Origin of the sequence: Sanguibacter biliveldensis, from assembly GCF_033798665.1 — a bacterium.
GTDB classification, from domain to species: domain Bacteria; phylum Actinomycetota; class Actinomycetes; order Actinomycetales; family Cellulomonadaceae; genus Sanguibacter; species Sanguibacter inulinus.
In genome coordinates this window covers 1-113,673 of the sequence record NZ_CP138359.1, presented here as the reverse complement: position 1 = coordinate 113,673, position 113,673 = coordinate 1, and the positions used below count along the sequence as shown (strand labels likewise).

The following is a 113,673-nucleotide window of genomic DNA, read 5'->3' as shown; positions in this document are numbered from 1 at the left end:
GTGGTCCGCACCCCCGACGACGTGGCGAAGTTCCCCTTCGTCGAGCCTCCCGACACCCGGGCCATCCGCGACGGCGTCCAGCTGCTCACCGAGCTGGGTGCGCTCGAGACCCGCAAGCCCGAGAGGCGCGGAGCCCGGTCCGAGGCGAGCCAGACACGGACCGCCGGCCCCTCCTCCGAGGGCACCGACACCCTCGCTGGCGCTGACGGCTCGTCGAGCGACCTCTCGACCGAGCAGCCGGCCCGGTCGGACCGCGACGCCCTCGGCGCCGGTGGCGGCACGCGTCTCACCGAGACCGGCCGGGCCATCGCCCAGCTGCCGATGGACCCGCGCCTGGCCCGGATGATCGTCGAGGGCGGGCGCCGCGGCGCAGCCCGCGAGGTGATGATCATCGCGGCGGCGCTGTCGATCCAGGACCCGCGCGAGCGTCCGACCGAGCAGCGCGCGCAGGCCGACCAGCAGCACGCCCGCTTCACGGACCCGACCTCTGACTTCCTCACGTACCTCAACCTCTGGGAGTACGTGCGAGGTCAGCAGCGCGACCTGTCGTCGTCGGCCTTCCGCAGGCTGTGCCGGGCGGAGTTCCTCAACTTCCTGCGGATCCGGGAGTGGCAGGACGTCGTGGGGCAGCTGCGCGAGATGTCCAAGCCGCTCGGCATCGTCATGAACGCACCGGGTCGCCGCTCGGGCGGAGCCGGCGGGACTGTCGGACCCGATACGCAGGGCAGCGCGCAGGGCAGCACCGTCGCGTCCAGGCTCGATGACGCGGTGTCCGAGCTCGACCTGCGCCAGACGTGGGACGGCGACACGATCCACCAGTCGCTGCTCGCCGGGCTGCTCTCGCAGATCGGCATGCAGGAGGCCACCGAGGTCAAGGCCTCGGCCGTCAAGGGCCGGGAGACCGCGGCAGACCGCCGGGCCAAGAAGTTCGCGCGGAACGAATATCTCGGTGCACGCGGTGCCCGCTTCGCGATCTTCCCGGGATCGGGCCTCGCCAAGAAGCCGCCGGTCTGGGTGATGGCCGGCGAGCTCGTCGAGACCTCGCGCCTGTGGGGCCGCGACGTCGCGAAGATCCAGCCCGAGTGGGCCGAAGAGCTCGCCGCGCACCTGGTCAAACGCACGTACTCCGAGCCGCACTGGTCGAGCAAGCAGGGTGCTGCGCAGGCGATCGAGAAGGTGCTGCTCTACGGCGTGCCGATCGTCGCCGACCGCAAGGTGCTGTTCTCCAAGGTCGACCCGGAGCAGGCCCGCGAGCTGTTCATCCGCCACGCCCTCGTCCAGGGCGAGTGGACCACCCACCACACCTTCTACGCCGACAACCGCCGCCTGCTCGACGAGGCCGCCGAGCTCGAGGCCCGCTCGCGCCAGCGTGGTCTCGTGGTCGACGACGACGCGCTCTTCGCCTTCTACGACGAGCGCGTGCCCGCCTCGGTCGTCTCGGCACGGCACTTCGACCAGTGGTGGAAGTCCGCGCGCCGCGACGACCCCGAGCTGCTGACCTTCACCCTCGACCTGCTCGTCCCCGAGGGAGTCGAGGTCTCGGCCGAGGACTTCCCGCAGGAGTGGGTCCAGGGCGACCTCACGCTCCCGCTGACCTACCAGTTCCAGCCCGGCACGGACGCCGACGGTGTCACCGTGCACATCCCGATCTCGGTGCTCAACCGCGTGGTGCCCGACGGTTTCGACTGGATGGTCCCCGGTCTGCTCGACGAGCTGACGACCGCGACGATCCGCGCGCTGCCCAAGCCGATCCGGGTCCAGCTCGTCCCCGCCCCAGACGTCGCCCGCGGTGTCGTCGCGTGGATCCGGGCCAACACCCCCTCGTGGGGTGACATCACGCGTGCCGGTGACATGGCCGAGTCCTACGAGCAGGCCTTCAGCCGGGCGGTCAAGGCGCTGCGCGACGTCGACGTGCCGGACGACGCCTGGGACCGCGAGAAGCTCCCCGGCCACCTGCGGATGACCTTCCGGGTGTTCGAAGAGCGCGGCAGCGGCTCCGGACCGCGCGGGCAGGTGGTGCTCGACGAGTCCAAGGACCTCGTCGCGCTCCAGCGCCGGCTCGCCGCGCAGTCGCAGGCGGCGGTGCGCTCGGCGGTCAAGAGCGCGGTCGGCACTGCGCTGCGCGAGGCGCAGCAAGAGGCCGCCGCAGCGGCGAAGGGTTCGAGCGCTGCCGGGGACGTCCCCGGCGGGGCAGGGGTTCCCGCGCCTGCAGCAGCGCCGCGGACAGCGACGCCCGACGCCCCGACAGGGGTCACGGTCGCCGAGGTCGCCTCGCTCGCCACCTGGCCGTCGGCCCTGCCCGACGGGGTGCTCCCGTCCCAGGTCGACACGCCCGGCCCGGGTGGCATGGTCGTGCGCGGGTACCCCGCCCTCGTCGAAGAGCGCTCGGGCGCGACGACCACTGTCGCGCTGAGGGTGCTCGCCGACGCGTCACGCCAGCAGGCCGAGCACACGCGCGGGGTCCGCAGGCTGATCCTCGGCGAGACAGCCCTCCAGCAGTCGCGAGTGACGTCGCGGTGGTCGGGGACCCAGTCGCTGACCCTCGCCGCGAGCCCGTACAAGAACACCGGCGCGCTCGTCGCCGACCTCCAGCTCGCCGCCGTCCAGCACCTCACGCCAGAGGCCGGTCAGATCCGCGACCTCGCGACGTACACGGCGACCCGCGCAGCCGTGAAGAAGGCGCTCGAAGAGGAGATCTACACGGTCGTCGGGCACGTCGTCGCGGCGCTCACCGCGGCGCGGACCGTCGACGGCGAGATCAGGTCGTCGAGCTCGCTCGCGCTGCTCAACACCCTCGCCGACGTCCGGGACCACGTGGCCGGGCTCGTCTACGACGGTTTTGTGGCTGCGACACCGCCGGACCGTCTGCCGCACCTCGCCAGGTATCTGCGGGCGGCGTCGTACAGGCTCGAGAAGGCGGCGAGCAACCCGAACCGCGACGCGGAGCTCGCGTGGAAGGTGCACGACGTCGAAGAGGCCTACGACGCAGCCCGAGCCGCCTACGCAGCAGGGCGTCCGGACCCGGCCCGTGCTGCCGAGCTGAGCCAGGCCCGGTGGATGATCGAAGAGCTGCGCGTCTCGCTCTTCGCCCAGCAGCTCGGCACCGACGGACCCGTCAGCGAGAAGCGGATCCGAAAGCTGCTCGCCGGGTCGGCATGACGCGAGGCGGGCGGGCTGGTCCGCCCGCGGCGACGCTCGTCCTCGTCTTCCAGCGAGCAGCGGGAGGTGATCCGAGGAGGGCTCAGAGACCGTCGGTCTCGCGGTCCTTCCGCGCCTTCCGGTTCTTGTAGAGCATCCGCATGCCGATGATGCGCCCGACCGACCCGACGATCAGCAGGACGAATGCCGCCGCGGCCAACCAGGCGTACCCGCCGGACAGCTCGGCGCCGCCGTCGGAGGTCGAGGCGAGCGCGTCAGCAGCCTGGGCGTGCGGGGCCAGGAGGATGCTCGCGCAGAGGACGAGGGCGACTGCTGCGGCGGCGAGCGTGGCGCGCCACGACACGGGGACGGTCGACGGGCGAGGGTCAGAAGTCACAGGACCAGCCTAGGCGGCTTGAGTCCTTAGCCCTGCGCAACGAGCGTGAAGGTGCTGATCAGCTGGTCGCCCGTGTCGTCGACGGCGAGGTTGCCGCTCTCCGTAAGCACCGATCCCCTGGCCTTCTAGATCTCGGGCACCAATCCGGCGTCTCGCCGACATTCCGAGACTCAGCATGTGCTCGATCCTCACTCTCGCCAGAGTTCGAGCGTCTCCCATCCCTGCGGTACGCCGATCGACTGGATCGAGAGTGCGTGCGACGTCGGAAAGGTGCGGAGCAGCCCGGCCAGGCGTAGCGCCCAGGATCGCTCCGCTTCGATTGATCGCAGCATGTAGGCGATGATCGCCAAGGCGTTATAGGTGCCGAAATCCTCCTTGGGAGCACCTGGCGCACGGAGGTGGTCGAGGAGCGGGACGCTCCCCGCCGCTGGCCGCGAAGGTGCGTTCTGGAGCTTCCGGTTGAAGAGTCGAGCATGGTGCGCCGCGGCATTCCGCACGTAGTTCAGGCTGGCGAGCCAGCTGATCATCATCTTCTTCTTCGGGACGCCGAAGGCCAGAGCGACTTCCTCGGCATCCTTCTGGAGCATCCCTCGATAGAGGTTGGACAGGTGTCCCAGCTCTAGCAGTTCGGTCAGCGCCCACACCGGCATGTGATCGTCGTACTTCTCGCGGAAGTGGACGACGAACTGCTCGTCGGAGCTTTCCCGACGCGCCTTGACCCGCTCGAGCCACGCCACCTGCTTGCTGGGCTGCGGATCGCGACTGTCAGTGTTCGCCCTGGTGAACGAGTCGTCAAAGCAAGCGGGGTCCTCGTGCGCAAACGCCGAGGCTCGCCCCAGTACGTAACCGGTGCGCATCCGCACCGCCACCTCGATGCGCTCCACACCGTCCATGACCAGCAAGCGCAGCTGCCGATCGAAGTCGATGATCGACTCGGCGTGGTGCAGCTCGGTGCCCGGCCGGTACTTGTCCAGCACGCGGGTCTTCGTGTGGCCCTCGCCGTCGACATACTCGTCGGACTCGAGGAACGGGTACAGGTAGCCGGTCACACGGTAGTAGCCGATCGACTGCAGCAGCCCGACCGCACGCGCCGGGTCATCGACTTCCAAGCCGCGCTGCGCCAACCGCTCTACCTGCGCCTCGAGGGACAGCCACCTCTTCGTGTACTCCACGGTGCGCTTCTCCTGCAGAAAGAAAATCAGCCCGCGCCTTGCGGCAGCGGGCTGATCGTGATGTCCGAGACGGTAGCACGGGTGGCCGACAGGCGTCTAGCCTCGACCTTTCACCGTGATCCGGCGTCCAGCTTGCCACGAAAGCCCGAGGCTACCCCTGCGGGACGAGAGTGAAGGTGCTGCTCAGCTGGTCACCGGTGTCGTAGACGGCGAGGTTGCCGCTCTCGGTGTCGACGCCGAGGTACCCGGCCGCGGTGGTCAGTGCCACCTGCTCGGGGCTGTCGAGCGGCGAGACCACGAAGACCTGGTCGGGGTCCTGCTCGTCACAGCTCGCGAGCGACGGGTCTGCGTCCATCGCGACTGCGAGGCAGCTGGGCTCACCGTCGGTCTCGGCGACAGTGACGATCTGGTAGCCCGTGCCGCCCGACGGGAGCGGCGTGACGACCCACTGTGCGGGCACCTCGTTGGCCGCGGGGTCCGGCACGAGCGCGACGCCGCCCTCGACCGTGGGCGCGACGTAGGTCCCAGCGTAGGACTGGATGTCCACGGGCTGGGTGCCGTCCATGAGCGCACCGTCGTCGGTGCTCTCGGCGGGGTCGGTGGTCGCCGTCTCCGGGGCGGCTGGCTCGGAGGTCTCGGCCGAGGTGGTGGCCGGTTCGGCGGCTGGCGAGGCTGTCGTCGCGGTGTCTCCGTCCGAGTCGGACGAGCACCCGGCGAGGACGAGGCCTGTGCCCAGGACGGCGATGGACAGGACAGTGCGTGGTGTCGTGTTCATCCTCCGAGTCCACCACACCCCTCCGGGCGGTGCAGGTCGGGGAGACTAGGTCTGTGCACAGAGACGACCTCCTCGACCAGTCCCTCCACCTGTGGTTGTCGGCCAACCGGCCCGACGGTCCTCCCCACACGACCCCTGTGTGGTTCGTCCGCGAAGAGGGCGACCTCTGGCTGTCCATCACGACGGGATCCCGCAAGGCGAGCCTGCTGCGCAGGGACCCGCGGGTCAGCGTCGCGATCGCCGGGACCGAGCCCGACGGCGGGCTGGTCGGGCAGGGGACGGCCGAGCTCGTCGACGTCGGCGCCCGGCCTGACGTCGTCGGTGCGCTCGCCACGAAGTACGGGTGGGACGCCGCTGACCCTGCGACGGACGGGGCCAGGGTGCTGGTCCGCGTGACCGTGGACAGGTGGCTGCTCGAGCCCCGCTGAGATCGTCCTGGGCGCGTCGCGCCGGAGACGGCGGAGTTCTCCGCCCACAGGTGGCACCCTCGCAGGCATGTCCTCTCGCACCCGCCTCGTGACCACCGAAGATGCCACCGTGATCGCCGAGCTCCAGACGCGCAACCGCGCCTTCCTGGCACCCTGGGAACCTGTCCGCGAGGACACGTACTTCACGGTGGCCAGCCAGCGCGCCGACATCACGACAGCCCTCGAGCGGCACGAGCGCGGCGAGTCCCTCCCGCTGGTCGTGCTCGACCGCGACGGTGAGGTCGCCGGTCGCCTGACCCTCAGCGGGATCGTCCGCGGGCCGTTCCTCTCGTGCAGCATGGGGTACTGGCTCTCCGAGGACCGGACAGGCCAGGGGCTCGCGACCGAGGCTGTCGAGGCCGCCGTCCACGTCGCCTTCGACGAGATGGGCCTGCACAGGGTGGAGGCAGGCACGCTGCGCTCGAACTCCGCGTCGCAGGGGGTGCTCGGCCGAGCCGGTTTCGAGCAGTACGGCCTCGCGCCGGGCTACCTGAAGATCGCGGGGCGCTGGGAGGACCACGTGCTGTTCCAGCGGCTCAACCCGCTCGTCTGAGGGAGCCGCGCTCGGACGGTCCGCTCGCGCACCGTAGGCACGACGCCGGGTCAGCAGCGTGCGCCGCAGCCGGCCGCGCTGCGCTGCGCTGCGCTGCGAAGATGGTCTGATGGACATCTCCTGGGACCAGCGGGTCGACGAGTACTGGGCAGCAGCGGACGACGAGCACCCCGAGCAGGCGCTCGACGCCATGCGCGAGCTGGTCGCCGAGCGCGGCGCAGAAGACCCCGACGCCCTCTACGAGTGGGCGTCTGTGCACGACTTCCTCGGTCTCGAGACCGAGGCCGTCCCGCTCTACAGGGCGGCGCTCGACCGCGGGCTGAGCGGCGACCGTGCCCCGCGCGCGGTGGTACAGCTGGCGAGCTCGTTGCGCAACGTCGGCGAGCCTGAGGCCGCCGTCGACCTCTTGCGGACGGTCGACGAGCCGAGCCTGGGCGCAGCACCGCAGGCCTTCCTGGCGCTCGCGCTGCGCGACGCCGGACGACCCGACGAGGCTCTCCGGGTGGCGCTGCTCGCCCTCGCGCCGACGCTCCCCGAGTACGGGCGGTCGGTCACGGCCTACGCCGAAGAGCTCACGGCGCCGCCGCGCGACTGAGCCGTCCCGCGACGGCCTCGGCCTCGTCGGCGAGGGCAGCCGGTCCGACGACACGGAAGGGTGCGTCGAGGCGGAGGAGGTCGGCGAGCAGCCCGTGCCACGACCACGACCCGGCGGTGACCCGGCATCCCTGCGCGGAGACGGGCTCGACCTGCCAGTCCCGCGCCCACGGCAGCACCTCGGCTGCCGGGAGGTCGATCTCGACCTGGCCGACGCACGGCCACAGGTCGGCCTCCGTCGCACCCTTCGCGCGGGCAGCGAGGAAGGTGACAGGGGCGCCGGTCGGGACGGGGCGCGGGGCGAAGACCGCCCCGGCCGGGGTGCGGGGTGCCAGCCTGTCGAGGCGGAAGATCCGCCAGTCGTCGCGGTCGAGGTCGTAGGCCACGAGGTACCAGAGGCCGGCACGGGCGACGAGGCCGTGGGGCTCGGCCCGTCGCGCCGGGTCCGGGAGTGTCTGGCTCCCGCCTGTTCCCCTCCCAGCACCGGTCCTGCTCTGGGCACCGGTCTCTCTCCCGGTACCGGGCTCGCTCCCGCCGGACTGGTAGTCGAAGCGCAGCACCCTGCGCAGCCGGACCGCCTCGCTCACGGCCTCGAGCACACCGGGGTCGACCAGCACGCGGTTCCCGACGCCAGCCCTGGCCCCGGAGAACTGGACCCCGTCGACCCGGTGCCGCAGCCGTGAGGGCATGACCTGCCGGACCGTCGCGAGCGCCCGTGCCGCGGCCTCGTCGATGTCGACGCCGCTCGACGGCGCGTGCTGGAGCGCGACAGCCAGGGCGACGGCCTGCTCGTCGTCGAACAGCAGCGGGGGCAGCTCGGAGCCCGCCGCGAGCCTGTAGCCCCCGTCCGGGCCCTTCACGGCGCTGATCTGGTAGCCGAGCTCGCGGAGCCTGTCGACGTCGCGCCGGACCGTGCGGGTAGTCACCCCGAGCCGCCCGGCCAGTGCACCCCCAGGCCAGTCCCGGCGGGCCTGGAGCAGGGACAGCAGCGTGAGCATGCGGGAGGACGGTCCGGTCATAGGTCTCATCCTCCCGCAGGCAGCGGACACGATCTGTCCTCTACCCCGGGCAGGGTCTCTCCCGTGCGGCGCTCCGCCCGCTCTCCAGGCTCGAACCAGAGGACACCCGATGACCTTCACGACCACGACCCACCTCAACCTCCCCGGCACGGCACGCGCTGCGCTGGACTTCTACCAGTCGGTGTTCGGAGGCCAGGTGCAGACGACCACCTACGGCGACCTGGGGATGCCCGCCGGCCTTCCCGACACCGCGAAGGTAGTGTTCGGCCAGCTCCGCTCGGACGACGGCTTCAGCGTGATGGCCTACGACGTCCCGGGCCAGACCGAGGCCGTCGCGAGCACGACCCGGCGTGAGAACGGCACGACCGTGACCGACAGCCCCTTCTTCCTGTCCGTGCGCGGCACGTCCTTCGACGAGACCGCCCGCCGCTGGGAGGCCCTCTCCGACGGCGCCACGGTCGTCGAGCCCTTCGCGGCGTCGGCCTGGAGCGCGGGCTTCGGCATGCTCACCGACAGGTTCGGCGTGACCTGGGTCGTGGACGTCGACGCTGCGGCCTGATGCACCACAGGGGTTGACGTCACCGGCTAACACCATTAGCCTCAGGCTAAGAGCATTAGCCACTGTCCGGAGGACGTCATGACCCAGCACCTGAGCATCGGCACCAGCACCCTCGCCTACGACCTCGTGGGCGAGGGACCGCTCGTCGTCCTCGCCCACGGCATGGGCGACACCCGGCGGTCCTACAGGTTCCTCGTCCCCGGGCTCGTCGCCGCCGGGTACAGGGTCGCGAACGTCGACATCCGCGGCTGCGGCGAGTCGAGCGTCGAGTGGGACGGCTACAGCCGCACCGACATCGCCGGCGACCTCGTCGCGCTGATCCGCCACCTCGGCGGGCCCGCCGTGGTCGTCGGCCAGTCGATCAGCGGCGGGGCGGCGACCATCGCCGCCGCGACAGCACCCGAGCTCGTCGTCGGCGTGGTCGAGCTCGCGCCCTTCACCCGCAAGCAGCCGATGCTCGACGTCTCCGGTCTGCTGCGCTCCCCCCGCTACCGCAAGGGCTCCACCCGGCTCGCCCAGGTGCTCGCGACAGGCAGCCTGCCCGCCTGGACGCGGTACCTCGACCTCGCCGTCCCGACCAAGCCCGCCGACTGGGACGCCGAGCTGGCCCGAACCGTCGCGACGATGAGCGAGGCTGGTCGCATGAAGGTGCTCCAGAAGATGTGCCAGACCTCCCCTGTCGACGCCGGCGCGCAGCTCGCGAACGTCCGCTGCCCGGTGCTCGTGGTCGAGGGCAGCGCCGACCCCGACTGGACCGACCCGCGCGCCGAGGGCGAGCGCATCCTCGCCGACCTGCCCGAGGGCCTCAGCGAGCTCGCCGTGATCGAGGGCGCCGGCCACTACCCCCACACCGAGACCCCCGACGAGGTCCTCGCACTCACGCTCCCGTTCCTCGCCAGGACGCTGACCCGTGGCTAGGGCGACCCTGACCCCGGCCTCGGTGACCGAGGCCGGCGCTGTGCTCGCCGACGAGGTGGGACTCGCCGGGCTCAGCATGGGTCTGCTCGCCGAGCGGCTCGGCGTCAAGACACCCTCGCTCTACAAGCACGTGAGCGGCCAGGCCGACCTGCTCCACAGGATCGCCGTCCTCGGCGCAGACGAGGTGGCCGACGCCGTCCGCGACGCGACCCAGGGCCGCTCGGGCACCGACGCCCTCGCCGCGGCAGCGAACGCCATGAGGACCTTCGCCCGCGAGCACCCCGGACGCTACGACGCAGCCAACAGCGCGCGGTCGACCGACCCCGAGGACCCCTTCGTCGCAGCCAGCACCCGGTTGCTCGCCTCCCTCGCCGCGGTCCTCCACGGCTACGAGATCGACCCCGCGCAGGAGATCCACGCGCTGCGCCTGCTGCGCAGCGCGCTGCACGGCTTCGCGGACATCGAGGGCTCGGGCGGATTCCAGCTGGACACCGACGTCGACGAGAGCTTCGCGTGGATGGTCTCCCTCGTCGACCGCGGGCTGGCGAGCCTGGCACGGCAGACGACCTGAGGACGCCGTCCGCTCGTCAGGACGCACGACGAGAGGGCAGGTGCGCACGGCACCTGCCCTCTCGCGATCCTGCGTCCGCCACCTCAGAGCATCAGCACTCCTGGTGCGCTCAGCGCTCCAGGTGACGCCAGAGCCGTCAGCCCGGCCAGAGACGTCAGTGCCCCGTCGGGACCATGACCTTCTCCTCGGCGGCGACAGCCGCACGGTCGTGCTGGGGCAGCGCGAGCAGCGCGACGATCCCGCCCACGAGCATGAGCAGCGCGCTGCCGAGGAACACCGCGCCGTAGCCGTCGACCATCGCGTCGATGGTCATGGCGCTGCCGGTCGCACCTGCGGCGACGGTCGTCCAGACGGCCAGGCCGACAGAACCGCCGATCTGCATCGACGCCGTCGAGAGCGCACCGGCGACACCGGCGTCCTGCGGGCTCACGCCGCGCAGCGCGACGTTCTGCAGCGGCAGGAACACCATGCCCATGCCGATACCCGTGAGGGCGAGACCCGGCAGGACGTGCGTGGCGTAGCTGCCGCCCGCGGTGATGAAGGAGAGCCAGAGCAGACCAGCCGCGGTGAGGACCGGGCCGAGCACGAGGAAGGGCTTGGGGCCGATGGCCTCGAGGTATCGCGAGCCGACACCGGCGACGACCATGATGAGCACGGTCTGCGGCAGGGTCGCCAGACCCGCCTCGAAGGGCTTCATGCCCAGCACGATCTGCAGGTGCAGCGTCAGGTAGAGCATCGAGCCGATCATCACGGCACCGGCGATCGCCTGGATCGCGAAGGCCGTGCCGCGCACGCGGTGCGTGACGACGCGCAGCGGCAGCAGCGGGTGGGCACGGCGGGCCTGGGTGACGACGAAGGCCGCGACGAGGAGCACACCGAGGACCAGCGAGACGATCACCTGGGGCGAGGTCCAGCTCTTCTCGGCCTCGGTCAGACCGAAGACGACAGCGCCGAGGCCCAGGACGACGAGCAGCGCGCCCCAGCCGTCGATGGGGTTCTCACGGTCCGGCGGGGAGTGGCGCAGCGAGGTCGAGCCGGCCACGACGATCACCACGGCGATCGGCACGTTGATGAGCAGGCACCAGCGCCAGGTCGCGTACTCGGTGAGCAGGCCGCCGAGCAGCAGGCCGACAGCGGCACCGACACCCGCGACGGTCCCGAAGACCGCGAAGGCGATGTTGCGCTCGCGCCCCGAGGTGAAGGTGATCGTGAGGATCGCGAGGGCAGCCGGCGCGAGGAGCGCCGCGAAGACGCCCTGGAGACCGCGGGCGATGATCAGCTCGGTGCCGTTCTGCACGACGCCGCCGAAGCCGGAGGCGATCGCGAAGCCGACGATCCCGATCATGAAGGCCTTCTTGAGGCCGAGGTAGTTGACCAGGCGCCCGCCGAGCAGCAGCAGACCGCCGAAGGCGAGGGCGTAGGCCGTCACGACCCACGAGCGCTCGCCGTCCGAGAGGCCGAGGTCCGTCTGGGCCTGGGGCAGGGCGATGGTGACGATGGTGCCGTCGAGGACGACGACGAGCTGGACGAGCGCCACGATGGCGAGCACGATCCAGTCTCTGCGAGGGGTGTGCGAAGACATGTGTTCCGTTCGGGGTGGGCGCACGGCACGCAGCGCTCGGCTGCGGTCGCGACGTCGCGGAGGGTGGAGACGAAGGGCCGTCGACGTCAGAGCGACGGATGAGCAGAGGGTGCGCCGTAGTCCGGCTCGCGGTGCGAGCGGTGGCACAGTCCGAAGGACCGGCACAGGGCAGCCCTGAGAACTTATCCGCTCCCGCGCCCCGGAGCACCCCCACGAGGGCGTGGGGATGATCATGCTCGCGAGCGCTGGACTTTCAGGCGCGCGTCCTACCTCGCGGGAGGTGCGTGAGTCAGGTCACAGACCAGGCGTCACGGCCCAGACCCCTCGGGCCCGTCCGGGGCCCTGACCAGCACCTGAGCAGCAGACGGCTCTCCCCCTGGGGGTGGACGCCGTCGCACCGAGCAGGGCTCTATCGTTGCCGCGACGCCGCGCGGGCACTGCAGCCTGCACGTCTGCGGCGTCATCTCCCTGCTCGTGCCACGAGGTGCACCATGCCGTTGACCTTCGCCCACCCGGCGGCCGTCGTCCCGCTCATGCGCGGCCCGCTCGTGCCCACGGCCCTCGTGGCTGGAGCCCTCGCACCGGACATGCCGTACTTCCTGCGGTCGCTACCCATCCCGGTCAGCGCACAGTCCTGGTGGGAACCCTTCCTCAACGCCACCACGACGCACAGCTGGCCAGGGATCCTCTCGGTCGCGATGCCCCTGGCGCTCGTCCTCTTCCTCGGGCTCGCCGTCTGTGTCCGGCCGGGGCTGTGGGCCCTGCCGACGACCCCGGCCCCACAGAGCGCAGCGAGGACGTCCAAGGCGGCGTGGTGGCTCTGGGTCGGCGCCTCTCTGGCGATCGGGGTCCTGAGCCACGTGGCCTGGGACTCCTTCACCCACAGCGACGGGTGGTTCGTGGAGAACGTGGCCTGGATGCGCACGGAGGCGTTCGGGTCGCTCACCTGGGCTCGCCTGCTCCAGCACCTGAGCACAGCGTTCGGCCTGACGGTGATCGCCGTCGCCGCCTGGCGCCGCCGCGAGACCTGGCTCGTCTCGACAGACACCGCACGCCGTGCGCGGTTCCTCCGCGTGGCAGCCGTCCTCGCCTCCTCGGCCATGGCCGCCATGGTCGGCGCCGTCCTCCTGCTCCGCGACGCCGGAGACGGCGCCGAGCACCTGCTCTCCGACGCAGCGATCGGCGCCGGGCTCGGCGCCTCGATCACCGCGGCTGCCCTCGCCCTGCTGTGGTGGGTCGTCCGTCCAGACCGGACGACCTGAGCGCGGAGCTGCTCGACGGTGCAGTCGCCCGGCGATACAGTCGGCAGACCGACGCCCAGCCAGCGCGGGCACGCAGGGCACCTGCGCACCTGCGCCCGCCTGCGGACGTCTGACCGTCGACCTGGAGGCAGCATGGCCCTCGTCCGAGTCCACAACTTCACGGTGTCCCTCGACGGCTTCGGCACGGGCGAGGGGCAGTCGCTCGACACGCCCTTCGGGCACGCCGGCTCCAGGCTGATGGCGTGGGCCTTCCCCACCCGGACCTTCCGGCGGATGGGGCTGCACGGCGACGGCGCGGGGTCGGTCGGTGTCGACGAGGCCTTCGCGAGCCGGTGGGCGGACGGCATCGGCGTCGAGATCATGGGCCGCAACAAGTTCGAGCCCGTCGAGGGCGCGCCGACCGACGAGGAGTGGCGGGGCTGGTGGGGCGAGAACCCGCCCTTCCACACCCCTGTCCTCGTCCTGACCCACCGACCGCGCCCGCCGCTCGAGATGGAGGGCGGGACGACGTTCTACTTCGTCGACGCCGAGCCTGCCGAGGCCCTCGCGCAGGCCCGGGACCTCGCGGGAGACCTCGACGTCAGGCTCGGCGGCGGTGCCACCACGATCCGGCAGTTCCTCGCGGCCGACCTGGTCGACGAGATGCACGTGGTCGTCGCACCTGTCGTCCTCGGCCGGGGCGAACGGCTCTGGGACGGGCTCGAAGGGCTCGAGAAGCGCTTCGGCATCGAGGCGACGCCGTCCCCGAGCGGCGTGGTGCACCTGACCTTCGTCCGGCGGAGCACCTCGGACTAGGCGGAAGCGGCGCGGGACCGCTCAGATCTCGCGGATCACCCGGGCCGGGTTGCCGACGACGACCACGTTCGCCGGGACGTCCTTGGTCACCACAGACCCGGCGCCGACGACCGAGTTCTCCCCGATCGTCACACCCGGGCACACGATGACCCCACCGCCGAGCCACACGTTGTCGTGGATCGTGATGGGCTTCGCAGCCTCCCACTTGTCACGGCGCGGACCGGGCTCGACGGGGTGCGTCGGCGTGAGGAGCTGGACGTTCGGGCCGATGAGCACGTCGTCGCCGATGGTGATCGGGGCGACGTCGAGGGCCGTGAGGTTGAAGTTGGTGAAGCACCGCGCGCCCACGGTGATGTTGGTGCCGAGGTCGACGTAGATCGGCGGGCGGAACTCGGTGTCTGCGCCGACGGAGCCGAGGAGGTCGTCGAGGATCAGCTTGCGCAGCGGCCCCTGACGCGCCGTGGTCGCGTTGTAGGCCTGCTGGAGGTCCTGCGTCTTCGCGACGCTCTCGCCGATCTGCGGGTCGTCCGCGATGTAGAGGTCGCCGTCCAGCATGCGCTGGTACATGGTGCGGTCGTCGCCGGGTTCGATGATGCTCATAGGTACGATCGTACGCTCCGCTGTGAACCGGTCAGCGTCGGACCATGACCCGGGTCAGCGCAGGATCCGCTCGACGTACTCGTCGACGACAGTCTCGATCGACAGGCTCTCGTCCATGGGCGCCGTCAGACGGTCGAGCATGAGCCCGTCGATGGCGTAGTGGAACAGCGCCAGCTCGACCCGTCCTGCCGGCAGCCCCGCGCTCGCGCTGAAGGCGACGTCGGCCTCGAAGTCGCGCCGCCTCCACGCGCCGAGCGACGCGGCCACGCTCGGCCGCCTCGCCGCCTCGAGCCGGAGCTCGAACAGGGCGAGGGCGAGGTGCGGCGTCGCGCTGAGCCGCCGGACGAGGTCACGCAGGTGCTCGGCGAAGGCCGCGCGGTCGAGCGCGCCCTGGCTGAGGCGAGTGACGGCGTCGGGGTCAGGGGCGAGCCGTTCTTCGATGCGGTCGACCAGCGCGGCGACGAGGTCGTCGCGCGTCGGGAAGAAGTTGGAGGCCGTCCCCCGCGGGACCCCGGCCGCCGCGTCGACAGCGCGGTGGGTGAGCCCACGGCCCCCCTCGTCTGCCAGGACGCGGATCCCCGCGTCGGCGAGGGCAGAGCGTCGTCCGTCGTTGCGTGCCATGCAGACGATGGTAGACGAACCACGGCACCTGTCGTAGATTAACCACGACACCTGTTGTTGTTCGACAACCCGCGAGACGAGGACGCCTGATGAGCGAGATCCTGCACGGCTGCTTGCCCGACACCACCTACTTCGAGACCACGGCACGGTCCGGCAACCAGTACGGCGTCTGGGTGACCACCCCGCCCGGCTACGCCGAGTCCACAGAGCCGCTGCCGCTGGTCTACGTGGTCGACGGCAACTGGAGCGTCGGGCTCACGGTGCCTCTGATCGTCACGCAGGCGGACCCGTTCTTGACGGTCGAGCCGTACGTCCAGGTGTCCGTCGGTTTTGCCGGCGACGAGGCGGCGGACTGGGCGCAGCTCCGCAACCGCGACCTGGTACCGCCCGGAGAGCCTGTGAGCGAGGAGATGGTCGCCGCCGTCGCCTCGGCCCGGGAGACGGGGGCGATGACTGCCGAGCACGCGGACGCCTATCTGGCGATGCTGGCCGACACCCGCGCGGACGTCTTCCTCGACTTCCTGACCGAGGAGCTCCACCCGCGGCTGCAGTCGGAGCTCCGGGTGAGCGAGTCGGGGCACGGGCTCTTCGGCTACTCCTACGGCGGCCTCTTCGCGCTGTACGCCTGGCTGCGGGGCGGGACCCCCTTCGCGACCTTCGGGGCGGGGACCCCCGGTGTCGCGAGCACGGAGAGCGAGGTGTTCACGATGCTGGACGCCCTCCCGGACCGCAGCCCGGGCTCCACGGTCCCCCGGCTGCACGTCACGCTCAACGAGGTCGAGATCTTCGGGCACCTGCCGATCTACCGACGCCTCGCGCGCACCGTGCTCTCGGTCCTCGACCAGCTGCACGGCAAGGGTCTGGCAGACGCCATCTCGAGCGAGGTGCTGCACGAGACGCACGTGACCGGGTTGCAGGCGTCGTTCTTGAGCTATCTCACGGCCTGCCGCTCCAGCGCCCAGGTCGCGACGGTCAGCACCGACGCCTGAGGCTTCACAGCGCAGACGCGAGTCAGAGCTCTTCCGGCGCCTCGACGACGCGCGCGACCTGCACGGGCATCCCTGTCGCGCGGATCCGCTCGGCGTACTCCTCGAGCCAGACGTCCGCGGCGGGCACAGGGTCGCCGTCGTGCTCGACGAGCGCCCAGAGCGCCATCCCCTCCGACGTCGGCGTGTAGACGGCCTCGCCGACCGCGACGTCACGCCACTGCTCAGCGAGCACCTCGGCGCCGGGGAGGACGTCCAGCTCGGCCTGGACGAGCGCGTGCGCCTCGTCGTAGGTCAGGTCCGCAGGGCCGACCTCGGCCCGGATGAGGGAGTCGTCGGCGACCAGCCGCACCCGCAGGCTCGTCCAGTGCGCGCCGCCAGACGTCGGGCCCTCCGCCGGGGCGTCCTGCGTGCTGTCGTCGGGCTGCGTGCTGTGCGTCATCGAACCGTCCTCGCTCTCGTCCTGGCCGCGCGTCGGTCACCGCGACGGCCAGCCCCAGTCTCGCAGCGCCGGGCCGCGCGCGGCCAGCGCTCGGGCGTCAGGAGGGCCTGTGTTCGCCGCGGGCCGAGGACCCGGCGGTCAGCTGCGCGTACATGTACATGTCTCGAGGCTCGCCGCCCACCCGCTCCCAGGCACGGAGCAGCCCCTCGCGCTCGTAGCCCGCGGACTCGGCGGCACGCCACGACCCCTCGTTCCACGGCTCGACGTACAGCTCGAGCCTGTCGAGGTCGGGCAGGTCCCGGGCCCAGGCCGTGAGGACCTGGAGGGCCTCGGCCGCGTACCCGCGCCGCCGCTGCGACGGGCAGGTCCAGTAGCCGATGCTGCCGCGGGCACCCACCGCGGTCCGGAGCTGCAGGATGATGAAGCCGACGGCGCGGTCGTCGGCGTCGGCGACAGCGAAGGGGTAGCCCACCTGGTCGCGGAGCCGGTCCTGCTGCCGCTCGACGAAGGCGAGGGCCTCCTCCTCGCTGTCGACCGTGGGCACCGAGGTGATGACCGGGATGAGCGGGTCGTAGGACGCCTCGCGGACCGCGTGGGCATCCGTCGACCGCCAGCCACGGAGCCGCACACGCGCTCCGACGAGCTCGGGGAGGCGCAGCGGTCCGGGAGTCGGCGGGGCGTCAGCAGTCATCGCTCCATCCTGCCCGACGCGCACGGGCTCAGGCTTCGCGTGCCCGCTCGGTCGCTGGCGGGCGCGGCTCGGACCACCTCCGAGTCGGCACGACCTGAGCTGGAGGCGCGAGACGGCGCCTAGGCGTGGTCGACGAGCCAGCGCATCGCCGCTGGCGTGAGGCCACGGTCCGCGTAGATCCTCCGGGTGGGTGGATCAGCGCCGTCACGCTCCGGCACCGCACCGGCTCGCTGCCCCTCCCAGACGAGGGTGAGACCGATCTTCTCGAGCACCGCGACCGAGGCCGGGTTGTTCGAGAGCACGCGGGCGGTCACGGGGACCTGCGGTGTCACGTCGGCAGCAGCAGCCACGGCAGCCCGGGCGATCTCGGAGGCGAAGCCTCGGCCCCACGCCGCCGGGTCCAGCCTGTAGCCGAGGTTCCAGACCTCAGCCTCCGCCGCGTACCCCACGCCTCCAGAACCGATGAAGGTCCCGGCCGGGAGCATGGCGTCCGCACCCTCGGCGCTGACCCGGACCGCCCACATACCCAGCCCGTGCCGCTCCACGTCCCGGGCAGACCGCTCGACCCGCTCGCGAGCCTGCTCGACCCGCGTGAGCCGGCCCGAGGGCAGGTGCACCCAGGTGCGCGGGTCGCTGTAGACGCTGAAGAGGTCGCCTGAGTCAGACGGCGCGAGCGGCTCGAGCCGCAGCCGCGCCGTCTGAGCGGACGGCAGGTGTGCTTCCATGCCAGCCAGTCTCCGACGACCCTCCGACAGTCTCAGCCTGCGCGGCGGCCGAGTCGCTCGACAGCACGACCGACGCCTGCCTCGGCGTCCCAGGTGTAGACCTCTCGGCCGTCGATGAACACGCGCTCAGCCCGTGACATGGAGTCGAGCGGGTCGCCCGACCACACGACGACGTCGGCGTCGAGCCCTTCGGCGAGGGCGCCGATGCGGCCTCCCAGCCCGAGGAAGGACGCGGGGTTGGTGGTGAGCGCCTCGAGGGCGGTCTCGCGCGGGAGCCCGTCACGCACCGCGAGCGTCGCCTGGGTGACGAGCAGGTTGATGGGGATCACCGGGTGGTCGGTCGTGATCGCGACGCGGACACCGGCCTTGGCGAGGGCGACGAGGTTGGTGATCGCGCGGTCGCGGAGCTCGACCTTGCTGCGGTTGGTGAGCATCGGCCCGTAGATCACCGGGATGTCGCGCTCGGCCAGGACGTCGGCGAGCTTGTGCCCCTCGGTCCCGTGGTTGATGACCAGGCGGTAGCCGAACTCGTCGGCGAGGCGGATCGCCGTCGCGATGTCGTCGTGGCGGTGCACGTGCTGGTCCCAGGCGAGCTCGCCGTCGAGGACGCGGGCGAGGACCTCGAGGTCGAGGTCACGGGCGAAGGGCTCACCCTTCTTCTCTGCAGCGACCCGCGAGGCCGCGTAGTGCTGCGCCTTGGCGAAGGCCTCGCGGAGGACGAACGCGACGCCCAGACGGGTCGACGGCATCTGCTTCTTCTCGCCGTAGACGCGCTTGGGGTTCTCGCCGAGCGCGGACTTCACGCTCACCGACTCGCTGATGACCTGCTCGTCGATCGTGCGCCCGCCCCACGTCTTGATCGCGACGGTCTGCCCGCCGATGACGTTGCCCGAGCCTGGCTTGACGACGACCGAGGTGATGCCGCCGGACAGCGCGTCCCGGAAGCCCTCGTCGTCGATGTTCACGGCGTCGATCGCCCGGACACCGGGCGTGGTCGGGCGGGTCATCTCGTTGACGTCGTTGCCGATCGGGCCGTTGCCCTCTTCGTCGATGCCCACGTGCCCGTGCGACTCGACAAAACCGGGCAGCACCCACTTGCCCTCGACGTCGACGACGGTCGCGTCGGCCGGGATCTCGACATCAGCACCCACGGCGACGATCGTGCCGCCGCGCAGCAGGACGGTCCCGCGCTCGACGGGGGCAGAGGCGACGGGGACGACATAGCCGTTGACGAGGGCGGTCAGGGGGGAGGTTCCACGTGGATCAGTCATGCGTCCAACCTATCGCCGGTCGGAGCGGGAGCCGCGATCGTGACCGGTCCGCCGTCCCGTGCGAAGGGACCTCAGCTACATCCCGAACCGCTCGACCACGAGCTCGACCATCTCGTGCGGGGCCGGGTCGGCGGCGCTCAGCAGCGGTTCGGTGACCACGTCGGCGCCCGCGCGGCCCGCGAGGTCGGCGAAATAGCCCGGGGCCAGCAGATAGGTCGCGACGACGACCCGGCGGCCGCCGCTCCGCGAGCGCGCGGTCTCGACGGCGTCGGGCAGGGCGGGCTGGACGGCGGAGATGTAGCCGACGAGCACCTCACGCCCGATCGCGTGGCCGAGCATGCGGCCCATGACCTCGCAGTCGTCGACGGCACGGGCGTCGGAGGACCCGGCAGCCGCGAGCACGACCGTGTCGTCGGGCCGCAGACCGGCCTCGTCGAGACGCGTCACCAGCTGGCGCACGAGCCGCGGGTCCGGTCCGAGCGCGGGGCGCACCACGGCGTCGGGCGCCTCGGCGGCAGCCTCCGCCAGGTCGACGTACACGTGGAAGCCCGCCGACAGCAGCAGCGGGACGACGTGGACGGGTTCGTCGCCGATCTCTGCGAGGGTGGTCGGGACGTCGGGCTGCTGGACGTCGACGCAGCAACCGAGCACGTCGAGGTCCGGGCGGCGGAGCGCGACGGCGTCGACGAGGTCGCTGACGGCGCGCTGCCCGGCGAGCGAGGACGTGCCGTGCGAGCAGGCGACGAGGACGGGCGTGCGGTCGACCGCACCCCGGGCCGTAGCGCTGTGGGCCAGCACGCCGTGGGCCATCGCACCACGGGCTGCGTCCGCTACCTCGTCGAGCACGGCGTCTCGTCCGACGACGGGCTCTGCGTCCGGCACCGCGCAGGACGCCGCGCGCTCGCCCAAGGCGCCCGGCCCGAGCACCGTCACGCCGCGACCCGCACCTCGGCCTCGACCGCCACCTCGAGGGCGACCTCGACATAGCCGTCGACCACCTGCACGGGGTAGGTCTCCAGGTGCAGCGCGGGGTGGGTGAAGCACTCCCCCGTGACGATGTCGTACACCTGCTTGTGCAGCGGCGACGCGACGGTCACGCGCTCCCCTGCGGCGACAGTCTTCGACCCGGTGATGCCGCGGGCCATGACGTGCGAGCCTGTCGCGGGGTCGCGGTGGCTCACCGCGTAGACCCCGGCGTCGGCGAGCCGGAACAGCGCGACCTGCGCACCGTCGACCATGGCGGCCTCTCCCCACCCGGTCTCGAGGTCGTCGATCCTGCAGACCCGGTGCCACTGCTGGGCGCGGGCGGTCCGGGGGCAGGCGATGAGAGTCTCGGTCATGTCGGGCTCCTGACGGGGAGTGGCGTCGTGCGGTGGGTAGGTAGGTAGCTGAGGGTCGCGGTGACCGTCGGTGAGCCCGACGCTATCGACGAGGTGTTTCCCGGAGGTCGGCGCAGGGTTTCCCTCTCGTGACCGTCTTCTCACTGCTGCCCTGGACGGCGGTGACAACCTGGTGACCCCCGGGACACCCGAGGGCAACGGGAGGGAAACGGCACGCCCGTACGGTCGAGGAACTCGCCGCAGCCCCCTGGAGGTACTCGCATGACCGGAACCGACGGCACGCCCCCAGCCCACCACGTCGTGGTCGTCGGCGGCGGGCCCGCTGCCCACCGCTTCGTCGAGGCCATGGCCTCGCGCGACACCTCAGGCCTGCGGGTCACCGTGATCGCCGAGGAGGTGCACCAGCCCTACGACCGCGTCGCGCTGAGCAAGGCCTTCGTCGGCGACATCGACCTGACCCTCGGCGGCGGAGAGCTCTGGGAGCACCCGGCGATCACGCTGCGGACCGGCGAGCGGGCCGTCGCGGTCGACGCGGCGGCAAGGACCGTCCAGACGACGAGCGGCACCGTCACCTACGACGAGCTCGTGCTCGCCACAGGCTCCGACGCGGCACGCCTCACCTTCCCGAACGGCGACCGTACGCACGTGTACAGGACCGTCGACGACGTCTGGGGCCTCGCCGCCGAGGTGACGCGCCTGGCCGCGGAGCTCGGCCGGGCACCCCGGGCTGTCGTGGTCGGTGGCGGTCTGCTCGGTCTCGAGGCCGCGGGCGGCCTGCAAGAGCTCGGCGCCGAGGCCGCCGTGGTCAACGGTGCCGGCTGGCTGATGAACGCCCAGCTCGACGAGGGCGGCGGGCAGGCCCTCGGCCGGCTCATCGCGTCGACGGGCATCGAGGTGCACTGCGGGGTACGCCCCGTGGGCATCCTCGTCGAGGACGACAGGGTGGTCGCCCTCGAGCTCGGAGACGGCGCCGAGCTCGCCGCCGACCTCGTGGTCGCCGCGATCGGCATCCGCCCCCGCGACGAGCTCGCTGCGTCGGCAGGTCTGGTGACAGGGCCGCGCGGGGGCGTGGAGATCTCCGACGGCTGCTCGACCTCGGTCCCGGGCATCTGGGCGATCGGCGAGGTCGCGAGCTTCGAGGGGCGGTGCGTGGGGCTCGTGGCCCCGGCGAACACGATGGCCGAGGTCGTCGCCGACCGGCTGCACGGCGGAGCCGCGACCTTCCCGGGCTTCGACACCGCGACCCGGCTCAAGCTGTCGGGGGTGGACGTCGCGAGCTTCGGCGACGCCTTCGGGGCGACCGAGCACTGCCTCGAGATCGTCTACGCCGACCCGGCCCGCGGGATGTACCAGAAGATCGTCGTCACCGGCGACGCGAAGACGCTGCTCGGCGGCATCTTCGTCGGGGACGCCACGCCCTACACGTCGCTGCGCCCGCTGCTGGGCCGCGAGCTCGGCGCCGAGCCGGGTGCCTTCCTCACCGCGGCCGGCGGCGGCGAGGCCCCGCAGACCGAGCTGCCCGACGACGCGATCCTCTGCTCGTGCAACAACGTCGCCGTCGGCACGGCCCGCGCCGCGGTCCACGGCGACGGCAAGACCGCACCGTGCCACGACCTGGGCAAGCTCAAGACCTGCACCCGGGCGGGCACCCAGTGCGGGTCGTGCGTGCCGATGCTCAAGAAGCTCCTCGAGGGCGAGCTCACCAAGGCCGGTGTCGCGGTGTCGAAGGCCATGTGCGAGCACGTGCCCATGTCGCGCGCCGAGCTCTTCGAGGGTGTCCGCGCCCTCGGGCTGACCACCTTCGAGGAGATCCTCGGGCGTTTCGGCACCGGGCGCGGCTGCGACATCTGCAAGCCGACCATCGGGTCGATCCTCGCCTCGCAGCACACCGACTACGTGCTCGACCCGGGCCGCGGCGCCCTCCAGGACACCAACGACCGCGCCCTGGCCAACATGCAGAAAGACGGCTCGTACTCGGTCGTCCCACGCATCCCCGGCGGCGAGATCACCCCGGAGAAGCTTGCGGTCATCGCGCAGGTCGCGATCGAGTTCGGGCTGTACACGAAGATCACCGGCGGGCAGCGCATCGACCTCTTCGGCGCCCGTCTCGACCAGCTGCCGGAGATCTGGGCGCAGCTGGTCGAGGCAGGCTTCGAGTCCGGCCAGGCCTACGGCAAGGCGCTGCGCAACGTGAAGTCCTGCGTGGGCTCCACCTGGTGCCGCTTCGGCGTGCAGGACTCGGTCGCCATGGCCATCCAGCTCGAGCTCCGCTACCGAGGCCTGCGCGCCCCGCACAAGTTCAAGATGGGCGTGTCCGGCTGCGCCCGCGAGTGCGCCGAGGCCCGCGGCAAAGACGTCGGCGTGATCGCGACAGACACCGGCTGGAACCTCTACGTCGGTGGCAACGGCGGCTTCCAGCCCGTCCACGGCCAGCTGCTGGCCAAGGACCTCGACGACGAGACCCTCATCCGCTACGTCGACCGCTACCTCATGTACTACATCCGCACGGCCGACCGTCTGCAGCGCACGGCCCGCTGGATGGAAGACCTCGACGGTGGTGTCGACCACGTGCACCAGGTGGTCGTCGAAGACTCCCTCGGCATCGGCGCAGACCTCGAGGCCGCGATGGCCCTGCACGTCGAGCACTACGAGGACGAGTGGGCGGCGACCCTCAAGGACCCCGACAGGCTGCGCAGGTTCAGGTCCTTCGTCAACGCCCCGACCGAGGTCGACGACTCGACCGCCTACGTCCGCGAGCGCGGGCAGCGTCGTCCGGCGACGGCGGCCGAGCGGGCCGGTGACCTCGGTCCGGGGATCGAGAGCTTTGACGAGCCCGTGCGCCGACCCGTCATGCTGGCCGGGCTGAGCATCCCCGTGCGTACCGAGAACCAGGAGGGCTGACCCGTGAACCTCGACCTCGACCTCACCGGCTCGACGGTGCTGATCCTCGGCACGGCGCACAGCGCCCGACGCGCCCTGCGGCGCTGCACGCACGCCGGGGCGGTGGTCCGCACGGCCCACACCCCGGCCGACGTGGACCTCGCCTCCCTCGACGACGTGCGCCTGGTCGTGGCCGTCGACGACTGCCAGGGCGGGTGGGACGAGGTCCTCGTCCGGCTGCGGCAGACGCACCTGGTGGTCCGCGAGGACGCCGCGGCCCCCGGGGGTCAGGTGATCCTCGTGGGTGGTGGCCCCGGGCAGGACGAGCTGCTGACGGTCGCGGGCCGCCAGGCGCTCGCCGACGCCGACGTGGTGCTCTACGACCGCCTCGCCCCGCACGAGAACCTCGCCGAGCTCACGCACGGTGCGGAGCTGGTCGACGTGGGCAAGCGCCCGGGCCATCACGCGATCACGCAGCGCGGGATCGAAGACCTCATGGTCGACCGCGCCCGCGCCGGGGAGACCGTCGTCAGGCTCAAGGGCGGTGACCCCTACGTGTTCGGGCGCGGGTCGGAAGAGGTCGCCGCCGCGCGCGAGGCCGGGATCCCCGTGCGGGTCATCCCGGGCATCACCTCGGCAGTCTCCGTCCCGGCTGCCGCGGGCATCCCCGTGACGCACCGCGAGGTCTCCCGCCTGTTCACGGTGATCTCCGGCCACGTCCCGCTCACGGCGTCGGAGTGCGAGCACCTCGCCGGGCTCGGCGGCACGATCGTCGTGCTCATGGGGATCGGGACCATGCACCAGACCCTCACGGGTCTGCGCCGCGCCGGCATGACGACCGAGATGCCCGTCGCCGTGGTCGAGCGCGGGTACAGCATGAACCAGCGCACGACCTGCTCGACTCTCGGCGAGGCGACCTCAGCGGCTACGCTCGCGGCATGTTCCAACCCGGCCGTCCTCGTCATCGGCGAGGTCGTCCGCCTCGGCCACGACTGGCCCCGTGAGCTCACCGAGCTCGCGGGCGCCTCGCTAGGAGTATCTGGATGAACGCTGCCGACGACACGTCCGGTGTCACCGAGTTCAGCAACGACCAGCTCTCGGGGTTCCGGATCGGCGTGACGTCGGACCGGCGGTCGGACGACCTCATCGCGGCCCTCGAACGACGCGGGGCGCAGGTGATGCACGCCCCCGCGCTGCGCATCGCCCCCGTCGAGGAAGACGTCGACCTGCTCGCCGACACCCGGGCGATCCTCGAGACCCCGCCCGACGTCCTGGTCGTCACGACCGCCTACGGCATGCGGCGCTGGAGCGAGGCGGCTGACGCCGCCGGTCTCGGCGACGCGCTGACCGACGTGCTGCAGGCCGCCCGGATCTTCGTCCGGGGGCCCAAGGCCCGCGGGGCCGTGCGAGCGGCCGGGCTCGACGACGTGGGCATCGCGCACGACGAGCGCACGGCGTCGGTGATCGACATGCTGCTCGACGAGGGCGTCGAGGGCCGGACCGTCGCCGTCCAGCTGCACGGGTACACCGACGGGCAGCAGCTCGAGAGGCTGCGGGCAGGCGGTGCCCGGGTGCTCACCGTCGAGCCCTACCGCTGGGTCAAGCCCGACGGCGTGGAGAGGCTGCCCAGGCTGATCGACGCGGTCTGCGCCCGGAACCTCGACGTCGTGACCTTCACGAGCGCCCCGGCGGTCGACGCCTTCCTCACCTCGGCGATCGAGCAGGGTGTCCTCGACCAGCTGCTGGACGCGCTGCGCACCGACGTGGTCGCGGCGGCTGTCGGTCCGGTGACCGCGGGGCCGCTCGAGGTGGCCGGCGTCACGCCGATCATCCCCGAGAGGTTCCGCATGGGAGCGCTCATCAGGCTCGTGTGCGAGCACCTCGCGCTGCACCAGGTGACCGAGCTCTCGACAGCCCTCGGCCCTGTCCAGATCCGTGGGCGGTCCGTGGTCTTCGAGGGCCGGGCCGGTCAGCTGGCGCCGGCTCCGCTCGCGCTGTTCCGTGCCCTCGCCGCGAGCACGGGTGCAGTGCTGACCCGCAAGGACCTCATGGCGCACCTGCCGGAGGCGCAGAACGAGCACGCCCTCGACATGGCGATGAGCCGGTTGCGCGCGTCGCTGCCCGAGCCGCGGCTCGTGGCGACGGTGGTCAAGCGGGGCTACAGGCTCAACGTGTGAGCAGGGTGGTCCTCATGCCCAGCTCAGTGCTTCCAGCACGGGCCACGCACCGTTCGAGGTGTTGGCGAGGACCGATCCCGTGACACCCGACTCCGGGTCGTGCCAGGTCCGACCCGAGACCCCTGCGTCGTAGCCCTCGAGCAGGACGGTCTGCGACGACCAGCCCCGCCAGAAGCCGCGGGCGTACCTCATGTGGTCGCCCTCGACGTGGCTGACGGGCTCGGTCAGCGCCTGGAGCGTCGGGAGCGTCACGACCCGCCCGGCGAAGAGCGCCGACCAGAATGCCGCGAGGTCGGCCACGGTGCCGACAGCCCCGCCGTCACCGTTGCCCCGGACCGGCAGGTGCAGCGCGTTCGTCCTGTCCCCCGACTCCTCCAGGTACCCCAGAGCAGTGTCACCGGAGATCTCGTCGGTCCGCGGGTACCCGGTCGAGACCATCCCGGCAGGTCCGAGCACCCGCTGCTCGACCAGGTCGTGGAAGGTCAGCGACGAGACCCTCTCGGCCACCAGGGCCAGGACCACGAACCCGCTGTTGCAGTACGCGAAGGTCGACCCGGGTGGGCTCACCTGCGGTCGCCCGTCGAGCAGCGGGACGAAGGCCTCGGTCGTGCCCAGCAGGTGCAGCGGCCTGTCGACCACGTAGTCGTTGATGTCACCGCCGGCCGACTCGTCGATGTAGTCGCCGATGCCCGCCGTGTGCGAGAGCAGCTGCCCGACGGTGACGGCGTCGTCGACGAGCGGGAGGTCGTCGCCGAGGACGGGTCGGACCGGGCTGTCCAGGCTCAGCAGACCGTCGTCGACGAGCGCCCCCACAGCCAGGGCCGTGAAGCCCTTCGAGATGCTCGCGAGCCCGCACCTGTGGTCGACGGTCATCGCCTGGCCCCGGGCGCGGTCCGCCCATCCGTAGGCCCGCGACTCGCTCTCGCCGTCGGGGCGGTCGATGCGGACGACGCCGCTGAAGCCCGTGGACCGGGCGGCGGCGTCCAGCTGGGACATGAGGTCGTGTGGCATGACGGCGACGCTAGCGAGCGGGTGCAGCCCGGGGCAACGGATTTGTCAGCGACCGGCGCGGGCCCGCCACGCCTGCGACCAGGGGGTCGACAGCCCCGGGGCCGCAGGCGCAGACGCTCGGGATGAGCACCGCAGGCTCGGGGGCAACCACGACCCCAACGGGTGAAGTGCCTGGTCAGACCCTCATGACGTCCCGGTGCCGGTCGATCATGAGGGGACGAGGTACGAGCTGGGAGGCAACCGATGTCCGGGATCCGGATCGAAGCAGGCACGACGAGCGTGGGTACGACAGGCAGCAGCGCGACCGCCGCGAGCGGGTCGCCCGCGCAGCAGGCCTACGACAGGGCGGTCAAGCAGCTCGCCGCCGCGCAGAAGAAGCTGTCACAGGACGTCTTCGACAAGGCACCCGAGGCGACGATCAAGGTCGACCAGGCGGCCGTGGAGGCTGCCGCGCTCTCCGTCGCCGCAGCGACCGCGGCACTCGCCCGAGAGCAGGCGAAGGCTCAGGAAGGCCAGACGAGCCGGACCGCCGCGCCCACACCTGCCCAGCAGGCCGAGGCCCCGTCACGGGACCGCAGCCGCACGGGAGACGTCGACCTCTACGCCTGACGTCGCCAGGGTCCGACTCGCCGGGACGTGGTCCCGGCGGTGACCACGCACCCCGCCTCAGCACCTACGGTTAGCCGGTGACCTCACCCCGCGTCCTCCAGGACCTCACCCCCCTCGAGCAGCTGCGTGCTGGTCGCACGACCCGTCGGCTCGTCCAGCTCGTGCTCGGGCTGGTGCTCTTCGGGGTGTCGCTCGCCATGGTGCTGCGCAGCGGTCTGGGGCTGAGCCCCTGGGACGTGCTGCACCTGGGCATCTCCCGCAGCACCCCGTTGTCCATCGGGACCGTCGTGGTCCTCATGTCCCTCGCAGTGCTGGCGCTGTGGATCCCGCTTCGCCAGGCCCCCGGGCTCGGCACGCTCGCCAACGCCCTGCTCGTCGGGGTGGTCATCGACGCGTCGCTGCGCCTGGTCCCCGAGGTCGACGGCCTCGCGCTCCAGGTGCCGATCCTGGTGGCGGGCGTGGTGCTCAACGCCCTGGGCGGAGCGCTGTACATCGGGGCCCAGCTCGGCACCGGGCCGCGCGACGGGCTCATGACAGGGCTGTCGCGCCAGACCGGGCTGTCGCTCCGGCTCGTGCGCACAGGGATCGAGGTCACCGCGCTCGTCGCCGGGTGGCTGCTCGGCGGCACCGTCGGTCTCGGGACGGTCCTCTACGCGATCGCCGTGGGACCTCTCGTGCAGCGCTTCCTGCCGTGGTGCGTCGTGACGGTCACCCCGCCGGTGCGGCGGTCGACAGAGCCTGAGGCGCCGCTCTCCTAGCCGCGGGCGACGTCGCTCCCGGACCTGTCGAGGCTGCGGTCAGCCCTCGTCGCGTGCTGGGAAGGTCGCCCAGATGTGCTTCTCGTCGTGGCTCACGTACCAGCCGCACTCGTCCGAGACGCGGGCGACGAGCACGAGACCGAATCCACCCTCGCCCGGCTTGCGGCCCGCCGCACGGGTGGGCACCGAGTCCTTGGCGCGGTCGACGACGTCGAGCAAGAACGTCTGCCCGTCGGTGCTGAGGACCACCCGGGCCGACGACCGCGCGTGCTTGAGGGCGTTGGTCGCGAGCTCGCTGCTGGCCAGGAGCATGTTCCGCAGGGTCGAGCGACCACGTCGGGGCTGCTCGGGCGCCGTCGCCGAGACCGCGTCGGTCAGACCGGCGCGCATCGTCCCGAGCGCGTCGTAGGAGCTGAGGGTCCACGTCGAGACCACGTCCGGCAGCCGGGGCGGCGGCGCGAAGGGGATCGGGCTCATGCTCACCTCGAGTCCTGCGAGAACGGGATGCGTGCCCCGTCGCTCCGGGATCGCCTGCTGACCAATATGGTCGCACGGCCCACGGGGCCACGCGCGACGGCCTCGCAGATCATCCGCGGCCCGTGAGCCGGTCCCAGAACCCGCGTCTGCGCGGCGTCCAGCCCGCCTGCTCGAGCACCTGCTGTACGGGCGTCTTCATCTCGTCGGCGTCGAAGCGCCACCCGAACGAGTGCCCGGCCTGACCGTGGTCTGTCGCGAGCGGGGCGAAGCTCGTGCTGAAGCTCTTCGACCTGACGGTCCCGCGGAACCTCGACGTGCTGACGCTGGCCCCACCGGCGCCGACCCGGGCCTGGGTCGCCGAGGTGTGGTCGACGAGGGTGTACGTCGAGTCCTCGTGCAGGCTGACCTCGAGCCTGTAGCCACGGTCGATCGTGCCTGCCGACACGAAGCCCACCCACCGTGCGTCGGCGTAGTCCCACGCCCCTGTCACCCCGTCGGCCGACGGGGTGAAGGTGAAGGGGACCTCGTCGGTGCCGAGGGCGAGGATCTGTCCGACGACATGCTCTCGAGGTGCGCTCATCGCTCCATGGTGGACGGGGGCGCGTCATGGGGCCACCGGTGGGGCCAGCCCTCATGGCCCGCGCCCGGCCCCGCTCTGGTCGGGCGCGGGCCGGACGCGGGTGGGGCGGAGGTCAGGCGCCGGTCACGCGTCCTGGAGCGCAGGTGCGCTCGGAGCCGCGGGCGCCTGCACCCCCGCACCCGTCACGTCCCCCGTCAGCCCAGCCCTCGCACCCGACGCCGTCAGCGCCTCCAGCCCGCGCCGGTGCGCCCAGTACAGCCCGAGGCCGGTGAGCAGCACGCCCCCGACCAGGTTCCCGGCGAGGACCGGCAGCTGGTTCCAGAGCCACCAGTCGCCGACGGTGACATCGGCGCCGAGCATCATGCCCGCGGGGATGACGAAGAGGTTCACGACGGCGTGCTCGAAGCCCTGGGCGAAGAACGTCGTCACCGGCAGCCACATGGCGACGATCTTGCCGCCGGTCGACCTCGAGGTCATCGCCATGACGACCCCGAGGGTCACCATCCAGTTGCACAGGACAGCCTTGACGAACACCAGCGCGAGGCCGCTCGCACCGAGGGCCTCGTAGCCGAGGGTCTTGGTCTCGGCGATCTGCACGAGGTTCGCCACGAGAGGGTTCTCGGTGTCCGTCCCCATCCGGCTGATCACCGCGACGTACATCGCCGCGTAGCCGGCAGCCCCCACGACGTGCCCGACGAGGACCAGACCGAAGCTGCGGAGCATCCCTCCGACGCTCGCCCGGCCCTCGAGGACCGCGAGCGGGACGAGCGCGAAGCTCCCTGTCACCAGCTCGAGGCCCAGCAGCACGATCATGACGAAGCCGACCGGGAAGACGAGCGCCCCGACGATCGGCTGCCCGGTCTGGACCGTCGCCTGGTAGGCGAGGGTCGTGGCGCAGGCGAGGACCGCACCGCCGAGCACCCCTCGCACGAGCATCTCGGTCGTGGACAGCGACGCCTTGGTCGCCCCGGCGTCGACGGCGGTCGCGAGGACCTCGTCAGGCTTCACGTAGGTCATGGGTGCCTCCCTCTCGGAACGGACGGCAGCCACCGTCGTGCTCTGAGCCTGGTCCCGGTGCCGACGCGCGTCGTTGCGCGGCGGTGACCGTCGCGTAAAGGTCTCCTCATCGCCGTCTGGGACCGCTGTGAGGTCGGCCGCCCCCTGCGAGCCCTGCGGAGTATGAAACCCGGGATGAAGTCCGGGCCTCGCGCGCCCCGAGGCCCCAGCGGGTCACGAGCATGGGTGGGCGCCGAGACCTGGACGAGCCGCGAGACGGCCTTCTCAGAGTGCGACGCGCGTCGATCTCGGCCGGACCGAGACGTGACCCCACTCTGGAGGAGCAGCACCCGTGAAGCCACCATCCACGACCGAGCCGTCGCGCACCGCGCGCCGGTCCGTCCGACCTGCCGCCGTCGCGGCGACAGCCCTCAGCCTCGCGCTCGGCGGCCTGACGCTGCCCGGCGCGGCCTGGGCGGCCCCGGCGCCCGAGGCGTCGACCTCGAGCTTCGGGCTCGGGGCGCAGGTCGCCGGGACCGTCCCCGACGGCATCTGCGCGGTCCGCGCGACAGTCGTCGGCGGTGCCGGCGGACGCTCGGCCGCGGGCGCCAACGGCACCGGGTCGAACGGCGCCGGGGCCGCGATCACCGCGACCTTCGCGGTGACACCCGGGACCACCTTCAGCGGGACCGTCGGCGGAGGCGGGCGTGAGAACGTCAACGCGGCCGGCGGTGCAGGCGGCGTCAACGGCGGCGGGACCGGCGGCACGGCGGTCTCCCAGCACGGTGGTGCCGGTGGAGGAGGCTCGACAGTCCTGTTCCTCGGCGGGACCACCCCCGACGACGTCGCCGTGCTGGCGGGCGGCGGCGGCGGCAGCGGTGGCGGGCACTCCGTCACCACCGACGGTTTCGGTGGAGACGCAGGCCTCCCGGCCGGCGCCGGCGAGGTCGCGGCAGGTGCCGACGGCACCGACGGCTTCGAGGGTGGACCTCGGGTCGGCGGCGGTCAGGGCGGTCGCGACGGCCAGCCCGGCGCGGGCGGCGTCCACAGCACCGACCCGAGCCTGAACGGCCAGCCTGGAGCCGGCAGCGCCGGCGGTGCCGGTGCAGCCGACCCGAACTACGACGCCGGAGGCGGCGGCGGCGCCGGCCTCACCGGCGGTGGTGGCGGCGCGTCGACCATCATCAAGAACAGCGACAACGGGATCAACACCGTGGCCGGCGGCGGCGGTGGCGGCGGCTCGTCCTTCGTGGCGGGCACAGCCTCCGACGTCACCTCGGCGGCCTCGGGCCGTCAGACGGGGACGGGCAAGGGCACCGACGGCTCGATCGAGCTGGACTGGGTCGAGTGCGGCTACGACCTCGCCGTGACCAAGACCGCCTCGGTCGACGGCGCTCCGACAGGCTCGCCCGACCGTGCCCCTGTCGGCTCGACGGTCACCTGGGCCGTCACCGTCGTCAACAACGGCCCCGAGGCCATGACGCGCGGCGACATCCTCACCCTCACGGACACGCTCCCGGGCGACGGCGCCACGTCGGTCACCTCGGTGGTCGTCGCGGGCGGCACCAACGACACCTTCGAGCGCGGGCCGCTCTCGTGCGACGCCGTGGTCGGTTCACCCCTGCCGAGCACCGTGACGTGCTCGCGCGAGCACGCACTCCTCGGTGGCGCAGCTGACGGTCGCCGTGGGCTCGACGTCGGCGAGAGCGTCACGATCACCTACACCCAGGCCGTCACGGACACCCCCGGGACGACGCTCGAGAACACCGCGACGGTCCAGGACCGCGGCGACCAGGACGACAACAGCGACACCTCCGTCGTGACCGTCGTCGGACCGCCCACGGCCACCGACGACTCGGACCTCGGCAACACCATCGGCGAGACCGTCCGCGTCCCGGTGCTCGGCAACGACACCGCGACGACCAGCCCGCTCGACCCCACCACGCTCGTCCTGTGGGACCCGGCCACCAGCACGTCGCCCGGTCTGCAGCTCGTGGTCCCCGGCGAGAGCACCTGGACCGTCGAGGGCGGCGACGTCGTCTTCACCCCCGTCGCCGGCTTCCTCACAGACCCGACCCCGGTGTCGTACAGGATCTCTGACGAGGACGGCCTCACGGCGACGGCCGTCGTGACCGTCGACTACGTCCCGGCCGCGGCCGACGACTCCGACCTCGGCCACGCGATCGGCGACGTCGTCACGGTCGACGTGCTGACCAACGACACCGGCGACCTCGACCCGAGCACCGTCGTGCTCGTCGACGGCAGCACCCGGACCGACCGTCTGGTGGTCCCCGGCGAGGGCACCTGGACGGTCGACCCGACGACGGGCGCCGTGGTCTTCACGCCCGAGGCCGGCTTCCTCACCGACCCGACCCCGGTCACCTACGAGGTCACCGACACGACCGGAGACACCACGAGCGCCCGGGTGACCGTCGGCTACGTCCCCGACGCGACCGACGACGTCGACCACGGCAACACCATCGGCGAGGTCGTCACGGTCGACGTGCTGACCAACGACGCCGGTGACCTCGACCCGACGACCGTCGTGCTGGTCGACGGCGAAGACCGCGTCTCCGAGCTGGTCGTCCCGGGCGAGGGCACCTGGACGGTCGACCCCACGACCGGAGCGGTCACCTTCACCCCGGCGGACGGTTTCACGGGGAACCCGACCCCGGTGACCTACGAGGTCACCGACTCGACGGGCGACCTGGTCTCCGCGACAGTCACCGTCACGTACCTCCCGGTCGCGACCGACGACGCGAAGCACGGCAACACCGTGGGATCGTCCGTCGTCGTCGACGTCCTCCCGAACGACACGGGCTCGGTCGACCGCAGCTCGCTGCGGCTCGTCGACCCGGTGACGGGTGAGCGTGTCCTCACGCTCACGGTCCCCGGCGAAGGCACCTGGACCGTCCAGCTCGAGACCGGCACGGTCACCTTCGTGCCCGAGGACGGTTTCACCAAGAACCCGACACCCGTCACCTACGAGGTGCTCGGGACCGCGGGAGACCCCGTCTCCGCGCTCGTGGTGGTCACGTACCTGCCGCAGGCGCAGGACGACGTCGACGTGGACAACGTCCGCGGCACGCCCGTGACGGTCGACGTGGTCGGCAACGACACGGGCACCCTCGACCCGAGCAGCGTCAGGCTCGTGGACCCCGCGACGGGCGAGCTCGTCACGACGCTCACGGTCCCCGGCGAGGGGACCTGGACCGTCGACCTCGAGACGGGTGCCGTCACCTTCGTGCCGCTCGACGGCTTCGAGGGCGACCCGACCCCGGTGACCTACCAGGTGACCGACGTCGAGGGGAACCTCACGTCGGCGACCATCACGGTGACGTACCTGGCCGAGGCGCCCGCCCCGACCCCGGTGCCCAGCACCCCGGCAGCACCGGCACCCGCCGCGCCGGCAGCACCGGCATCACCGGCCCGTCCCGGGGCCGCTCTCGCCACGACCGGAACCGAGGTGCTGGTCGCCTCGGGCACGGCCCTGGCGCTCGTGCTGGCAGGCGCAGCCGGCCTGGTCCTGCGTCGTCGTCGGACGACGCGCTCCTAGTCCCTCACCAGGACACAGCCCAGCACGACGAAGACTGGCAGGCCTGAGCCTGCCGACGACGACCCTGGTGCACCGGTTCCCCCCGGCGCACCAGGGTCGTCGTGCGTGCCGGGGTCGTCGCGAGTCAGGTCCGTCGTGCGTCTGGTGGCCGTCGCACGTGGGGTGGTCGCCGTGCCTCCGGGAGCACGAGCCCTCCCACCGGTCTCGGGTCAGGCTCGGCTCTCGTCGTCGAGCCTGTCGAGGCGGCTCTCGTCGTCGAGCAGCCCCAGCCGGCGCGCGACGGCCAGCGCCGACGAGCGCGACCCGACCCCGAGCTTGCGGTAGAGCGTGCGCAGCTGCGACTTCACGGTGTGGTTGCTCACCACGAGACGCTCGGCGATCTCCGTCGTCGCCCCGGTCCGCGCGAGCTCGCGCAAGATCACCGTCTCCCGCGGGGTCAGGACCGGCACGTCACCGCTCGACGGGACGACCTCGGGCCACGGCTCCCCGAGGATCCTCTCGGCCTCGACGAGCCCGTGACGGCCGGCGACGCCGCGCAGCCTCTCGCGGTCGTCGGCGCTCAGGACGACCACAGGCAGCCGGAGGCCGTGGACCCCGAGCAGCGCCGAGGCGCGGGACAGCGCCGCGACGGCCTCGGTCTCGTGCCCGGTGGCGAGCGCGGCGACAGACTCGAGCAGGGCCCGGTCGGTCTGCGTACGGATCGAGGAGAAGGGCGCCCCGGTGCTCTGCGCGAGGGTGGCGAGGGTCTTCTCCGGCAGCCCGGCGGCGAGCTGGGCCCTGGCGAGGGCGACAGCCGCGGCGGCATCCTTGGCAGCGTCGGGCGGCGACACGAGGACCGTGTGCGCACGGCCTGCGGCGACGAGCAGGAGCGCCCGGGTCGCCACGAGCGTGGACTCCGTGGCCGGGTGCGCCGACCGTCGCGCCTGGTGGGTCGCACGGGTGGCCTCGAGCCTCTCGAGCGCTGCGTCGGCGCCACGACCGAGGAGGTCGACCAGCGCCTGCACGTGGGCGATCAGCGGCCAGTGCTCGATGGTCTCCAGGTGCCGCTCGAGCAGGTCCAGGTGGTGCTGGGCCGTCTCGACATCGAGCTCCTCGACCGCGAGCAGCGCCTCGGCGACCTGCAGCAGCGAGCCTGTGTACCCGTCGACCCAGCCCTCCGGCCAGGAGCGTCCGCGGGCGTCCTCGACGAGGGTCCGCGCCCGTGACACCGAGCCCTCGAGCGCGTGGGTCCCGGCCAGCAGCGCGAGGTTCGGCAGCGCCGCCAGCGCAGTCGTCACCTCGCCGAGCCCGCGCTCGAAGGCGGCGACGGCGTCGGTCGGGCGGCGGGCGTGCAGGAGCGCGATGCCGCAGTGCGCGTAGACCTGCGGCAGGAGGTCGAGGATCTGCGCATGCTGCTCGAGCGTGAGGTCGTCGATGCGGCGGACCACGTCGTCGGCAGCACCTGCCGCGGCGCCGCCCCGCCCGGTGAGGCGCAGGGCGATCATCTCGACGGCTCGCAGGACCAGCCGCTCCTCGGGCGGGACCGTCGACCTCGCGACCCGCGCCGAGGCGACAGCAAGCCCGAAGAGGGCGATCGCGCGTGCCCTGCCACGCTTGTCGGCGTTGAAACCGAGCGCCACGAAGAACACCAGCAACGGGTGGCGGCGCAGCCTCACGAGCCCGAGCGGCGAGACGGTCCGGCGCACGGTCCCGGCGTACTCGGTCAAGAACCCGCGCCAGTGGTTGCGGACGATGGTGTTGGCCAGCGGGACGTCACCGGCGTCGACCGCCGCCTCGAGGGCCTCGACGGGCCGGTCGTGCGTGTCGGCCCACAGCGCGACCCGTCCGCGCAGCTCCGCGAACAGCTCGGGCGAGGACCGCCGGAGGTCGGCCCTCAGGGCTGCCCTGACGACGGTCGTGTACGTGAAGACCCGCTCGTGCCCCGGCCGGTTCCACGTCCCGAGCCCGAGCGCCTCCGCCTGGTCGAGGAGCGCCGCGGCGTCTGCGCGTCCGGTGAGGTCCTCCGCGAGGTCGACCGAGACGGCGTCCGCGACGACGGTCCTGCGGAGCAGACCGACCACGTCGGGCTCGAGGCTCGTGACCGCCGAGAGCACGAGCGACTCGACAGCCTGCGCGGGGTCCAGGTGGCCGGTGTGCTCGCGCTCGAGGGCGAGAGCCCGCGTGACGAGGGGCGAGCCGCCGGTCGCCTGCCGCGCCGTCGCCGCAGCCTTGTCGTCGACGCCGAGGAGCCGCGCGGTCTCCGCCGTCGACAGCGCGAGCGCGTCGGCGTCCACCACGCGCACGTCGAGGCGCAGGCGGACCTCGGGTGCAGCGAGCCGCGAGGCGGACCGCCCGGCGACGATCGCACGGACCGACGGGACTGCCCCGAGGACGTGGAGCAGGTCGGCCGTGGTCTCGTCGTCGAGCCTGTCGACGGTGTCGAGCACGAGGGTCACCGGACCGACCTGCTCGAGAGCCCGGACGAGGAAGGCCCTGACGTCACCGACCTCGCGCATGGAGGCCGATGCTGTCGCGAGGAGGTCGCCCGGTCCGACGAGCCCGGCGTCGACGAGCCGTCCGGCGACACCGGCCCAGAAGCCCCGGCGGGTGACGTCACGGTCGCCGAGGTCGTACCAGGCGCCGCGCAGGTCCGGGTCTGCCGAGGTCTGGGCCCACTCCGCGAGGAGGACAGTCTTGCCACCGCCCCCGGGACCACGCACGACGACGAGCGCCGAGGCGTCGTCGAGCAGACCGACGAGGTGCGGGCGCGAGACGAGCCAGGACGGCAGACGGGGTGCCCCGTAGACGCGGCGGGCACCGGTCATGCGTCCACCGGGTCCGCGCGGCCGGGCGCCTCGGCCTCACCTGCTGCAGCGGTGCGGTGCCGCGCGTCGTGGTCGAGGCCCGCAGCTGGGCTGGGATCTCCGGACCCGCGGGCCCGCCGGACCAGGAGCGCCCCGACGAGGGCGACCACGGCAGCGACCGAGGCCGTGACGAAGAGCGCCGGGTAGCCGCCGAGCCGCGCGATGACGACGGCGGCGACGGCAGGGGCGACGGCCTGCGGGATGTTGGTCGCCATGTTGTAGAGGCCCAGGTCTTTGCCGGCCGAGGCACCGCCGTCGGGGAGCACCTCGGTCACCAGGGCGCTGCTCGCCGCGAGGTGCGCGCCGAAGGCCAGCCCGCGCAGAGCCGCGAAGACCGCCATCCCGGCGACGGTGGGCGAGCCGAGCGGGACGAAGAACGAGACCGCGAGGAGCCCGCACGCTCCGACGAGGTAGGGGATGCGGTCGCCGGTCTTGTCACTGAGCCAGCCTGTCACCGTGATGCCGACCAGCACGGACAGCAGGCCGACGACGGTGAGGGCCCCGATCGCGCGGTTCGCCTCGTCCGTTCCGAGCCCGACGTGGTCGGTGAGGATGAACAGCTGGTACGCGAAGACGAGGTGGTAGGCGAAGACGAAGAAGAAGCGCGCGACGAAGGTCCGGGTGAAGGCCTGGGTCCGCCACGGCGCGACGACGAGCCTCACGACGGCCTCGAGGGGACGACCTCCTCGACGCATCGGCTTGCCACCCTGTGCAGGACCGTCCGGCGAAGGCGTGCCCGACGCAGGTGTGCTCGGCGCCGGGACGGACACCGGGCGGGCACGGGCACCGACGGCGAAGACCGCCGTCGCGACCAGGACGCAGAGCCCGAGACCGAGGTAGACCGTCCCCGGCTGGTCCGCGCGCGGCCCGGCGAGCACGACCGCCGCACCGCCGCCGAGCACCCCTCCGGCGCCGACGACAGCGAGGACCCGGCCCCGCCTGGACGGTGGGACCTCGTCCGGGACGACCGCCGAGGACGCGACGTCGAGGGCGTTGAGCGCGAACTGCGCGACCACCCACAGCGCGCCGAGGAGCACGAGGGAGCCGGCCCCACCCATCGCGAAGAGCGCCGCGGCCGAGACGAGCGCGCCGCCGATCATCCACGGGACCCGGCGACCGTACCGGCTGCGCGTGCGGTCGCTCAGCGCGCCGACGAGAGGCTGGGACGCGATCGCGACCACGAAGGAGACCGTCGTGACGAGGGCGAGGTTCTCGACCTTGCGCGACGGGTCGATGCCGGCGACCTGGTTGGGCAGCAGCACGACGAGGACCGCCGCATAGCTGGCCGCGAGCGCGAGCGACACCAAGGACAGAGAGCCAGCGAGGGATCTCGTCCTCCCAGTCGGCGTCGCCCAGGTCAGCACCGCACCACCTTAGGCGTCAGACTCGTCTGCGTCCTGTGGCTGTCCGTCGTCCGGACGCGTCGTCGCGTCGTCCGGGCGGGGCCACGGGCGCCCCTCGAGTGCCTCGATGCCCCGGTTGAAGCGCTCGAGCATCCGTGCGAAGTCGGCGGTCTCCTCGTCGGTCCAGCCCGTCATGACCCTGCCGAGCGACTCGACGGTCCTGTCCCGGGCGTAGGCGAGCCTGGCGGCGCCTTCGGAGGTCATCGCGAGCTTGCGCGCCATGCCGCCGTCAGGGTCGGGGATCCGTTCGATGAGGTCGGCCTTGAGCATCGCGGCGGTCTGCCGGTTGACGGTCGAGGTGTCGAGGCCGAGGGCTGCGCTGAGCTCGCCGATGGACAGCGGCCCGTCGAGGTCGATCCGGGTCAGCACGACGTAGGCGCTGCGGTCGACCTTCTTGTGCGCGTCAGCCTTCCGGGGTCCGTCGAAGATGCTGTGCCTGTTGAGCAGCACCATCTCGAACTCGATCAGCCGCGCGGGCTCCACCATGGGACTCGGCCATCCTCTCGTCTGTCCGTGGCGCCGTGCGACGGACCTGCAATATGCATGTTACATGTCGTGTGTATAGTGCACATCAAGCACGGCGACACCCGCCGAGCGCACAGCACCACCCGACGACAGGACCTCACCCGATGAGCGAGACCACCCCGAGCCCGAGCGCACGCCCAGGCATCATCATCGCGACGCTGGCACTGGCTGGCATCGTAGCCGCGCTCATGCAGACGCTCGTCGTCCCGCTGATCGGGGACCTCCCCACCCTGCTCGGGGCGTCAGCCTCGAGCACCACGTGGGTCATCACCGTCACGCTGCTCACAGCGGCCATCGCGACCCCCGTCGCGGGACGTCTCGGCGACATGTACGGCAAGAAGCGCCTCATCCTCGCCTGCACGGCGCCGCTCGTCCTGGGTTCCGTCGTGTGCGCGCTGTCGTCCTCCGTCGTGCCGATGGTCGCCGGTCGTGGGCTCCAGGGTCTGGGCATGGGGATCGTGCCGCTCGGCATCAGCCTGCTCCGCGACGTCCTGCCCGCCCAGCGCGTCGGCTCGGCCATCGCGCTGATGAGCGCGTCCATGGGTGTGGGCGGAGCCCTCGGCCTGCCGTTCTCCGCGGCGATCGCCGAGAACGGCAGCTGGCGCACGCTCTTCTGGGTGGCCGCAGGCCTCTCGCTCGTGGTGGCCGGCATGGTCGTGGCCTTCGTGCCGCAGGGTGTCGCCAGGGTCCGCCCCGGACGCTTCGACCTCGTCGGTGCCGTCGGCCTGGGCGCCGGGCTCGTCGCGCTCCTGCTCGCCATCTCGCGCGGCTCCGACTGGGGCTGGGCGAGCGGCACCACGATCTCGCTCTTCGTCGGCGCGGTCGCCGTGCTCCTCGTGTGGGGCTGGTGGGAGCTGCGTACCCGCGACCCGCTCGTCGACCTCCGCGTGACCGCCCGCCCGCAGGTGCTCATGACCAACCTCGCGTCGGTCCTCGTCGGCTTCGCCATGTACGCGCAGTCCCTCGTGCTGCCGCAGCTGCTCCAGCTCCCCGTCGAGACGGGTTTCGGCCTCGGCCAGTCGATGATCGCGATGGGGCTCTGGATGGCCCCGGCCGGTCTCATGATGATGGCGATCGCCCCCGTGGGAGCGAAGCTCTCCGCCACCCGCGGCCCCAAGACCACGCTCGCCCTCGGCGCCCTGATCATCGCCCTCGGGTACGCCTCGTCGACGCTGCTGCTCGGCTCGACCTGGGGCGTCCTGGTCGTCACCCTCGTGTGCAACAGCGGTGTCGGCCTCGCCTACGGCGCGATGCCAGCCCTCATCATGTCGGCCGTGCCGCAGGACGAGACCGCAGCGGCCAACAGCTTCAACGCCCTCATGCGCTCGATCGGCTCATCGGTCGCTGCCGCGATCATGGGCATGATCCTCGCCCACATGACGATGGACTTCGGCGGCACGGCCCTCCCGACCGAGACGGGCTTCCGGACAGCGCTGCTCATCGGAGCCGGCGTAGGCCTGGCGGCGGCGGTCGTCGCTTTCCTCATCCCTGTGCGCCGGGCGAGCGCCACCGGCGAGCCCGAGCAGGCGGTCGAGAAGGTCACCCAGGCGGCCTGAGACGAAACCTCAGCAGCGCCCTCCCGAGGGGCGACGTGCGGGTACCCTCGCACTCGTGGCAGGGGACACTTTCAGCACAAAGTTCAAGGAACGGGCAGGGGTCGTCACGTCTGACCCCCCGCTCGGCGCTCCCAGGAGGACGGCATTCCTCCCAGAGATCCAGGCGCTCAGGGCTCTGGCCGTCACCGCCGTCGTCGTCTATCACCTCTGGCCGCAGGTGCTGCCTGCCGGGTTCACCGGGGTCGACGTCTTCTTCGTCATCTCTGGCTTCCTCATCACCTCCCACATGATCAGCGAGCGAGAACGCACAGGTCGCTTCAGGCTCGTGGCATTCTTCGCGCGCAGGGTCCGGAGGATCTTGCCTGCCGCGACCACGGTGATCCTCGTGACAGGTCTGGTGTCGGTGCTCGTGCTGCCGGAGCTCCGCTGGGCCGATCTGACGAGGCACGGGACCGCGTCGCTGGTCTACCTGCAGAACTGGGTCCTCGCCGCAGACGCGGTCGACTATCTGACCGAGGGCTCGGGCGCGAGCCCCTTCCGCCACTTCTGGTCGCTGTCTGTCGAGGAGCAGTTCTACATCGTGTGGCCGCTGCTCTTCCTGCTCGTCTCCGCGGGCGCGTGGTCTCACAGGCGCAGGCGGGCAGCGGTCGTGCTGATCTTGGGGGTCTTGTCGGCCGCGTCGCTCTGGGTGTCCGTCAGCATGACGTCGGCGGGAGACCCCACGGCGTACTTCGTCAGCCAGTCTCGGTTCTGGGAGCTCGGGATGGGCGGGCTCCTGGCCGCGGCCGCCCGACCGACGCTGCGCCCGAGGGTCGCGGCCGTGGTCGGGACGTCCGGGACGGCCGTGATCGTGGCCGGGATGTTCCTCGTCTCCGCCGGGTCGTTCCCGGGCGTCGCTGCGCTCGTCCCGACCACCGGTGCCGTGCTCGTGATCTGGTCGGCGCGCTCCACGCAGAGCACCTACCTCCGGACGATGGCTTCCGCCGCACCGGTCCAGTGGTTGGGTGGCATCTCCTACTCGCTGTACCTCTGGCACTGGCCGCTCCTGGTCTGGGCCCCCTACGTCGTGCCCGGCGCACCGCGCCTCATCCAGGACACCGGCGTCCTGGCTGCGTCGCTCGTGCTCGCGACTCTCTCCCGGCGACTCGTCGAGACGCCGTTCCAGAGGACTGTCGCGCCGAAGGCACCTCCCGGTGCGGTCGTGGCCTTCGCCCTCGTGACGACTCTCGTCTCGGTCGCCGTCCTCCAGGTCCCGGCTGCCGCGGCAGGACGCAGGGCCGACGAGAGGGACACAGCCACGGCGGCGATGATCGCAGACCCACCACCTGGGCTCGGTGCGGGGTCGGTCTCAGAAGGCTCGTACTCCGCCTTCGTCGCCGGCTACCCCGTCGTGCTGCCAGCACCGCAAGATGCTCGGTCAGAGCTGCCTGAAGGGGCCGACGGGCGGTGCAAGTCAGCGATGGACTCCGCCACGACACCACGCTGCACCTTCGGAGACGACGCCGAGACGACGATCGCCCTCGTCGGCGACTCGCACATGGAGCAGTACCTCCCGGCCTTCCAGGTGATCGCCGACCAGCACGACGTCAGGGTGCTCACCTACTTCCACAGCAGCTGTCCCTTCTCGCAGGCTCAGCGCGCCTCCGACGCCGAGCGTGACGGGGCCTGCCTCAAGGCCAACGACGAGACCTTGGCGTCGCTCCTCGCAGAAGACGTCGACCTCGTCGTCACGTCCAACCGGACTCAGGTCGCCTTCGTCGACTCCGCCGAGGTCCCGGGCCCTGTCGAGGGGTTCGTCCGAGCCTGGGACTCGCTGAGATCCGCAGGCCTCCCGGTCGTGGTCCTCGCAGACAACCCGCTCATGCTCCCCGACGACGCCACGTCAGAGTGCGTCCTCGAGCACCTGGACGGCCCTGAGGCCTGCGAGAGGTCTCGTGCCGAAGCCATGCCGACCGACCATCAGATCGCGGCCGCGCACCTGGCGGACGTGGACCTCGTCGACACAGCCCCGTGGTTCTGCACCTCCGACACCTGCCCTGCGGTCGTGGGGAGCGTGCTCGTCTACCGCGACGAGCAGCACCTGACCCCTGCGTACACCCGCACACTCGTGCCGCGGCTCTGGGACAGCGTCAGCCCGTACGTCACCGGGTAGACCACCCACCTCGAGGGTGGCGACCTCCGACCGCCAGCACGAGGACGCGTCCGCTCAGGACGTCGGCTCGACCAGCCCGCCGTCGCCGGCGACCAGGTCACCGCACGAGACCTCCTGGGCTGTCGTGACGACGGGGTCCGTCGCCGCGGCACCCTGGGCCACGACCTCGACAGCCCCGTTGGTCGCGACCTCACCCGCAGAGTCCAGGTCGACGAGGGTCCTGGTGACTGTCCAGCCGTCGCCCTCCTCGGTCGCGAGCAGACCGGCGAGGTGCAGCACGCCGTCGACGTCGGTGCACCCGACCCCGGTCCCCTGGTCGCCGAAGCCGCGGTCGAACACGTAGGGCTGACCGCCCTGGTCGACGGTCTGCGTCACGGCGCACCCGTCGAGGGAGAACAGCTGCGCCTGCCGTCCGAGGTCCACGAGGGCGATCGGCGTGAGGTCGGCGCCCACGGTGTTCACCACGGCCGACGCACCGATCGGGCTCGCGGAGTCGATCGGTGCCGAGAAGGTCGCCCCCGAGGCTGTCGTGATGCCGAAGGTGCGCTCAGCACCAGCGGTGATCCACGCGGTGTCAGCGCGCCCGTCGCCGTCGACGTCCACGACCTCGCTGCTCGCAGCACCGTCCGGGATCCCGCCGTCGGTCGCGGGGCACCCCTCGCCCACGCCGGTGCTCGGCGCCGGCTCTCCGGTCGCGCTGGCGGACGGGGCCGGGGTCGTCGCAGGGTCTGAGGCAGCGGCGCTCGTGGTCGCCGACGGAGCCGACGACGTCGCGCCGCCGTCGTCGTCAGAGCTGCAGCCTGCGAGGAGCAGACCCGCCGTGGCGAGCGCGGCGGTGACGGCGAGGGACCTGCGGTGCACCGCAGACCCAGGACGCTGACGGACGGGACGGACCGGGGTGATGAGAGAAGTACGCACGTCTTCGGTCTATCACCGCAGCCCAGACCCCGCACCCGCTGCCGGAGCGCCGGCTCAGCCGACCTCGACCTGCGCCCCCCGCACGGACGCCGGCGCCTTCCCGGCACCGTCGCCGTCCTGACCACGACGCTCGATCCCCGTCGCGACCAGGAGCGCGACGAGAGCCACGAGCGTGATCCCGGCGCCCGCCCACAGCGGCGACAGGTACCCCAGACCCGCACCGATCGTCAGGCCGCCGACCCACGCCCCGAGGGCGTTGCCGACGTTGAAGGCCGCGATGTTGGCCGCCGACGCCATGGTCGGCGCACCTGCGGCGTGGCCCATGATCCGCAGCTGGAGCCCGGGGACCGTCGCGAAGCCGAAGGCCCCCATGAAGAACAGCGACACGACAGTCACGACCTGGCTCGTCGCCGTGAGCGCGAAGACCGCGAGGACGACGGTGAGCACGGCGAGCAGGACCAGCAGGGTCCGGGTGATCGACCGGTCCGCGGCCTTGCCGCCGAGGTAGTTGCCGACGAACAGCCCGGAGCCGAAGACCACCAGCAACCACGGCACCGTGCTCGACGCGAAACCGGAGACCTCGGTGAGCGTGTAGGCGATGTAGGTGAAGCCGCCGAACATGCCGCCGAAGCCGAGCACCGTCACGAGGATCGACCACCACACCTGCGGCTCACGGAAGGCACGGAGCTCGGCTCGCAGCCGCGGTGGCACGGCGTCGTCGGCGGTCGCGGGGACGAGGGCGACGATCCCGACGAGGGCGACCACGCCGATCACGGTGATGGCCCAGAAGGTCGAGCGCCAGCCCAGCTGCTGCCCGAGGAAGGTCCCGAAGGGGACACCCAGCACGTTGGCGGAGGTGAGCCCCGCGAACATCATCGCGATCGCCCCCGCACGGCGGTCCGGGGCGACCATGCTGGTCGCCACGACGGCCCCGATGCCGAAGAAGGCCCCGTGGCACAGCGCGGCGAGGATGCGCCCTGCGAGCAGCAGCTCGTAGGTGGGCGCGAGCGCCGAGAGCAGGTTCCCGGCGATGAACAACCCCATGAGCCCGACGAGGACCTTCTTGCGGTCGAGCCGGATCACGGCCGCGGTGAGGCCGATGGCCCCCACGGCGACGGCGATCGCGTAGCCGGAGATGAGATACCCGGCGACGGTCTCGGAGACCGCGAAGTCCGCGGCGACCTCGGGCAGCAGCCCCATGATGACGAACTCGGTGAGCCCGATGCCGAACCCTCCGACGGCGAGTGCCAGCAGACCTAGAGGCACAGGGCCCCTCCTTCAGACGAGGACGAGAAGGGGTCCGTCCGACGGTGCGTGCGGCGATACCCCGCGTCCGCACTAGTTGCAGACGCGTTCTAGATAGTTGCACGCGCGCACATTCGACACAAGCCTTAGACTGGAGAGGTCGCCCACCCCCGATCGAGGAGACGCCATGGGAATCGCCGACGACGCCGTCGAGATCCGCGCCGAGGGCTGGCGCACGCTCGCCGCCCTGCACGGGATCATCGAGTCCAGGCTCGAGCGCGCCCTGGCTGAGGAGCACCGCATCTCGGTCGTCGAGTACACGGTCCTCGACGCGCTCTCCCGCCAGCACGGGTGGCACATGCGTATGCAGCAGCTGGCCCGCGCGGCTGCGCTCAGCGCGAGTGCGACCACGCGCCTGGTCAACAGGCTCGAAGAGCGCGGCCTGCTCACGCGCATCCTCTGCCAGGACGACCGTCGAGGCATCTACACAGAGCTCACCCCGGCAGGCGAGGCGCTCCTGCGGCAGGCGCGCCCGACCCACGACGCAGCCCTCGCCGAGGCCCTCGAGACCGCCCAGAAGACCCCCGAGGTCGCCCCGCTCGTCGAGGCCCTCGCCGGGCTCCCAGTCCTCAGCCGCACCTGAGCGCGAGCCACGGCAGGACGCTCCCCGCACGGCCGGGCCGGCCGGGCGGACCGGGCAGGTCCTCGGAGAGAACCGGCCCCATCCGCCCCCTCAGACCAGCTGTCGACGCTCGATCGCGTCGAAGGTCGCCAGCCCAGACCCCAGCACCCCGGCACGCTGACCGAGCGACGCCGTGACGATCTCCGGCACAGCGGCGACGTGCGACAGGACGTCGAGCCGCGACCTCAGCGCGTCGACCAGCACGGCCCCCGACGCCGAGAGCCCACCGCCGAGCACGACCCGCGCGGGCGAGAGCAGCGTGATCGGGCCGAGCAGCCCGTGCGCGAGCCAGTCCATCGCCTCAGCCCACACGCTGTCGGCCCGCGGGTCGGAGCCGAGAGCCGTGACGACGTCGAGCGACGTCGCGTCAGGGTCCCCGGTGAGCGCACCGTAGGCCCGCCCGATCGCCCGTGCCGAGGCGTACATCTCGAGGCAGCCCGTCTGCCCGCAGGGGCAGGGACGGCCGCCCTGCTCGACAGGGATGTGGCCGATCTCCCCGGCCTGGTGCAGACCGCCGGAGACGACCTCACCACCGGCGACGACGAGCGCGGCCATGCCCGTGCCGATGAAGACGGCGAGCAGGTCAGAGGCGCCGGCGCCAGCGCCGAGCCTGTGCTCGGCGACGCCCGCGGCCGTGACGTCGTGGTGCAGGACCACGTCGAGCCCGAGCAGCGCCGAGAGCCTCGCGGCGACAGGCTCGTCGGACCACCCGAGGTTGCTCGCCAGCCGCACGACACCCGTCGGGCCCTCGATGATCCCGGGGACCGCGAGGCCCACGGCGCACACCCGCGACCTGTCGACGTCCGACAGCCCGGCCAGCAGCAGCCTGCACAGCGAGGCGATGGTCGCGATCGTCGCCTCGCCGTCGCGCTCGGGCGTCGGGAGGTCGGCGCGCACGAGCGGCGCCCCCAGGCGCGCGTCGAGCACCTCACCCCGCGCGTTCGTCCCCCCGATGTCGAGCGCGAGGACGAGCCCCTGGTTCACAGACCCTGCCAGGCAGGCTTGTGCGCGTAGGCGTGACGGTAGTAGTCCGCGAGGCGCAGCCCGGCGGCCGCGTCCTCGTCGAGCAGGACCGTGACGTGGGGGTGCATCTGGGTCACGGACCCCGGGCAGAGCTGGCTGACGGGACCCTCGACCATCGCGGCGACGGCCTCGGCCTTGCCTGCGCCCGTCGCGACGAGCACGAGGTGGCGGGCCTCCATGATCGTCCCGAGGCCCTGGGTCAGCACGTGGTACGGCACGTCGTCGACGTGGTCGAAGAACCGCGCGTTGTCCTGCCGGGTCTGCTCCGTGAGGGTCTTGAGACGGGTGCGCGAGGCGAGCGACGAGCCCGGCTCGTTGAAGGCGATGTGCCCGTCCGACCCGATCCCGAGCAGCTGGAGGTCGACACCGCCGGCCGCGCGGATCGCCTCGTCGTAGCGCCGACCGGCCGAGGCAATGTCGTCGGACCCGCCGTCCGGGCCCTGCACGCGGGACTCGTCGATGTCGACGAGCCCTGTGAGCTCGCGCCGGATCACCTCGCGGTAGGACTCGGGGTGGCCGTGCGGCAGACCCACGTACTCGTCGAGCAGGAACGCCCGGGCGTGCGCGAGGCTCAGCCCCTCCTCGGTGTGCCGCCGGACGATCTCGCGGTACACGGGCAGCGGTGACGAGCCTGTCGCCAGGCCGAGGACGGGTGCCTCGTGGGTGCGCAGCAGGTCCTCGATCGCGTCGCCCACCACCGTGGCGATCTCGTCTGCGCTCTTCAGGATGACGATCTCCATGAAGGGTCCTTCCGTCGTGCATCGGTGCGGCGCGTCGGCGTCGCGGTCGGTGGGGGGTGTCTGTGGGGGGCTAGGACAGCCCGAGCTCTCGGCCGAGCACGTGGGCCGCGGCGCCGGCGAGCACGCCGTCGTGCCCGAGGGCCGACATCCGCAGCCGCACGTGCTGGTCGCCGAAGGGCCGTGTCAGCGCGAGGACCGTGGACTCGGCAGCCTGGAGCAGCGGGCCGTTGAGCAGCTCGTCGGGGCCGGAGAGCACGACGTCACGCAGACCGAGGGCCTGGGTGACGGGCGCGAGGATCTTGCCGAGCTGACGACCCGCGGCCGCCAGGACCCCGGCGGCCTCGGCCTCGCTGAGCCCGTCGATGCGCGCCCGCAGCCGGGGTGCGGAGACGAGAGCCTCGAGGCAGCCGCGGCGTCCGCACGAGCACTCCGGGCCGTCGGCGAGCACGTTGACGTGCCCGATCTCGCCCGCCGTGCCGTCGGGTCCGCGCAGCAGCGCACCGTCGACGAGGATGCCTGCACCGACACCGTGGCCGATCTCGACCAGCAGCAGCCCGTCGCCCGACCCCTCGCCGAAGGTGTCCTCCGCGAGCGCCGCGGTGTCGGCGTCGTTCGCGACGTAGGTGGGGTGGCCGAGCGCCTCTTCGATCTCGGTCCGCAGGTCGAGGTTGGTCCAGCCGAGGTTGGGCGCGCGCCGGACGACCCCGTCGAGGTCGACGACCCCCGGTGTGCCGACGCCGATGCCGAGCACACGACCGGGTGCGGTCTCGACGAGGCGACGGGCGAGCGCGATCGTCTTGTCGACGGCTGCCTGGCCCACGGCGCCGTCGAGGTCGACCTCGGTCGTCTTGACGCGGGTCCCGGCGAGGTCGACGAGGGCGCCGCGCAGGACGGTGTCGTCGGAGAGGTCCAGGCACACGGCGTAGCCCCCGGCGACGTTGACGCCGACGAGGGTCGCGGGCTTGCCCATGTGGGTCCCGGGGCGGACACCGAGCTCGAGGACGAGACCGGCCTCGAGGAGGTCGCTCACCACGTCGGAGACGGTCACGCGCGCGAGCCCGGTCATCCGTGCGAGGTCCGCGCGGCTGTAGGAGCCGTCCTCGAAGAGGTGCTGGAGGATCAGAGACCTGTGGTGCTTGCGGGCGTCAGACGGCAGGAGCTTGCCGGGCGCCGAGCCCGACCTCGCCGTCGGGCGGCGGGTCTCGGCGGATGCGGGGTTGCGTGCCATAATACTAAGTACACCTTACATACTTAGTCGCTGTCAATCGCTCGCCGGCGACTGGTCCACCAGCCCTCTCGACGTCCTGAGGTGACATCGTGACCCTTCCTCTCATCCCTGCTCCGCAGTCCTCCACCCTCCGGGCCGGACCCGGCGAACCGCTCACAGCGTCGCACGTCGACGCCCTCGCCGACGCCCTCTCCCCCTGGGCCCCGCGCGCCGCAGCCGCCGCGCGGCGGACCCTCGCAGACCTCGTGAGCACGACCGCTCCTCCGGCCGAGGTGACCGTCACCGCGACCCAGGACCCGTCCCTCGCCGCCGAGGGCTACACGCTCGACCTCGCGGCCGGCTCCTGGGCCCTCACCGCGGCCGACGAGACCGGGGCTTTCTGGGCGGTCCAGTCGCTCGCCCAGCTGCTCCGGGACGGTGCCGTCCCCGACCTGCAGGTCTCCGACGCCCCCGCCTACCCGGTCCGCGGCATGATGCTCGACATCGCCCGCTTCTACTTCGGCCCGGACGACATCCGCCGCGTGATCGACCTCGCGGCCTCGTACAGGCTCAACCAGCTGCACCTGCACCTCAGCGACGACCAGGGCTGGCGCCTGGAGATCCCGAGCCGCCCGCTGCTGACGAAGATGTCCGCGGCCCAGGACGTCGCGGGCGGCCAGGGCGGCTACCTCACGCTCGAGGACTACGAGCAGCTCCAGCGCTACGCCCTCGACCGCCACGTGGTGATCGTGCCCGAGGTCGACCTGCCCGGGCACACCCACGCCGCGCAGGTGGCCTACCCCGAGATCTCACCCGACGGCGCCGAGCGCGAGCCCTACATCGGCACAGAGGTGGGCTTCAGCTCGCTGCACCTCACGTCCGACGAGGCGTGGGACTTCGTCGACGACATCGTCGCGACCCTCGCCGAGCACACCCTCGGCGAGTACGTCCACCTCGGCGGCGACGAGTCGCTCACCCTCACGCGCGAGCAGTACGTCACGTACATGGAGCGCCTCGGGGCTGTCGCCGAGAAGCACGGCACCAAGGCCGTCTTCTGGCAGGAGGCAGCCGGCGCCGCGCTCCCCCCGGGGACGCGCCTGCAGTACTGGACCTCGCAGATCGAGACCGACCACATCGCGCAGGTCGCCCGCGACCACGACGTCACCTTCATCGCCTCCCCGGCGACCCGGGCCTACCTGGACCAGAAGTACACGGCCGACTTCCCGCTCGGTCTCACCTGGGCGGCGATCGTCGACGTGCGCGAGGCCTACGACTGGGACCCTGTCGCCGAGCTCCCCGGTGTCCCCGCGGAGTCGGTCGTCGGCGTCGAGGCCTGCCTGTGGACCGAGACCCCGCGGTCCTTCGACGACCTCACCATGCTCGTCCTGCCGCGCCTGCCAGCGGTCGCCTCGGTGGCCTGGGGCTCTCCCAAGGACTACCCGGCCTTCGCGTCGGCCCTCGCCCAGCACGGGCGCTGGTGGGACGCCGACGGTCTCGTCTTCTACCGCTCAGAGCAGGTCGACTGGACCTGACGACTGGCCAGGCTCGCGCCGTCCGCCGTGCAGCACGGCCACCACGGTGAGCGACCCGTCGAGGACGACGGCGTCGGCGCGGGCCCCGGGCTCCAGATGACCGACGTCGGTCCGGCCCAGGACCCGGGCCGGCGTCGTCGTGAGCGCCGCGAGCGCGTCGTCGAGGGGGACCCCCGCGGCGACCGCACCGCGGAGCGCGACGTCGAGGGTGAGGGTGCTGCCGGCGATCGACCCGCCCTCGCGCAGACGGGCCACCCCCTCGACCACGTCGACGACGAGCGACCCGAGCAGGTACTCGCCGTCGGCCACCCCGGTCGCCGACATCGCGTCGGTGACCAGGACGGTCCGGCCAACCCCTGCTGAGCGTGCCGCGTGCTGGACCGTGAGCGGGTGCAGGTGCACGCCGTCGGCGATGAGCTCGACCGCCACGCGCGGGTCTTCGAGCAGCGCGAGGACAGGCCCTGGAACCCTGTGGTGCACGGGCAGCATCGCGTTGAACAGGTGGGTCGCGAGCGTGACCCCGGCGTCGACGGCAGCCGTCGCCGTCGCGGCGTCGGCGTCGGTGTGACCGATGGCCGCCACGGCCCCGGCCTCGACGATCCTGCGGACGGCGTCGAGGCCGCCCGGGAGCTCGGGCGCGATCGTCACGACCTTGACGACCCCGGGCCGGGCGCCGAGCAGAGAGTCGACGTCCGCGAGCGCGGGCTCACGCAGGAGGGTCGGCTCGTGGGCGCCCTTGTGCAGAGGGCTCAGCCACGGGCCCTCGAGGTGGACCCCGGCGATCTCGCCGCTCTCGACGAGGGGGGCCAGTCCGACGATCGCGTCGCGGAGGGCCGGCAGGGGCGCTGTGACCAGGCTCGCGACGATCGTCGTGGTGCCGTGGGCCCTGTGCGTCGCGGCGACGGTCCGGGCGCTCGCGAGGAGGTCCGGTCCGTCCCCGAAGGACGCACCTCCGCCCCCGTGGCAGTGGACGTCGACGAAGCCGGGGACGAGCGTCGCCGCACCGAGGTCGGCCTGCTCGGCCGAGGCCCACGCGGCGTCCGGCTCGCCCTCGCCGACGGCGACGACGACACCCTGGTCGACGACCATCCAGCCGGGGCTCAGGGTCCTGCGCCCGGTGCGGAGAGAGGCGGCCGAGTACACGGTCGGGGACTGTGCACCGGGGACGGCTGGGGCGGGGGCGCTCGACATGCCCTCACCCTAGCGACACCGCACGTCCTCGCTGTCAGGACCGGATGCCCGCCGAGGGCCCTCGACCCGTTCTCCTGAGCCGCTGAGAGCCGCTGAGGTGTGGGATACCCTCGGTCCAGAGACTGCGTCGGCGGAGGGGGGACAACCGTGTCACCGGGACACGATCCACTGCCCTCACCCGACGGCGTCCCACCGCCAGCCGGTGTGCTCCCGACTCTCGACGGTCCCCCCGGGTCGACCTTCTCAGGGTCCGGCGTCGAGACCCTCACGGCGACCCAGACCATCGTCGACCTGCTCTCCGAGCTCATCGCGACCTCGACCACGAGCCTGTGGGGCGCGCACCCCGGGGCCGGCTTCGGCGCAGACCACATCGACACGTGGTGGGGGCCGGTGTCCGAGATGGCCGGCCGCGACGTCGAGGTCCGCACGATGCTCCAGCACAGCACCCGCACCCAGACCGCCACGCAGAGCTACGCCGCGCTCGCCCTCCCCGCCGGGGTGCTGATCCGCACGGTCCCGATGATCCCCGCGCGCACCCTGATCTTCGACGGCGTCGTCGCGATGGCGACACGCTTCGTCGACGGACGCTCGGCCGGTGCCCTCGTGATCCACGAACCGGGGCTCGTCGCGTACCTGGAGCGCGGGTACGACGCCGAGTGGGCGCTCGCGCAGGACTTCCCGGCACTGGTCGACGCCGAGGGACGCCCCGTCGAGATCGACCAGACCGCACGGACCGTGCTCGCGCTGCTCGCAGACGGCCACAAGGACGAGGTCGTCGCCCGTCGGCTCGGGTGCTCGGTCCGCACGGCGCGCCGGCACATCTCCTCGCTCATGGAGCTGCTCGAGTCGGGCAGCCGGTTCCAGGCCGGTGCGCGGGCCGCGCAGGCCGGCCTGCTCGACCGAGACGCACAGCTCGACTGACACGCTCAGGCGGCTGGCACGCTCAGCCCGACTGACACCCTCACCCCGGCCGGCACGCTCAGCCCGGCCGACCGCTCCGCTCCTCAGGCACGCGGACCGGGCGTCATCGAGGCCTCCCGCCAGCAGCGTCCACACGTCTCACCCGGCGCGGGACGGTCCCGCTGCCTAGAGTCGTCCGCGTGACCCCAGCCGACGCGCCCCCGCCGACCTCCCCAGCCGTCATCGCGGGGGACGTGGTCCGTGCGCTCGTCGCTGCGAGCATCGTCGTCGGCGCAGTCCTCTACGGCCCTGTCGGCGCAGCGCTGCTGTCCCTCGTCCTGCTGGGCTCGGTCGTCCCGCGCGCCCTCGGCCTGCACGGCTACGGGGACCCCGCGCTCGGCCTGGTGCTCTCGGCCGCCGCGTGGGCCGGGCTCCTCGACCTCTACGAGGCGGTGCCGTGGCTCGACCTCGTCATGCACCTGGTCGCCACCGCGGCCCTCGCGGCGCTCGTCTGGCTCGTCCTGCGCCGCGCAGGCGCTGTCTCCGGCCCCGGCGAGGCGTCGCTGCGCCGCCCCAGGCTCGGCGTCGTCGTCTCGGTGACGGGGCTCGGCTCCCTGCTGGCGCTGCTGTGGGAGATCGGCGAGTGGGCGGGCGCTACCTACGTCGACGGCTCGATCAACGTCGGTTACACGGACACGGTCTCCGACCTCGCCGTCGGCACCCTCGGGGCCCTCGTCGCAGGCCTCGTCCTCGCGAGGCGCTCGTGACCCGCCGGCCCGGCGCTGCGGACATCACCGTCGTGGTCCCCGCACGGGACGACGCGGCGCACCTCGCGCGGTGCCTCGACGCGCTCGCGCGCCAGTCGCACCCGCCCTTCGAGGTGGTCGTCGTCGACAACGCCTCGACCGACGCGACAGCCGAGGTCGCCCGGGCTGCCGGGGCTCGCGTCGTCCGTGAGGACAGCGTCGGCATCCCGGCCGCGGCGTCCCGGGGCTACGACGCCGTCGAGGGCGGGATCATCGCGCGGTGCGACGCGGACAGCCTGCCCCCGGGCGACTGGCTCGCGCGGATCGCGTCGGTCTTCGACGCCGACCCGACGCTCAGCGCGGTGACGGGCGCCGGGACCTTCTACGACCTCCCGCCCGTGCGCGGCCACCTCGCGCGCGTCTTCTACATGCGCGGGTACTTCTGGGGGATGCGCGCAGCCGTCGCGAACGTGCCGCTGTGGGGCTCGAACATGGCGCTGCGCGTCTCCGCGTGGCACGGCGTGAGGCACCTGGTGCACAGGGACGACCCGCAGGTGCACGACGACACCGACCTGAGCTTCCAGCTCGGCAGCTCGGCGCGCGTCAGGTACGACCGCGCGCTGACCGTCGGGGTCTCCGGCCGGACCTTCCAGTCGCCGGCGAGCCTGGCCCGCCGGTTCCGCTGGGCCCGGCGCACCCTCGAGGTGAACTGGGCCGTCAGCCCGCCGTGGGAGCGCTGGACGCACAGGATCTCGACAGCCCGCCAGCTCCCCGCCGCACCTGAGCGGGCTGTCGCACCGCAACCGGCCGTCACACCCGGACCGGCCGTCACACCCGAGCAGACCGTCACACCCGAGCCGGCCGTCGCGGCGCCACCCGACCGGATGCTCGATCCCGCTCCCGACCGGGGATAGTGCCGGGGGGCGAGCGGTGCGAAGATTCCGGCATGGGAATCCAGAGCACTCTCGCCGAGGGCGAGCACGTCGTCCTCAACCTCCGCACCCACGTCAAGGCGCTGTTCGGGGCGATCGCGCTCTTCGTCGTGCTCCTCGCGGCCGCGGTCGCCCTCGTCGTGCTGCTCCCGGAGAGCTCCGCGCGCGGCTGGATCCTGCTCGCGGGTGGTGTGGTGCTGCTCGTGGTCCTCGTCGGCTGGGTGCTGCTGCCCTTCCTGCGGTGGGTGACCTCGCGCTACACGGTGACCAACCGCCGGCTCATCACCCGCAGCGGCATCCTCACGCGCACGGGTCGGGACATCCCGCTCTACCGCATCAACGACGTGTCCTACGAGAAGAGCCTCACCGACCGCCTGCTCGGCTGCGGCACGCTCGTCATCTCGGACGCGACGGACAAGGCGGGGGTCACGCTGCACGACGTCCCGCGGGTCGAGCAGGTCCAGGTGGTCCTCCACGACCTGCTCTTCTCGGCCGACGACGGCTCGGACGACGGCGAGTTCCCGCCCCGCGAGCCCCGACGCCGTCTCCGCTGACGAGACGCTCGTCTCACCCCTCGGGCAGAACCTGGACCGCCTGATGGATGCCGTCTAGATTCGGGGACACCATCCAGAGCGGTTGAGAGTCCTGGCTCGACGACACCGCAGCAACCCCCCACTATGGAAGCCTCCTGATGGGTGCGGGTGCTAACGCCAGGTCCGATGGAGTGAACTCATGACGGCTTCCGACGTCCCACCGACCCCCGCCGGGGGCGGCTCCGCGACCGCCCCGCCGGGGCGGCCAGCAGCGCGCCCGGCACGGCAGCGCCCCACGATCTCCTTCGAGCTCATGCCGCCCCGCAACCCTGCCGCGGCGCCGAAGTTCTGGAGCACCGTCGACCACCTGATCGCCGCCAGGCCCGACTTCGTGTCGGTCACCTACGGCGCAGCAGGCGGAGACCGGACCACCGCGCAGACCGTCGTGAGGCGCATCCTCGAGCACGCCCCCGTGCTGCCGATCGCGCACCTCACCTGCGTCGGCGCCTCCCGCGACAACGTCGCCGAGGTGATCGACGAGTTCCTCGCCGAGGGTGTCCGCAGCTTCCTCGCGCTCCGCGGCGACCCCCCGCGCGACCAGCCCGACTGGCGCCCGCACCCGCAGGGCATCAACTCGAGCGACGAGCTCGTGGCGCTGCTCCGCGAGGTCGAGGCCCAGCGCTGCGCGGACGACCCCTCGTCCGCCCTGCGCTCGGCCGCCCGTCCGCTGACCATCGCCGTCGCGACCTTCCTCGACGGCAACGCGGCGGCCGGCACCACGCGGTCGCAGGAGGTGCAGCGGCTGCTCGAGAAGCAGCAGGCCGGCGCCGACTTCGCGATCACCCAGCTGTTCTACGAGGCCGACAGCTATGTCGGCTTCGTGGACGAGGCCCGGCGCGCGGGAGTCACCCTCCCGATCCTCGCCGGCCTGCTCCCCATGACCGACCCGGCGCGTCTCGCCCGGGTCGAGACCCTCACGGGCGTCCCCGCCCCGAGGGCCCTCGTCCGCGACCTCGAGTCCCTCGCCGACCCCGCAGCCCGGCACGCCCGCGGCATCCGGGCGTCGGTCGAGCTGGCCGAGGCCGTCCTCGCAGCCGGAGCCCCGGGCCTGCACGTCTACACCTTCAACAAGCACGAAGCCGCACTAGACCTGCTCGAGGGCGTACACCTCGGCGGCGGACCAGCGCACCCGGCACCTGCCGACGCTGGTCCCGACCTGGCCAGCGGGCCGTGGGTCGGCGCATCCCAACCAACCGCAGCACTGATCTAGAGGGATGACCCATGACGACACGTACTGAGCTCAGCTCTGACCAGCAGAACCCGACCTTTGCCGCATTCCCGGCGGCGACCATTCTCGGCTACCCCCGCATCGGGCCGCGCCGCGAGCTCAAGAAGGCCGTCGAGTCCTTCTGGGCCGGCCGCATCGACGCCGACCAGCTCGAGGAGACGGCAGCTGCCCTGCGCAAGGCGACCCGGGACCGTCTCGTGGCGCTCGGCCTCTCCGCGACCGACGGCGCCGTTCCCGAGACCTTCTCGTACTACGACCAGGTGCTCGACACCGCCGTGACCGTCGGGGCCGTCCCGCCCCGTTTCGCGACGGCCGACGGCGACCTCGACCTCGCCGGGTACTTCCGCGCGGCACGCGGCGAGGGCGACGACGCCCCGCTCGAGATGACCAAGTGGTTCGACACCAACTACCACTACCTCGTCCCCGAGATCGGACCGTCGACGGCCTTCCACCTCGCCTCCGACCGCGTGGTCCGCCAGCTCACCGAGGCGCTGGCCGACGGCGTGACGACCCGGCCCGTCCTCGTGGGACCGGTGACCTTCCTGCTGCTGAGCAAGGCCGCCGACGACGCCCCCGCGGGCTTCGAGCCGCTCTCGCGCCTCGCAGACCTGCTCCCCGTCTACGTCGAGCTGCTCCGCGCGCTCGCTGCGGCCGGCGCGACCTGGGTCCAGCTCGACGAGCCGGGCCTCGTGACCGACACGATCGACGTGCCGCTCGGCGACGTCCTGACCGCGGTCACCGAGGCGTACAGGGTGCTCTCGACCGACCTCGCCCGACCGGAGCGCCCGGCGATCCTGCTCGCCGCACCCTTCGGCGACCTCCAGGAGGCGCTGCCCGTCGTCGCCGGGACCGACGTCGAGGCCCTCGCGGTCGACCTCGTCAAGGGATCTGCGCCCACCTCGCCCGTCCGGGGCCTCGAGACCAAGACCCTCGTCGCCGGGGTCGTCGACGGCCACAACATCTGGCGCGCCGACCTCTCCGCGAGGCTGGAGGTGCTCGAGGCCCTCGAGGGCCTCGGCGCCGGGGCAGTCGCCGTCGGCACGTCGACGTCCCTCCAGCACGTCCCGCACGACGTGGCCGACGAGCCCACGCTCGACCCGACCCTCGCGAAGTGGCTCGCCTTCGCCGACCAGAAGGTCGCCGAGGTCGTCACTCTCGCCGAGGGTCTGCGCGAGGGCCGCGAGGCCGTGCACGCCGAGCTGCTCGCCGCGAGCGAGGCCGTGGCCTCGCGGGCCACCGCCGCCGGCGTGGCCGTGGCCGCGGTCCGCGAGCGCACAGCCGCTCTGACCGAGGGCGACTTCCACCGCGGCCCGGCCCAGGAGCGTCGCGACGCCCAGCAGGAGCGCCTGAACCTGCCGCTGCTGCCGTCGACGACGATCGGCTCGTTCCCGCAGACCGTCGAGATCCGCAAGGCCCGTGCCGCGCACGCCAAGGGTGAGCTGTCCCTCGAGGCTTACGAAGACGCGATGCGCGCCGAGATCCAGCAGGTCGTCGAGCTGCAGGAGCGGATCGGCATCGACGTGCTGGTGCACGGCGAGGCCGAGCGCAACGACATGGTGCAGTACTTCGCCGAGCTGCTCGACGGCTTCGCCGTGACGCAGAACGGCTGGGTCCAGTCCTACGGCTCGCGCTGCACACGACCGTCGATCTTGTGGGGCGACGTGTCGCGCCCGGCGCCGATGACCGTCCGCTGGACCGAGTACACGCAGTCGCTGACCTCCAAGCCCGTCAAGGGCATGCTCACCGGGCCGGTGACGATCATGGCCTGGTCCTTCGTCCGCGACGACATCCCGCTCGGCGAGACCGCCAACCAGATCGGCCTGGCGCTGCGCGACGAGATCGCGGACCTCGAGGCTGCAGGCATCGCGATCATCCAGGTGGACGAGCCTGCCCTGCGCGAGCTGCTGCCGCTGCGCCGCGCCGACCAGCCGGCGTACCTCGACTGGTCGGTCGGGTCCTTCACGCTGTCGACGGCGGGAGTCCGCCCGGACACCCAGATCCACACGCACCTGTGCTACTCGGAGTTCGGCGAGGTCATCGGCGCGATCGACGCCCTCGACGCCGACGTCACGTCGATCGAGGCGGCCCGCTCGCGGATGGAGATCCTGCCCGACCTCGCGCGCTCCGGGTTCTCCCGCGGGGTCGGTCCGGGTGTCTACGACATCCACTCGCCGCGCGTCCCGTCGCAGGAGGAGGTCACCGAGCTCCTCGAGCTCGCCGTGAAGTCCGTCGACCCGGCGCTGCTCTGGGTCAACCCGGACTGCGGGCTCAAGACCCGCGGCTACGCCGAGACGACCCCGTCGCTCGAGCACCTCGTGGGCGCGGCTGTCGCGGTACGCAACCAGCTGGGCTGATGGCAGCAACGGTCAGCCGGCTGACAGCATGAGCGTCGGCTGGCTGACCGCAGGAGCGGCTGGCTGCAGGAAGGGATCCTCCTGCAGCCAGCCAGCGAGGGGCCCGTCGTCAGACGGGCCCTCCGCCAGAGCGGCACCTCGTCAGGACGGGACGACCGCCAGGCAGACCTCGGTCACCCAGGCGCTCGGGTCAGGGTCCTGCGCCGGACCGACCCTGTAGATGTTGAACATCTCCCCTGTCGTCAGCCCGTGCTCGGCCACGTACGCGCCGAGCGCTCCCATGACGCCTGTCATCTGCTCGTAGCCACCCAGCAGCGTCGCGGTGACGACGTCACGGGCCGGCTGGACCCTGCAGCCGAGCGGCGCCAAGGGGTCGAAGGGGCCGTCGACCTCGACCCACACCTCGACGTCGACGTCGCTCTCGCGGAAGCCCTCGTCGTAGAACGTCGCACCGGCAGCACCGCCGGGGGCGAAGGGTGCCCCTGAGCGGCCGACGAGCAGCATGATCTCCTGCCACAGCACCCCTTCGTCGGCGTAGGTGGGGAGCCGGCGTCGCAGCGTCGCGAGCGTCGTCTCGGGCAGGTGGGTCGTGCGTACCTCGATGTCCTCGGTCATGCTGACCATCTCCTCCAGTGCGGGACCTACACGGTCGAGGGCGAGGAACCGCGCGTCCACCTGGTCCCGGTCCGCCTGGAGCTCCAGGCGGCGGGCGGCGATCGCGGCCTCGACCCTCGAAGGATCGCCGGCGACGTCGAGCAGCCTCGCGGTCGCCTCGATCGAGAAGCCCGCGTCGCGCAGCAGCACGACCCGTCGCGCCTCGTCGAGCTGGGCGGGTGCGTAGTAGCGGTAGCCGGAGAACGGCTCCACCACGACTGGCGCCAGGAGACCGTGCTCCTGGTAGTGCCGCAGCATGCGCACGCTGATCCTCGACAGCGTCGAGAACACCCCGATGCGCAGCAGCCCGTCGTCTGGTCGATCCATGTCCACACCACACACCCTGACACCGTGGCAGAGACAAGACCAGAGACCTGCAGGTCCGCAGGCACGTGACCTGCGCTCCTCCTGGTCTCACATCGCGCGCCGAGGATGTCGCACTACTGTGGACTCCATGTCCTCCCCCACGGCAGACGGTACGTCTGCCACGAACGACCGCACCTCCCCGATCAAGGTCACGCTGTCGAGCGCCTCGGTGTACCCCCGCAAGGTGGCCTACGCCTTCGAGCTCGCCGCCGAGCTCGGGTACGACGGCATCGAGATCATGGTGTGGGGCGACTCGGTCACGCAGGACGACAACGCCCTCGCGCACCTGTCGCAGCAGCACGGCGTCGAGATCCGCAGCATCCACGCCCCGACGCTGCTCGTCAGCCAGAACGTGTGGGGCGGGCGTCCCGCGCCCAAGCTCGCGAAGGCCGTCGACATGGCGCAGTCCCTCGGAGCCGGCACAGTCGTGGTGCACCCGCCCTTCGCGTGGCAGCGCAGCTACGCTCGGCAGTTCGTCGAGCAGGTCCGCCAGCTCTCCGAGGAGTCCGGGCTGACCCTCGCCGTCGAGAACATGTACCCGTGGCGGTCGAAGAACCGCGAGTACGGCGCGTACCTGCCGGGCTGGGACCCCTCCGAGCACTCCTACGACGCGGTGACCCTCGACCTCTCGCACGCTGCGACAGCCCGCCAGGACAGCCTCGAGATGGCCAAGGTCTTCGGCGACAGGCTGCGCCACGTCCACCTGGCCGACGGGAGCGGCTCGGGCAAGGACGAGCACCTGGTGCCGGGACGGGGCACGCAGCCCTGCCAGGAGCTGCTCACCCACCTGGCACGGACAGGCTGGGAGGGCGACGTCGTCGTCGAGATCGGGACCCGCAAGGCACGCACCGCGACCGAGCGACGTGACGACGTCGCCGCCTCGCTCGCCTTCGCCCGCACGCACCTGGCCCACGACGTCACCACCCTCGTGGACAGGCCCCCGACGCACCACCGCCCCAGCGACGCCTGGTAGGAGCCCGTCGACGACGGGCTCAGGACGAGCACGGGGACTGGTGCATGGGTACTTCTTCCCTAGCGTCCAGGCCGTTCCCGGGCTGCTCTCCACCTAGGGTGGGACCACCGTCAGACGGCGGACCCCCCCGAGCTCGCTGGAGACCTGATGCGACCGATCACGCGCCCCACCACCCTCGCGGCCCTGTCGCTCGCAGCGGTCCTCACGCTCACCGCGTGCAGCGGAGGTGACGACGAGTCGACCACACCGTCCTTCTCCGCAGCCGACGCCACCACGGACGGCGGCGAGGCGACCACCGAGGACGAGGCGACCGAGGACGTCGTCGAGGAGGAGCCGACCCCGACCGAGCTGGCCGTCGACTACGACGTCGCCGCCGTCGACTTCGGTGCGCCCGGCGCGGTCACCGGCCCCGGCACCCCGCTGACCAAGGGGCAGCCTGCGTGGCTCAACCAGACGGCGACCTACGGCGAGCAGGAGCTCACCGGACCGACGGCCGTGAGCGTGCTGGACGTGCGTGCTCTCGAGCCGTCGATCTTCGACCAGTACAGCAACGCCGAAGACTTCGCGGGGTACACCCCGTACGCGATCACCTTCCAGCAGCAGTGGTTCTACGACGTCCCCGCCGAGTACGACCCGACGACGCTGGACCTCTTCCCGATCAAGGAAGACGGCTCCGACGCCGAGTACCTCACCGGTCAGTTCGGCTTCGGCGCGGCCACCAACTCCTGCGGCCTCCAGCTGCCCGAGTACGACGAGGAGACCAAGACGCTCGTCTCCTGCATCATCGGCCTCAGCAAGGACCTGCCCGTCACGACCGCCAAGTACAACGGCGAGACGTACACGTCGATCATCGCCTCCGCCGACAACGCGTACTTCAACCAGCCGCTGTCCTGGGGCTGACGACCTCCGGCGCGCGACCGGACCCCCGGGTCGGTCGCGCGCCGGTCGCTGCGCCTGCGCGAGTGCCGACCGGTCGCGCACGAGACACGACCGGTCGTACAGGCCGCTCGCTCCGAGCGCCCGAGCCCTCGCCCGTCTGGCCCCCACCACCGTCAGACGACCGCGACCGCCTCGATCTCAGCACGGAGACCGGGCAGCGCGAGGGCGGCCACCCCGACGAACGAGCTCGCCGGCAGGCAGTCCTCGACGAGCCACGCGTCTCGTACCTCGCGGATGTCGTCGAGCGACCTGGACGGCAGGTCGACGACGTAGAGCGTGATCCGTGCGAGGTTCTCGCGAGAGGCGCCGGCCTGGCTCAGTGCCGCACCGAGCGCGGAGAAGGCTGACGCGAGCTCGTCTCTGAAGGAGTCAGGGACCGGCAGCGACGCTGTCTGACCGGACAGGAACACCAGGTCGCCCGCACGGACCCGGGTGGAGCTCGATATCCCTGGCACCGTCAGGCTCGGGTGCCGCGTGATCGTCGGGGGAGCTGGTGCGGGGACCGGCGTGGGTCCGTGGTCGACAGTCATGCTGCCGAGCGTAGGCCTAGATCCGTCGATAGACAACCGACCGGTTGGTTGGGGTGACGAAGAGCCCTCGAGATGCTCACGCAGGCTCGAGCACGGCGCCGGGAGGCGTCACGTCACACCCTCAGGAGATCGCTGACGGCCTCCCGCTCCGCTGGCCCACGAGGGGTCGACGTGGAACACCGACCGGGGTGGTGTCGCATCCAGGTGGCTGGTTCGTGACAGTGAGTGCAGGAGCGGATGCCATGAGCACGAGCGAGAGCACCTCCGTGGGCTGCACTCGTCTCACCTCGGGGACCTGCGCCCGACCGACACGCCGGCGCGTCGGCATCCACGCGATCTCCACATCAGCACCCTTGTCAAAGATATATCGTCGATATATCTTTGACCCATCGGTCGAGCCGGCGATCCACCCCGGCCCCCCTCCCGGTCCTCCTGCAGTCATCGCGACACAGAGACCGCACCGAGCGCGGCACCGCGCTCCCCCACCTTCATCACCGCTGAACCCGAGGAGACCCTCCATGCGTCCCGACATCACTCGCACCTGGCGCGGACAGCGCCCCACGACCGGCGACCGCGCCCCGTGGGGCCGCGACCGGACAGACCGCCCCGACGGTCACGAGAGGCCCGACGAGGGCCGGCACGACCACCACGGCCACCCGAGCGGTCACGCCCGCCCTGACGGTCGGGGCACCCCCTCCCCGGGCCACCGCGGCGGGTTCGCCCGTGCCGGCGGCAGAGACCGGGGCGACACCCCGGGCGGGTCCGGCCCCGGCTTCGGCGGACCGCGCGGCGGCGGGGCCGACGACGACCACGACGGCCGTGGCGGCCGAGGTGGCTTCGGCGGTCGAGGCGGTCACGGCGGACCGCGCGGGCCGCGCCGCGGCCCCGGCTCCCGAGCCGGTCGCGGTGACATCCGCGGTGCCGTCCTCATGCTGCTCAGCGAGCAGCCGATGCACGGCTACCAGCTCATCCAGGAGATCACCGAGCGCTCCGGCGGCCGCTGGTCGCCCAGCCCTGGCGCGATCTACCCCGCGCTCAACCTGCTCGAAGACGAAGGTCTCATCACCATCACCGCCGACTCGGGCCGCAAGCTCGCGAGCCTGACCCCCGAGGGGACGGTGTACGTCGAAGAGCACCGCGAGCACCTCGTCGCCCCGTGGGACCGCGCCACAGGCCAGACCGCCCACCCCGCCCGCGCCCTCCGCGAGGCGATGGAGGCACTCGGCGGCGCCGCCCACCAGATCGCCCGTACCGGGACCGAGGACCAGGCCGCCCAGGCCGTCCGCGCCCTCGATCGCGCCCGCCGCGAGCTCTACCTCCTGCTCGCCGGCGAGACCGTCCGCGCGGACGAGGACGCCGAGCCCCCGACGGGCGGGGCCCCGCGGTCCTGACCTGCGAGCACAGTGTGCGCCCTGCTCCCCGAGCTGCTCGGGAGGCAGGGCGCCGTCGCCCAGGGCCTTCGGCTCTCCGGGTCACCGACACCGGGAGGACGCGGCGGAGACGCCTCGCAGCGCCCGGACCGCTGTGACCAGCGCGATGCCGCCGATCCCCGCCTGACGGGAGATAATCGTCCACATGCCTATCGATCCTGCCGAGCTCGCTGCTGCCATCCGGGTGCTCGAGGCCGCCGACGAGCTCGAGCCGGAGCACCCCGACAAGATCGCGCTCCAGCGCGCGACCGCCCGTCTGTACAAGACGGTCAAGAAGCAGCGGCGCGACACCGCGAAGAACGCGATCCGCTCGGCGGACAACGCCGTCATCTCTGCGACCGCGACAGGCGCCCCCACCCGCATCGACGACGAGACCCAGGGCCTCGAGCTGCTGCCCGTCGCGACAGGTCACTCCGCGGGGCGCCTCATCAAGTCGCAGGCCTGCTACGTCTGCAAGCAGCAGTACCACGACGTCGACGTGTTCTACCACCAGCTCTGCCCCGAGTGCGCAGCCCTCAACAGGTCGCGCCGCGACGCGCGCACGGACCTCACCGGCAAGCGTGCGCTGCTGACCGGCGGTCGCGCCAAGATCGGCATGTACATCGCGCTGCGCCTGCTGCGCGACGGTGCGCACACCACGATCACCACGCGGTTCCCGAACGACGCCATCCGCAGGTTCAAGGCCATGGAGGACTCGGCGGACTGGATCCACCGCCTGCGCATCATCGGGATCGACCTGCGCGACCCCGCCCAGGTCGTCGCGCTGGCTGACGACGTCGCGTCGCAGGGGCCTCTCGACATCCTCATCAACAACGCCGCGCAGACCGTCCGCCGCTCCCCCGGTGCCTACGCGCCGCTCGCCGCAGCAGAGGACTCCGAGCTCCCCTCGGGCTACCTCCCCGAGACCATCTCCTTCGGTCGCAGCCACGACACGCACCCCGCGTCCCTCGAGGGCAGCGTCCCGGCCGAGCCCACAGCCGTCGCGCACTCGTCGGTCACCTCGGCCGACCTGCTGACCAAGCTGGCGCTCACGGCAGGCTCAGCCTCGATGGAGCGCGTCGCCAACGCCACGGCGATCGACGCCGGCGGCCTGGTCCCCGACCTCGTCTCGACGAACTCGTGGGTGCAGAACGTCGAGGACGTCGACGCGCTCGAGCTGCTCGAGGTCCAGCTGTGCAACAGCACGGCGCCGTTCATCCTCATCAGCCGGCTGCGTGAGTCGATGCGCCAGGCGGAGGCCGACCGCACGTACATCGTCAACGTCTCGGCGATGGAGGGGCAGTTCTCCCGCGGCTACAAGGGTCCGGGTCACCCGCACACGAACATGGCGAAGGCCGCCGTCAACATGCTCACCCGCACCAGCGCGCGCGAGATGTTCGAGACAGACCAGATCCTCATGACGAGCGTCGACACGGGCTGGATCACCGACGAGCGTCCGCACACCACCAAGGTGCGCCTGGCCGAAGAGGGCTTCCACGCCCCCCTCGACCTCGTGGACGGTGCGGCTCGGGTCTACGACCCGATCGTGCGCGGTGAGCTCGGCGAAGACGTCTTCGGCTGCTTCCTCAAGGACTACAAGCCGTCCGCCTGGTAGCCCTCACGCCCAGGGCAGGACGCCCCGCGGAGCCTCGCCCGTCCACGACGGTGGACAGCCGCGCTCCCGCTAGGCGGTCTCCTGCTGGGCAGCACCTGGCTCGAAGGACCCCGTGATGTGCTCGACGATCCGCACGTCGCCGTCGAGCCACGGGACGTCGAAGAACTCGTCGGGGCTCAGCCACCGGAGCTCGTCGTGCTCGACCAGGGGTGCGGGGTCACCGTCGACGACCCGTGCGAACCACAGCCGCATGACGTGTCTGTCGGTGATGACCCAGCCGCCGGAGTCGGGGCCGACGACCTCGTCGCCCAGCTCGACGGTCACGCCCAGCTCTTCGCAGATCTCGCGGTGCAGCCCCTGCTCGGGGGTCTCGCCAGGGTCGACCTTGCCGCCGGGGAACTCCCAGCGGCCCACGAGGTGGGCCGGCCGAGACCGTCGCGCGCCGAGGAATACCGTCGGGCGCGCGAGGTCGTCGACGATCACTGCGGCGACGACGAGGACAGGTCTGTGCATGCAGACAAGTTTCTCAGGTCTGTGTGTCCGGCGGGTGACGCGTCCGCGCCTGGCGAACACCCACCGTGCAGACGGCTGGTGCCCCGGAGGGCGACCAGTCAGTCTTCGGTCGAGTACAGACCTGCGGCGCGAGCCCACTCGACGGCTTCGGCGCGCGTCGAGACACCGAGCTTGCGGTAGACGCTGCGGACCTGCGACTTCACGGTGTTGCGCGTGACGTACAGCTTCGAGGCGATCTGCTCGAGGGTCACTTCTTCGGTGAGGTTGGAGAGCACCACACGCTCACGTCGCGTGAGCGAACCGGTCGCTACCTTGGCGGATCCCGAGATCTCCGTCGTCGTCATTCTTCCTCCAACATTTCCCGGCGGTCCAGCGACTCTGGATCATGTGCCCGGGTACTTCGACTTCTGGTCGAGGCGTGAAGAACAGCTGGTGCCACGTGGTCGCCCCCTACCACTCGCCGGCTCGGACGAGCCGAGTCGACACCGACACGGCATGGTCCTGACCGACGGGCTGTTCGGTGCAGTGATCAACTACATCGAACGGAGATCGCCATTCAGTACCCATACCATGGAACCGCTGCTGTGACGAAGATCACTATGTCACCTCGGGAGCGTGTTTTCATCCGCTCCTGAGGTCATCCAACACATCATCCACCGAACCGACAAGGGGTGACATGTGGCAAGTTGCTGCCAAAGCCTACGAAGCGACCTGCGCGGCGTACTCCTCAGCGGTGAGGACCGGGCCCGTGGCCGTGATGTCGACCTTCACGAGCCATCCTGCCCCATAGGGGTCGGAGTTGACGATCTCCGGGTTGGCGACAGCCTCGTCGTTGACCTCGACGACGGTCCCGCTCACGGGGGAGAACAGCTCGGAGACCGACTTGGTCGACTCGACCTCGCCGATCACGGAGCCGGCCTCGATCTGCGTGCCGACGGCCGGGAGCTCGAGGTAGACGATGTCGCCGAGGGCGTCCTGGGCGTTCCACGTGATGCCGACGGTTGCCGGGCTGTCGGCCGTGAGCCACTCGTGCTCGGCGGTGTAGGTGAGGTCTGCGGGGATGTTCGACACGGGGTTCTCCTGGGGGTGGTCTGGCGCGAGAAGACTGGGGACGAGCAGGTCAGGACTGAGGGTCAGGCGCGCGGGCGCCTGTAGAACGGGGTCTCGACGACCTCGACGGCCTCGCCCCGGCCACGGACGTCGACAGCGAGCACGGTGCCGACGGCCGAGAACTCCGGGGTGACGTAGGCGAGGGCCACGGGGTAACCGAGGGTGGGCGACGGCGCACCCGAGGTCACGGTACCGACGACGACGTCGAGCTTCGAGGCGTCGACCACGACCGGGTACCCGGCACGGGCCGGCCTGCGGCCGAGCACCTTGAGACCGACGAGCACGCGTGCGGGCTGCGAGCCCTTGCGGGACTCGAGCGCCGCACGCCCGACGAAGTCGACAAGAGCGCCGTCGGCATCGGTCTTGTCGAGGCGGACGACGCGACCCAGACCAGCCTCGAAGGGGGTCGTCGTGAGGTCGAGCTCGTGGCCGTAGAGCGGCATGCCCGCCTCGAGACGCAGGCTGTCCCGAGCGGAGAGACCCGCCGGGACGAGCCCGAGCGGCTCCCCCGCGGCGAGAAGCGCCCGCCAGAGCGCGACGGCCGCGCCGTTCTCGACGAAGAGCTCGAAGCCGTCTTCACCGGTATAGCCGGTCCGCGCCACCAGCAGCGGTGTCCCCGCGACGGTCGCCGGGGTGATCGCGTAGTACCGCAGGCCCGAGACCGCGTCGGCATCGCCGGCCTCGGTCAGCGAGAGCAGGATCTCGGCGGCCCGAGGTCCCTGGACCGCGACGAGCGCGACCTCGGGCGACGTGAAGGTCACCTGGGCGTCGAAGTCGGCCACCCGCTCCTCGAGCGCGGCGAGGACGACCTCGGCGTTGCCCGCGTTCGCGACGACCAAGAAGGTCTCGTCAGCCGTGCGGTACACGACGAGGTCGTCGACGACGGCGCCGTCGTGCTGGGCGATCATCGAGTACCGGGCTCGTCCGACCTCGAGGGTGCTGAGCCAGCCGACGAGGGCGTGGTCGAGCGCCGCACCGGCGCCGGGGCCCGACACCTCGATCTCGCCCATGTGGGAGAGGTCGAACAATCCCGCGGCGGACCGCACCGCTGTGTGCTCGGCGATGTCCGAGCCGTAGCGCAGCGGCATCATCCAGCCGCCGAACTCGGTCATCGAGGCGCCGAGCGCCACGTGCTCGTCGTGCAGGGGGGTGGAGCGTGCGGTGCTCATGCGTCGTCCTCGTCTGCCGTGCGGGTGGTCGGGCGGTCGCTCAGGCCAGGCTGCGGGGTCATGCGCCCACCGCGGCGTGCGCGAGGGTGGTCTCGGTCGGCTCGGCGACGTCGTCGGCGTAGGCCTCGATCGGCGGGCAGGAGCACACGAGGTTGCGGTCGCCCTTCGCACCGTCGATGCGGCGGACCGGCGGCCAGTACTTCGCGGCGCGCAGCGCGGCCACCGGGTAGGCGGCGGTCTCGCGGGAGTACGGCTTGTCCCACGCGTCGGAGACCACGGAGGCCGCGCTGTGCGGTGCGTTGCGCAGCGGGGACTCGGCGAGCGCCCAGGTGCCGTCGGCGACCTGGTCGATCTCCGCGCGGATCGCGAGCATCGCGTCGACGAAGCGGTCGATCTCGGTGAGGTCTTCGCTCTCGGTCGGCTCGACCATGAGGGTCCCGGGCACCGGGAACGACAGGGTCGGGGCGTGGAAGCCGTAGTCCATGAGGCGCTTGGCCACGTCTTCGGCCGTCACGCCGGTCTGGGCCGTGAGGGGACGCAGGTCGAGGATGCACTCGTGGGCCACGAGACCGCCCGGTCCCGTGAACAGCACGGGGAAGGCGTCCCGCAGCCGGACAGCGAGGTAGTTCGCCGACACGACCGCGATCTCGGTCGCGCGGCGCAGCCCGTCCGGTCCCATGAGCGCGACGTAGGCGTAGGGGATCGGGAGGATCCCGGCCGAGCCGGCCGGTGCTGCCGAGACAGGCGCCGAGCCGGCTCCGGGCAGGAAGGGCACGAGGTGCTCTGCGACACCGACGGGGCCGACACCCGGGCCGCCGCCGCCGTGCGGGATGCAGAAGGTCTTGTGCAGGTTGAGGTGCGACACGTCGCCGCCGAACTGGCCGGGCTTCGCGAGGCCGACGAGGGCGTTGAGGTTCGCCCCGTCGATGTACACCTGACCGCCCGCGGCGTGGACGAGGTCGCAGACCTCGCGGACCGTGTCTTCGTAGACGCCGTGGGTCGAGGGGTAGGTGATCATGATCGCCGCGACCTGCGGGCCGTGCTGCTCGAGCTTGGCGCGCAGGTCCTCGAGCAGGATCTCGCCGTCGTCGGCGGTCGCGACGACCACGACGCGCATGCCCGCCATCGCGGCCGAGGCAGCGTTGGTGCCGTGCGCCGAGGCCGGGATGAGGCAGATGTCGCGGCCGGCCTCGTCGCGGGAGCGGTGGTAGTTGCGGATCGCGAGGAGCCCCGCGAACTCGCCCTGCGAGCCCGCGTTCGGCTGCACGGAGACCGCCGCGTACCCGGTGATCTCGGCGAGGTTCGCCTCGAGGGTGCTGATGAGCTCGGCGTAGCCGCCGGTCTGCGCGGCCGGCGCGAAGGGGTGGATCCCCGCGTACTCGGGCCAGGAGATCGGCTCCATCTGGATCGCGGCGTTGAGCTTCATGGTGCACGAGCCGAGCGGGATCATCGTGCGGTCGAGCGCGAGGTCCTTGTCGGCGAGGGTGCGCAGGTAGCGCATCATCTGCGTCTCGGAGCGGTGCGTGTGGAACACCGGGTGCGTGAGGTAGTCCGAGCTGCGGCGGTGCTCGGCAGGGAGGTCACCGACGGAGACGAAATACCCCGAGGCGCTCGAGCCGGGGACGAAGGCCTCGACGACGGCGTCGAGGTGCGCCTCGGTCGTGGTCTCGTCGCAGGCGACCTGGACGTGGTCGGCGTCGGGAGCCCAGAGGTTGATCCCTGCGGCGTCGGCGCGTGCGACGACCTCGGCGGCGGCACCCGGGACGGCGACGCGGACGGTGTCGAAGAACACCGCGTGCTCGACGTCGAGCTCGGCGCCGCGCAGGCGGTCTGCGAGCGCGAGCGCGTGGGAGTGCACGCGCTCCGCGATCGCCCGGAGACCGGAGGGGCCGTGGTAGACGGCGTACATGGACGCGACGATCGCGAGCAGCGCCTGGGCCGTGCAGATGTTGCTCGTGGCCTTCTCGCGGCGGATGTGCTGCTCGCGGGTCTGGAGCGCGAGGCGGTAGGCGACGTCACCGTCCGCGTCGACGCTCACACCGACGAGGCGCCCGGGCAGCATGCGCTCGATCCCCTTGCGCACGGCCATGAAGGCGGCGTGCGGTCCGCCGAAGAACAGCGGGACGCCGAGACGCTGCGCGGAGCCGACGGCGATGTCCGCGCCGACGTCTCCAGGGGCCGTGAAGAGCGTGAGGGCGAGCAGGTCGGTCGCGACGGTGACGAGAGCGCCGGCCTCCTTCGCCGCGGTGACGAGGGGCTCGAGCGCGCGGGCCTGGCCGCTCGCGCCGAGCTGCTGGACGACGAGGCCGACGACAACGGAGCCCTCGAGGCCCGCGGCTGCGAGCGCGGCGTCGACGCCGGTCTGGTAGCCGGCGTCGAGGTCGGCGACGACCACGGGGAGCCCGATCGCCTCGGCGCGTCCGCGGGTCACCGCGAGGGTCTGCGGGAAGAGGTCTGCGTCGAGCACGACGACACCCGGCCCGGCGGTCGCGGGCCTCTTGGCGGCGCGCCACATGAGGGCGACGGCCTCGGCGACGGCGGTCGCCTCGTCGAGCAGCGACGCGTTGGCGACCTCGAGCCCCGTGAGGTCGGAGACGACGGTCTGGAAGTTGAGGAGGGCCTCGAGGCGACCCTGCGAGATCTCCGGCTGGTAGGGCGTGTAGGCGGTGTACCAGGCGGGGTTCTCGAGGACGCCGCGGCGGATCACGGCGGGGGTCACCGTGTCCCAGTACCCCTGGCCGATCATCTGGACGCGGGTCTCGTTCTGGCTCGCGAGGCGGCGCAGGTCGGCGAGGACCTCGGGCTCGGTGCGCGCGGCGGGCAGGTCGAGGGGGCCGTCCAGACGGATCGAGGCGGGGACGGCGGCGTCGATGAGCGCGTCGACCGAGTCGTAGCCGAGGTGGCCGAGCATGTGGGCGACGTCGTCGCGGCCGTCGGTGCCTGTGCGGGGTCCGACGTGCCTGTCGACGAAGACGTCACCGGGGCCGGTCTCGGGGCGGTGCTGTGCGGGGGTGGTCACGACGAGCTCCTGGAGGTCGGGGGCGCACGTGGTGGCGCACCACGTGCGTGGACCCTCCCCGCTCTGTCATCTGACCGTGGGGACGCACGGGGCGTCCGGTCGACCTGAGAGTTTGGCCCGCGCAGGAGTGCGGGCTTGCCCCTTCGGTGAGGCGCGCGCCAGCCGGCGTCGTCCGCTCGGTCTCGAGCGTGACGGGTGCTTGACACGCGCGCCTGCTGTCCAGAGTTGCCTCACCTCGGCGGTACGGGTGCCTGAGAGTTTCCCGGGGAGGGTTTGCTCCTTCGGCGCCTGACAGGAGTGGTCGGCGGTGTGCCCGTCAGGGCTCTCCCACCGAGGTTCGAGCGGCGCTGCATTCGGTTGTGGGGCAAGACTACCGGGCTGCCCCCCTGTCGACGCCAGGGGGGCTCGAGGACGAGATACGGTGGAGACACAAGTAGTTGACGATTCAAGGAGAAGTGCCCCTCATGCAGGCTGTCGTGTTCACGGACTACAAGACCTTCCCGTCGCTCCAGGAGGTCGACAAGCCGTCACCCGGCCCCGGTGAGGTCCTGCTCAAGGTCGCCGGCGCAGGCGCCTGCCACTCCGACGTGTCGATCTACAGCCACTTCGAGGAGGGTCAGCCCGGAGCACAGAAGCCCGGCTTCGTGCTCGGCCACGAGACCTCCGGCTGGGTCGAGGCCGTCGGCGACGGTGTCTCCGGCTTCGAGGTGGGCGACGCGTACCTCGTCTACGGGCCGATCGGCTGCGGGCACTGCGCGGCATGCTCGCGCGGTCAGGACACCTACTGCGAGAACGTGGCCTCGACCCCCTACATGGGCATCGGACTCGGCCGCGACGGCGGTATGGCCGAGTACGTGAGCGTCCCCGCCCGCAACCTCGTCCCCCTCGGCGACTCGGACGCCGTGACCGCCGCTCCGCTCGCCGATGCAGCCCTCACGCCGTACCACGCGGTCAAGCTGGCTCTCCCGAACCTCGCCGGCGGTGGGCGCTACGCCCTCGTCGTCGGCCTCGGCGGGCTCGGGCAGATCGCCGTGCAGATCCTCACGGCGATCACCGGTGCGACGGTCATCGCGACCGACATGAAGCCCGAGGCGATGGAGAAGGCCGCCGCCGCAGGAGCGATCACCGTCCCCGGCGGACCCGACCAGGCGGCGCGCATCCGCGAGATCACCGGCGGCAAGGGTGTCGACGCGGCCTTCGACTTCGTCGGGGTCACCCCCACGATCGAGCTCGCACGCTCTGTCATGGCGCAGGGATCGCGTCTCACGGTCGTCGGGATCGCTGGCGGGACCGCCGAGTGGTCGTTCTTCACGACGCCCTACGAGTCGGTCATCACCAACACGTACTGGGGCACGATCGAAGAGCTCCACGAGGTCGTCGCCCTGTACCGCGACGGCAAGATCGCGCCCGAGGTCGAGCGCTTCGCCCTCGCCGACGCCCTCGACGCGTACACGAAGATGGAGGCCGGCGAGCTCACGGCCCGCGCGGTCGTCGTGCCGCACGGCGCCTGAGGGCGGCGTCACGCTGGCAGGCACAGCCGTCGTGCAGAGCACCAGGACGACGACCTGACGGATGCAGCAACGCCCCCCGGCTCGGTCTGAGCCGGGGGGCGTCGCCGTGCACGGCCCGCCGCGCTGGCGGGTCCGCCACGGTGACCGGACAGCGCTCGCCGCACCCTGCGACCACATCGTGCCGCCCGCAGTGCGGCGGTGGGTGCTCCGGTCGCCGCTCGCGTACCAGGCGTCAGCGGTCAGCGGTCAGCGGTCAGCGGACGAGCGTGAAGCCTGCGGTCCACGAGACGGCCTCGCGGGCCGCGAGGGTCAGCTGGAGGAAGCCGATCGCCTCGAGCTCGTGCGCGCGGGCGAGCGAGCCGGCGTCGACGGCGTCGAGCCCACCGGCGGTCACGGCCGCGACGAGGGTCTGCTTCGAGGCCTCGTCATCACCCGCGACGAGGACCGTCGTACGGTTCGTGCCGACGGTGCCCGAGGCGAGGGTCGCCGCGAAGTTCGTGTTGAAGGCCTTGAGCACGTGCGACTGCGGGAGCGCACGGGCGATCTCGGCCGTCGCGGAGCTGCCGGCAGGGACCACGAGCGAGTCGAAGGTCTCGAAGTTCAGCGGGTTGGTGATGTCGACGACGATCTTGCCGGTCAGCTGGTCGGCGTAGGTCGCCACGATGTCCGCGACCGAGGGGTACGGGACGGCGAGGACGACGACGTCGCCCGTGAGGGTCGCGGTCTCACCGCGGCCGACGTGCTGGACGGAGGCCCCGCCGGAGGCGAGGACGCCTGCGATCGCACTGCCCATGTTCCCTGAACCGAAGATCGTCACGTTCGTCATTGCTGCTCCTCGTACGGGGGCCTCGCGACCCGCTTTGTTGTATGTACAAGCAACCTAGCACCGGTTAGTTGTAGCGTCAACCATCAGCGGTAGACTGGGTCTCATGGACGACGTGACCTGGCTCGACAGCGACGAGCACACAGCCTGGGTGCGGCTCATGGCCGTGCTCACCCTGCTCCCCGGGGCTCTCGACGCGCAGCTCAACCGCGACGACGACCTCAACCACTTCGAGTACTTCACGATGGCCATGCTGTCCGAGTCACCGGGACGGGTGCTCCAGATGTCGGCTCTCGCCTCACGGACCAACGCGACGCTGCCCAGGCTCTCCCGCGTGGTGTCACGCCTCGAGAAGGCCGGCTACGTCGAGCGGTCCCCCTGCCCGGGCGATGGCCGTGCGACGAACGCGACCCTCACCGACGCCGGCTGGGACAAGGTCGTCCAGGCCGCCCCAGGTCACGTGCGGACCGCACGAGAGCTCGTCATCGATGCCCTCGAGCCCGAGCAGGTCGGCCAGCTCGCCGAGATAGCCCGGCGCATCCTGACGACCCTCGACCCCGAGCAGAAGATGGTCGCGACGTCGCACTGAGGCGCGCGCCGCCGACAGGCAACCCTGCTCGCCCGGGCTCGACGGCGCACACATCGCCCGCCGCTACGGCGCCCATCAGACGGCACGTCAGAGCCCTACAGGCATCTGTGCGCAAAAGGGTGATGTCTCCACACCTCGTCAGACACTGCTGATAACGTGCAATACGATCTTTCCTGTCGATCGCGCACCTCAGGCTCAGGAGAAGACCATGAACGTCAGACCGCTCGTCATCGTCGGAGCGCTGGCGCTGATCGCCGTGCCGAACGCGGGCCACGCGGCACGATCACCAGAACCCGCACCGGGCCCAGCGCTCACAGCACTCTCACCTGAGACAGACGCGGCGCTGTGGACTCTCGCAGGAACACAGTCCGATGCCGAGATCGAGGCAGTCGTCGCGAGCGGTCTGCCCGTCGCAGACCTCTTCGACCCAGTCACGAACGACGTGCTCGCCGCAGTGAACACAGCCCCACAGCCATCTCTGGTCAGCCTCACGCGTCCCTGAGCGTGCAGCGGGACATCCCGCGTGCCCAGGAAGTGCGTGCTCACTCGTCCCAGGCCGCCAGCTCGTCCGCGGGCAGCGGAGCGTCGAAGTCCTCGGGGACGACCACACCAGGCCGCAGTGTGACCTGACACACTATGATGGAGCTCCAGGGGGCAGGGTCGGATCTCGCCGACCCACGATCCCGCCGGACGAGCGACGGTGCTCAGCACCGCCGCCCCACCGACCGAGGAGCGACGATGACCGACCAACAGCACGACCTGAACATGCCGTTGCAGCCCGGGTCCGTCGAGGCCGAGTTCCGCCGTCCCGAGGGGCCTGGTCTGGTCTCCGCCGGACCCGCGATGTCGTCCTATGGGACCGGTTCAGCGATGCGCCCGAAGAGCACGACGATGCGCACGGCGCTCATCGCCGGGGCCGTCGGCATCGCGATCGGGTTCTGGATGGGCACCTCAGGGCCGCAGGAACCCGCCGTCCCGGACGACGTCCAGACGTCGACGGTCGTCACCCCGGTCGGCTGACGCCGGGCTGGCTCGTCAACCGCTCCTTCTGGAGCACCTTCGGGGTGACCCACGCACGGGGGACGCACGAATACGGGTGACGAGCCGTCGGCGCCGGCGGCTCATGCCCGAGGCGTCCTCAGAGCGTCCGCTGCCAGGCGACGACCCGTTCGACCGCCTCGGCGACGACGGCTGGGTCCGCCGCGAAGGACAACCGCACCCAGTCCCTCCCCGCGATCCCGTCGAAGTCCGTCCCCGGCGTCAGCGCGACGCCGGTCTCGGCGAGCAGCCGCTCGCACCAGGTGACGGAGTCGAGCCCGTACCGCGAGATGTCGGCGTAGACGTAGAACGCGCCGTCGGCCGGGGCCACGGGTCCCCACCCGAGGTCGTCGAGCCTGTCCAGGACGACCCTGCGAGACCGCGCGTACTGCTCGACGTTCGCGCGCGCCGCCGCGTAGCCCTCGTCGCTGAAGGCGGCGACACCCGCATGCTGCGCGAGCGCCGGAGGGCAGAGCGCGACGTTGCCCGCGAGCGCGTCGACCGGGGCCACGAGGTCGTCAGGGAGCAGCAACCAGCCGAGGCGCCACCCTGTCATCGCCCAGTACTTGGAGAACGACGAGACGACGACGGCTCCGTCGCCCAGGTACGACGCCGCCGTCGGTGTCTGCTCGCCCTCAGGACCGTAGGTGATGCCGTGGTAGATCTCGTCGCTCACGAGCCGCACGTCGTAGTCCGCGCACCACCCGGCGATCGCCGCGAGATCACCGGGCGAGACCATGGTGCCCGTCGGGTTGGCAGGGCTCGCGAGGACGAGCCCGTCCAGGCCTCCCCCGTAGTAGGCCTCCTGCAGCTGGGAGAGCGTCGGCTGGTAGCGGGTCTCGGGACCGCAGTCGAGCTCGACCACCTCGCAGCCGAGCGCCGTGAGGATGTTCTTGTACGCCGGGTACCCGGGGCGGGCGAGAGCCACCCTGTCACCGACGTCGAAGGCAGCGAGGAAGGCGAGCATGAAGCCGCCTGACGACCCCGTGGTCACGGCCACGCTCGACGTCGGGACGTCCACGCCGTACCAGCGCCCGTAGTGCTCGGCGATCGCCGCCCGCAGGGGTGGTGCCCCCATGGCCTCGGTGTAGCCGAGGTCGCCCGACTGCAGGAGGTCGACCGCGCGGCGGCGCACCACCTCGGACGCGCCGGTCGACGGCTCGCCCGCGCAGAGGTTGAGGACGGACTCCCCCGCCGAACGTCGTGCGTTGGCGGCGGCGAGCACCTCCATCACGGCGAAGGGCGGGACCTGGGCACGACGTGAGACCTTCATGGCTCCATGGTCGCAGGGCCTGCCTCGCCTGCGTGGCCACGCGGGTCCGGGAGCACACCGGCCGAGCGCAGAGCCCTGCGCAGGCGCGCCCCGTCGGGTGCGCTCACCACGGGGACGCTCGCCCCGGCCCCGGCCGACATCCCGGCACGTGCCTGGACCGTCGGTCCGGGGGCACCGTGGGCGAGCACCTGCTCACCGGCGCTCAGCTGACGGATCGCGACAGCCCGCACGTGGTCCGGATACATCTGCGCGAACCTGCTGTAGATGAGCGGGTCGTGCTGGCCGTCGTCCCCCACGAGGATCCACCGCACGTGCGGGAGCTCGCGGGCGAGCCGCTCGAGGCTGTGGAACTTGTGCTCGCGACCGCTGCGGAACCAGCCGGTGTTGGTCGGGCCCCAGTCCGTCAGCAGCATCGGGCCGGCCGGGAAGCCGTGGAAGGCGAAGAAGCGACGCAGCGCGGCTGCCCCGTTCCACGTGTTGGTAGACAGGTAGACGACAGGCAGCTGGTCCTCGAGCGAGTCGATCTCGGCGTAGAGGTCGGCCATCCCGCGCACGGGGCGGCGCGCGTCCTCGTGCAGGACGAGCAGGTTCCAGATCGCCGTGAGTGGTCGGGGCAGCGACGTCACCATGACGGTGTCGTCGACGTCGCTCACGAGTCCCGTGCGGACCTGGCGACCCACCACCCGGACCGGCGCCGTCACGGACGGCCCGCCGACAGGTGCGACCTGCACCTCGTGCCAGCCCTCATCGGTACGCGAGGGGACCACGACGTCGACATAGCCACCGCGGTCGGCGACCACCCTGTGCTCGGTCCCGTCGACAGTGATCACCACGGGCGCACCCGGGAGCTGGGCGGTGAGGAAGCTGCGCCACCCGCGCACGGCGCGCAGCGGCTCGGGGCCCTCGGCGCGAGGTCGGCCCAGCCTGCGCGGTGTGGGGGCCGAGCTCTCGGCCACGGCAGTCGGGTCGTCGGCGCGTCCACCACGTCCTGCTGCGGCCCTGTCGCGGGCGGTCGCCCTGTGGGCCGGCGCGAGCACGACCCGCCCCAGCACACGGACCCAGCCGTCGTCGGTGGCGTCCTCGCCCGGGGCGAGCCCGTACCCCGTGTAGGGCTCGACGCGCGGCACCCACCCGCGGCGGCGCAGGACGCTCGCGAGGGCGGCGTCGAACTTGTTCTCCCAGCGGCTGGCCCAGTACGGCCTGCTCGACGTCGTGTCGCTCATGCGGCCCGAGTCTTCCAGAGGTGGGGCCTCGCTGCTGGTCGAGGCTGCCGGTCGAGGCTGTCGCGGCGACCCGGCGGAGGGCTGGCTCAGGCTCCCGGTCGGCAGCCCCCACCGCACCTCGTGGTGGGGTGCGGTGGAGGCTAGTCCCGCCCCAGCCGCACCCGGGCCCACCCGACGATGCCGTCGACAGCGGCCTCGACCTGCGCGAGGCACACGTCGAAGTCTTCGGGACCTCCGTACCAGGGGTCTTCGACGTCGAGCAGGTGCTCGTCCTCGACCCCACGGGTCGAGGGTGCCGCCGGGTCGAAGGTGCGGAACAAGACGATGTCTCCGACCACGTCGGGCTGGCCGCTGCGCTCGGCGAGCCTGCGCAGCGCGGCTGCGTGCCGGGCGGTCATCGGGAGCACGAGGTCTCGGGCTCCGAGGTCAGCCACGTCGACCTGGCGGGCGCGGTGCGTGTCGAGGGCGCGGTCGGTGTACCCGGCCGCGGCGAGGACAGCGCGGGCGCGGCGGTCCATCGGGTTGCCGTGCTCCTCCGAGCTGACTCCCGTCGAGTCGACGACCACGTCGTCGCCGAGCCCAGCCGCCTCAAGCCTGTCGCGGAGCACTACCTCGGCGATCGGTGACCGGCAGATGTTGCCCGTGCAGACGGTCATGATCCGCAGGGGTCGTACCTGACCGTCAGCAGCGGCCGGATCGTGGTCTGCGGGGTGGTGGTTCTCGGTCACTGTGCGTCCTCCGGAGGGGGGTGAGGTCGGGGCACCAGCCTGTCACGTCTGCGGCCCAGGACGCGGCCCCTCCCCGGTGCCCGGGGCCGCCGACGAACCCGTCGTCCACAGACGAGAAAAACCCCTTGAGCTCTCGCCCACCCCAGGCGTAGCGTCGTCGGTACATCGGAAGGAGGTGGTCCCAGACATGAAGTTCACTCGGACTCGTGAGGTGGCTGTCCGCTAGTCGCCACCAGCATCGACCAGCCCTGCTGGTCGAGGACCAGCGCGCAAGGTCGCGCTGGCAGCTGACGGACGAACCGGTTGTCAGTACTCGCCGGCCCCGCACCGCCACGCGGTGGGCGGCAGCGAATACCAGGCAGTCACCGGAGCCCGTGGGCGCCGCGATCTCGTCCTTCGCGGCAGGTGGAGCGATCCACCAGCCCACGGGCTCTTCCATGCCCGGCCGACAGTTTTCACCCCTGCCCGGCTCGACGCCGCCGCGCACAGCGCGGGACGCGTTGGCATACTGACGATCTGTCAAGAAGCAGGGGGATCACCGATGAACGAGCGTGCCACGTCTGACCCGCAGGAGCGCCAGCGGGTCATCTCTGCCGAGACCGCACTGTGGACGTCAGCAGCGGGCAAGGACCGACAGCGCCTCGAGTGGTTGCTCCACGAGGACTTCTCGGCGATCACCTGCGACGGAGACGCCGTCAGCCGTGAGGCTGTCGCCGGATCTACAGCACGAGACGTCGAGGTCGGAGACCGTACCTTCTCCGACTGGGCCTTCCACGAGATGCCCTGGCCCCTCGTGCTCGTGACCTACCACCTGGACGAGGTCGACAGGTGCAGCCGCCACGTGTCGATCTGGGACGTGTCGACTGGATCGGCCCGCATCAGGTTCCACCAGGGGACCTGGGTCACCGAGGACGAGGCCGCCGAGGCGGACGTGCTGTCCGGCGCAGCCGCTGGCCACACGACGGGTCACGGGATGTAGCCACGACCCCCGGGCTGGGTCTCCGTCCACTCCTCGTAGGCGAACGCTCCGAGGACCACCGGCGACGATCACGACGAGCGTGATCGTCACGAGCACACAGGCTGTGGCCGGGGTGCGTCGAGCGGCGACCGCCACCAGCTCGCCGCCACCCCCGGCGCTCAGCCGATGTACCCCAGGTCGAGCGTCACCACCTGCGCGAGCAGCGCGTCGATGACCGCCGTCACCGCCGGGGTCGGCTCGTGCCGGTTCGCGCGGTGGCGGGCGGCGATGTGCCGCATGCCGAGCCCGGCGATCGGCACCACGTCGACCCCCGCGACGTCGGCGTGCTCGAGGGCGAGAGCCGGCAGCAGCGCCACGCCCTGCCCGGCCGCGACGAGGGCGATCGCGACCTCGTAGCTGTACGTGCTGTGCAGCGTCGACCGGGTCGGCTTCGCCAGGTCCACCACACGAGAGAGCGCCCGGGCTGCGGCCGTCGTCTTCTCCGACCCGATCCACACGGCGTCGGTGAGGTCCTGCAGGCTCGTCGGGGTCGCCATGGAGGTGGGCACGGCGATCCGCCACGGCTCGTCGAGCAGCGGCACCTCGCGGAAGCCGCGCGGGACGGGCCTCTCGGCCGAGGAGTCGTGCTCGACGATCGCGATGTCGTACTCACCGCTGCGCAGACCACGGTTCGCGTCGTCGGTCTCGACCTCGTGGACGTCGATCTCGAGGCCCGGGGCGGTCTCGGCCAGCTCGACGAGCATGGGAGCCACGACGCTGCGGGTCACGGTCTGGAACGCGCCGATGGTCACCCGTCCGCTGACGTCCGGCCCGATGGTCGCGATCTGCTTGCGCGCCTCGACGAGCTCGGACTCGATGCGCTCGGCAGCCTCGGCGAGCATGAGCCCGACGGCCGTCAGCGTCACGCCGCGGGGGCCGCGGTGCAGCACCTCGACGCCTTCTTCTGCCTCGAGCTTGGCGATCTGCTGAGAGATCGCCGAGGGAGTCAGGTGCAGCAGGTCGGCGGCTGCCACCACTCCTCCAGCCCTGTGGACCGCCAGGAGTACACCAAGTCTTCGCGCGTCCAGAGCCATGTAGCGATGCTACATGGGGTTTGGAGAATGATTCGATTGTGCTACAGCATCTGGAGCCTCATGATTGGGGGCATCACCTCGTGGTCCGCAGCCGGTGGCTCGGCAGACCGCATCCCCCCTCGCACGTCCTCCAGGAGATCGTCATGTCCGCTGCCGCCCAGATCCTCATCACCCTCGCCGGGTGGACCGGTGCCATCAGCGCCGTCGTCGCCTACGGTCTGGTCACGATGCAGCGGATCTCCCCCGACTCCCTGCTGTTCCAGGGGCTCAACATCGTGGGTGCCGGACTCCTCTCGGTGAGCGCGTCGGTGCACAGCGCGTGGCCTTCTGCGGTCGTCAACGTCATCTGGGTCGCGATCGGCGTCTACGCCGTCCGTGCGCTGTGGAACGCCCGCCGCACAGCCGCCGCGGTCGTCGTCCCCGACGACGCCTCGGAGCTCACCGGCAGCGCACCCGCGGAGACGACCACGGCCCTCTCGGTCGACAGCAGCCCCGAAGAGGTCCTCGCGACGGGCTGGGAGGCCCCGGCCTCGTCAGTCGCCGACCACGACCTGCTCATGGACTCGCTCTTCGCCGGGACCGACGTGGTCGACCCCGCCTCGCACCTCGTCTCCGAGAGGAATAGCGCGACGCGCACCCCGGTTGCAGCCTGAGTGAGCACCGACCCCACCACCGGCACGCCGGTGGACCCCGCGCCCGTCGACAGCACCCCTGTCACCCCTGTCACCGCACTCTCCGTCCTCGACCTCATCCCCGTCAGGACAGACCAGACCTCTGCTGACGCGATCGCCGCCAGCACCCGTCTGGCGCAGACGGCCGACGAGCTCGGGTTCCGGCGCTACTGGATCGCCGAGCACCACAACATGCCCGCGGTGGCCTCGACCACCCCGCCCGTCCTGCTCGCGCTCCTGGCCTCAGCGACGCAGCAGATCCGCGTCGGGTCGGGCGGTGTCATGCTCCCCAACCACGCGCCGCTCGCGGTCGCCGAGCAGTTCGCCGTCCTCGAGGCAGCGTTCCCGGGGCGCATCGACCTCGGCATCGGCCGCGCCCCCGGCTCCGACCCCGTGACCAGCCACATGCTGCGGTCGGGCGCGGCCCAGGGCAGCAGCTCGGTCGACACCTTCCCGGACGACGTCCGCGACACCATCGAGCTCATGTCCCCCGGTGGCATGGTCCTCGACCTGCGCGGCCGCAGCTATCCGCTGAGGGCGACCCCGCACGCGACCTCGGCACCCGAGACGTGGCTGCTCGGCTCGTCCATGTACTCGGCGCAGCTCGCCGCGGCCCTCGGACTGCCGTACGTGTTCGCCCACCACTTCGCCGGGCAGGGCACCCGCGAGGCGATGCAGACCTACCGCGCCGCCTTCCGTCCCTCGGAGCACCTCGCGGAGCCCAAGACCTTCGGCATCATCAACGCCGTCGTCGCGGAGACCGCCGAGGAGGCCGAGCGCCGGGCGCTCCCCTACATCCGGTCGATGATCCGGCTGCGCACAGGCCAGGGCCTCGAGCCGCAAGAGCTGGTCGAGGACGCCGAGCGCGAGGGCATCGCCCCAGAGCACGCCGGTATCGCCCAGGCGATCCGCGGCTCGTGGGCGATCGGCACCCCAGAGGTCGCAGCCGCGAAGGTCCGCGAGCTCGCCGAGATGGTCAGGACCGACGAGATCATGATCTCGCCCGTCTCCTCCGCCTACGTGGGCAGCGACCCGCGCCGGGTCGAGACCCGCGAGGAGACGCTGCGCCTGCTCGCTGGTGCGCTGCTCCCGAGGTGACCGAGCACACACACCAGAGCTGAGCGGCCGAGAGCTCCAGGGTCACCTCCCCCAGGCCCTTCTGCCCCCTTCTCAGCCCATTCGTCTCCACAGGCCGTCCGGCCACCCGGATATTCACTGGCCAGCCGCAGATACGATGACTGTATGAAGAGGATTGCTCTGGTTATGTGTTCATTGGTTCTGCTTTCTGCCTGTTCGGGCACCGACGACTCCAGCTCGACGGAGACGACCTCGGCCCCGGCCGCGGCGACCGCCGAGGCTGTCTCGAAGGACCCTGTCGCGGTCTGCGGCACGCTGTTCGACGGTGGTGACGACAGCATCGTCAGCCAGCTCACCGCCCTCGCGGGTGTCGCGGTCGACGAGACCGTGCTGACCCAGGTCTCCGACCTGCGTCAGGAGCTCGTCGGGGCGATCGCGAAGTCCCCGACCGACCTCGCGTCGGCCATCGAGGGCCTGCGCTCCCCGCTCGGCGCCGTTGTCTCGGCCGCCGGCTCGGGCACGCCCGACGTGACCGTCGACGCCGAGGCGATCACGACAGGCACCGCAGAGCTCACCACGGCCTGCGAGGACGCCGGGTACACGGTCCCCGCAGCCTGACCCTCCGGTCGCGGGCGGCCCAGCCGGCGCCCGGATCACGACGACGGCCGGTCCCCGACCCCGGGGCCGGCCGTCGTCGTCTCTCACCGGAGGGCGGGCCCGGCGTCCCACGCCCCGCCCTGTCACCTGTCGACCACCGCCAGGCCCGGACCGGTCGTGGGGTGGCCGGTCCAGCCACGGGGAGGCGGGACGAGACCACGACCGGTCCGCCCGTCGCACCACCCGCATACTGGTGCCCATGTCTGTCGCACCCGCACCTCACCCGCCCCGACGAGCCGACCGGCGGACACACCACGGGCGGATGCTCCTCTGCGCAGCCCTGACCGTCGTGCTCGCAGGCTGCGCCACGGACCCCGCACCTGACGACACCGACGACCAGGTCCCCGCGACCTCAGCCACCGTCGGACCGGTGCCCGACGATGCCGGCAGCTCCGGGGCGACCGGCAGCACCGCCCGTCCCGAGGTCAGCCTGCTTCCTGCAGGCGCGCAGGTCGACTACCAGCTCGGCGGGGCGTACGACCCGCCCCAGGGCGTCACCGTGGTCGTCCGTGACGTCACCGCGGAGCCAGCCGGCCTCGGCTACGACCTCTGCTACGTCAACGGGTTCCAGACCCAGCCTGGCGACTCCGAGGCCTGGCTCTCCGACCACCCCGACCTCGTGCTGCACGTCGACGGCGCCCCTCTCGAAGACCCGGACTGGCCGGACGAGCTGCTGCTCGACACGTCGACGGCCGAGAAGCGCGAGGCGATCGCAGAGATCCTCGGGGAGCAGGTGGACACCTGCGCAGAGAAGGGCTTCGACGCCGTCGAGCCCGACAACCTCGACTCGTACACCCGCTCGCACGGACTCCTCACCGAGGCAGACAACCTCGCTCTCGCGTCGCTGCTGGTAGAGCGGGCGCACGCCGCAGGCATGGCGATCGCCCAGAAGAACACCGTCGAGCTGGGCGACCGGGGCAAGGCTGCCGGCTTCGACCTGGCCGTCGCCGAAGACTGCGCCGTGTACGACGAGTGCGGCGACTACACGGCGGTCTACGGCCGCCAGGTGATCGAGATCGTCTACGACGACGCCCCCGACTTCGAGGAGCTGCTCGAGACCTCGTGCGCCGACCACGGCCATGGCGACGACTCGATCCCCGTCGTGGGGCGCGACCGCCCGCTGAGCCTGCCCGGCGACCCGGGCTACACCTTCGTCACCTGCTGAGAGATACGGCACTCTCCAGCGCGAGGCTGGGCAGTCCCCGACACCCGGGCCTAGGGTCGAAGGGACCAGCACATCCCGCCACGAAGGAGATGCCATGTCCGCCTCTGCCATTCCCGTCCGCACAGTCATCAGCCCCGGACGCTACGTCCAGGCGAAGGGCGCGATCGCCCGGCTCGGCGAGTTCACGGCGCCGATCGGCACGACCCCGATCGTCGTCGCGGACGACGTCGTCTGGGGCATCGTGGAAGAGCAGGTGAGGACATCCTTCGAGGCTGCGGGGCTGACGGTGGTCCGCGAGTCCTTCGGCCGCTACGCCACCAAGGGTGAGGTCGACCGTCTCGTCACGGCGATCCAGGACGCCGGCGCCGACGTGGCGATCGGCATCGGTGGTGGCAGCACCATCGACGCCGTGAAGGCCGCAGGCCACCTCGCGGGGATCCGCTGGGTATCAGCACCGACGGTCGCGTCGACCGACGCCCCGGCCTCTGCGCTCTCGGTGATCTACACGGAGGAGGGCGAGTTCGAGGAGTACAGGTTCTTCCCGCACAACCCGGACCTCGTGCTGGTCGACACCCAGCTCGTCGCGAACGCCCCGGTGAAGTTCCTCGTCGCGGGTGTCGGTGACGCCCTCGCCACCTGGCTCGAGGCACGGGCCACCCAGCGAGCGCACGCGACCACGATGGCGGGCGGCCTCCAGACCGAGACGGCTCTCGCGCTGGCCAGGCTCTCGTGGGACCTCATCTGGGAGAACGCCCTGCCGGCCATCGCGGCAGTCCAGGACGACCTCGTGACACCGGCCGTCGAGAAGCTCGTCGAGGCCAACACCCTGCTCTCGGGTCTCGGCTTCGAGTCCGGTGGTCTCGCCGCAGCCCACGCGATCCACAACGGCCTGACCGCCGCCCCGCAGACGCACGGGCTGACCCACGGCCAGAAGGTCAACATCGGCTCGCTCGCCCAGCTCGTGCTCGAGGGCGCACCGACCGAGGAGATCCGAGACTTCATCGTCTTCACCACGAAGGTGGGTCTGCCGAACACCCTGACCGAGATCGGCCTCAAGACCACCGACGTCGAGGACCTGCAGCGTGTGGCCGAGCTCTCCGTAGTCGAGGGCGAGACGATCCACAACATGCCCTTCCCCGTCACCGCGGCCGACGTGGTCGACGCCCTGCGCTCGATCGAGGGCTACTCCCGCCAGGTCCGGGCCGAGGCAGGTCTGCCAGAGCCGGTCTTCTACACGGCACACTGACAGCGCACTGACGCCGCGCTCGCGCGCCGCCCGGGACCTGTCGAGGGGAGACCCTGTGCGGATCCGGTCGGCGCGCGAAGGCCGTCCCGCACACCGCCTGCACAGCCCCTCCCCGGGGTGCCGCGGGTGAAGATCGCGCGTGCGGGTGGCTGCCCTGACGGGCCACCTGCGCACGATCGGGTGGCGGACGAGTGCCATGGCCCCGTCGGCGACGGCCCGGCGGATCAGGCGCAGGGCGCCACCCGGCCGTGTGCCGAGCCCGAGAACCGCAGCAACCTGCGGGAGAGCACGGCCTGACGACGCAGAAGGCCCCGACCGGAACCCGGTCGGGGCCTTCTGCTGTCCGTCGAGACGGACCTACGTGCGTGAGGGGGGACTTGAACCCCCACGTCCTTACGGACACTGGCACCTGAAGCCAGCGCGTCTGCCATTCCGCCACTCACGCGAGACTCAGAGAACTTATCACGTCTACGCTGAACCCTGTGCATCCACGCACCGTCGACCCAACTGTCTATACGATGGGACGACGTAGCAGTGCGAGTCGCGACCGGTAACCGGTCGCTCCTCAGCCATCATAGGTCCAGCACACGGGCCTGCGTGCCGTCCGCCGACGGTCCGCGCAGCACGATCGGAGGAGGTGACATGGGAGTTCTCGACAGGTTCGAGAAGAGCGTCGAGCGCGCTGTGAACAACACGTTCGCCCGCGTCTTCCGAAGCGAGCTGAAGCCCGTCGAGCTGGCGAGCGCGCTCCGCCGCGAGGTGGACGACCGCGCCGCAGCCGTGGACCGCGACCGCACGGTGGTGCCCAACGAGTTCACCATCCAGCTGTCGGTCGACGACTTCGCGCAGATCGAGAGCTGGGGCGCCGAGCCTCTCGCCGACGAGCTCGCAGCGAACGTCACCCAGTACGCCGGGACGCAGCACTACGCCTTCGTCGGCGCCGTGACCGTGACCTTCGAAGAGGTCGAGGGGCTCGAGACCGGTCGCTTCGAGGTCAGGTCGTCGACAGTCCGCGGAGCCGTCGCCCCCGCGAGCGCCGGAGCGACCCCGAGCTCGCGCCACCCGCTCGTCGACATCGACGGCCAGCGCTACCTGCTGACGGGCCCGGTCACGGTGATCGGCCGAGGCGCCGAGGCCGACATCGTCGTCGACGACCCGGGCGTCTCACGCCGGCACCTCGAGATCCGCGTGACACCCGACGGCGTGGTCGCGACAGACATGGGCTCGACCAACGGTCTGTACGTCGAGGGCCACCAGGTCCCCGCCGCGACGCTGCTCGACGGGAACTCGCTGACCATCGGCCGGACGCGCATCATGTTCTGGACCGGGGTCGCCGACGACTCTGCCGACGGTGAATGGTGACCTGCCCCGGATGAACGAGCTGACGATCACCCTGCTGCGGCTGGGTTACCTGGTCTTGCTGTGGCTGTTCGTCTACTCCGTCGTGCGCGTCCTGCGCCACGACCTCTACGGCACCCGCATCACCACCCGCAAGGGCTCCCACGACACAGGCGTCGGCACGGTCTCCGCCCCGGCGCCGTCGGCTCCCGCCCCGAGCAAGAACCGGCCCACCCGGCTCGTCGTGAGCGAGGGACCGCTGCGCGGCACCACGCTCCCCCTCACCAGCTCTGCGATCCTCATCGGGCGCGCGCCGAGCTGCACCCTCGTGCTCGACGACGACTACTCCTCCTCCCGCCACGCCCGGATCTTCCCGTCCGGCGACCAGTGGGTCCTCGAGGACCTGGGCTCCACGAACGGCACCTTCATCGGCAACCAGCGGGTGTCGGCCCCGATCCCGCTGTCGCCCGGGACCCAGGTGCGCATCGGTCAGAGCGTCGTCGAGCTGCAGAGGTAGGCCATGACCATCGCCTTGCGCTACGCCGCGCTGTCCGACGTCGGACTCGTCAGGTCCAACAACCAGGACTCCGCCTACGCCGGCCCGCACCTGCTGCTCGTGGCCGACGGCATGGGTGGGCACGCGGGCGGCGACATCGCGTCGTCTCTCGCAGTCGCCTCCCTGGCTCCCCTCGACGGTGAGGCCTTCGGCTCCTCAGAGATCCTCGAGCGCCTCGGCGAGGCCATCGAGACCGCACGGCTCGAGCTCGTCCGCAGGGCCCGCGAAGACTCCGAGCTCTCCGGCATGGGGACGACGGTGACAGCCCTGCTGCGCTCGGGCAACAAGCTGGCGATGGCCCACATGGGCGACTCCCGGGGCTATCTGCTCCGCGGCGGCCAGCTGAGCCAGGTGACCAAGGACCACACCTTCGTCCAGCACCTCGTCGACACCGGCAAGATCACCGCCGAGGAGGCCGAGCACCACCCGCAGCGCTCTGTCGTCATGCGGGTCCTCGGCGACTTCGACCTCGACCTCAGCCCCGACCTCTCCGTCCGCGAGGCGCACCCCGGCGACCGCTGGCTGCTGTGCTCCGACGGGTTGAGCGGCATGGTCAGCCTCGAGACGATCGAGCGCACCATGGTCGAGAACACCGACGTGACGGCCTGTGCCGAGCGGCTCGTCCAGCTCGCCCTGCGTGCCGGCGGGTCGGACAACATCACGTGCATCGTCGCCGACGTGCTCGACCTCGACGACCTCCCGGACGGCGCAGCGCCCGACTCCGGCGTGCAGGTGGTCGGATCTGTCGCGATCACCCGCGACGCTCCGACGACAGCCGTCGACGGTCCTGCTGCCCGGGCGGCAGCACTGCTCGCCGAGGCGCGCGCGACCGTCGGCGCCCTCGCCGAGTCGTCCCAGCAGTCGCCGGCTGCACCTGACGCTGTCGCCTCCGAGCCGGACGAGACCATCGAGGTCGCGACGGCGGCACCCAGCACCGGATCGCTCAGCCGCTCCGAGAAGAAGGCCGCACGAGCCCAGGAGCGCGCCGATGCCAAGGCCGCGAAGGCCGAGGCCAAGCGCGGGACCGGCATCTCGTCGACCGAGCTCGAGGAAGAGACCGGCCGCGGCCGGTGGGCCTGGACCCTCGTCTCCCTCGTCGTGCTGCTCGCGATCGTCGGCACCGGTGCGTTCTTCGGCTACCGCTGGACCCAGACCCAGTACTACGTCGGTCTCGCCGACGGCAAGGTCACCATCTTCCAGGGCATCTCCCAGTCGGTCGGGCCGCTCGAGCTCTCGGAGGTCTACGAGACCTCCGACGTGGTCGCCTCCGACCTCGACAGGTTCGAGATCAACCAGCTCGAGCGCACGATCCGAGCGAAGTCGCTCGACGACGCCCGGCAGCGCGTCGCGGACCTCGCTCCCGAGGGAGCAGCGACCGACGAACCGGCTGCCGGCGAGACCCCGGCTCCCACGGACGGCGCCACGACAGCTGCCGCCGATGCCGCGCCGGACGGTCCGACGACCGCGGGTGGCACCTCCTGATGGCCACGGTCGAACCTGGTCGGGTCCGCAGCGGTCGAGCCAGCGAGTTCGGCCTGCTCGTCCTCGCCCTCGCGATCGGCATCAGTGCCTACGCGATCGTCAGCCTCGTCATGGAGGGGACCCTCCCGGCGAACTTCTACATGCTCATGCTCGGCATGACGGGCCTGAGCCTCGCCCTGCACCTCGTCGTCCGCTGGCGTGCCCCCTACGCAGACCCGACCCTCGTGCCGATCGCCGTCGCGCTCAACGGTCTCGGCCTCGCGATGATCCACAGGCTGGACCTCGGGCAGCAGCTCAAGGGAGCCACGAGCGAGCTCGCGACGCGCCAGCTCGGCTGGACCGCCGTGGGTGTCGGCGGTGCTGTCGCGCTGCTCTTCGTCCTCAAGGACCACCGCACGCTGCGCCGCAACACCTACACGGCGATGGTCGTCGGCCTGGTCCTCATCCTGCTGCCGCTGCTCCCGGGGATCGGCAAGCAGATCAACGGCTCACGCGTGTGGGTGGGCCTGGGCCCCTTCACGCTCCAGCCTGCAGAGTTCGCCAAGATCGCCTTCGCCGTGTTCTTCGCGGGGTACCTGGTGTCCAACCGGGACACGCTGACGCTCGCGGGCAAGAAGGTCTTCGGCCTCCAGCTGCCGCGCTCGCGCGACCTCGGTCCGATCATCGTCGTGTGGCTCGTGTCGATCCTCGTGCTCGTCTTCGAGAAGGACCTCGGCACCTCGTTGCTCTTCTTCGGCCTCTTCGTCGCGATGATCTACATCGCGACCGAACGGGTCAGCTGGGTCCTCATCGGTCTGGTGCTGGTCGGCGTCGGTGCAGCCGCTGCGGCCTCCTCGCTCCCTCACGTCGCAGGACGCTTCGACGCGTGGCTCAACGCCTTCGACGCGGACATCTACGACCGGGACTTCGGCGGGTCGTACCAGATCGTCCAGGGACTCTTCGGCATGGCCAACGGCGGTCTCATGGGGACCGGGTGGGGCGCAGGGCGGCCTGACATCGTGCCCTACGCCTCGTCCGACTTCATCTTCGCGGCCCTCGGTGAGGAGCTGGGCCTGACCGGCGTGCTCGCCATCCTCGCGATGTACACGCTGCTCGTGCAGCGCGGCATGCGCATCGCGATCGGCACCCGTGACGGCTTCGGCAAGCTGCTCGCGAGCGGTCTCGCCTTCGTCGTCGCGTGGCAGTGCTTCGTCGTCATCGGCGGGATCACCCGCGTCATCCCGCTCACGGGCCTGACCATGCCCTTCTTGGCCTACGGCGGGTCGTCGCTCCTCGCGAACTGGCTGATCGTGGCCCTGCTCGTGCGGATCAGCGACAACTCGCGGCGTCCGACGCCGCTGCCCCTGCGCGGTGCGCCCCGAGCCGAGCCGAAGCCGACCCCCGAGCCCGCACGTGCTGCGGCCTCGCGGGACACCTCGGGCTCGCACGGCTCGACGACCTCGCAGGCCGCCGCCGTCTCCCGTGACGACGACACCCAGATCGTCCGCCCCGGGGACGACGACCAGACCCAGATCGTGCCGGAGCCTCCCCGATGAACGTCCCCATCCGGCGCGTCGCCGTCGTCGCCCTCGCCCTGTTCCTCGTGCTCATGGTCGCCTCGACGTGGATCCAGGTCGCACAGGCGCCGACGCTCAACGCCGACGGCCGCAACTCCCGCTCGCTCTACCGAGACCTGAGCATCCAGCGCGGACCGATCATCGCCGGCGGCCAGACGATCGCCGAGTCGGTCCCCGTCGACGACGCCTTCATGTACCAGCGCGTGTACGCCGAGCCAGAGCTGTACTCGGCCGTCACGGGCTACTACTCGTTCAGGTTCCAGTCGACGGGCATGGAGCGGGCCGCCAACGAGTATCTCGTCGGCACCTCCGACTCGCTGTGGTGGGACAGGTTCCGCAACCTGATCTCCGGCGGGACGCCGCAGGGCTCGTCGGTCGAGCTCACCATCGACCCCGTGGTGCAGCAGGCCGCGTGGGACGCCCTCGGTGACCAGCGCGGCGCCGTCGTGGCGCTCGACCCGAAGACCGGTGCCGTCCTCGCGATGGTCTCGAAGCCCGCCTTCGACCCCAACCTCGTCGCCTCGCACTCGTCCGCCGACGCGAGCGCCGCCTTCCAGTCCCTCGCCGACGACAGCGCGCGCCCCCTCGACAACCGGGCGATCGCCGGCCGCACCTACCCGCCCGGCTCGACCTTCAAGCTGGTCACGGCCGCGGCTGCCCTCGAGGGCGGAGCCGTCACCCCGGACCAGCAGATCCCTGCGCCCGACCAGCTCCAGCTGCCGCAGTCGAGCAGCGTCCTCAACAACTTCGGCGGCGAGTCCTGCTCCCCCACGGGCACCACGACCCTCGCCGACGCGCTGCGCACCTCGTGCAACACAGCCTTTGCGCAGCTCGGCATCGACCTCGGCCCCGAGGCCCTCGACGAGCAGGCCAAGGCCTTCGGCTTCGACTCGCGGATGTCGATCCCGCTCCAGGTGACGAGCAGCCAGTTCCCTCTCGAGGTCGACGGGGCGACCATCGACTCCGCGAAGACGGCGCTGTCCGCGATCGGTCAGTACGACGTGAAGGTGACCCCGATGCAGGTCGCGATGATCTCTGCCGCGATCGCCAACGGCGGCACCCTCATGCAGCCGTACATGATCGACCGTGTGCGGACGCCCGACCTCACGGTCGCGGTCGAGACCGACCCCGAGGAGATCGGCACTCCGATCTCCCGCGAGACCGCCGACACCCTGCGCGACATGATGATCGGTGTCGTCCAGGACGGCACCGGGACCTCCGCGCAGATCTCGGGTGTGCAGGTCGCCGGCAAGTCCGGGACGGCCGAGACCACGGCCGACGCTGCGCCCCACGCGTGGTTCACCTCCTTCGCGCCGGCCGACAACCCGCAGGTGGCCGTCGCGGTGATCGTCGAGAACGGCGGAGACGCCGGCAACGAGGCGACCGGTGGCCGTGTCGCGGCTCCCATCGCCCGAGCAGTCATGGAAGCGGTGATCAACCGATGAAGCCCGAGGCGCAGATGGCGCTCGGCGGCAGGTACCGCCTCGTCCGGCAGATCGCCGTCGGCGGCATGGGCGAGGTGTGGGTCGCCCACGACGAGTCGCTCGCACGCGACGTCGCGGTCAAGGTGCTGCGCGAAGAGTTCGCGGGCAACTCCGACTTCCTCGACCGCCTGCGGACCGAGGCCCGCAACAGCGCGGCCCTGTCGCACTCCAACATCGCCCAGCTGTACGACTACGGCGAGCAGCAGGGCTCGGGGTACCTCGTCATGGAGCTCGTCCACGGCGAGCCCATGTCCGACCTCCTCGAGCGCGAGCCCGTGCTGCCCGTCCTCCGGCTGCTGTCGATCTTGTCGCAGACGGCGCGGGCGCTGCATGCTGCCCACGTCGCCGGCGTGGTCCACCGCGACGTGAAGCCCGGCAACATCTTGCTGGAACGCTCGGGCGAGGTGAAGATCACCGACTTCGGGGTCTCCCTCGCGTCGAACCAGATCCCCATGACGGCCGCCGGCATGGTCATGGGCACGGCTCAGTACCTGTCACCCGAGCAGGCGATCGGCAAGGCCGCGACGGGTGCGTCCGACATCTACGCCCTCGGGATCGTAGCCTACGAGTCGATCGTCGGGAACCGGCCCTTCACGGGAGCCACCCCCGTGGACATCGCTGTCGCGCAGGTCAACGAGGCGGTGCCCCCGCTGCCGTCGACTGTGCACTCGGGGCTCGCAGACCTCGTCATGCGCATGCTCGCCAAGGACCCGCTCGACAGGCCGCGCAGCGGGGCGATCCTGGCGCGCACCTTCGACCTGCTCGCCGACGAGATCGCCGCCGACCCCTGGGGCAACGGTCGGCGTCGCCGTGAGCCTGCCGCACCCGTGGTCCATCGTGAGGCTCCTCCGACGGCTGGGGTGCCGGCGACCGCTCCGGCCGCAGCCGAGAGCACCCCCTCCGCTGCCGCGGTGCCGCTGCCGGACGTCCGCGAGCCAGAGGCCCCGGCCGCGCCGGTATCGCCAGGCACTCAGCACGAGCGTGCTGAGCAGGCTCCTGTCGGACGCCGGATGCTGCCGCCGACCGACCGACCGGACGTCCAGGACGAGGCACGGACCGAGACGCGCTCCGCGCCAGCGGTGCCGCCGGTCCCGCCTGCCCCGTCCCAGGCCGAGCCCAGCACGAGCGCGCCCTCAGCCTCACCTGCCGCAGCTCCCCCGTCGCGCCACGCCGAGCCGACACCACCTCCAGCACCGGTCAGCACCACCGCTCCGGCGGCTCCGGCCCGCTCCGAGACGTCCCGCGTGCGCGACGTCCCTCCGCCGCCTGCGCCGCGGCACGACGCCCAGCAGGCCCAGCAGGCCCAGCAGGCCCAGCAGGCCCAGCAGGCCCAGCAGTGGGAGCCTGTCGCACCCACCTGGGACGCCGTGAAGCCCGCGAGCCGTCCGAGCCCATCGGACCGACCGGGCTCTTCCGACGGCAGACCTGCCGGCACCTCGGTGACGTCTGCCTCGGAGCCGACAGGTTCTGTCCGGCGGCGCGTGCCCCCGCCGGGGACGACCGCGCGGTCGCGCACGACGCCTGTCGCGGGTACCCCGCGCGCACCGGGGTCGTCCACGGTGCGATCCCCTCGAGCCACCACGCGCAGCTCCGCGACCCGGAGCGCTCCTGCTCGCGGCTCGACGGCACGGACCGGGACAGGTCGCTCAGCGCCGTCCTCCCGCCGCGGCGGGGCACGGCGGACAGGGATCGCAGGTCTCCTGGCCACCATCAGGTCGGTCGGCTGGCCGACGCTCGCGCTCGTCCTCGTCCTCGTCGTCGTCCTCACGGCGACGCTGGCCAAGGCGTTGTTCGACTCCTCAGCCTCAGGCGAGGCACCAGGTCCTGGTCACCTCTCAAGAACGATCTCGGTAGAATCGACCGGCTGGACCGGCCCGGATGCCATGATCGTCGAAGCGCAGGGCTCGCAGAGCCACGGCGCAGCATCCCCAACGACACCTAAGGACACGTAGTGGTTGACGAGGCACCCCGCACCCTTGCGGGCCGTTACGAGGTCGGTGAGCTCATCGGCCGCGGTGGTATGGCCGAGGTCCACATCGGTCACGACAACCGTCTCGGGCGGACCGTGGCGATCAAGATCCTGCGCTCCGACCTCGCGCGCGACCCGTCCTTCCAGGCGAGGTTCCGCCGCGAGGCGCAGTCGGCTGCCGCGCTGAACCACCCGGCGATCGTCGCCGTCTACGACACCGGTGAAGACACCTTCACCGAGCCGAGCGGCGCCGTCTCGCACGTGCCCTTCATCGTCATGGAGTACGTCGAGGGCCACACGGTCCGTGACATCCTCCAGGACGGCAACGCCGTGCCGATCGAGGAGGCCGTCGAGATCACCTCGGGCGTCCTCTCGGCCCTCGAGTACTCCCACCACGCCGGGATCGTGCACCGCGACATCAAGCCCGCGAACGTCATGCTCACGCCCACGGGCGCGATCAAGGTGATGGACTTCGGCATCGCCCGAGCCCTCGCCGACTCCGCTGCGACCATGACGCAGACGCAGGCCGTCATCGGGACCGCGCAGTACCTCTCCCCCGAGCAGGCTCGCGGTGAGAGCGTCGACGCGCGCAGCGACCTCTACTCGACGGGCTGCCTGCTCTTCGAGCTCCTGACAGGGCGCCCGCCCTTCACCGGCGACTCCCCCGTGTCTGTCGCGTACCAGCACGTCCGTGAGGCTCCGGTCAGCCCGAGCAGCATCGCCTCCGACGTCCCTGAGACCCTCGACCGCGTGACGCTCAAGGCCCTGGCCAAGGAGCGCACAGCCCGCTACGGCAGCGCAGCCGAGTTCCGCTCTGACCTCGAGGCCGCCATCCGCGGCGGCGCGCTGGCCGCAGGGTCTCTCGGCGCCGTCGTCGCAGCATCCGCCGCGACAGGACCGGCCGAGGGCGCGACCGAGATCTTCAGCTCGGTGACCGACGACGCGACCAAGGTCGCGCCAGCCTTCGCCCCCGTTACGACGGCCGACCCGCTCGCCGAGCTCGCGACAGAGGAGGACGAGGAGAAGCCCAAGCACCGCGCGCTGCTCTGGACCCTCGTCGTCATCGCCGTGCTGGCTGTCGCAGCCATCGCGGCCATGCTGCTCCTCGACCGCGATTCGACTCCCCCGGTCGACCAGGCCAACGTGCCAGTCCTCACCGACATGTCCCGTGAGCAGATCACCGCAGCACTCACAGACGCGGGGTTCACCGAACCGCCCGAGTTCTTCGAAGAGGTGAACAACGACGTCGCACCGGGGCTGTTCATCCGCAGCGACCCGGCGGTCGGTGACTCGGTGCCCGTCACCACGGCGGTCCAGGTCTGGACCTCGACAGGCCCTGAGGACGCCACTGTCCCCGACGTCACGGGCTTCACCCAGGCGCAGGCGACCGAGGCCATCGAGGCCGAGGGCCTCGTCGTCGCTGTCGGCATCACGTCCGAGTCGAGCCCGAAGATCGCCCGTGACTCCGTCACCCGCACCGAGCCCGCAGCCGGGACCGGGGCCAAGAAGGGCGACGAGGTCAGGCTCTACGTGGCCTCCGGCCAGGTCGACCTGCCGGACCTCACCGGGATGACCCAGGCTGAGGCAGTCCAGGCGCTGAGCGACCTCGGTCTGACGGGCAGCTTCACCAACACACCGACCAACGACGTCGAGGCAGGCCGGGTCGTGTCGCAGTCGCCCAACCCCGGGTCTGTGAACCAGGGAGCGCGCATCGACGTCGCGATCGCCGAGGCGATCCCGGTCGCCACGGTGCCTGCCAACCTCGTCGGCATGACCTTCGCAGACGCCCAGAAGGCGCTCGGCGATGCTGGACTCGGCGTGCAGCTGGCTCCAGGGACGCTCCCCAGCCCGACCGGTCGCGTGGTCTCGAGCAACCCTGCCGGCGGGACCGAGGTCGAGCCCGGGTCTGTGGTCGTGCTGACCTTCGAGCCTGAGCCCTCGGCCGACCCGAGCGACGACCCGTCGGACGACCCGTCCGCAGGCGCCAACGCTAGCAACAACGGCAACAACGACGGGAAGCCGGGCAAGGGCAACGCCTGACGACCGTCCCCGCACTGCTGGCACGACGAAGGCCGCTCCCCGCTGCGGGGGGCGGCCTTCGTCGTCCGGGAGCACCACGAGAGGTTCGGCCTTCGTCGTCCGGGGAAGATACCGGGTGGACTGGTCGCCCGGCTCCGAGGATCAGCGGTGCAGGAGCGGCGCGAGCCCCTCAGCGCGCTCGACGGCGTCCGTCGACCCGCAGATCTCGAGCCAGTTGGCGAGCAGCCTGTGGCCACCCTCGGTGAGCACCGACTCAGGGTGGAACTGCACGCCGTGCAGCGGCAGCTCGCGGTGCGCGAGCCCCATGATGATCGTGCCGTGCGCGCCGTCGACCTCCGCGGTGACCTCGAGCTCGTCAGGCACAGTGCCGGTGACGACGGCGAGGGAGTGGTAGCGCGTCGCGGTGAAGGGGTGCGGCAGGCCCGCCAGCACTCCCCCGTCACGGTGCTCGACGACGCTCGTCTTGCCGTGCATGAGCTCGGGCGCATGGGTGACCGTCGCTCCGAAGGCCTCACCGAGGGCCTGGTGGCCGAGGCAGACACCGAGCATCGGGGTACCGGTGCTCGCGCAGTCGCGGATCACCTGGAGGCTCTGCCCGGCGTCCGCCGGGGTGCCCGGACCCGGGGAGACCAGCACGCCGTCGAAGGAGCCACGCTCGTCGAGGGGAGGCACGGCGTCGTTGCGCACGACCACGGTCTCGGCCCCGAGCTGCTGCAGGTAGCCGACGATCGTGTAGACGAAGGAGTCGTAGTTGTCGACGACGAGGATTCGGGTCATGTCGGTTCTCCCGCTGGTGATGCCGTGGTGGGGGTGCGCGGCGCGCGACCGTCGGTGCTGCGCGCAGAGGACGAGCCTACGTCGTGGACCGCAGCGGCGTCGGGCCAGACCGGCTGCCGAGCACAGTCACCTGTAGACGTCCGTCCCGGCCGGGACGGAGGCGTGCTCGAGGGTCAGGACCCCGGTGTAGGCGGGGGCGTCGATCGTGTCTCGGGTCTCGACCGAGTACCCCAGACCGACTGCCGCGACGTATTCCCTGTAGATGCTGAGGGGCTCAGAGGCGTCGAGCGCCGCCTGGAGCTTCTGCGGGTCCCCCACGGCCTCGACCACGTACGGAGGCGAGTAGACACGGCCGTGGAGCGACAGCACGTTGCCGACGCACCTGAAGGCCGTCAGGGCTGTCACACGCTCGCCCTGGAGAGTCATCGCCTCAGCGCCACCCGCCCAGAGGGCGTTGATGACACCTTCGAGGTCCTGCTGGTGGACGACGAGGTCGTCAGGCACGATCTCGGGCGGCTGCGGGCGGTTGGTCGGCGCGTCCTCGAGCTGCACACGCAGTCCCGCTCCGGTGACGGCCGTCATGCCGGCCTCGATTCCGGAGCTCACGTCGAGGGCAGGGTCGAGCGCCGGGACCTCGGTCGCGAGGCCTTCTGAGAGCGTGTCGACGGCAGACCGCAGGCCTTCGACCTCGGTGAGGAGGTCGTCGCCGCGGTCGACCTCCTGGCGGACCAGCTCGGCGAAGTTCTCGGGCTGCCGGTTCTCCTCCCCGCCGGAGAGCCGCGCGTTCGCGGTGAACAGCAGACCGGCCAGGATCAGCACGAAGGTCGCCGAGAGCGTGGCTCTGAGCGGCGTCCGGGTGCCGTGCGACTGAGGTGCCATGGTCCTTGCTGTCCACTGTGGGCGGTGCGGGGGCTGTGTGCCACTACGCTAGTCGAGAATACGTCGTCGACCCATCGACAGGAGCCGGCTCCAGTGCCTGAATCGAAGCGCCGCAAGAAGGCCGCGAAGACATCGTCTGAGCAGGCCTCCACACCCAAGGTCAAGCAGGAGCGCGTGGGCAACCCGGCGTGGCTCGTCCCGACCATGGTCACCATGTTCGTCGTCGGGATCCTCTGGGTCGTCATCTTCTACCTGACGTCGGGTGGCGCACAGCTGCCGATCCCGCCGATCGGGCGCTGGAACATCCTCGTCGGCTTCGCGATCCTGCTCGGTGGCTTCGGGCTGTCGACGCGCTGGAAGTAGCTCGCCGGCTGGCTCGGCCGGTCTGAGCGCGCAGGGCCCTCGTCTTGCTGCCGTGTCGACGACGCGGTGGCGGGGCGGGGGCCTTCTGCATGCTCTCGTGCGTCGACAGCAATCCTCGGTCGGTCGCCGCCCAAGCCGTGGCGGAGCGCGCGACCAGGCAGACGCCGTCTCCCGAGGAACCATCATGCACAGGCCTGTCCACAGGTGTGGATAACTTACAGGTGTGTAGTTCCCGCACGATCCTGCGAGTTCCGGCGCTCTGTCCCCACAGCTGTGGACAGCGAGGTCTACACCTGTGAATAACGCAGCAGGACTGCTCCGACGAGCAGGACGGCGACCGCGACGGTCGCCACGATCCCCACGAGGGTCCGCCGCTCGCGCGGAGCGAAGGCGTAGGCCGCACCCAGGACCGCGCCGGTGACGAGCCCGCCCAGGTGCCCCTGCCACGAGATGTTCGGGACGACGAAGCCGACCACGAGGTTGAGCCCGATGATGACCAGCATGCCGCGGGCTTCTTGGCCCATCCGTCGCATGACGACGAAGATCGCCCCGAAGAGCCCGAAGACGGCGCCCGACGCGCCCACGGTCCCGGTGAACCACGACGCAGACAGGGGGTCCGCGAGGAGCACGACCGCGACGTGGCCGCCGATCGCCGAGAGCAGGTAGAGAGAGATGAAGCGGGCCCGACCGAGCAGGTTCTCGAGGTAGGGGCCGACGATCCACAGCGCGTACATGTTGAGCGCCACGTGGAAGATCTGGGTCGAGTGCAGGAACGCTGCGGTGACGAAGCGCCACGGCTCGAGCTCGCCGGTGAACGGCGAGAAGGCCAGACGGCCCGTCCAGCCGTCGACGCTGAGCTGCAGCACGTAGCTGATCAGGCAGAGCGCGATGATCGTGTAGGTGACGACGGGGCGTCCTGTGCGCAGCGGGGCTCCGAGCGCCGTGCGGTGCACGGGGGCGGTGCGCTGCGCCTCGCGGACGCAGTCGACGCACTGGACGCCGACTGAGGCCTGGACAGAGCACTCCGGGCACGCGGGCCGTCCGCACCGCTGGCAGCGCACGTAGCTGACGCGGTCAGGGTGGCGGGGACAGGTGGGGACGGTCTGGTCGGCCGCCCCGGGCGGCGTGCTCGGAGTGCTCATGCGTCGCAGGTCAGCGGCGGTGCGCCGCTCAGTCCTCGATCGTGACGGACGTGATGGTGATGTCCTCGACCGGACGGTCGCCGGGGCGCGTCGCAGCGGAGGCGATCGCGTCGACGACGGCGCGGCTCGAGTCGTCGGCGACCTCACCGAAGATGGTGTGCTTGCCGTTGAGCCACGGGGTGGCCTCGACCGAGACGAAGAACTGCGAGCCGTTGGTGCCCTCGGGCTTGCCGGTGATGGCGTTGCGGCGCGTGCCGGCGTTGGCCATCGCGAGGAGGTACGGCTTGTTGAAGGACAGCTCCGGGTGGATCTCGTCGTCGAACTTGTAGCCCGGGTCTCCGGTGCCGGTGCCGAGCGGGCACCCGCCCTGGATCATGAAGCCCGGGATGACGCGGTGGAAGATCAGGCCGTCGTAGAAGGGCTCGTTGCTCTCGGCGCCCGTCTTGGGGTCGGTCCAGGTCTTCGACCCGGTCGCGAGACCCGTGAAGTTCTCGACCGTCTTCGGCGTGTGGTTGGGGAACAGCTCGATACGGATGTCACCAGCAGTGGTGTGGAGGGTTGCGAACATGCCGCCATTGTCCCACGACCAGGCGGTCCGGGGCAGGACCAGCACAGGATGGTCACGTCCGACCCCTCTGCGCGCAGGCCCGTGAGGTGGCAGAGTGGACTCAGGTGCATGCCCACTACTCTCAGGGAGCTTTGAATGTTGGACGGAATCAAGGACTCGGCACGCAGCGCGAGCGACAAGATCGACACCGACAAGATCAAGGACCAGGCCGCCGACCTCGCCTCCGTCCTCGCTGACGGTGCGCACCAGGCCGGCGAGAAGGCCGGCGTCGTCGCCGGTCAGGCCCGAGAGGCTGCTCTGCAGGCCAAGGACTGGGGAACACCCAAGGTCGAGGCCTTCGTCGAGTGGGTCACCCCGCGCATCGAGCAGGCGTGGAACGAGTCGGTCAAGGCCGCCGCGCCCCGCGTCGAGAAGGCAGCCGAGAAGGCCTCCCCCGTGATCGACAGCGCCCACGACAAGCTCGTCGACGAGGTCTTCCCCAAGATCGTCGCCGCACTCAACGAGGCTGCCAAGAACGCCGCCGACGTCACGAGCGACGGGGCGAGCACCGTGGCGTCCAAGGCATCGTCGGGTGCGACCCACGTGGCCGACTCCATCAAGGCTGCCTCGGCCAAGGCACCCATCAAGCTCTCCGACGCCGTGCACTCCGTCGAGAAGCACACCAAGAAGAAGCAGAAGAAGTCCGGCAAGGGCTGGTGGGTCGTCGCCGGGGTCGCCGCGGCCGGTGGCGCGCTCGTCCTGTGGCGCCGCGCGCAGCCGACGACCGACCCTTGGGCCGAGCCGTGGGAGAAGGTCGACTCGAGCGCCGTCGACAACGTCGAGGGCGCTGTCGGCAACGCCGCCGAGGCTGTCGGCGAGGCTGCTGGCGCTGCTGTCGCCAAGACCCGTGAGGTCTCGGGCAAGGTCGCCGACAAGGCCGAAGACCTCTCCGAGAAGGTCGCCGACAAGCTCTCCGAGGCCAAGGCCACCGCGAAGAAGACCACCTCGCGCGCCAAGAGCACCGCGAAGTCCGCAGCAGACGACCTCGGCGAGGCCAGCGAGCACGCCGTCGACTCCGCGAAGAAGGCCGGCGACGCCCTCGCGACCGAGGTCGAGGCGAAGGTCTCCGACAAGGACGCCGAGTCGACCGACCAGGACGACGCGGTCAACCGCGCGGGCCAGGTCGCCCCGACGTCCACCGAGGACGACACGAAGTAGCTCGACCCCAGCACAGACGACGAAGGCCACGGTTCCTCGGGACCGTGGCCTTCGTCGTGCGTGCTCCCGGCATCGTCGAGCGGGGCCGGCGGACAGCTGGCCGGCGAGACGGCCGGGAGCCGCTGGTACGCTGCGAGCCATGGCTCCCGACGAGGCACTCCATGCTCTGAGAGCGTTCTTCGCCGAGCGCGACTGGGAGCAGTTCCACACTCCCGAGAACCTCGCGAAGTCCATCTCCATCGAGGCTGGTGAGCTGCTCGAGTGCTTCCAGTGGTCGTCCGAGGCGGACCCAGGAGCGGTACGTGACGAGCTCGCGGATGTCCTCACCTACTGCCTCGCTCTCGCAGACAGGTTGGGGCTCGACCCGCAGCAGATCGTGCTCGACAAGCTCGAGAAGACCCGGCGGAAGTACCCGGTCGAGACGTCCCGCGGACGGAGCGCGCGATATGACGCTCTCTGAGCGCCCGCGCGTGACGCGGCTGAGCTTCGACGCAGCCACTGTCCGGGGATGGCGTGAACCTGACGGCCGGCACCACGACTGGCCGGTGGTCTACATGATCACCGACTCACGGAAGGTCTATGTCGGCGAGACCACGCGAGCACGTCACCGGCTGCGCCAGCATCTCGACCACCCGTCCAAGGCGGGGCTCCGCGAGGTTCGGGTCGTCATCGACGAGGAGTTCAACAAGTCGGCCTGCCTCGACCTCGAGTCGCGCCTCATCGCTCTGTTCCACGCCGACGGTGCCTACGCGCCTCTCAACCGGAACGACGGCCAGCAAGACTCCGGCTACTTCGAACGCACCACGCGGTACCAGCCCCTCTTCGACAAGGTCTTCGACAGGCTCAGGACCGAGGGCATGTTCCGGCGGAGCGTCGACGAGATCGAGAACCTCAACCTCTTCAAGCTCTCACCGTACAAGGCGCTGAACGACGAGCAGCTCGTCGCGGTCGACGGCATCGTGGAGGGTCTTCTCGAGGACCTCACGGAAGGGCGAGAGAGCGCGTCCGTCGTCCGCGGAGGGCCGGGCACTGGCAAGACTGTCGTCGCCATCTTCCTGCTCAAGCTTCTCCGTGACATCCAGGACTCTGGTAGCGGGGTCGACCCGAGCGATGAGGGACGGTTCTCGGACTTCTTCCTCGACGGGAACCGCGAGCTGCTCGACGGCTTGCGGATCGGCTTCGTGGTCCCCCAGCAGTCGTTGCGGAAGACCATCACGTCAGTCTTCCGGCGGACGCCTGGTCTGAAGGGAGTGACGGTCCTCAGCCCCTACACCGTCGCGGCGTCTCCCGGGATCTGGGACCTCCTCGTGGTGGACGAGGCTCACCGTCTGACGCACCGTGGCGCAGGCCCGACCCGAGGAGCCTTCTCACAACGGAACCGGGACCTCTTCGGGGAGATGTCCGAGGGGCGGACCGCAGTGGACTGGATCTCCGCGAAGAGCACCCACCAGATCTACCTCGTCGACGGTGAGCAGACTGTGCGGCCGGCCGACGTGTCTCGGACCGTCATCGACGGTCTCGTCGCCCGTGCGTCCGCCGATCACCGCTTCTACGAGCTGGAGTCTCAGATGCGGGTCTCGGCCGGGCAGGGCTATCTCGGCTTCGCACGGGCGCTCCTGACGGACTCCCCCGTCCCAGCACGCGTACCGGCCTCGTACGACCTCCGGTTCTTCGACGACCTGACGGACATGCAGTCCCAGATCCTGGAGCGCGAGTCAGAGGTCGGGCTGTCGCGGCTGGTCGCCGGGTACGCGTGGAGATGGACCAGCAAGGGAGATGTGTCGGTCGACGCCCCTCACGACATCTCAGAAGACGGGGTGGAGCTGCGCTGGAACCGGACGGACACAGACTGGATCAGCTCGGAGGGGTCGATCGACGAGGTGGGCAGCGTCCACACCGTGCAGGGCTACGACCTCAACTATGCCGGCGTGATCATCGGCCCGGACATCGTCTGGGACGAGGACCACGGCGGGGTACGCGCCGTCCGAGAATCTCATTTCGACCGCGAGGTGCGGTCGGTCCGCGACGAGCACGAGCTGCTGGAGTACATCCGCAACGCCTACTACGTCCTGCTGACCCGTGGCATGAGGGGGACGTACGTCTACGTCTGCGATCCCGCTCTGCGAGAGAGGGTGCGAGCGGCGATCTCCGCGGAGCACCAGTAGCGTCGTCCCCCGGTACTCGGAGCCTGTCCCGACAACGACAAGAGGCCCCGCCGTGGCGGGGCCTCTCGTGTCATCCTGTGGAGCCAAGGGGACTCGAACCCCTAACCCCCTGCTTGCAAAGCAGGTGCGCTACCAATTGCGCCATGGCCCCTCACGCACCTGAGGTGCGCTGCGTGCCGGACTACTTGAACGTGTCCGTGACCTCTGACCAGAGGTCACGCTCTGCGTTGTCCTCGGTGTACCTGCGCCAGACGGCGTACCCGATTCCCGCGACAGCGAGTGTGAACAACAGCTTCTTCATACGTTCCCCCTCTAGTGGGATCCGACAGTGGGCCTTGGAGGACTTGAACCTCCGACCTCTTCGTTATCAGCGAAGCGCTCTAACCGCCTGAGCTAAAGGCCCGTGCGCACGTCAGCAGCCCGAGGGCTTCCGTTGTGCAGCGCTTGACCTTACCCCACGATCGGCGTGACGCTCAAACTGAGCGTCAGCACCGGTCCCGAGCGGGATCGAGCGCGTGATGATCTTACTCGTCGATGAGCGTGAGGTGCACACCGCCGACGAGCGAGGCGACCACGTTGTACAGGAATGCCCCGATCGTGGCGAGGGCTGTGAGCAGCACCATGTCGACGATCGCGATGATCGTGGCCAGGGACACCACGCGCTTGAACTCGACGTACTGGAGCACGTTGACGTCCGCTGCGTCGCCGAGGACCTCCTGGACGAGCCTGTCGACCTCGGTGAAGACGTACATGCCGTCGAGGACCATCCAGAACACGATGGTCGCCACGATCATCATGATGCCGAGGGCGATCGACAGCAGGAACGACAGCTTCATGGCGGACCACGGGTCGATCCGTGCGACGGCCAGACGCACACGTCGCGGCCCGGGCACGGCCTTCTTCACGGTTGGTGAGGCCTGCGTGGTGCCCGTGCTCGGGTCAGCCTGCGTGACCGACGGCCGTGCGGGCGCCGTGCTGCTGCCCTGGGAGGCCGGCGCGCCGGTGACCGAGGGTGCCGGCGAGGTCGCGGTGGCGGCGGTGACTGTCCCGATCGGGCTGGGACCCTTCGCCGCCGGGGTGCCGGCGGGACGGGTCGAAGGTGCGGTCTTCGCAGCCTCAGCCTGGGCGCCCGTGGTCTTGGCTCCCTGCGAACCGCCAGAGCCTGACACCTTGGTCGCGCCAGCCGCCGAGGTGGGCGACGGCGTGCCGGCGGCCTTCTTCGGCGGGACCGACGGCGGCGGGGAGCTCACGGACGGTGCCGGGGGAGCCGGCGGGGTGGAGGCGCTGGTGCCCCGGGCGGGCTTCCCCGATGCTGCTGTGGGCTTGCCTGTGGCTTCGCCGCTCATGCGTCCTCCTCGGATCCGGTGGTCGAATCCGGAGCGGCGACAGTGTCGCCCGGGTGCTGCAGGTCGTCGCTCGTCGTCACGGCGCCCCCGTCAGTCCCCTCACCGGACTCCTCTGAGTCGATGTCGTCACCCAGGTTCCGCTCGACGTTACGAGCGACCGCGATGATGCGGTCGTTCTTGTCGGGCTTGGCGAAGGTCACGCCCTGCGTGGTGCGCCCGGTGAGGTTCACCTGGTTCACAGCAGATCGCACGATCTTGCCACGCTCCATGATGACGAGTACCTCGTCATCTTCGTCCGTCACCAGAGCCCCCACAAGATCTCCACGCGCCTCGACGAGGTTGGCGACCTTGATCCCGAGCCCGCCACGTCCTTGGACGCGGTACTCGTCGACGCTCGTGCGCTTGGCGAACCCACCCTCGGTGACCACGAACAGGTGGGCACCCTCACGGACGACGTCCATGGCGAGGAGCTCGTCGTCCTCGCGGAACTTCATGCCGGTGACGCCCGAGGTGGCGCGTCCCAGGGGCCGCATGGCCTCGTCGCTCGCCGTGAAGCGGATCGACTGGCCCTTGCGCGAGACGAGGATGAGGTCGTCTGTCGCGTCGACGAGGCGCGCCGAGACGAGCTCGTCAGGGTGGCCGTCGGCGTCCTCGCGCAGGTTGATCGCGATGACACCGCCGCTGCGGTTCGAGTCGTACTCGGACAGCCGGGTCTTCTTCACTGTCCCGCGGCGGGTGGCGAGCACGAGGTAGTCCGCGACGTCGTAGTCGCGCATGTCGAGGACCTGCGCGATCTTCTCCCCGGGCTGGAAGGCCAGGAGGTTGGCGACGTGCTGGCCCTTCGCGTCACGGCCGCCCTCGGGCAGCTCGTAGGCCTTGGCACGGTAGACGCGGCCGAGGTTGGTGAAGAAGAGCAGCCAGTGGTGCGTGGTCGTGACGAAGAAGTGGTCGACGATGTCGTCCTCGCGCAGCTGGGCGCCACGCACTCCCTTGCCGCCACGCTTCTGCGCACGGTAGTTGTCGCTGCGGGTCCGCTTGGCGTAGCCACCGCGGGTGATGGTGACGACCATCTCCTCCTCGGCGATGAGGTCTTCCATCGAGACCTCGCCGGCGTGCGGGAGGATCGTCGTGCGACGCTCGTCGCCGTACTTCGCGACGAGCTCGTTCATCTCGTCGGAGACGATCTGGCGCTGGCGCGACTCCTTCGCGAGGATGTCCTGGTACTCCAGGATCTCCTTCTCGAGCTTGTCGTGCTCGTCGATGATCTCCTGGCGCTGCAGGGCGGCCAGGCGGCGCAGCTGCATGTTGAGGATCGCGGTCGCCTGGATCTCGTCGATGTCGAGCATCTCGATGAGGCCCTGGCGCGCACGGTCGGCGTCGGGGGAGCGGCGGATGAGCGCGATGACGTCGTCGAGGCGGTCGAGCGCCTTGAGGTACCCGCGGAAGATGTGGATCTTCGACTCGGCCTCGCGCAGCAGGAAGGCCGTGCGGCGCACGATGACCTCGAGCTGGTGGGCGACCCAGTGGCGGATGAACGCGTCGATGCTCAGCGTGCGGGGCACACCGTCGACGAGCGCGAGCATGTTGGCACCGAAGTTGTCCTGCAGCTGCGTGTGCTTGTAGAGGTTGTTGAGCACGACCTTCGCGACGGCGTCGCGCTTGAGCACGATCACCAGGCGCTGGCCTGTGCGGCCCGAGGTCTCGTCGCGGATGTCCGCGATCCCCTGGACGCGGCCGTCCTTGACCAGCTCGGCGATCTTCAGCGCGAGGGTGTCGGGGTTGACCTGGTACGGGAGCTCGGTGACGACGAGGCAGATCCGGTTCTGGATCTCCTCGACGTTGACGATCGCGCGCATCGTGATCGAGCCGCGGCCCGTGCGGTAGGCGTCCTCGATCCCGCGGTGGCCGAGGATCGTCGCACCTGTCGGGAAGTCCGGGCCCTTGATGATGCGGATGAGCGCGTCGAGGACCTCTTCGGGCGAGGCGTCAGGGTGGTCGAGATACCACTGCACGCCCTCGGCGACCTCACGGAGGTTGTGCGGCGGGATGTTCGTGGCCATGCCGACGGCGATGCCCGACGAGCCGTTGACCAGCAGGTTCGGGAACCGTGACGGCAAGATCGACGGCTCCTGCGTGCGGCCGTCGTAGTTGTCCTGGAAGTCGACGGTGTCCTTGTCGATGTCCCGGACCATCTCCATGGCGATCGGGGCCATGCGGCACTCGGTGTACCGCGGGGCAGCCGCAGGGTCGTTGCCTGGGGAGCCGAAGTTCCCCTGCCCGGCCACGAGCGGGTAGCGCAGCGACCAGTCCTGCACGAGACGCACGAGCGCGTCGTAGATCGCGGTGTCACCGTGGGGGTGGAACTTTCCCATGACGTCGCCGACGACGCGGCTGCACTTGGAGAACGCACGGTCGGGGCGGTAACCGCCGTCGTACATGGCGTAGAGCACGCGGCGGTGGACGGGCTTGAGCCCGTCACGGACCTCGGGCAGCGCACGCCCGACGATCACGCTCATCGCGTAGTCCAGGTAGGAGCGCTGCATCTCGAGCTGCAGGTCGACGCTCTGGATGCGTCCGTGCTCGATGGCGAGCCCGTTCTCGCCGAGGATCTCGGGAGTGCTGGGCTCAGGTGTCAGATCGTCTGTCACGGTGTTCCTCGTTCTCGGTCCGGCACTGTCGCCGTCTCGGTCTGGCTCGTGGGGGCTGCGTCGTCATGGGACCGGGCGTCCCGGTCACGACCCGCTAGATGTCCAGGAACCTGACGTCCTTGGCGTTGCGCTGGATGAAGTTGCGGCGGGACTCGACGTCTTCTCCCATGAGCACGGAGAAGATCTCGTCAGCTGCTGCCGCGTCGTCGAGCGTGACCTGCAGGAGCGTGCGGTGGTCGGGGTCCATCGTGGTGTCCCAGAGCTCGGAGTAGTCCATCTCGCCGAGACCCTTGTAGCGCTGGATGCCGTTGTCCTTGGGGATCCGCTTGCCGTTGGCGATGCCCGCGGCGATGTACTCGTCGCGCTCACGGTCGGAGTACACGTAGTCGTGCTCGGCGTTGGACCACTTGATGCGGTACAGCGGCGGCTGCGCGAGGTAGACCATGCCGTGCTCGATGAGCGGTCGCATGTAGCGGAACAGCAGCGTCAGGAGCAGGGTGCAGATGTGCTGGCCGTCGACGTCGGCGTCAGCCATGAGCACGATCTTGTGGTACCTCAGCTTGGCGATGTCGAAGTCTTCGCCGATGCCGGTCCCGAAGGCCGTGATGAGCGCCTGGACCTCCTGGTTGCCCAGGGCCTTGTCGAGGCGCGCGCGCTCGACGTTGAGGATCTTGCCTCGGATGGGCAGGATCGCCTGGGTGCGGGGGTTGCGCCCACGGACCGCAGAGCCGCCTGCCGAGTCACCCTCGACGATGTAGACCTCGCACTCCTCAGGCTTGTTCGACTGGCAGTCGCGGAGCTTGCCCGGCATGCCGCCGGACTCGAGCAGACCCTTGCGGCGGGTCGCCTCGCGCGCCTTGCGTGCAGCCAGGCGGGCCTGCGAGGCCTGGATGGCCTTGCGGATGATGTCCTTGGCCTCGTTCGGGTGCGAGTCGAGCCAGTCGCCCAGCTGCTCGTTGACGACGGACTGGACGAAGGTCTTGGCCTCGGTGTTGCCGAGCTTGGTCTTCGTCTGGCCCTCGAACTGGGGCTCGCCGAGCTTGATCGAGATGACGGCCGTGAGGCCCTCGCGGATGTCGTCACCCGTGAGGTTGTCGTCCTTCTCCTTGATGATGCCCTTGGCCCGCGCATAGCGGTTGATCAGGGACGTCATCGCGGCGCGGAAGCCCTCTTCGTGCGTCCCGCCCTCGGTCGTCGAGATGGTGTTCGCGTAGGTGTGGACCGACTCGGAGTAGGCGTTGGTCCACTGCATCGCGACCTCGAGCGAGATGCGCCGCTCGGTGTCCTCGGACTCGAAGGCGATGATGTCCTCGTGGACGATCTCCACACGCTTGGCCGAGTTGAGGTGGGCGACGTAGTCGAGCAGGCCGCGGTCGTACTTGTAGACGACGGTCCGTGCCTGAGCGCCGGAGCCCTCGGCCTCGTCGGCGCCGGTGACCTCGTCGTCGGTCTCGGCGACGTCGGAGCGCTCGTCGGTGAGCGAGATCCGCAGGCCCTTGTTGAGGAAGGCCATCTGCTGGAACCGCGCGCGGAGCGTCTCGAAGTCGTAGCGAGTGGTCTCGAAGATGCTTCCGTCTGCCCAGAAGGTCTGAGTGGTCCCGGTCTGGTCCGTCGGCTCGCCCTTGCGGAGCTCGCCGACAGGCTTGCCGCCGTCTGCGAAGGACTGGTGCCAGGTGAAACCCTGGCGTCGCACGACGGTCTCGACGCGGCTGGACAGCGCGTTGACGACCGAGATGCCGACACCGTGCAGACCACCCGAGACCGCGTAGCCGCCGCCGCCGAACTTTCCGCCGGCATGCAGGATCGTCATGACGACCTCGACCGTGGGGCGACCCTCGGTCGGGTGGATGTCGACGGGGATGCCTCGGCCGTTGTCGACGACACGGACACCGCCGTCGTCGAGCAGCGTCACCTCGATGTGGTCGCAGTAGCCGGCGAGGGCCTCGTCGACAGAGTTGTCGACCACCTCGTAGACGAGGTGGTGCAGACCACGCTCTCCGGTCGAGCCGATGTACATGCCGGGACGCTTGCGCACGGCCTCGAGTCCTTCGAGGACCGTGATGTCGCTGGCACCGTACCCTCCGTCGACGGTTCCGGGGACGTGGGTCGACGGCTCGGAATCGGCGGCGTTGTTGAGTTCTGCCACGGCTGGTGGTGCTCCTAGTCCTCTTGCAGCGCGCATCCGTCCTCGCTCCGGCGACGCGCTCGGACTCCGAGCGGGCCAGGGTGTGCGACGGCGGTCACGCTGCTCTTTTCCGCCTGCAGCACGCGGGCGGAATGACCTTCAGAGTCTACCGGAAAGACGCGGATCAGCGGGGATTCACGCCGCTTTTCCACAGGTGTCTGCACAGGTCGAGACCAGGTCGTCCCGAGGATCCACCCTCAGGTGGACGACAGCGGTCTGGTCAGCCGTAGGTGTCGCGTGCACCGCGGCCCTGGACCGAGCGAAAACCCTTTCCGAAGCCGGGACCCGTCGGCCCCTGGACGGCGATGGTCTGCACGACGTCCTGCCCGACCTCGCGCTCGAGGACGCCGAGGAGCTGGGGCACGAGCAGACGGATCTGGGTCGCCCAGGCCGTCGACGACGCCCGCACCGTGAGGATCCCGTTCTCGAAGGTCAACGGCTCGCAGTGGTCGGCGATGTCGTCCCCGACGACCTCGCGCCACCGGCCGATGACACCGCCGACCGAGACCTCCTGGACCCAGCCTCGCTGCTCCAGGAAGGCCGAGAGGGTCTCGGCGAACAGCTTCGGGTCGCGACCGTCCTTGCCGGGCCCGCTGCGCCGCGGCTCGGCCAGGATCCGTCGCCGCTGAGCCCCGGGGTAGAGACCTTTCGCCTTGGCGGCGGCTCGCGCTCGGTTGAGGGCCTCACGGGCGACGTCGCCGGGCGCCTTCAGCTCGATGATCTCGCTGACCGGCCGGTCGTCCGGGAGGACCGGCCCGTCGGTCTCGTCGTCGTCGGTCCCGGTCGTGCGGGTCTGGTCCTCCAGGCCCTCGCTCTCCGGGGTGCTCTGGCTGTCCGCACCACCCGGCCGCCCGAGACCGCCAGCGCCAGACGCCCGTGACCTTCCGCGGGCGCCGGGGGCCTCAGGCACGGGTCACCGTGCCGCCCGAGACCGCCAGGCGCGCCCCGTGCAGCCGCTCGGGGATGTCCTCCCCGACGGCCGCGGTGATGAGGACCTGGCTCGCACCCTCGACGAGCTCGGCGAGACGTCCACGACGACGGGAGTCGAGCTCGGCGAACACGTCGTCGAGCACGAGGATCGGCTCGGTGTCCGGGCCCGTGTCCGCGAACCAGAAGGCGGCGTCGGCCGACGCCGGGTCAGGTCCGTCGGTCAGCAGCCTGTACGAGGCGAGCCGCAGCGCGAGGGCGAAGGACCAGGACTCACCGTGGCTCGCGTAGCCCTTGGCAGGCAGCCCGCCGAGGGTGAGGGTCAGGTCGTCGCGGTGAGGGCCGACGAGGCAGACCCCGCGCTCGAGCTCCTTCGGGCGCACGATCGACAGCGCCTCCATGAGCTGCTGCTCGAGGTGCTCGGTCGACGGCGCGCCAGCACCCGCGTCAGGGGCGGGGACAGGCTCGGCCGCCAGACCCGAGATCGACCTGTCGTCCACCCCGCTCAGCACGGCCGAGAGCGACGACCTGTACTCGATCTCTGCGTGCCCCTGACCCGAGCTCACCTGGTCGTAGGCGAGAGCGACGTGGGGGCGCAGCGCAGCGACCAGCTGCAGCCTGACCGCGATGATCTGCGCGCCCACCTGGGCGAGCTTGGCGTCCCACACGTCGAGGGTGCGCAGGTCGGGCGGGTTCGACGAGCGCCGGGCCGCACCAGCAGACTTGAGCAGCGCGCTGCGCTGACGGAGCACGCGGTCGTAGTCCGAGAACACCCCCGCCATCCTGGGGAGCAGCAGCACAGTCAGGTCGTCGAGGAACCGGCGCCGCGCGTCCGGGTCCCCCTTGACCAGCACGAGGTCCTCGGGGGCGAACAAGACCGTCCGCGCGATGCCGAGCACGTCGCGCGGCCGCTGCACGGGGGAGCGGTTGAGCTGGGCCCGGTTGGCACGCCCCTGCGCGATCTCGATCTCGACGACGCTCGCGCGGTCGCCGCGCACGATGCGTGTGCGGACGACCGCGCGGGAGGCCCCCGCACGGATCAGCGCCGTGTCGGAGGAGACACGGTGGCTGCCGAGGGTGGCCACGTAGCCGAGGGCCTCGACCAGGTTCGTCTTGCCCTGACCGTTCGGCCCGACGAGGGTCGTGACCCCCGGCTCGAGCTCGACGTCGACCTGGGCGTACGACCTGAAGTCGAGCAGCGAGAGGTGGGAGACGTGCATCAGTCGATCATGCGCCCGGGGCCGACGGCCTGACGCTGTGGCCACCGAACTGGTGGCGGAGGGCGGCGACGGCCTTCATGGCCGGTGAGGCACCCTGGCGCGACGAGAAGCGCGCGAAGAGCGCGGCCGAGATGACCGGCAGCGGGACCGCCGAGTCGATCGCCTCGTCGACGGTCCAGCGACCCTCGCCCGAGTCCTCGACCCAGTCGCTGATCTGCTCGAGCGACGGGTCTTCTTCGAGGGCCTTGACCAGCAGGTCGAGCAGCCAGGACCGCACGACGGTGCCGCGGCTCCAGGCCTTGAGGGTCCCGGGCACGTCGGTGACGATGTCCTTCGCCTCGAGCAGCTCGAAGCCCTCGGCGTAGGCCTGCATCAGGCCGTACTCGATGCCGTTGTGGACCATCTTGGCGTAGTGGCCGGCACCGACTGCCCCGGCGTGCACGAAGCCCTCGTCGCGGGGACCCTCGGGACGCAGGGCGTCGAAGACGGGGAGAGCACGCTCGACGAGAGCGGCATCACCGCCGACCATGAGCCCGTAGCCGTTCTCGAGGCCCCAGACGCCGCCTGAGACGCCGACGTCGAGGTAGCCGATGCCGTGCTCTGCGAGGGCGGCCGCGTGCTTGCCGTCGTCGAGATAGTGCGAGTTGCCACCCTCGATGACCGTGTCACCGGGGGAGAGCAGGCCTGCGAGGTCGTCGACGACTCCCTGGGTGATCGCCCCCGCGGGGACCATCACCCACACGAAGCGCTCACCCTCGGGGAGCGAGGCCACGAGCTCTTCGAGCGAGGCGACGTCGGTCACCTCAGGGTTTCGGTCGTACCCGACGACGTCGATGCCTCCGGCGCGCAGACGGGTGCGCATGTTGGCGCCCATCTTGCCCAGTCCGACAAGTCCGATGCGCATGTCACCCTCCTCGGGGTTGTTCAGCTGGCGAAGCGGATCGGCACCAGCAGGTAGCGGTAGTGCGAGCTGTCCTCACCGTCGAGGGATCCCTGGCCGGTGAACTCGACCGGCTTGTTGGGGTGCGTGAAGCTGAGCCTCACGAAGTCTGTGCCGAGGGCGTTGAGCCCGTCGAGCAGGAACGCCGGGTTGAAGGCGACCGAGATGTCCTCGCCGACCAGCACGGCCTCGAGCGCCTCGGAAGCCTGGGCGTCGTCACCCTGGCCTGCGTCGAGGACGACCTGGCCCTCGGAGAAGCTCATGCGGATCGGCGTGTTGCGCTCGGCGACCAGGGCCACGCGCTTCGCGGCGTCGATGAGCGGCTGGGTCGGCACGACGGCGTGGATCGGCGTCTCGTCGGGGAACAGGCGACGCACGTGGGGGTAGTCGCCGTCGACGAGGAGCGAGGTGGTGTGGCGTCCGCCGGCCTCGAAGCCGACCAGGTCGACCCCGGTCCCCGTCGAGAGCGCGACGTTGACCTCGCCCGACCCGCCGAGCGACTTGGCGACGTCCGACAGGGTGCGGGCACGGACGAGCGCGACCGTCGAGATGTCCGGCGAGGCGGGCTTCCACGTCATCTCGCGCAGGGCGAGCCTGTAGCGGTCTGTCGCGAGCATGGTGATGCGCTCGCCCTCGATCTCGACGCGGACGCCGGTGAGCAGCGGGAGCGTGTCGTCACGGCTGGCGGCGACGGTCACCTGGGCGACCGCAGCGGTGAGCTCGTCGCCGTGGACGGTGCCGCTGATCTCAGGCATGGAGGGCAGCGCCGGGTAGTCCTCGACGGGCATCGTGAGGAGCGTGAAACGGCTCGCGCCGCAGACGACGGTGACCTTGGTGCCCTCGACCGAGAAGTCGACAGGCTTGGCCGGGAGAGCGCGGGAGATCTCGGCGAGCAGGCGGCCCGAGACGAGGATGACCCCAGGCTCGGTGACCTCGGCGGGGATCTCGGACCGGGCGGAGACCTCGTAGTCGAAGCTCGAGAGCCCGAGCGTCCCGTCGGCCGACGCCTCGATGCGCACACCGGCGAGGACAGGTGCTGGGGGCCTGGTCGGCAGGGTACGGGCCGTCCAGGTCACTGCCTCGGCAAGAACGTCGCGCTCAACCCGGAACTTCATCCCACACCTTCCTCGACCTGCCTCTGGGCGGGTCTTGTGTCCGTCCAGGAGGGCCCTGACGTCCGTTGATCTTCTCGTGAACAGCTCTTCTCGTGCGCGCAGACTCTCGACGCGGGAGGTCCAGGGCGCGCAGGCCCGAGCGATCTCCCGGAGGTGGTCGGTCGAGGGTCAGCCGTCTGACCGAGCCCCCTCGCGTGGTTGAACCTTACGCGAGGACGCACAGCACTGGCGACCGAGGTGCTGGTGAGATTCCTGTCATCGGTGATCGGTGTTCACCGGAGACGTCAGGCCTGTCCTGGGTCACGGTCTGCACAGGCTGATTCCTGGCATCTCGGACTTCTCGTCACCGGGTGATGAAGGTGAGTCGATTGACCTTTGAGAGAGGAGTCGTAGTCGTAGTAGCCCTTGTGAATTCTGTGCGGATGCGGTGTCTTCGCAGGTCAGACGCGTTTTTTGCCTGTGCGCGCAGCTGTTGCTGAACTGTGGACGACCAAGGTGGTCTGTGGACAACAACTTTTCCACCACAGGCCGTCCACCGTGAACGGCGTTCCCGTCCACAAGATCCAAGGGGCTCGTCCACCGCTATCCACAGGCCTGTCCACAGCTGTGAACATTCGTCCCACGGTCCCCGGACGGACACCTCCTGTCCACCTGTGGACGGCCGGTCGGGTCAGCCCCTGTGCTGCTGCTTGATGCGGCTCGTGAGCTCGGTGACCTGGTTGAACGTCGACCGGCGCTCGGCCATCTGCTCGGTGATCTTGCGGTTGGCGTGCATGACGGTGGTGTGGTCGCGCCCACCGAACTGCTGGCCGATCTTGGGGAGCGACAGGTCGGTCAGCTCGCGGCACAGGTACATGGCGATCTGGCGTGCCGTCACGAGGACCCGGGACCGCGAGCTGCCGCAGAGGTCGTCGATGGTGAGGCCGAAGTACGCCGCCGTCTGCGCGATGACGCTGCCCGCGGTGATCTGGGAGGCGTCGTCGTCGGTGATGAGGTCCTTGAGGACGATCTCGGCCAGTGCCAGGTCGACCTGCTGCCGGTTGAGGTTCGCGAAGGCCGTCACGCGGATGAGCGCGCCCTCGAGCTCACGGATGTTCGACGAGATCTTCGAGGCGATGTACTCGAGCACGTCGTCCGGGGCGGCCAGGCGCTCTCCGCTGGCCTTCTTGCGCAAGATCGCGATACGGGTCTCGAGGTCGGGCGGCTGGACGTCGGTGATGAGGCCCCACTCGAAGCGAGACCGCAGACGGTCTTCGAAGCCGTTGAGCTGCTTGGGCGGCAGGTCGGAGGTGATGACCACCTGCTTGTTGGCGTTGTGCAGCGTGTTGAAGGTGTGGAAGAACTCCTCCATCGTCTGCTCTTTGCCCTGCAGGAACTGGATGTCGTCGATGAGCAGGAAGTCGACCTCGCGGTAGCGGCGCTGGAACGCGCCGGCCTTCTCGTCACGGATCGAGTTGATGAAGTCGTTCGTGAACTCCTCGGAGTTGACGTACTTGACGCGCACCCCGGGGTACAGGTTGTAGGCGTAGTGGCCGATCGCGTGCAGCAGGTGGGTCTTGCCCAGTCCGGAGTCGCCGTAGATGAACAGCGGGTTGTAGGCCTTGGCGGGAGCCTCGGCCACGGCGACAGCCGCAGCGTGCGCGAACCTGTTGGACGAGCCGATGACGAAGGTCTCGAAGAGGTACTTCGGGTTGAGGAGCGCGGGCTCGACAGAGCTGGAGCCGCTCGCGCTCGACCCTGACGACATGGAGGCACGGCGGCGGGAGATCTCCGCGATGTCGGCCTGGGCCGGGGGAGCGTGGCGCACCGGCGCTGGTGCAGGAGCCTCGGTCGTGGGGGAGGTGGTCGGCGACTCGTCGTCGAAGCCGAGCTCGGGGTCCACGGTGATCGCGAAACGAGCGTCGCGACCGAGTGCGTTCGAGAGCGCCTGGACGACCTCGGCCCGGACCCTGGTCTCGAGGAAGTCACGGGTGTGGTCGTTCGCGACGGCGATGATCACCGTGCCGTCGAAGAGACCGAGCGGCTTGGCGAGCTTGACGAAGGCCAGCTGGCGAGGCGTGATGTCGGGGCTCGCCTCGAGCTCGGCGATGGCCTGCTTCCAGATGCCGCTGATGTTGTCGTCTGTGGTCGCCAC

General features: G+C 71.1%; 102 protein-coding genes, 3 tRNA genes and 2 riboswitches (1 of these 107 only partly in view). Of the genes, 51 read left to right on the top strand and 54 right to left on the bottom strand.

The features are described from left to right. Positions 1-3,159: the 3' portion of a DUF3418 domain-containing protein gene (locus SANBI_RS00525; protein WP_319157940.1), read on the top strand. It extends 1,674 nt beyond the left edge of the window; only the last 3,159 of its 4,833 coding nucleotides appear in the window; the start codon falls outside the window, past its left edge; the stop codon is at positions 3,157-3,159. 82 nt (positions 3,160-3,241) lie between these two features. Here SANBI_RS00525 and SANBI_RS00520 read toward each other — a convergent pair whose 3' ends face one another. The 3 genes from SANBI_RS00520 to SANBI_RS00510 form a co-directional block, all read right to left on the bottom strand. Further along, positions 3,242-3,535, bottom strand: a complete 294-nt coding sequence (locus SANBI_RS00520) for a hypothetical protein (protein WP_319157938.1) — start codon at positions 3,533-3,535, stop codon at positions 3,242-3,244. A 188-nt stretch (positions 3,536-3,723) separates the two neighbouring features. Then, entirely contained in the window at positions 3,724-4,707 is a 984-nt protein-coding gene (locus tag SANBI_RS00515; protein ID WP_319157936.1) for an Abi family protein, read from the bottom strand. Between the two features lie 151 nt (positions 4,708-4,858). Continuing rightward, entirely contained in the window at positions 4,859-5,482 is a 624-nt protein-coding gene (locus tag SANBI_RS00510) for a hypothetical protein (protein WP_319157934.1), read from the bottom strand. Between the two features lie 53 nt (positions 5,483-5,535). Here SANBI_RS00510 and SANBI_RS00505 point away from each other — a divergent pair, with 53 nt between their 5' ends. The 3 genes from SANBI_RS00505 (at position 5,536) to SANBI_RS00495 (ending at position 7,097) form a co-directional block, all read left to right on the top strand. Continuing rightward, on the top strand, positions 5,536-5,910 hold the full coding sequence (locus SANBI_RS00505; protein WP_319157932.1) for a pyridoxamine 5'-phosphate oxidase family protein: 375 nt from the start codon (positions 5,536-5,538) through the stop codon (positions 5,908-5,910). Positions 5,911-5,977: 67 nt separating this feature from the next. After that, the gene (locus tag SANBI_RS00500) at positions 5,978-6,502 is read left to right on the top strand and encodes a GNAT family N-acetyltransferase (RefSeq protein WP_319157930.1); all 525 of its coding nucleotides are present in this window, start codon (positions 5,978-5,980) and stop codon (positions 6,500-6,502) included. 109 nt (positions 6,503-6,611) lie between these two features. Beyond that, positions 6,612-7,097, top strand: coding sequence for a tetratricopeptide repeat protein (locus tag SANBI_RS00495; RefSeq protein WP_056134954.1), 486 nt, complete (start codon positions 6,612-6,614; stop codon positions 7,095-7,097). On the opposite strand, the gene SANBI_RS00490 is transcribed toward SANBI_RS00495, so the two are convergent. After that, the gene (locus tag SANBI_RS00490; protein WP_319157928.1) at positions 7,075-8,115 is read right to left on the bottom strand and encodes a helix-turn-helix transcriptional regulator; all 1,041 of its coding nucleotides are present in this window, start codon (positions 8,113-8,115) and stop codon (positions 7,075-7,077) included. The genes SANBI_RS00495 and SANBI_RS00490 overlap by 23 nt on opposite strands. A 109-nt stretch (positions 8,116-8,224) precedes the next feature. Between SANBI_RS00490 and SANBI_RS00485 the strand changes: the two genes are divergently transcribed. From SANBI_RS00485 to SANBI_RS00475, 3 genes are all read left to right on the top strand, one after another. Further along, positions 8,225-8,674 carry a VOC family protein gene (locus SANBI_RS00485; RefSeq protein WP_319157926.1) on the top strand — a complete coding sequence of 150 codons (450 nt, stop codon included), beginning with the start codon at positions 8,225-8,227 and terminating at the stop codon, positions 8,672-8,674. Between the two features lie 78 nt (positions 8,675-8,752). Continuing rightward, complete coding sequence (locus SANBI_RS00480) at positions 8,753-9,592, top strand: alpha/beta fold hydrolase (protein ID WP_319157924.1); 840 nt, start codon at positions 8,753-8,755, stop codon at positions 9,590-9,592. Further along, complete coding sequence (locus SANBI_RS00475) at positions 9,585-10,163, top strand: TetR/AcrR family transcriptional regulator (RefSeq protein ID WP_319157922.1); 579 nt, start codon at positions 9,585-9,587, stop codon at positions 10,161-10,163. The genes SANBI_RS00480 and SANBI_RS00475 overlap by 8 nt, the downstream gene beginning before the upstream one ends. A gap of 154 nt (positions 10,164-10,317) precedes the next feature. Here SANBI_RS00475 and SANBI_RS00470 read toward each other — a convergent pair whose 3' ends face one another. Then, positions 10,318-11,712, bottom strand: coding sequence for an MFS transporter (locus SANBI_RS00470; RefSeq protein WP_319157920.1), 1,395 nt, complete (start codon positions 11,710-11,712; stop codon positions 10,318-10,320). A 524-nt stretch (positions 11,713-12,236) separates the two neighbouring features. Here SANBI_RS00470 and SANBI_RS00465 point away from each other — a divergent pair. After that, a complete protein-coding gene (locus SANBI_RS00465; protein ID WP_319157918.1) occupies positions 12,237-13,007 on the top strand; it encodes a DUF4184 family protein in 771 nt (256 codons plus the stop codon). Positions 13,008-13,139: 132 nt separating this feature from the next. Beyond that, entirely contained in the window at positions 13,140-13,802 is a 663-nt protein-coding gene (locus SANBI_RS00460; RefSeq protein WP_319157916.1) for a dihydrofolate reductase family protein, read from the top strand. 21 nt (positions 13,803-13,823) lie between these two features. On the opposite strand, the gene SANBI_RS00455 is transcribed toward SANBI_RS00460, so the two are convergent. Both SANBI_RS00455 and SANBI_RS00450 read right to left on the bottom strand, forming a co-directional pair. Next, positions 13,824-14,402: a sugar O-acetyltransferase gene (locus SANBI_RS00455; RefSeq protein WP_319157914.1), complete on the bottom strand. Its 579-nt coding sequence runs from the start codon at positions 14,400-14,402 to the stop codon at positions 13,824-13,826. 54 nt (positions 14,403-14,456) lie between these two features. Then, a complete protein-coding gene (locus SANBI_RS00450; protein WP_319157912.1) occupies positions 14,457-15,023 on the bottom strand; it encodes a TetR/AcrR family transcriptional regulator in 567 nt (188 codons plus the stop codon). A gap of 89 nt (positions 15,024-15,112) precedes the next feature. On the opposite strand from SANBI_RS00450, the gene SANBI_RS00445 reads away from it, so the two are divergent. Then, positions 15,113-16,012, top strand: coding sequence for an alpha/beta hydrolase (locus SANBI_RS00445; RefSeq protein ID WP_319157911.1), 900 nt, complete (start codon positions 15,113-15,115; stop codon positions 16,010-16,012). A 22-nt stretch (positions 16,013-16,034) separates the two neighbouring features. On the opposite strand, the gene SANBI_RS00440 is transcribed toward SANBI_RS00445, so the two are convergent. The 6 genes from SANBI_RS00440 to nirD form a co-directional block, all read right to left on the bottom strand. After that, positions 16,035-16,451 carry a hypothetical protein gene (locus SANBI_RS00440; RefSeq protein ID WP_319157910.1) on the bottom strand — a complete coding sequence of 139 codons (417 nt, stop codon included), beginning with the start codon at positions 16,449-16,451 and terminating at the stop codon, positions 16,035-16,037. A 97-nt stretch (positions 16,452-16,548) separates the two neighbouring features. Continuing rightward, a complete protein-coding gene (locus SANBI_RS00435; RefSeq protein ID WP_319157908.1) occupies positions 16,549-17,142 on the bottom strand; it encodes a GNAT family N-acetyltransferase in 594 nt (197 codons plus the stop codon). A 119-nt stretch (positions 17,143-17,261) separates the two neighbouring features. Then, the gene (locus tag SANBI_RS00430) at positions 17,262-17,867 is read right to left on the bottom strand and encodes a GNAT family N-acetyltransferase (protein WP_319157906.1); all 606 of its coding nucleotides are present in this window, start codon (positions 17,865-17,867) and stop codon (positions 17,262-17,264) included. A gap of 32 nt (positions 17,868-17,899) precedes the next feature. Beyond that, positions 17,900-19,138: an amidohydrolase gene (locus SANBI_RS00425; protein ID WP_319157904.1), complete on the bottom strand. Its 1,239-nt coding sequence runs from the start codon at positions 19,136-19,138 to the stop codon at positions 17,900-17,902. 75 nt (positions 19,139-19,213) lie between these two features. Then, the gene (locus SANBI_RS00420) at positions 19,214-19,984 is read right to left on the bottom strand and encodes a sirohydrochlorin chelatase (RefSeq protein WP_408669728.1); all 771 of its coding nucleotides are present in this window, start codon (positions 19,982-19,984) and stop codon (positions 19,214-19,216) included. 83 nt (positions 19,985-20,067) lie between these two features. Continuing rightward, positions 20,068-20,478 (bottom strand): nitrite reductase small subunit NirD, encoded by a 411-nt coding sequence (nirD, locus tag SANBI_RS00415; protein ID WP_319157902.1) that lies wholly within the window; start codon positions 20,476-20,478, stop codon positions 20,068-20,070. A 261-nt stretch (positions 20,479-20,739) separates the two neighbouring features. Here nirD and nirB point away from each other — a divergent pair, with 261 nt between their 5' ends. Genes nirB through SANBI_RS00400 form a run of 3 tightly spaced genes read left to right on the top strand, consistent with a single transcriptional unit; the run spans position 20,740 to position 25,535 of the window. Then, on the top strand, positions 20,740-23,379 hold the full coding sequence (nirB, locus tag SANBI_RS00410; protein ID WP_319157900.1) for a nitrite reductase large subunit NirB: 2,640 nt from the start codon (positions 20,740-20,742) through the stop codon (positions 23,377-23,379). Positions 23,380-23,382: 3 nt separating this feature from the next. Then, positions 23,383-24,405, top strand: a complete 1,023-nt coding sequence (gene cobA / locus SANBI_RS00405; RefSeq protein ID WP_319157898.1) for a uroporphyrinogen-III C-methyltransferase — start codon at positions 23,383-23,385, stop codon at positions 24,403-24,405. After that, entirely contained in the window at positions 24,402-25,535 is a 1,134-nt protein-coding gene (locus SANBI_RS00400; protein ID WP_319157896.1) for a uroporphyrinogen-III synthase, read from the top strand. Before cobA ends, SANBI_RS00400 begins: the two co-directional genes overlap by 4 nt. A gap of 12 nt (positions 25,536-25,547) precedes the next feature. On the opposite strand, the gene SANBI_RS00395 is transcribed toward SANBI_RS00400, so the two are convergent. Beyond that, complete coding sequence (locus SANBI_RS00395; protein WP_319157894.1) at positions 25,548-26,546, bottom strand: serine hydrolase domain-containing protein; 999 nt, start codon at positions 26,544-26,546, stop codon at positions 25,548-25,550. A gap of 243 nt (positions 26,547-26,789) precedes the next feature. Here SANBI_RS00395 and SANBI_RS00390 point away from each other — a divergent pair, with 243 nt between their 5' ends. Beyond that, positions 26,790-27,155: a hypothetical protein gene (locus SANBI_RS00390; protein WP_319157891.1), complete on the top strand. Its 366-nt coding sequence runs from the start codon at positions 26,790-26,792 to the stop codon at positions 27,153-27,155. A gap of 77 nt (positions 27,156-27,232) precedes the next feature. After that, positions 27,233-27,913 (top strand): membrane protein YczE, encoded by a 681-nt coding sequence (gene yczE / locus SANBI_RS00385; RefSeq protein WP_319157889.1) that lies wholly within the window; start codon positions 27,233-27,235, stop codon positions 27,911-27,913. A 39-nt stretch (positions 27,914-27,952) separates the two neighbouring features. On the opposite strand, the gene SANBI_RS00380 is transcribed toward yczE, so the two are convergent. The 3 genes from SANBI_RS00380 to SANBI_RS00370 form a co-directional block, all read right to left on the bottom strand. Then, a complete protein-coding gene (locus tag SANBI_RS00380) occupies positions 27,953-28,390 on the bottom strand; it encodes an ATP-binding protein (protein ID WP_319157887.1) in 438 nt (145 codons plus the stop codon). A 109-nt stretch (positions 28,391-28,499) separates the two neighbouring features. Beyond that, entirely contained in the window at positions 28,500-28,970 is a 471-nt protein-coding gene (locus SANBI_RS00375) for a hypothetical protein (protein ID WP_319157885.1), read from the bottom strand. A 123-nt stretch (positions 28,971-29,093) separates the two neighbouring features. Further along, positions 29,094-29,987 (bottom strand): formate/nitrite transporter family protein, encoded by an 894-nt coding sequence (locus SANBI_RS00370; protein ID WP_319157884.1) that lies wholly within the window; start codon positions 29,985-29,987, stop codon positions 29,094-29,096. Positions 29,988-30,318: 331 nt separating this feature from the next. On the opposite strand from SANBI_RS00370, the gene SANBI_RS00365 reads away from it, so the two are divergent. Further along, the gene (locus SANBI_RS00365) at positions 30,319-33,522 is read left to right on the top strand and encodes an Ig-like domain-containing protein (RefSeq protein ID WP_319157882.1); all 3,204 of its coding nucleotides are present in this window, start codon (positions 30,319-30,321) and stop codon (positions 33,520-33,522) included. A 209-nt stretch (positions 33,523-33,731) separates the two neighbouring features. Here SANBI_RS00365 and SANBI_RS00360 read toward each other — a convergent pair whose 3' ends face one another. The 3 genes from SANBI_RS00360 to SANBI_RS00350 all read right to left on the bottom strand — a co-directional run bounded on the left by SANBI_RS00360 (position 33,732) and on the right by SANBI_RS00350 (position 38,254). After that, entirely contained in the window at positions 33,732-36,326 is a 2,595-nt protein-coding gene (locus SANBI_RS00360; protein WP_319157880.1) for a helix-turn-helix transcriptional regulator, read from the bottom strand. Next, a complete protein-coding gene (locus SANBI_RS00355) occupies positions 36,323-37,669 on the bottom strand; it encodes an MFS transporter (RefSeq protein ID WP_319157878.1) in 1,347 nt (448 codons plus the stop codon). Before SANBI_RS00355 ends, SANBI_RS00360 begins: the two co-directional genes overlap by 4 nt. Positions 37,670-37,738: 69 nt before the next feature. Next, positions 37,739-38,254, bottom strand: a complete 516-nt coding sequence (locus SANBI_RS00350; protein WP_319157876.1) for a MarR family winged helix-turn-helix transcriptional regulator — start codon at positions 38,252-38,254, stop codon at positions 37,739-37,741. Between the two features lie 143 nt (positions 38,255-38,397). Between SANBI_RS00350 and SANBI_RS00345 the strand changes: the two genes are divergently transcribed. Together SANBI_RS00345 and SANBI_RS00340 are read left to right on the top strand one after the other, a co-directional pair. After that, positions 38,398-39,849 (top strand): MFS transporter, encoded by a 1,452-nt coding sequence (locus SANBI_RS00345; RefSeq protein WP_319157874.1) that lies wholly within the window; start codon positions 38,398-38,400, stop codon positions 39,847-39,849. 55 nt (positions 39,850-39,904) lie between these two features. After that, positions 39,905-42,001: an acyltransferase family protein gene (locus SANBI_RS00340; protein WP_319157872.1), complete on the top strand. Its 2,097-nt coding sequence runs from the start codon at positions 39,905-39,907 to the stop codon at positions 41,999-42,001. Between the two features lie 54 nt (positions 42,002-42,055). On the opposite strand, the gene SANBI_RS00335 is transcribed toward SANBI_RS00340, so the two are convergent. Next, positions 42,056-42,919, bottom strand: coding sequence for a hypothetical protein (locus tag SANBI_RS00335; RefSeq protein WP_319157870.1), 864 nt, complete (start codon positions 42,917-42,919; stop codon positions 42,056-42,058). Positions 42,920-42,973: 54 nt separating this feature from the next. After that, entirely contained in the window at positions 42,974-44,185 is a 1,212-nt protein-coding gene (locus tag SANBI_RS00330; RefSeq protein WP_319157868.1) for an MFS transporter, read from the bottom strand. A gap of 166 nt (positions 44,186-44,351) precedes the next feature. On the opposite strand from SANBI_RS00330, the gene SANBI_RS00325 reads away from it, so the two are divergent. After that, complete coding sequence (locus tag SANBI_RS00325) at positions 44,352-44,807, top strand: MarR family winged helix-turn-helix transcriptional regulator (protein WP_319157866.1); 456 nt, start codon at positions 44,352-44,354, stop codon at positions 44,805-44,807. Positions 44,808-44,897: 90 nt separating this feature from the next. Here SANBI_RS00325 and SANBI_RS00320 read toward each other — a convergent pair whose 3' ends face one another. From SANBI_RS00320 to SANBI_RS00310, 3 genes are all read right to left on the bottom strand, one after another. Next, positions 44,898-45,830, bottom strand: a complete 933-nt coding sequence (locus SANBI_RS00320) for an ROK family protein (RefSeq protein WP_319157864.1) — start codon at positions 45,828-45,830, stop codon at positions 44,898-44,900. Continuing rightward, entirely contained in the window at positions 45,827-46,609 is a 783-nt protein-coding gene (gene nagB / locus SANBI_RS00315) for a glucosamine-6-phosphate deaminase (protein WP_319157863.1), read from the bottom strand. The genes SANBI_RS00320 and nagB overlap by 4 nt, the downstream gene beginning before the upstream one ends. Positions 46,610-46,679: 70 nt before the next feature. Next, the gene (locus SANBI_RS00310) at positions 46,680-47,837 is read right to left on the bottom strand and encodes an ROK family transcriptional regulator (RefSeq protein ID WP_056134819.1); all 1,158 of its coding nucleotides are present in this window, start codon (positions 47,835-47,837) and stop codon (positions 46,680-46,682) included. Positions 47,838-47,926: 89 nt separating this feature from the next. Between SANBI_RS00310 and SANBI_RS00305 the strand changes: the two genes are divergently transcribed. Then, a complete protein-coding gene (locus tag SANBI_RS00305) occupies positions 47,927-49,348 on the top strand; it encodes a family 20 glycosylhydrolase (protein ID WP_319157860.1) in 1,422 nt (473 codons plus the stop codon). Here the strand turns inward: SANBI_RS00305 and nagA are convergent. Next, positions 49,325-50,539 (bottom strand): N-acetylglucosamine-6-phosphate deacetylase, encoded by a 1,215-nt coding sequence (gene nagA / locus SANBI_RS00300; protein ID WP_319157858.1) that lies wholly within the window; start codon positions 50,537-50,539, stop codon positions 49,325-49,327. The two genes, SANBI_RS00305 and nagA, sit on opposite strands and share 24 nt — an antisense overlap. A gap of 147 nt (positions 50,540-50,686) precedes the next feature. On the opposite strand from nagA, the gene SANBI_RS00295 reads away from it, so the two are divergent. From SANBI_RS00295 to metE, 6 genes are all read left to right on the top strand, one after another. Further along, positions 50,687-51,460 (top strand): helix-turn-helix transcriptional regulator, encoded by a 774-nt coding sequence (locus SANBI_RS00295; protein WP_319157856.1) that lies wholly within the window; start codon positions 50,687-50,689, stop codon positions 51,458-51,460. A 179-nt stretch (positions 51,461-51,639) separates the two neighbouring features. Next, positions 51,640-52,206 (top strand): hypothetical protein, encoded by a 567-nt coding sequence (locus SANBI_RS00290; RefSeq protein ID WP_319157854.1) that lies wholly within the window; start codon positions 51,640-51,642, stop codon positions 52,204-52,206. Continuing rightward, a complete protein-coding gene (locus SANBI_RS00285; protein ID WP_319157852.1) occupies positions 52,203-53,099 on the top strand; it encodes a glycosyltransferase family 2 protein in 897 nt (298 codons plus the stop codon). Before SANBI_RS00290 ends, SANBI_RS00285 begins: the two co-directional genes overlap by 4 nt. A gap of 32 nt (positions 53,100-53,131) precedes the next feature. Further along, complete coding sequence (locus SANBI_RS00280; protein ID WP_056134809.1) at positions 53,132-53,671, top strand: PH domain-containing protein; 540 nt, start codon at positions 53,132-53,134, stop codon at positions 53,669-53,671. A 66-nt stretch (positions 53,672-53,737) separates the two neighbouring features. After that, positions 53,738-53,843: riboswitch (SAM riboswitch) on the top strand. Between the two features lie 6 nt (positions 53,844-53,849). Continuing rightward, positions 53,850-54,920, top strand: a complete 1,071-nt coding sequence (locus tag SANBI_RS00275) for a methylenetetrahydrofolate reductase (RefSeq protein ID WP_319157849.1) — start codon at positions 53,850-53,852, stop codon at positions 54,918-54,920. An 11-nt stretch (positions 54,921-54,931) separates the two neighbouring features. Beyond that, complete coding sequence (gene metE, locus SANBI_RS00270; protein ID WP_319157847.1) at positions 54,932-57,292, top strand: 5-methyltetrahydropteroyltriglutamate--homocysteine S-methyltransferase; 2,361 nt, start codon at positions 54,932-54,934, stop codon at positions 57,290-57,292. Between the two features lie 141 nt (positions 57,293-57,433). Here metE and SANBI_RS00265 read toward each other — a convergent pair whose 3' ends face one another. Beyond that, positions 57,434-58,273 carry a MerR family transcriptional regulator gene (locus SANBI_RS00265; RefSeq protein WP_319157845.1) on the bottom strand — a complete coding sequence of 280 codons (840 nt, stop codon included), beginning with the start codon at positions 58,271-58,273 and terminating at the stop codon, positions 57,434-57,436. Positions 58,274-58,400: 127 nt separating this feature from the next. Between SANBI_RS00265 and SANBI_RS00260 the strand changes: the two genes are divergently transcribed. Both SANBI_RS00260 and SANBI_RS00255 read left to right on the top strand, forming a co-directional pair. Continuing rightward, a complete protein-coding gene (locus SANBI_RS00260) occupies positions 58,401-59,285 on the top strand; it encodes a sugar phosphate isomerase/epimerase family protein (protein ID WP_056134799.1) in 885 nt (294 codons plus the stop codon). Between the two features lie 147 nt (positions 59,286-59,432). After that, positions 59,433-60,185: a hypothetical protein gene (locus SANBI_RS00255; RefSeq protein WP_319157842.1), complete on the top strand. Its 753-nt coding sequence runs from the start codon at positions 59,433-59,435 to the stop codon at positions 60,183-60,185. A 152-nt stretch (positions 60,186-60,337) separates the two neighbouring features. On the opposite strand, the gene SANBI_RS00250 is transcribed toward SANBI_RS00255, so the two are convergent. Beyond that, positions 60,338-60,754, bottom strand: coding sequence for a RidA family protein (locus SANBI_RS00250; RefSeq protein WP_319157840.1), 417 nt, complete (start codon positions 60,752-60,754; stop codon positions 60,338-60,340). A gap of 518 nt (positions 60,755-61,272) precedes the next feature. Between SANBI_RS00250 and SANBI_RS00245 the strand changes: the two genes are divergently transcribed. Continuing rightward, a complete protein-coding gene (locus SANBI_RS00245; RefSeq protein WP_319157838.1) occupies positions 61,273-62,145 on the top strand; it encodes a PadR family transcriptional regulator in 873 nt (290 codons plus the stop codon). Between the two features lie 184 nt (positions 62,146-62,329). Beyond that, the gene (locus tag SANBI_RS00240; protein ID WP_319157836.1) at positions 62,330-63,778 is read left to right on the top strand and encodes an SDR family NAD(P)-dependent oxidoreductase; all 1,449 of its coding nucleotides are present in this window, start codon (positions 62,330-62,332) and stop codon (positions 63,776-63,778) included. A gap of 69 nt (positions 63,779-63,847) precedes the next feature. Here SANBI_RS00240 and SANBI_RS00235 read toward each other — a convergent pair whose 3' ends face one another. From SANBI_RS00235 to gcvP, 5 genes are all read right to left on the bottom strand, one after another. Beyond that, complete coding sequence (locus tag SANBI_RS00235) at positions 63,848-64,291, bottom strand: (deoxy)nucleoside triphosphate pyrophosphohydrolase (protein WP_319157834.1); 444 nt, start codon at positions 64,289-64,291, stop codon at positions 63,848-63,850. Between the two features lie 98 nt (positions 64,292-64,389). After that, positions 64,390-64,635, bottom strand: coding sequence for a LuxR C-terminal-related transcriptional regulator (locus SANBI_RS00230; RefSeq protein ID WP_056134721.1), 246 nt, complete (start codon positions 64,633-64,635; stop codon positions 64,390-64,392). Positions 64,636-64,990: 355 nt separating this feature from the next. Beyond that, positions 64,991-65,362, bottom strand: coding sequence for a glycine cleavage system protein GcvH (gene gcvH, locus SANBI_RS00225; protein ID WP_319157832.1), 372 nt, complete (start codon positions 65,360-65,362; stop codon positions 64,991-64,993). A 62-nt stretch (positions 65,363-65,424) separates the two neighbouring features. Further along, complete coding sequence (gene gcvT, locus SANBI_RS00220; protein WP_319157830.1) at positions 65,425-66,570, bottom strand: glycine cleavage system aminomethyltransferase GcvT; 1,146 nt, start codon at positions 66,568-66,570, stop codon at positions 65,425-65,427. Positions 66,571-66,628: 58 nt separating this feature from the next. Then, positions 66,629-69,589 (bottom strand): aminomethyl-transferring glycine dehydrogenase, encoded by a 2,961-nt coding sequence (gene gcvP / locus SANBI_RS00215; RefSeq protein WP_319157828.1) that lies wholly within the window; start codon positions 69,587-69,589, stop codon positions 66,629-66,631. Between the two features lie 229 nt (positions 69,590-69,818). After that, positions 69,819-69,929, bottom strand: a riboswitch (glycine riboswitch). Positions 69,930-70,053: 124 nt separating this feature from the next. On the opposite strand from gcvP, the gene SANBI_RS00210 reads away from it, so the two are divergent. Further along, positions 70,054-71,100, top strand: coding sequence for an NAD(P)-dependent alcohol dehydrogenase (locus SANBI_RS00210; RefSeq protein WP_319161374.1), 1,047 nt, complete (start codon positions 70,054-70,056; stop codon positions 71,098-71,100). Between the two features lie 253 nt (positions 71,101-71,353). On the opposite strand, the gene SANBI_RS00205 is transcribed toward SANBI_RS00210, so the two are convergent. After that, positions 71,354-71,926, bottom strand: a complete 573-nt coding sequence (locus SANBI_RS00205; protein WP_319157826.1) for an NADPH-dependent F420 reductase — start codon at positions 71,924-71,926, stop codon at positions 71,354-71,356. 103 nt (positions 71,927-72,029) lie between these two features. On the opposite strand from SANBI_RS00205, the gene SANBI_RS00200 reads away from it, so the two are divergent. The 3 genes from SANBI_RS00200 to SANBI_RS00190 all read left to right on the top strand — a co-directional run bounded on the left by SANBI_RS00200 (position 72,030) and on the right by SANBI_RS00190 (position 73,532). Then, positions 72,030-72,512, top strand: coding sequence for a MarR family winged helix-turn-helix transcriptional regulator (locus SANBI_RS00200; RefSeq protein WP_056134704.1), 483 nt, complete (start codon positions 72,030-72,032; stop codon positions 72,510-72,512). Positions 72,513-72,720: 208 nt separating this feature from the next. Further along, complete coding sequence (locus SANBI_RS00195; RefSeq protein WP_319157824.1) at positions 72,721-73,014, top strand: hypothetical protein; 294 nt, start codon at positions 72,721-72,723, stop codon at positions 73,012-73,014. A gap of 236 nt (positions 73,015-73,250) precedes the next feature. Next, positions 73,251-73,532 carry a hypothetical protein gene (locus SANBI_RS00190; RefSeq protein WP_056134699.1) on the top strand — a complete coding sequence of 94 codons (282 nt, stop codon included), beginning with the start codon at positions 73,251-73,253 and terminating at the stop codon, positions 73,530-73,532. 118 nt (positions 73,533-73,650) lie between these two features. Here SANBI_RS00190 and SANBI_RS00185 read toward each other — a convergent pair whose 3' ends face one another. The 3 genes from SANBI_RS00185 to SANBI_RS00175 form a co-directional block, all read right to left on the bottom strand. Next, positions 73,651-74,823, bottom strand: coding sequence for a pyridoxal phosphate-dependent aminotransferase (locus tag SANBI_RS00185; protein ID WP_319157822.1), 1,173 nt, complete (start codon positions 74,821-74,823; stop codon positions 73,651-73,653). Next, positions 74,820-76,046, bottom strand: coding sequence for an App1 family protein (locus tag SANBI_RS00180; RefSeq protein ID WP_319157820.1), 1,227 nt, complete (start codon positions 76,044-76,046; stop codon positions 74,820-74,822). The genes SANBI_RS00185 and SANBI_RS00180 overlap by 4 nt, the downstream gene beginning before the upstream one ends. 140 nt (positions 76,047-76,186) lie before the next feature. Further along, positions 76,187-76,702 carry a low molecular weight protein-tyrosine-phosphatase gene (locus SANBI_RS00175; RefSeq protein ID WP_319161372.1) on the bottom strand — a complete coding sequence of 172 codons (516 nt, stop codon included), beginning with the start codon at positions 76,700-76,702 and terminating at the stop codon, positions 76,187-76,189. Positions 76,703-77,315: 613 nt separating this feature from the next. Here SANBI_RS00175 and SANBI_RS00170 point away from each other — a divergent pair. After that, positions 77,316-77,753, top strand: a complete 438-nt coding sequence (locus tag SANBI_RS00170; protein ID WP_319157818.1) for a DUF4440 domain-containing protein — start codon at positions 77,316-77,318, stop codon at positions 77,751-77,753. A 158-nt stretch (positions 77,754-77,911) separates the two neighbouring features. On the opposite strand, the gene SANBI_RS00165 is transcribed toward SANBI_RS00170, so the two are convergent. After that, the gene (locus tag SANBI_RS00165) at positions 77,912-78,826 is read right to left on the bottom strand and encodes a LysR family transcriptional regulator (protein WP_319157816.1); all 915 of its coding nucleotides are present in this window, start codon (positions 78,824-78,826) and stop codon (positions 77,912-77,914) included. Positions 78,827-78,969: 143 nt separating this feature from the next. Between SANBI_RS00165 and SANBI_RS00160 the strand changes: the two genes are divergently transcribed. The 5 genes from SANBI_RS00160 to SANBI_RS00140 all read left to right on the top strand — a co-directional run bounded on the left by SANBI_RS00160 (position 78,970) and on the right by SANBI_RS00140 (position 83,642). Next, positions 78,970-79,479 carry a CBU_0592 family membrane protein gene (locus tag SANBI_RS00160; RefSeq protein WP_319157814.1) on the top strand — a complete coding sequence of 170 codons (510 nt, stop codon included), beginning with the start codon at positions 78,970-78,972 and terminating at the stop codon, positions 79,477-79,479. After that, positions 79,480-80,595 (top strand): LLM class flavin-dependent oxidoreductase, encoded by a 1,116-nt coding sequence (locus tag SANBI_RS00155; RefSeq protein ID WP_319157812.1) that lies wholly within the window; start codon positions 79,480-79,482, stop codon positions 80,593-80,595. Positions 80,596-80,760: 165 nt separating this feature from the next. After that, entirely contained in the window at positions 80,761-81,192 is a 432-nt protein-coding gene (locus tag SANBI_RS00150; protein WP_319157810.1) for a hypothetical protein, read from the top strand. 238 nt (positions 81,193-81,430) lie between these two features. Next, complete coding sequence (locus tag SANBI_RS00145) at positions 81,431-82,396, top strand: endo alpha-1,4 polygalactosaminidase (protein ID WP_319157808.1); 966 nt, start codon at positions 81,431-81,433, stop codon at positions 82,394-82,396. A 94-nt stretch (positions 82,397-82,490) separates the two neighbouring features. After that, positions 82,491-83,642: a glycerol dehydrogenase gene (locus SANBI_RS00140; protein WP_319157806.1), complete on the top strand. Its 1,152-nt coding sequence runs from the start codon at positions 82,491-82,493 to the stop codon at positions 83,640-83,642. A 362-nt stretch (positions 83,643-84,004) separates the two neighbouring features. On the opposite strand, the gene SANBI_RS00135 is transcribed toward SANBI_RS00140, so the two are convergent. Further along, positions 84,005-84,087, bottom strand: a tRNA-Leu gene (locus tag SANBI_RS00135). Between the two features lie 197 nt (positions 84,088-84,284). On the opposite strand from SANBI_RS00135, the gene SANBI_RS00130 reads away from it, so the two are divergent. Genes SANBI_RS00130 through pknB form a run of 7 tightly spaced genes read left to right on the top strand, consistent with a single transcriptional unit; the run spans position 84,285 to position 94,067 of the window. Further along, entirely contained in the window at positions 84,285-85,004 is a 720-nt protein-coding gene (locus SANBI_RS00130; protein ID WP_056134666.1) for an FhaA domain-containing protein, read from the top strand. A gap of 10 nt (positions 85,005-85,014) precedes the next feature. Continuing rightward, a complete protein-coding gene (locus tag SANBI_RS00125; RefSeq protein ID WP_319157803.1) occupies positions 85,015-85,497 on the top strand; it encodes an FHA domain-containing protein FhaB/FipA in 483 nt (160 codons plus the stop codon). A gap of 3 nt (positions 85,498-85,500) precedes the next feature. Next, positions 85,501-87,018, top strand: a complete 1,518-nt coding sequence (locus SANBI_RS00120; protein WP_319157801.1) for a Stp1/IreP family PP2C-type Ser/Thr phosphatase — start codon at positions 85,501-85,503, stop codon at positions 87,016-87,018. Next, positions 87,018-88,553: an FtsW/RodA/SpoVE family cell cycle protein gene (locus tag SANBI_RS00115; protein ID WP_319157799.1), complete on the top strand. Its 1,536-nt coding sequence runs from the start codon at positions 87,018-87,020 to the stop codon at positions 88,551-88,553. The genes SANBI_RS00120 and SANBI_RS00115 overlap by 1 nt, the downstream gene beginning before the upstream one ends. After that, positions 88,550-90,019 (top strand): peptidoglycan D,D-transpeptidase FtsI family protein, encoded by a 1,470-nt coding sequence (locus SANBI_RS00110; RefSeq protein ID WP_319157797.1) that lies wholly within the window; start codon positions 88,550-88,552, stop codon positions 90,017-90,019. The genes SANBI_RS00115 and SANBI_RS00110 overlap by 4 nt, the downstream gene beginning before the upstream one ends. Continuing rightward, entirely contained in the window at positions 90,016-92,010 is a 1,995-nt protein-coding gene (locus SANBI_RS00105) for a serine/threonine protein kinase (protein WP_319157795.1), read from the top strand. The genes SANBI_RS00110 and SANBI_RS00105 overlap by 4 nt, the downstream gene beginning before the upstream one ends. After that, on the top strand, positions 92,010-94,067 hold the full coding sequence (gene pknB / locus SANBI_RS00100) for a Stk1 family PASTA domain-containing Ser/Thr kinase (RefSeq protein ID WP_319157793.1): 2,058 nt from the start codon (positions 92,010-92,012) through the stop codon (positions 94,065-94,067). Before SANBI_RS00105 ends, pknB begins: the two co-directional genes overlap by 1 nt. Before the next feature lie 141 nt (positions 94,068-94,208). Here pknB and SANBI_RS00095 read toward each other — a convergent pair whose 3' ends face one another. Next, on the bottom strand, positions 94,209-94,844 hold the full coding sequence (locus SANBI_RS00095; RefSeq protein WP_056134646.1) for an aminodeoxychorismate/anthranilate synthase component II: 636 nt from the start codon (positions 94,842-94,844) through the stop codon (positions 94,209-94,211). A 126-nt stretch (positions 94,845-94,970) separates the two neighbouring features. After that, a complete protein-coding gene (locus SANBI_RS00090; protein ID WP_319157790.1) occupies positions 94,971-95,723 on the bottom strand; it encodes a DUF881 domain-containing protein in 753 nt (250 codons plus the stop codon). Between the two features lie 93 nt (positions 95,724-95,816). Between SANBI_RS00090 and SANBI_RS00085 the strand changes: the two genes are divergently transcribed. Then, a complete protein-coding gene (locus SANBI_RS00085; RefSeq protein WP_056134640.1) occupies positions 95,817-96,086 on the top strand; it encodes a cell division protein CrgA in 270 nt (89 codons plus the stop codon). 287 nt (positions 96,087-96,373) lie between these two features. Here SANBI_RS00085 and SANBI_RS00080 read toward each other — a convergent pair whose 3' ends face one another. Next, positions 96,374-97,228, bottom strand: coding sequence for a rhomboid family intramembrane serine protease (locus SANBI_RS00080; protein ID WP_319157788.1), 855 nt, complete (start codon positions 97,226-97,228; stop codon positions 96,374-96,376). A gap of 28 nt (positions 97,229-97,256) precedes the next feature. Continuing rightward, positions 97,257-97,796 (bottom strand): peptidylprolyl isomerase, encoded by a 540-nt coding sequence (locus SANBI_RS00075; RefSeq protein ID WP_319157786.1) that lies wholly within the window; start codon positions 97,794-97,796, stop codon positions 97,257-97,259. 135 nt (positions 97,797-97,931) lie between these two features. On the opposite strand from SANBI_RS00075, the gene SANBI_RS00070 reads away from it, so the two are divergent. The 3 genes from SANBI_RS00070 to SANBI_RS00060 all read left to right on the top strand — a co-directional run bounded on the left by SANBI_RS00070 (position 97,932) and on the right by SANBI_RS00060 (position 101,158). Further along, a complete protein-coding gene (locus SANBI_RS00070) occupies positions 97,932-98,993 on the top strand; it encodes a hypothetical protein (RefSeq protein WP_319157784.1) in 1,062 nt (353 codons plus the stop codon). 139 nt (positions 98,994-99,132) lie between these two features. Further along, entirely contained in the window at positions 99,133-99,453 is a 321-nt protein-coding gene (locus SANBI_RS00065) for a nucleotide pyrophosphohydrolase (protein WP_056134632.1), read from the top strand. After that, a complete protein-coding gene (locus SANBI_RS00060; RefSeq protein WP_319157781.1) occupies positions 99,440-101,158 on the top strand; it encodes a DNA/RNA helicase domain-containing protein in 1,719 nt (572 codons plus the stop codon). Before SANBI_RS00065 ends, SANBI_RS00060 begins: the two co-directional genes overlap by 14 nt. A gap of 78 nt (positions 101,159-101,236) precedes the next feature. On the opposite strand, the gene SANBI_RS00055 is transcribed toward SANBI_RS00060, so the two are convergent. The 11 genes from SANBI_RS00055 to dnaA form a co-directional block, all read right to left on the bottom strand. Next, positions 101,237-101,309: transfer RNA gene (locus SANBI_RS00055), tRNA-Ala, on the bottom strand. A 30-nt stretch (positions 101,310-101,339) separates the two neighbouring features. Next, positions 101,340-101,459, bottom strand: coding sequence for a DLW-39 family protein (locus SANBI_RS00050; RefSeq protein ID WP_235533947.1), 120 nt, complete (start codon positions 101,457-101,459; stop codon positions 101,340-101,342). A gap of 28 nt (positions 101,460-101,487) precedes the next feature. Beyond that, positions 101,488-101,561 (bottom strand) — tRNA-Ile (locus tag SANBI_RS00045). A gap of 121 nt (positions 101,562-101,682) precedes the next feature. Next, positions 101,683-102,504, bottom strand: coding sequence for a DUF3566 domain-containing protein (locus SANBI_RS00040; RefSeq protein WP_319157779.1), 822 nt, complete (start codon positions 102,502-102,504; stop codon positions 101,683-101,685). Further along, positions 102,501-105,152 (bottom strand): DNA gyrase subunit A, encoded by a 2,652-nt coding sequence (gene gyrA / locus SANBI_RS00035; protein ID WP_408669727.1) that lies wholly within the window; start codon positions 105,150-105,152, stop codon positions 102,501-102,503. Before gyrA ends, SANBI_RS00040 begins: the two co-directional genes overlap by 4 nt. Positions 105,153-105,246: 94 nt before the next feature. Further along, positions 105,247-107,298 (bottom strand): DNA topoisomerase (ATP-hydrolyzing) subunit B, encoded by a 2,052-nt coding sequence (gene gyrB / locus SANBI_RS00030; RefSeq protein ID WP_319157777.1) that lies wholly within the window; start codon positions 107,296-107,298, stop codon positions 105,247-105,249. Between the two features lie 259 nt (positions 107,299-107,557). Beyond that, entirely contained in the window at positions 107,558-108,247 is a 690-nt protein-coding gene (locus tag SANBI_RS00025; protein WP_319157775.1) for a DciA family protein, read from the bottom strand. Then, on the bottom strand, positions 108,240-109,484 hold the full coding sequence (gene recF, locus SANBI_RS00020; RefSeq protein WP_319157773.1) for a DNA replication/repair protein RecF: 1,245 nt from the start codon (positions 109,482-109,484) through the stop codon (positions 108,240-108,242). Before recF ends, SANBI_RS00025 begins: the two co-directional genes overlap by 8 nt. 7 nt (positions 109,485-109,491) lie before the next feature. Further along, positions 109,492-110,388, bottom strand: a complete 897-nt coding sequence (gene gnd / locus SANBI_RS00015) for a phosphogluconate dehydrogenase (NAD(+)-dependent, decarboxylating) (protein WP_056134622.1) — start codon at positions 110,386-110,388, stop codon at positions 109,492-109,494. 20 nt (positions 110,389-110,408) lie between these two features. After that, entirely contained in the window at positions 110,409-111,539 is a 1,131-nt protein-coding gene (dnaN, locus tag SANBI_RS00010; RefSeq protein WP_319157771.1) for a DNA polymerase III subunit beta, read from the bottom strand. A 670-nt stretch (positions 111,540-112,209) separates the two neighbouring features. Beyond that, complete coding sequence (gene dnaA / locus SANBI_RS00005) at positions 112,210-113,673, bottom strand: chromosomal replication initiator protein DnaA (RefSeq protein ID WP_056134616.1); 1,464 nt, start codon at positions 113,671-113,673, stop codon at positions 112,210-112,212.

Excerpts from the sequence above, each read along its gene's own strand:
- SANBI_RS00510 (WP_319157934.1), bottom strand. The coding sequence starts at position 5,482 with ATGAACACGACACCACGCACTGTCCTGTCCATCGCCGTCCTGGGCACA.
- SANBI_RS00500 (WP_319157930.1), top strand. The coding sequence starts at position 5,978 with ATGTCCTCTCGCACCCGCCTCGTGACCACCGAAGATGCCACCGTGATC.
- SANBI_RS00495 (WP_056134954.1), top strand. The coding sequence starts at position 6,612 with ATGGACATCTCCTGGGACCAGCGGGTCGACGAGTACTGGGCAGCAGCG.
- SANBI_RS00490 (WP_319157928.1), bottom strand. The coding sequence starts at position 8,115 with ATGACCGGACCGTCCTCCCGCATGCTCACGCTGCTGTCCCTGCTCCAG.
- SANBI_RS00485 (WP_319157926.1), top strand. The coding sequence starts at position 8,225 with ATGACCTTCACGACCACGACCCACCTCAACCTCCCCGGCACGGCACGC.
- SANBI_RS00480 (WP_319157924.1), top strand. The coding sequence starts at position 8,753 with ATGACCCAGCACCTGAGCATCGGCACCAGCACCCTCGCCTACGACCTC.
- SANBI_RS00465 (WP_319157918.1), top strand. The coding sequence starts at position 12,237 with ATGCCGTTGACCTTCGCCCACCCGGCGGCCGTCGTCCCGCTCATGCGC.
- SANBI_RS00460 (WP_319157916.1), top strand. The coding sequence starts at position 13,140 with ATGGCCCTCGTCCGAGTCCACAACTTCACGGTGTCCCTCGACGGCTTC.
- SANBI_RS00455 (WP_319157914.1), bottom strand. The coding sequence starts at position 14,402 with ATGAGCATCATCGAACCCGGCGACGACCGCACCATGTACCAGCGCATG.
- SANBI_RS00450 (WP_319157912.1), bottom strand. The coding sequence starts at position 15,023 with ATGGCACGCAACGACGGACGACGCTCTGCCCTCGCCGACGCGGGGATC.
- SANBI_RS00445 (WP_319157911.1), top strand. The coding sequence starts at position 15,113 with ATGAGCGAGATCCTGCACGGCTGCTTGCCCGACACCACCTACTTCGAG.
- SANBI_RS00440 (WP_319157910.1), bottom strand. The coding sequence starts at position 16,451 with ATGACGCACAGCACGCAGCCCGACGACAGCACGCAGGACGCCCCGGCG.
- SANBI_RS00435 (WP_319157908.1), bottom strand. The coding sequence starts at position 17,142 with ATGACTGCTGACGCCCCGCCGACTCCCGGACCGCTGCGCCTCCCCGAG.
- SANBI_RS00430 (WP_319157906.1), bottom strand. The coding sequence starts at position 17,867 with ATGGAAGCACACCTGCCGTCCGCTCAGACGGCGCGGCTGCGGCTCGAG.
- SANBI_RS00425 (WP_319157904.1), bottom strand. The coding sequence starts at position 19,138 with ATGACTGATCCACGTGGAACCTCCCCCCTGACCGCCCTCGTCAACGGC.
- nirD (WP_319157902.1), bottom strand. The coding sequence starts at position 20,478 with ATGACCGAGACTCTCATCGCCTGCCCCCGGACCGCCCGCGCCCAGCAG.
- nirB (WP_319157900.1), top strand. The coding sequence starts at position 20,740 with ATGACCGGAACCGACGGCACGCCCCCAGCCCACCACGTCGTGGTCGTC.
- SANBI_RS00400 (WP_319157896.1), top strand. The coding sequence starts at position 24,402 with ATGAACGCTGCCGACGACACGTCCGGTGTCACCGAGTTCAGCAACGAC.
- SANBI_RS00395 (WP_319157894.1), bottom strand. The coding sequence starts at position 26,546 with ATGCCACACGACCTCATGTCCCAGCTGGACGCCGCCGCCCGGTCCACG.
- SANBI_RS00390 (WP_319157891.1), top strand. The coding sequence starts at position 26,790 with ATGTCCGGGATCCGGATCGAAGCAGGCACGACGAGCGTGGGTACGACA.
- SANBI_RS00380 (WP_319157887.1), bottom strand. The coding sequence starts at position 28,390 with ATGAGCCCGATCCCCTTCGCGCCGCCGCCCCGGCTGCCGGACGTGGTC.
- SANBI_RS00375 (WP_319157885.1), bottom strand. The coding sequence starts at position 28,970 with ATGAGCGCACCTCGAGAGCATGTCGTCGGACAGATCCTCGCCCTCGGC.
- SANBI_RS00370 (WP_319157884.1), bottom strand. The coding sequence starts at position 29,987 with ATGACCTACGTGAAGCCTGACGAGGTCCTCGCGACCGCCGTCGACGCC.
- SANBI_RS00360 (WP_319157880.1), bottom strand. The coding sequence starts at position 36,326 with ATGACCGGTGCCCGCCGCGTCTACGGGGCACCCCGTCTGCCGTCCTGG.
- SANBI_RS00350 (WP_319157876.1), bottom strand. The coding sequence starts at position 38,254 with ATGGTGGAGCCCGCGCGGCTGATCGAGTTCGAGATGGTGCTGCTCAAC.
- SANBI_RS00345 (WP_319157874.1), top strand. The coding sequence starts at position 38,398 with ATGAGCGAGACCACCCCGAGCCCGAGCGCACGCCCAGGCATCATCATC.
- SANBI_RS00325 (WP_319157866.1), top strand. The coding sequence starts at position 44,352 with ATGGGAATCGCCGACGACGCCGTCGAGATCCGCGCCGAGGGCTGGCGC.
- nagB (WP_319157863.1), bottom strand. The coding sequence starts at position 46,609 with ATGGAGATCGTCATCCTGAAGAGCGCAGACGAGATCGCCACGGTGGTG.
- SANBI_RS00310 (WP_056134819.1), bottom strand. The coding sequence starts at position 47,837 with ATGGCACGCAACCCCGCATCCGCCGAGACCCGCCGCCCGACGGCGAGG.
- nagA (WP_319157858.1), bottom strand. The coding sequence starts at position 50,539 with ATGTCGAGCGCCCCCGCCCCAGCCGTCCCCGGTGCACAGTCCCCGACC.
- SANBI_RS00280 (WP_056134809.1), top strand. The coding sequence starts at position 53,132 with ATGGGAATCCAGAGCACTCTCGCCGAGGGCGAGCACGTCGTCCTCAAC.
- SANBI_RS00275 (WP_319157849.1), top strand. The coding sequence starts at position 53,850 with ATGACGGCTTCCGACGTCCCACCGACCCCCGCCGGGGGCGGCTCCGCG.
- metE (WP_319157847.1), top strand. The coding sequence starts at position 54,932 with ATGACGACACGTACTGAGCTCAGCTCTGACCAGCAGAACCCGACCTTT.
- SANBI_RS00265 (WP_319157845.1), bottom strand. The coding sequence starts at position 58,273 with ATGGATCGACCAGACGACGGGCTGCTGCGCATCGGGGTGTTCTCGACG.
- SANBI_RS00260 (WP_056134799.1), top strand. The coding sequence starts at position 58,401 with ATGTCCTCCCCCACGGCAGACGGTACGTCTGCCACGAACGACCGCACC.
- SANBI_RS00255 (WP_319157842.1), top strand. The coding sequence starts at position 59,433 with ATGCGACCGATCACGCGCCCCACCACCCTCGCGGCCCTGTCGCTCGCA.
- SANBI_RS00250 (WP_319157840.1), bottom strand. The coding sequence starts at position 60,754 with ATGACTGTCGACCACGGACCCACGCCGGTCCCCGCACCAGCTCCCCCG.
- SANBI_RS00245 (WP_319157838.1), top strand. The coding sequence starts at position 61,273 with ATGCGTCCCGACATCACTCGCACCTGGCGCGGACAGCGCCCCACGACC.
- SANBI_RS00240 (WP_319157836.1), top strand. The coding sequence starts at position 62,330 with ATGCCTATCGATCCTGCCGAGCTCGCTGCTGCCATCCGGGTGCTCGAG.
- SANBI_RS00235 (WP_319157834.1), bottom strand. The coding sequence starts at position 64,291 with ATGCACAGACCTGTCCTCGTCGTCGCCGCAGTGATCGTCGACGACCTC.
- SANBI_RS00230 (WP_056134721.1), bottom strand. The coding sequence starts at position 64,635 with ATGACGACGACGGAGATCTCGGGATCCGCCAAGGTAGCGACCGGTTCG.
- gcvT (WP_319157830.1), bottom strand. The coding sequence starts at position 66,570 with ATGAGCACCGCACGCTCCACCCCCCTGCACGACGAGCACGTGGCGCTC.
- SANBI_RS00210 (WP_319161374.1), top strand. The coding sequence starts at position 70,054 with ATGCAGGCTGTCGTGTTCACGGACTACAAGACCTTCCCGTCGCTCCAG.
- SANBI_RS00205 (WP_319157826.1), bottom strand. The coding sequence starts at position 71,926 with ATGACGAACGTGACGATCTTCGGTTCAGGGAACATGGGCAGTGCGATC.
- SANBI_RS00200 (WP_056134704.1), top strand. The coding sequence starts at position 72,030 with ATGGACGACGTGACCTGGCTCGACAGCGACGAGCACACAGCCTGGGTG.
- SANBI_RS00195 (WP_319157824.1), top strand. The coding sequence starts at position 72,721 with ATGAACGTCAGACCGCTCGTCATCGTCGGAGCGCTGGCGCTGATCGCC.
- SANBI_RS00190 (WP_056134699.1), top strand. The coding sequence starts at position 73,251 with ATGACCGACCAACAGCACGACCTGAACATGCCGTTGCAGCCCGGGTCC.
- SANBI_RS00185 (WP_319157822.1), bottom strand. The coding sequence starts at position 74,823 with ATGAAGGTCTCACGTCGTGCCCAGGTCCCGCCCTTCGCCGTGATGGAG.
- SANBI_RS00180 (WP_319157820.1), bottom strand. The coding sequence starts at position 76,046 with ATGAGCGACACGACGTCGAGCAGGCCGTACTGGGCCAGCCGCTGGGAG.
- SANBI_RS00175 (WP_319161372.1), bottom strand. The coding sequence starts at position 76,702 with ATGACCGTCTGCACGGGCAACATCTGCCGGTCACCGATCGCCGAGGTA.
- SANBI_RS00170 (WP_319157818.1), top strand. The coding sequence starts at position 77,316 with ATGAACGAGCGTGCCACGTCTGACCCGCAGGAGCGCCAGCGGGTCATC.
- SANBI_RS00165 (WP_319157816.1), bottom strand. The coding sequence starts at position 78,826 with ATGGCTCTGGACGCGCGAAGACTTGGTGTACTCCTGGCGGTCCACAGG.
- SANBI_RS00160 (WP_319157814.1), top strand. The coding sequence starts at position 78,970 with ATGTCCGCTGCCGCCCAGATCCTCATCACCCTCGCCGGGTGGACCGGT.
- SANBI_RS00150 (WP_319157810.1), top strand. The coding sequence starts at position 80,761 with ATGTGTTCATTGGTTCTGCTTTCTGCCTGTTCGGGCACCGACGACTCC.
- SANBI_RS00145 (WP_319157808.1), top strand. The coding sequence starts at position 81,431 with ATGTCTGTCGCACCCGCACCTCACCCGCCCCGACGAGCCGACCGGCGG.
- SANBI_RS00140 (WP_319157806.1), top strand. The coding sequence starts at position 82,491 with ATGTCCGCCTCTGCCATTCCCGTCCGCACAGTCATCAGCCCCGGACGC.
- SANBI_RS00130 (WP_056134666.1), top strand. The coding sequence starts at position 84,285 with ATGGGAGTTCTCGACAGGTTCGAGAAGAGCGTCGAGCGCGCTGTGAAC.
- SANBI_RS00125 (WP_319157803.1), top strand. The coding sequence starts at position 85,015 with ATGAACGAGCTGACGATCACCCTGCTGCGGCTGGGTTACCTGGTCTTG.
- SANBI_RS00120 (WP_319157801.1), top strand. The coding sequence starts at position 85,501 with ATGACCATCGCCTTGCGCTACGCCGCGCTGTCCGACGTCGGACTCGTC.
- SANBI_RS00115 (WP_319157799.1), top strand. The coding sequence starts at position 87,018 with ATGGCCACGGTCGAACCTGGTCGGGTCCGCAGCGGTCGAGCCAGCGAG.
- SANBI_RS00110 (WP_319157797.1), top strand. The coding sequence starts at position 88,550 with ATGAACGTCCCCATCCGGCGCGTCGCCGTCGTCGCCCTCGCCCTGTTC.
- SANBI_RS00105 (WP_319157795.1), top strand. The coding sequence starts at position 90,016 with ATGAAGCCCGAGGCGCAGATGGCGCTCGGCGGCAGGTACCGCCTCGTC.
- SANBI_RS00095 (WP_056134646.1), bottom strand. The coding sequence starts at position 94,844 with ATGACCCGAATCCTCGTCGTCGACAACTACGACTCCTTCGTCTACACG.
- SANBI_RS00090 (WP_319157790.1), bottom strand. The coding sequence starts at position 95,723 with ATGGCACCTCAGTCGCACGGCACCCGGACGCCGCTCAGAGCCACGCTC.
- SANBI_RS00080 (WP_319157788.1), bottom strand. The coding sequence starts at position 97,228 with ATGAGCACTCCGAGCACGCCGCCCGGGGCGGCCGACCAGACCGTCCCC.
- SANBI_RS00075 (WP_319157786.1), bottom strand. The coding sequence starts at position 97,796 with ATGTTCGCAACCCTCCACACCACTGCTGGTGACATCCGTATCGAGCTG.
- SANBI_RS00070 (WP_319157784.1), top strand. The coding sequence starts at position 97,932 with ATGTTGGACGGAATCAAGGACTCGGCACGCAGCGCGAGCGACAAGATC.
- SANBI_RS00065 (WP_056134632.1), top strand. The coding sequence starts at position 99,133 with ATGGCTCCCGACGAGGCACTCCATGCTCTGAGAGCGTTCTTCGCCGAG.
- SANBI_RS00060 (WP_319157781.1), top strand. The coding sequence starts at position 99,440 with ATGACGCTCTCTGAGCGCCCGCGCGTGACGCGGCTGAGCTTCGACGCA.
- SANBI_RS00050 (WP_235533947.1), bottom strand. The coding sequence starts at position 101,459 with ATGAAGAAGCTGTTGTTCACACTCGCTGTCGCGGGAATCGGGTACGCC.
- SANBI_RS00040 (WP_319157779.1), bottom strand. The coding sequence starts at position 102,504 with ATGAGCGGCGAAGCCACAGGCAAGCCCACAGCAGCATCGGGGAAGCCC.
- recF (WP_319157773.1), bottom strand. The coding sequence starts at position 109,484 with ATGCACGTCTCCCACCTCTCGCTGCTCGACTTCAGGTCGTACGCCCAG.
- gnd (WP_056134622.1), bottom strand. The coding sequence starts at position 110,388 with ATGCGCATCGGACTTGTCGGACTGGGCAAGATGGGCGCCAACATGCGC.
- dnaN (WP_319157771.1), bottom strand. The coding sequence starts at position 111,539 with ATGAAGTTCCGGGTTGAGCGCGACGTTCTTGCCGAGGCAGTGACCTGG.